Origin of the sequence: Martinezella rhizogenes (assembly GCF_027460065.1) — a bacterium.
Lineage (GTDB): Bacteria > Pseudomonadota > Alphaproteobacteria > Rhizobiales > Rhizobiaceae > Agrobacterium > Agrobacterium rhizogenes_C.
The window spans coordinates 172,404-283,333 of record NZ_JAPYZZ010000006.1; the positions used below are offsets into that span (position 1 = coordinate 172,404).

General features: G+C 54.2%; 90 protein-coding genes and 7 pseudogenes. 53 read left to right on the forward strand and 44 right to left on the reverse strand.

Translation table 11 applies throughout. The annotated features are described in order from the left end of the window. Nucleotides 1–465: 465 nt before the first annotated feature. The gene (locus O8B93_RS11820) at nt 466–1,065 is read right to left on the reverse strand and encodes a RolB family protein (protein ID WP_269710215.1); all 600 of its coding nucleotides are present in this window, start codon (nt 1,063–1,065) and stop codon (nt 466–468) included. A gap of 1,119 nt (nt 1,066–2,184) precedes the next feature. Between O8B93_RS11820 and O8B93_RS11825 the strand changes: the two genes are divergently transcribed. Next, nucleotides 2,185–2,973 (forward strand): RolB family protein, encoded by a 789-nt coding sequence (locus O8B93_RS11825; RefSeq protein ID WP_269710303.1) that lies wholly within the window; start codon nt 2,185–2,187, stop codon nt 2,971–2,973. Nucleotides 2,974–3,426: 453 nt separating this feature from the next. On the opposite strand, the gene O8B93_RS11830 is transcribed toward O8B93_RS11825, so the two are convergent. From O8B93_RS11830 to O8B93_RS11840, 3 genes are all read right to left on the reverse strand, one after another. Further along, complete coding sequence (locus O8B93_RS11830; protein WP_269710216.1) at nt 3,427–3,666, reverse strand: hypothetical protein; 240 nt, start codon at nt 3,664–3,666, stop codon at nt 3,427–3,429. 823 nt (nt 3,667–4,489) lie between these two features. Then, a complete protein-coding gene (locus tag O8B93_RS11835; RefSeq protein ID WP_269710304.1) occupies nt 4,490–6,763 on the reverse strand; it encodes an FAD-dependent oxidoreductase in 2,274 nt (757 codons plus the stop codon). A gap of 380 nt (nt 6,764–7,143) precedes the next feature. Continuing rightward, nucleotides 7,144–8,487 carry a hypothetical protein gene (locus O8B93_RS11840; RefSeq protein ID WP_269710217.1) on the reverse strand — a complete coding sequence of 448 codons (1,344 nt, stop codon included), beginning with the start codon at nt 8,485–8,487 and terminating at the stop codon, nt 7,144–7,146. Nucleotides 8,488–8,757: 270 nt separating this feature from the next. Here O8B93_RS11840 and O8B93_RS11845 point away from each other — a divergent pair, with 270 nt between their 5' ends. Then, nucleotides 8,758–9,579, forward strand: a complete 822-nt coding sequence (locus O8B93_RS11845) for a hypothetical protein (RefSeq protein WP_269710218.1) — start codon at nt 8,758–8,760, stop codon at nt 9,577–9,579. Between the two features lie 909 nt (nt 9,580–10,488). After that, a complete protein-coding gene (locus O8B93_RS11850; protein ID WP_269710219.1) occupies nt 10,489–11,565 on the forward strand; it encodes a hypothetical protein in 1,077 nt (358 codons plus the stop codon). A gap of 525 nt (nt 11,566–12,090) precedes the next feature. Here O8B93_RS11850 and O8B93_RS11855 read toward each other — a convergent pair. After that, entirely contained in the window at nt 12,091–12,765 is a 675-nt protein-coding gene (locus tag O8B93_RS11855) for a hypothetical protein (protein ID WP_269710220.1), read from the reverse strand. 698 nt (nt 12,766–13,463) lie between these two features. Here O8B93_RS11855 and O8B93_RS11860 point away from each other — a divergent pair. After that, on the forward strand, nt 13,464–14,552 hold the full coding sequence (locus tag O8B93_RS11860) for a porin (RefSeq protein WP_269710221.1): 1,089 nt from the start codon (nt 13,464–13,466) through the stop codon (nt 14,550–14,552). Between the two features lie 381 nt (nt 14,553–14,933). Here O8B93_RS11860 and O8B93_RS11865 read toward each other — a convergent pair whose 3' ends face one another. Next, the gene (locus O8B93_RS11865) at nt 14,934–15,512 is read right to left on the reverse strand and encodes an NUDIX hydrolase (protein WP_309568503.1); all 579 of its coding nucleotides are present in this window, start codon (nt 15,510–15,512) and stop codon (nt 14,934–14,936) included. A 669-nt stretch (nt 15,513–16,181) separates the two neighbouring features. Between O8B93_RS11865 and O8B93_RS11870 the strand changes: the two genes are divergently transcribed. The 5 genes from O8B93_RS11870 to O8B93_RS11890 are packed head-to-tail and all read left to right on the forward strand — an operon-like array spanning nt 16,182 to nt 21,670. After that, entirely contained in the window at nt 16,182–17,369 is a 1,188-nt protein-coding gene (locus tag O8B93_RS11870; RefSeq protein ID WP_269710306.1) for an ABC transporter substrate-binding protein, read from the forward strand. Nucleotides 17,370–17,397: 28 nt separating this feature from the next. After that, nucleotides 17,398–18,309, forward strand: a complete 912-nt coding sequence (locus O8B93_RS11875) for a carbohydrate ABC transporter permease (protein WP_269710222.1) — start codon at nt 17,398–17,400, stop codon at nt 18,307–18,309. Then, nucleotides 18,302–19,135, forward strand: a complete 834-nt coding sequence (locus O8B93_RS11880) for a carbohydrate ABC transporter permease (protein ID WP_269710223.1) — start codon at nt 18,302–18,304, stop codon at nt 19,133–19,135. The genes O8B93_RS11875 and O8B93_RS11880 overlap by 8 nt, the downstream gene beginning before the upstream one ends. Nucleotides 19,136–19,160: 25 nt before the next feature. After that, on the forward strand, nt 19,161–20,549 hold the full coding sequence (locus O8B93_RS11885) for a phosphodiester glycosidase family protein (RefSeq protein WP_269710224.1): 1,389 nt from the start codon (nt 19,161–19,163) through the stop codon (nt 20,547–20,549). Continuing rightward, nucleotides 20,546–21,670, forward strand: coding sequence for an ROK family transcriptional regulator (locus O8B93_RS11890; protein WP_269710225.1), 1,125 nt, complete (start codon nt 20,546–20,548; stop codon nt 21,668–21,670). Before O8B93_RS11885 ends, O8B93_RS11890 begins: the two co-directional genes overlap by 4 nt. Nucleotides 21,671–21,784: 114 nt before the next feature. Here O8B93_RS11890 and O8B93_RS11895 read toward each other — a convergent pair whose 3' ends face one another. Next, a complete protein-coding gene (locus tag O8B93_RS11895; protein WP_269710226.1) occupies nt 21,785–23,092 on the reverse strand; it encodes a polysaccharide biosynthesis protein in 1,308 nt (435 codons plus the stop codon). Between the two features lie 277 nt (nt 23,093–23,369). Between O8B93_RS11895 and O8B93_RS11900 the strand changes: the two genes are divergently transcribed. From O8B93_RS11900 to O8B93_RS11910, 3 genes and pseudogenes are all read left to right on the forward strand, one after another. Beyond that, the gene (locus O8B93_RS11900; protein WP_269710227.1) at nt 23,370–23,999 is read left to right on the forward strand and encodes a uracil-DNA glycosylase; all 630 of its coding nucleotides are present in this window, start codon (nt 23,370–23,372) and stop codon (nt 23,997–23,999) included. Between the two features lie 376 nt (nt 24,000–24,375). Further along, nucleotides 24,376–25,104 (forward strand): annotated as a pseudogene (locus O8B93_RS11905) (class I SAM-dependent methyltransferase); the annotation flags it as partial. A gap of 993 nt (nt 25,105–26,097) precedes the next feature. Further along, nucleotides 26,098–27,636: a hypothetical protein gene (locus O8B93_RS11910; protein WP_269710228.1), complete on the forward strand. Its 1,539-nt coding sequence runs from the start codon at nt 26,098–26,100 to the stop codon at nt 27,634–27,636. A gap of 372 nt (nt 27,637–28,008) precedes the next feature. Here O8B93_RS11910 and O8B93_RS11915 read toward each other — a convergent pair. From O8B93_RS11915 to O8B93_RS11925, 3 genes and pseudogenes are all read right to left on the reverse strand, one after another. Next, a pseudogene (locus O8B93_RS11915) lies at nt 28,009–28,155 on the reverse strand (ATP-binding protein); the annotation flags it as partial. Between the two features lie 263 nt (nt 28,156–28,418). After that, nucleotides 28,419–28,904 carry an ATP-binding protein gene (locus tag O8B93_RS11920; RefSeq protein ID WP_269710230.1) on the reverse strand — a complete coding sequence of 162 codons (486 nt, stop codon included), beginning with the start codon at nt 28,902–28,904 and terminating at the stop codon, nt 28,419–28,421. Then, nucleotides 28,891–29,070: a hypothetical protein gene (locus O8B93_RS11925; protein WP_269710231.1), complete on the reverse strand. Its 180-nt coding sequence runs from the start codon at nt 29,068–29,070 to the stop codon at nt 28,891–28,893. The genes O8B93_RS11920 and O8B93_RS11925 overlap by 14 nt, the downstream gene beginning before the upstream one ends. A 326-nt stretch (nt 29,071–29,396) precedes the next feature. Between O8B93_RS11925 and O8B93_RS11930 the strand changes: the two are divergent. Both O8B93_RS11930 and O8B93_RS11935 read left to right on the forward strand, forming a co-directional pair. Beyond that, nucleotides 29,397–29,609 (forward strand): annotated as a pseudogene (locus tag O8B93_RS11930) (transposase domain-containing protein); the annotation flags it as partial. Further along, nucleotides 29,609–29,905: a hypothetical protein gene (locus O8B93_RS11935; protein WP_269710307.1), complete on the forward strand. Its 297-nt coding sequence runs from the start codon at nt 29,609–29,611 to the stop codon at nt 29,903–29,905. The pseudogene O8B93_RS11930 and the gene O8B93_RS11935, both read left to right, overlap by 1 nt. 163 nt (nt 29,906–30,068) lie before the next feature. On the opposite strand, the gene O8B93_RS11940 is transcribed toward O8B93_RS11935, so the two are convergent. The 7 genes from O8B93_RS11940 to virD1 form a co-directional block, all read right to left on the reverse strand. After that, entirely contained in the window at nt 30,069–31,880 is a 1,812-nt protein-coding gene (locus O8B93_RS11940; protein ID WP_269710232.1) for a virA/G regulated protein, read from the reverse strand. A 207-nt stretch (nt 31,881–32,087) separates the two neighbouring features. Continuing rightward, nucleotides 32,088–33,038 (reverse strand): hypothetical protein, encoded by a 951-nt coding sequence (locus O8B93_RS11945; RefSeq protein ID WP_269710233.1) that lies wholly within the window; start codon nt 33,036–33,038, stop codon nt 32,088–32,090. Nucleotides 33,039–33,380: 342 nt separating this feature from the next. Next, the gene (locus O8B93_RS11950) at nt 33,381–35,897 is read right to left on the reverse strand and encodes a virA/G regulated protein (protein WP_269710234.1); all 2,517 of its coding nucleotides are present in this window, start codon (nt 35,895–35,897) and stop codon (nt 33,381–33,383) included. 105 nt (nt 35,898–36,002) lie between these two features. After that, nucleotides 36,003–38,015, reverse strand: coding sequence for a type IV secretion system ATPase VirD4 (gene virD4 / locus O8B93_RS11955; RefSeq protein ID WP_269710235.1), 2,013 nt, complete (start codon nt 38,013–38,015; stop codon nt 36,003–36,005). Nucleotides 38,016–38,088: 73 nt separating this feature from the next. Further along, nucleotides 38,089–40,131 carry a protein virD3 gene (locus O8B93_RS11960; protein ID WP_269710236.1) on the reverse strand — a complete coding sequence of 681 codons (2,043 nt, stop codon included), beginning with the start codon at nt 40,129–40,131 and terminating at the stop codon, nt 38,089–38,091. Between the two features lie 14 nt (nt 40,132–40,145). Then, nucleotides 40,146–41,480 (reverse strand): T-DNA border endonuclease VirD2, encoded by a 1,335-nt coding sequence (locus tag O8B93_RS11965; RefSeq protein ID WP_269710237.1) that lies wholly within the window; start codon nt 41,478–41,480, stop codon nt 40,146–40,148. 33 nt (nt 41,481–41,513) lie between these two features. Continuing rightward, a complete protein-coding gene (gene virD1 / locus O8B93_RS11970) occupies nt 41,514–41,957 on the reverse strand; it encodes a T-DNA border endonuclease subunit VirD1 (protein ID WP_269710238.1) in 444 nt (147 codons plus the stop codon). Between the two features lie 268 nt (nt 41,958–42,225). Between virD1 and O8B93_RS11975 the strand changes: the two genes are divergently transcribed. Both O8B93_RS11975 and O8B93_RS11980 read left to right on the forward strand, forming a co-directional pair. Continuing rightward, nucleotides 42,226–42,921: a conjugal transfer ATPase VirC1 gene (locus tag O8B93_RS11975; protein WP_269710239.1), complete on the forward strand. Its 696-nt coding sequence runs from the start codon at nt 42,226–42,228 to the stop codon at nt 42,919–42,921. A 2-nt stretch (nt 42,922–42,923) separates the two neighbouring features. Beyond that, nucleotides 42,924–43,532, forward strand: a complete 609-nt coding sequence (locus O8B93_RS11980; protein ID WP_269710240.1) for a conjugal transfer protein VirC2 — start codon at nt 42,924–42,926, stop codon at nt 43,530–43,532. Between the two features lie 139 nt (nt 43,533–43,671). Here the strand turns inward: O8B93_RS11980 and virG are convergent, their stop codons facing one another. The 12 genes from virG to O8B93_RS12040 all read right to left on the reverse strand — a co-directional run bounded on the left by virG (nt 43,672) and on the right by O8B93_RS12040 (nt 54,098). Beyond that, complete coding sequence (virG, locus tag O8B93_RS11985) at nt 43,672–44,433, reverse strand: two-component system response regulator VirG (protein ID WP_269710308.1); 762 nt, start codon at nt 44,431–44,433, stop codon at nt 43,672–43,674. Between the two features lie 215 nt (nt 44,434–44,648). Further along, nucleotides 44,649–45,683: a P-type DNA transfer ATPase VirB11 gene (virB11, locus tag O8B93_RS11990; RefSeq protein WP_269710241.1), complete on the reverse strand. Its 1,035-nt coding sequence runs from the start codon at nt 45,681–45,683 to the stop codon at nt 44,649–44,651. Nucleotides 45,684–45,723: 40 nt separating this feature from the next. Beyond that, the gene (virB10, locus tag O8B93_RS11995; RefSeq protein ID WP_269710242.1) at nt 45,724–46,857 is read right to left on the reverse strand and encodes a type IV secretion system protein VirB10; all 1,134 of its coding nucleotides are present in this window, start codon (nt 46,855–46,857) and stop codon (nt 45,724–45,726) included. After that, nucleotides 46,854–47,735 carry a P-type conjugative transfer protein VirB9 gene (gene virB9, locus O8B93_RS12000; protein WP_269710243.1) on the reverse strand — a complete coding sequence of 294 codons (882 nt, stop codon included), beginning with the start codon at nt 47,733–47,735 and terminating at the stop codon, nt 46,854–46,856. Before virB9 ends, virB10 begins: the two co-directional genes overlap by 4 nt. Continuing rightward, nucleotides 47,732–48,445, reverse strand: coding sequence for a type IV secretion system protein VirB8 (locus O8B93_RS12005; RefSeq protein ID WP_269710244.1), 714 nt, complete (start codon nt 48,443–48,445; stop codon nt 47,732–47,734). The genes virB9 and O8B93_RS12005 overlap by 4 nt, the downstream gene beginning before the upstream one ends. Beyond that, complete coding sequence (locus O8B93_RS27935) at nt 48,432–48,752, reverse strand: type IV secretion system lipoprotein VirB7 (protein WP_405049057.1); 321 nt, start codon at nt 48,750–48,752, stop codon at nt 48,432–48,434. The genes O8B93_RS12005 and O8B93_RS27935 overlap by 14 nt, the downstream gene beginning before the upstream one ends. After that, nucleotides 48,634–49,521 carry a type IV secretion system protein gene (locus O8B93_RS12015; protein ID WP_269710246.1) on the reverse strand — a complete coding sequence of 296 codons (888 nt, stop codon included), beginning with the start codon at nt 49,519–49,521 and terminating at the stop codon, nt 48,634–48,636. The genes O8B93_RS27935 and O8B93_RS12015 overlap by 119 nt, the downstream gene beginning before the upstream one ends. A gap of 100 nt (nt 49,522–49,621) precedes the next feature. Next, nucleotides 49,622–50,284, reverse strand: coding sequence for a pilin minor subunit VirB5 (virB5, locus tag O8B93_RS12020; RefSeq protein ID WP_269710247.1), 663 nt, complete (start codon nt 50,282–50,284; stop codon nt 49,622–49,624). A gap of 16 nt (nt 50,285–50,300) precedes the next feature. Then, complete coding sequence (gene virB4, locus O8B93_RS12025) at nt 50,301–52,670, reverse strand: type IV secretion/conjugal transfer ATPase VirB4 (protein ID WP_269710248.1); 2,370 nt, start codon at nt 52,668–52,670, stop codon at nt 50,301–50,303. Continuing rightward, nucleotides 52,670–52,996, reverse strand: coding sequence for a type IV secretion system protein VirB3 (locus O8B93_RS12030; RefSeq protein ID WP_269710249.1), 327 nt, complete (start codon nt 52,994–52,996; stop codon nt 52,670–52,672). The genes virB4 and O8B93_RS12030 overlap by 1 nt, the downstream gene beginning before the upstream one ends. After that, nucleotides 52,996–53,361, reverse strand: coding sequence for a pilin major subunit VirB2 (gene virB2 / locus O8B93_RS12035; protein WP_269710250.1), 366 nt, complete (start codon nt 53,359–53,361; stop codon nt 52,996–52,998). Before virB2 ends, O8B93_RS12030 begins: the two co-directional genes overlap by 1 nt. Beyond that, nucleotides 53,361–54,098, reverse strand: a complete 738-nt coding sequence (locus O8B93_RS12040; RefSeq protein ID WP_269710251.1) for a type IV secretion system lytic transglycosylase VirB1 — start codon at nt 54,096–54,098, stop codon at nt 53,361–53,363. Before O8B93_RS12040 ends, virB2 begins: the two co-directional genes overlap by 1 nt. 385 nt (nt 54,099–54,483) lie before the next feature. Here O8B93_RS12040 and O8B93_RS12045 point away from each other — a divergent pair, with 385 nt between their 5' ends. Next, complete coding sequence (locus tag O8B93_RS12045) at nt 54,484–55,089, forward strand: plasmid pRiA4b ORF-3 family protein (RefSeq protein ID WP_269710252.1); 606 nt, start codon at nt 54,484–54,486, stop codon at nt 55,087–55,089. A 433-nt stretch (nt 55,090–55,522) separates the two neighbouring features. Here O8B93_RS12045 and virA read toward each other — a convergent pair whose 3' ends face one another. Beyond that, nucleotides 55,523–58,012 carry a two-component system sensor kinase VirA gene (gene virA / locus O8B93_RS12050; RefSeq protein ID WP_269710253.1) on the reverse strand — a complete coding sequence of 830 codons (2,490 nt, stop codon included), beginning with the start codon at nt 58,010–58,012 and terminating at the stop codon, nt 55,523–55,525. A gap of 771 nt (nt 58,013–58,783) precedes the next feature. On the opposite strand from virA, the pseudogene tzs reads away from it, so the two are divergent. The 4 genes and pseudogenes from tzs to tnpC (O8B93_RS12070) form a co-directional block, all read left to right on the forward strand. Further along, nucleotides 58,784–59,269: pseudogene (gene tzs, locus O8B93_RS12055) on the forward strand ((dimethylallyl)adenosine tRNA methylthiotransferase); the annotation flags it as partial. A 193-nt stretch (nt 59,270–59,462) separates the two neighbouring features. Then, on the forward strand, nt 59,463–59,894 hold the full coding sequence (locus O8B93_RS12060; RefSeq protein WP_269710254.1) for a transposase: 432 nt from the start codon (nt 59,463–59,465) through the stop codon (nt 59,892–59,894). Continuing rightward, nucleotides 59,894–60,247, forward strand: a complete 354-nt coding sequence (gene tnpB, locus O8B93_RS12065) for an IS66 family insertion sequence element accessory protein TnpB (RefSeq protein WP_269710255.1) — start codon at nt 59,894–59,896, stop codon at nt 60,245–60,247. Before O8B93_RS12060 ends, tnpB (O8B93_RS12065) begins: the two co-directional genes overlap by 1 nt. Before the next feature lie 45 nt (nt 60,248–60,292). Next, entirely contained in the window at nt 60,293–61,987 is a 1,695-nt protein-coding gene (gene tnpC / locus O8B93_RS12070) for an IS66 family transposase (RefSeq protein WP_269710256.1), read from the forward strand. A 25-nt stretch (nt 61,988–62,012) separates the two neighbouring features. Here tnpC (O8B93_RS12070) and O8B93_RS12075 read toward each other — a convergent pair whose 3' ends face one another. Continuing rightward, on the reverse strand, nt 62,013–62,660 hold the full coding sequence (locus O8B93_RS12075; RefSeq protein WP_269710257.1) for a hypothetical protein: 648 nt from the start codon (nt 62,658–62,660) through the stop codon (nt 62,013–62,015). 327 nt (nt 62,661–62,987) lie between these two features. Here O8B93_RS12075 and O8B93_RS12080 point away from each other — a divergent pair, with 327 nt between their 5' ends. The 9 genes from O8B93_RS12080 to O8B93_RS12120 all read left to right on the forward strand — a co-directional run bounded on the left by O8B93_RS12080 (nt 62,988) and on the right by O8B93_RS12120 (nt 75,764). Beyond that, complete coding sequence (locus O8B93_RS12080; protein ID WP_269710258.1) at nt 62,988–64,136, forward strand: cysteine desulfurase family protein; 1,149 nt, start codon at nt 62,988–62,990, stop codon at nt 64,134–64,136. Beyond that, complete coding sequence (dndC, locus tag O8B93_RS12085) at nt 64,133–65,263, forward strand: DNA phosphorothioation system sulfurtransferase DndC (RefSeq protein ID WP_269710259.1); 1,131 nt, start codon at nt 64,133–64,135, stop codon at nt 65,261–65,263. Before O8B93_RS12080 ends, dndC begins: the two co-directional genes overlap by 4 nt. Nucleotides 65,264–65,292: 29 nt before the next feature. Continuing rightward, complete coding sequence (locus O8B93_RS12090) at nt 65,293–67,494, forward strand: AAA family ATPase (protein ID WP_269710260.1); 2,202 nt, start codon at nt 65,293–65,295, stop codon at nt 67,492–67,494. Continuing rightward, complete coding sequence (locus O8B93_RS12095; protein ID WP_269710261.1) at nt 67,491–67,916, forward strand: DndE family protein; 426 nt, start codon at nt 67,491–67,493, stop codon at nt 67,914–67,916. Before O8B93_RS12090 ends, O8B93_RS12095 begins: the two co-directional genes overlap by 4 nt. A 259-nt stretch (nt 67,917–68,175) precedes the next feature. After that, nucleotides 68,176–70,212 carry an AAA family ATPase gene (locus O8B93_RS12100; protein WP_269710262.1) on the forward strand — a complete coding sequence of 679 codons (2,037 nt, stop codon included), beginning with the start codon at nt 68,176–68,178 and terminating at the stop codon, nt 70,210–70,212. Then, nucleotides 70,212–71,699 carry an FtsK/SpoIIIE domain-containing protein gene (locus tag O8B93_RS12105; RefSeq protein ID WP_269710263.1) on the forward strand — a complete coding sequence of 496 codons (1,488 nt, stop codon included), beginning with the start codon at nt 70,212–70,214 and terminating at the stop codon, nt 71,697–71,699. The genes O8B93_RS12100 and O8B93_RS12105 overlap by 1 nt, the downstream gene beginning before the upstream one ends. Next, the gene (locus tag O8B93_RS12110) at nt 71,696–72,868 is read left to right on the forward strand and encodes an AAA family ATPase (protein ID WP_269710264.1); all 1,173 of its coding nucleotides are present in this window, start codon (nt 71,696–71,698) and stop codon (nt 72,866–72,868) included. The genes O8B93_RS12105 and O8B93_RS12110 overlap by 4 nt, the downstream gene beginning before the upstream one ends. Next, complete coding sequence (locus tag O8B93_RS12115) at nt 72,868–73,752, forward strand: hypothetical protein (RefSeq protein WP_269710265.1); 885 nt, start codon at nt 72,868–72,870, stop codon at nt 73,750–73,752. Before O8B93_RS12110 ends, O8B93_RS12115 begins: the two co-directional genes overlap by 1 nt. 107 nt (nt 73,753–73,859) lie before the next feature. Further along, nucleotides 73,860–75,764 (forward strand): DNA phosphorothioation-associated putative methyltransferase, encoded by a 1,905-nt coding sequence (locus O8B93_RS12120; RefSeq protein ID WP_269710266.1) that lies wholly within the window; start codon nt 73,860–73,862, stop codon nt 75,762–75,764. 18 nt (nt 75,765–75,782) lie between these two features. On the opposite strand, the pseudogene O8B93_RS12125 reads toward O8B93_RS12120, so the two are convergent. Next, nucleotides 75,783–76,319: pseudogene (locus O8B93_RS12125) on the reverse strand (RHE_PE00001 family protein); the annotation flags it as partial. 30 nt (nt 76,320–76,349) lie between these two features. Between O8B93_RS12125 and tnpB (O8B93_RS12130) the strand changes: the two are divergent. Together tnpB (O8B93_RS12130) and tnpC (O8B93_RS12135) are read left to right on the forward strand one after the other, a co-directional pair. Continuing rightward, nucleotides 76,350–76,700, forward strand: coding sequence for an IS66 family insertion sequence element accessory protein TnpB (gene tnpB, locus O8B93_RS12130; RefSeq protein WP_104822825.1), 351 nt, complete (start codon nt 76,350–76,352; stop codon nt 76,698–76,700). 47 nt (nt 76,701–76,747) lie between these two features. Continuing rightward, nucleotides 76,748–78,391, forward strand: coding sequence for an IS66 family transposase (gene tnpC, locus O8B93_RS12135; protein WP_269710309.1), 1,644 nt, complete (start codon nt 76,748–76,750; stop codon nt 78,389–78,391). Here the strand turns inward: tnpC (O8B93_RS12135) and O8B93_RS12140 are convergent. Then, nucleotides 78,360–78,605 (reverse strand): DUF6429 family protein, encoded by a 246-nt coding sequence (locus O8B93_RS12140; RefSeq protein WP_164015682.1) that lies wholly within the window; start codon nt 78,603–78,605, stop codon nt 78,360–78,362. The genes tnpC (O8B93_RS12135) and O8B93_RS12140 overlap by 32 nt on opposite strands. 59 nt (nt 78,606–78,664) lie before the next feature. Here O8B93_RS12140 and O8B93_RS12145 point away from each other — a divergent pair. From O8B93_RS12145 to O8B93_RS12165, 5 genes and pseudogenes are all read left to right on the forward strand, one after another. Then, nucleotides 78,665–78,916, forward strand: a pseudogene (locus tag O8B93_RS12145) (isopentenyl transferase family protein); the annotation flags it as partial. 445 nt (nt 78,917–79,361) lie between these two features. Next, nucleotides 79,362–79,613, forward strand: a complete 252-nt coding sequence (locus tag O8B93_RS12150) for a hypothetical protein (protein ID WP_269710267.1) — start codon at nt 79,362–79,364, stop codon at nt 79,611–79,613. Between the two features lie 263 nt (nt 79,614–79,876). Continuing rightward, nucleotides 79,877–80,587, forward strand: coding sequence for a hypothetical protein (locus O8B93_RS12155; RefSeq protein ID WP_269710268.1), 711 nt, complete (start codon nt 79,877–79,879; stop codon nt 80,585–80,587). A gap of 607 nt (nt 80,588–81,194) precedes the next feature. Continuing rightward, on the forward strand, nt 81,195–81,407 hold the full coding sequence (locus O8B93_RS12160) for a hypothetical protein (RefSeq protein WP_269710269.1): 213 nt from the start codon (nt 81,195–81,197) through the stop codon (nt 81,405–81,407). A 359-nt stretch (nt 81,408–81,766) separates the two neighbouring features. After that, nucleotides 81,767–82,327: pseudogene (locus tag O8B93_RS12165) on the forward strand (type II toxin-antitoxin system HipA family toxin); the annotation flags it as partial. A 97-nt stretch (nt 82,328–82,424) separates the two neighbouring features. On the opposite strand, the gene O8B93_RS12170 reads toward O8B93_RS12165, so the two are convergent. The 3 genes from O8B93_RS12170 to O8B93_RS12180 form a co-directional block, all read right to left on the reverse strand. Next, complete coding sequence (locus O8B93_RS12170) at nt 82,425–82,862, reverse strand: VirK family protein (RefSeq protein WP_269710270.1); 438 nt, start codon at nt 82,860–82,862, stop codon at nt 82,425–82,427. 438 nt (nt 82,863–83,300) lie between these two features. Next, nucleotides 83,301–84,476 carry a cytochrome P450 gene (locus O8B93_RS12175; protein ID WP_269710271.1) on the reverse strand — a complete coding sequence of 392 codons (1,176 nt, stop codon included), beginning with the start codon at nt 84,474–84,476 and terminating at the stop codon, nt 83,301–83,303. Nucleotides 84,477–84,554: 78 nt separating this feature from the next. After that, nucleotides 84,555–85,814 (reverse strand): cytochrome P450, encoded by a 1,260-nt coding sequence (locus O8B93_RS12180; RefSeq protein ID WP_269710272.1) that lies wholly within the window; start codon nt 85,812–85,814, stop codon nt 84,555–84,557. A 606-nt stretch (nt 85,815–86,420) separates the two neighbouring features. On the opposite strand from O8B93_RS12180, the gene O8B93_RS12185 reads away from it, so the two are divergent. Continuing rightward, entirely contained in the window at nt 86,421–86,669 is a 249-nt protein-coding gene (locus O8B93_RS12185) for a hypothetical protein (RefSeq protein ID WP_269710273.1), read from the forward strand. Between the two features lie 188 nt (nt 86,670–86,857). Here the strand turns inward: O8B93_RS12185 and O8B93_RS12190 are convergent, their stop codons facing one another. From O8B93_RS12190 to O8B93_RS12215, 6 genes are all read right to left on the reverse strand, one after another. Further along, entirely contained in the window at nt 86,858–87,064 is a 207-nt protein-coding gene (locus O8B93_RS12190) for a cold-shock protein (RefSeq protein WP_269710274.1), read from the reverse strand. Nucleotides 87,065–87,749: 685 nt separating this feature from the next. Beyond that, nucleotides 87,750–90,281, reverse strand: coding sequence for a S8 family peptidase (locus tag O8B93_RS12195; RefSeq protein WP_269710275.1), 2,532 nt, complete (start codon nt 90,279–90,281; stop codon nt 87,750–87,752). Then, nucleotides 90,169–91,197, reverse strand: a complete 1,029-nt coding sequence (locus O8B93_RS12200; protein WP_269710276.1) for an AAA family ATPase — start codon at nt 91,195–91,197, stop codon at nt 90,169–90,171. Before O8B93_RS12200 ends, O8B93_RS12195 begins: the two co-directional genes overlap by 113 nt. 437 nt (nt 91,198–91,634) lie before the next feature. Continuing rightward, on the reverse strand, nt 91,635–92,147 hold the full coding sequence (locus tag O8B93_RS12205; protein ID WP_269710277.1) for a hypothetical protein: 513 nt from the start codon (nt 92,145–92,147) through the stop codon (nt 91,635–91,637). A 574-nt stretch (nt 92,148–92,721) separates the two neighbouring features. Further along, nucleotides 92,722–93,501 carry a zeta toxin family protein gene (locus O8B93_RS12210; RefSeq protein ID WP_269710278.1) on the reverse strand — a complete coding sequence of 260 codons (780 nt, stop codon included), beginning with the start codon at nt 93,499–93,501 and terminating at the stop codon, nt 92,722–92,724. Next, nucleotides 93,491–93,835: a type 2 periplasmic-binding domain-containing protein gene (locus O8B93_RS12215; RefSeq protein WP_269710279.1), complete on the reverse strand. Its 345-nt coding sequence runs from the start codon at nt 93,833–93,835 to the stop codon at nt 93,491–93,493. Before O8B93_RS12215 ends, O8B93_RS12210 begins: the two co-directional genes overlap by 11 nt. Nucleotides 93,836–94,258: 423 nt before the next feature. Here O8B93_RS12215 and O8B93_RS12220 point away from each other — a divergent pair, with 423 nt between their 5' ends. The 3 genes from O8B93_RS12220 (at nt 94,259) to O8B93_RS12230 (ending at nt 96,253) form a co-directional block, all read left to right on the forward strand. Beyond that, the gene (locus O8B93_RS12220; protein ID WP_269710280.1) at nt 94,259–95,212 is read left to right on the forward strand and encodes a hypothetical protein; all 954 of its coding nucleotides are present in this window, start codon (nt 94,259–94,261) and stop codon (nt 95,210–95,212) included. A 367-nt stretch (nt 95,213–95,579) separates the two neighbouring features. Continuing rightward, nucleotides 95,580–95,903 carry an integration host factor subunit beta gene (locus tag O8B93_RS12225; RefSeq protein WP_269710281.1) on the forward strand — a complete coding sequence of 108 codons (324 nt, stop codon included), beginning with the start codon at nt 95,580–95,582 and terminating at the stop codon, nt 95,901–95,903. A 47-nt stretch (nt 95,904–95,950) separates the two neighbouring features. Then, nucleotides 95,951–96,253 (forward strand): cold shock domain-containing protein, encoded by a 303-nt coding sequence (locus O8B93_RS12230; RefSeq protein WP_269710282.1) that lies wholly within the window; start codon nt 95,951–95,953, stop codon nt 96,251–96,253. A 739-nt stretch (nt 96,254–96,992) separates the two neighbouring features. On the opposite strand, the gene O8B93_RS12235 is transcribed toward O8B93_RS12230, so the two are convergent. Beyond that, entirely contained in the window at nt 96,993–97,352 is a 360-nt protein-coding gene (locus O8B93_RS12235; protein WP_269710283.1) for a hypothetical protein, read from the reverse strand. 196 nt (nt 97,353–97,548) lie between these two features. On the opposite strand from O8B93_RS12235, the gene O8B93_RS12240 reads away from it, so the two are divergent. The 4 genes from O8B93_RS12240 to O8B93_RS12255 all read left to right on the forward strand — a co-directional run bounded on the left by O8B93_RS12240 (nt 97,549) and on the right by O8B93_RS12255 (nt 103,219). Next, the gene (locus O8B93_RS12240; RefSeq protein ID WP_269710284.1) at nt 97,549–97,800 is read left to right on the forward strand and encodes a helix-turn-helix domain-containing protein; all 252 of its coding nucleotides are present in this window, start codon (nt 97,549–97,551) and stop codon (nt 97,798–97,800) included. Nucleotides 97,801–98,560: 760 nt separating this feature from the next. Then, nucleotides 98,561–99,988 carry a hypothetical protein gene (locus O8B93_RS12245; protein WP_269710285.1) on the forward strand — a complete coding sequence of 476 codons (1,428 nt, stop codon included), beginning with the start codon at nt 98,561–98,563 and terminating at the stop codon, nt 99,986–99,988. A 25-nt stretch (nt 99,989–100,013) separates the two neighbouring features. Next, nucleotides 100,014–100,430 carry a hypothetical protein gene (locus O8B93_RS12250; protein ID WP_269710286.1) on the forward strand — a complete coding sequence of 139 codons (417 nt, stop codon included), beginning with the start codon at nt 100,014–100,016 and terminating at the stop codon, nt 100,428–100,430. Between the two features lie 269 nt (nt 100,431–100,699). Continuing rightward, nucleotides 100,700–103,219, forward strand: a complete 2,520-nt coding sequence (locus O8B93_RS12255; RefSeq protein WP_269710287.1) for a methyl-accepting chemotaxis protein — start codon at nt 100,700–100,702, stop codon at nt 103,217–103,219. Nucleotides 103,220–103,353: 134 nt separating this feature from the next. On the opposite strand, the gene O8B93_RS12260 is transcribed toward O8B93_RS12255, so the two are convergent. Continuing rightward, a complete protein-coding gene (locus tag O8B93_RS12260; RefSeq protein ID WP_269710288.1) occupies nt 103,354–104,250 on the reverse strand; it encodes a LysR family transcriptional regulator in 897 nt (298 codons plus the stop codon). A gap of 149 nt (nt 104,251–104,399) precedes the next feature. Between O8B93_RS12260 and O8B93_RS12265 the strand changes: the two genes are divergently transcribed. The 8 genes from O8B93_RS12265 to O8B93_RS12300 all read left to right on the forward strand — a co-directional run bounded on the left by O8B93_RS12265 (nt 104,400) and on the right by O8B93_RS12300 (nt 110,854). Then, the gene (locus O8B93_RS12265; RefSeq protein WP_269710289.1) at nt 104,400–105,113 is read left to right on the forward strand and encodes an ABC transporter permease; all 714 of its coding nucleotides are present in this window, start codon (nt 104,400–104,402) and stop codon (nt 105,111–105,113) included. After that, nucleotides 105,113–105,850 (forward strand): ABC transporter permease, encoded by a 738-nt coding sequence (locus tag O8B93_RS12270; RefSeq protein WP_269710290.1) that lies wholly within the window; start codon nt 105,113–105,115, stop codon nt 105,848–105,850. The genes O8B93_RS12265 and O8B93_RS12270 overlap by 1 nt, the downstream gene beginning before the upstream one ends. Beyond that, nucleotides 105,843–106,631, forward strand: a complete 789-nt coding sequence (locus O8B93_RS12275) for an ABC transporter ATP-binding protein (RefSeq protein ID WP_269710291.1) — start codon at nt 105,843–105,845, stop codon at nt 106,629–106,631. The genes O8B93_RS12270 and O8B93_RS12275 overlap by 8 nt, the downstream gene beginning before the upstream one ends. 55 nt (nt 106,632–106,686) lie before the next feature. Then, complete coding sequence (occT, locus tag O8B93_RS12280) at nt 106,687–107,517, forward strand: octopine ABC transporter substrate-binding protein OccT (RefSeq protein ID WP_269710292.1); 831 nt, start codon at nt 106,687–106,689, stop codon at nt 107,515–107,517. 71 nt (nt 107,518–107,588) lie between these two features. Then, nucleotides 107,589–108,704, forward strand: a complete 1,116-nt coding sequence (ooxB, locus tag O8B93_RS12285) for an opine oxidase subunit OoxB (protein WP_269710293.1) — start codon at nt 107,589–107,591, stop codon at nt 108,702–108,704. After that, nucleotides 108,685–109,008, forward strand: coding sequence for a (2Fe-2S)-binding protein (locus O8B93_RS12290; protein WP_269710294.1), 324 nt, complete (start codon nt 108,685–108,687; stop codon nt 109,006–109,008). Before ooxB ends, O8B93_RS12290 begins: the two co-directional genes overlap by 20 nt. Then, on the forward strand, nt 109,005–110,513 hold the full coding sequence (gene ooxA / locus O8B93_RS12295) for an opine oxidase subunit OoxA (RefSeq protein ID WP_269710295.1): 1,509 nt from the start codon (nt 109,005–109,007) through the stop codon (nt 110,511–110,513). Before O8B93_RS12290 ends, ooxA begins: the two co-directional genes overlap by 4 nt. After that, complete coding sequence (locus O8B93_RS12300; RefSeq protein WP_269710296.1) at nt 110,510–110,854, forward strand: RidA family protein; 345 nt, start codon at nt 110,510–110,512, stop codon at nt 110,852–110,854. The genes ooxA and O8B93_RS12300 overlap by 4 nt, the downstream gene beginning before the upstream one ends. Nucleotides 110,855–110,930: the final 76 nt, after the last annotated feature.

The following is a 110,930-nucleotide window of genomic DNA, read 5'->3' on the forward strand; positions in this document are numbered from 1 at the left end:
TTCTGACTTTCGGTTTCCTTATGTTGAATTCATGCTATAGCGGTTTTTTAAAGTAGGCTAATTTCTTTGTCGTTACTGATCAGTTTTCAAGGAGGACGACTTTGCATGGATTATGAAAAAATGTGGGGACTTCTTTTGAGACATTGATTGCTATTTTTGCCAAACTAATCGTCTATTACGGCGTGTGGGCCAGCTTCGGTCGTATATTGCGGCTATGTGAAGGATTTTCCTTAAGACGAAAGCAATTAAAAACATAAACCGAGAATGTCATAGCTAAATGTCAAAACAGGCAGGTTTCATTTCAAGCAAACAAATACATTCAGTGGAAAAACGAAAATCGCATCTAGGGCGACGGTTACACCAAACCAAGATACATGATGTTATTACATTTATTTTTTACTGGGAAACCACGTAAAGACCTTGAAACCCACCGGGCTTCGGCACCGTCACACCTGCCTGTTGCCATCAGTTCATTCCAAATTTGCACTCCCCATGCCTCACCAATGCACGAGGTTCCAGCCTAAGCTGGTCGGCAGCATAGAGGTCGAAGGTCAGAGGCTCTCCGTTTGTCGAAGTTAGCTCCATCTGCTCATCCAGCTTGGCGACATGCCCCGGCAAAGCAAGGGCGGCGAAGTAGGAGCTCCGGACAGGATCCTCGTATGCGAAGCCATCTGATGCCTCCCTAAGGCCTCGAGACACTTCGCTGAAGCTTACATCCTTCTGGTACGGCGGAAGATTGGTGAGGAACGCGCCGCCCTTCCAATTGTAGGGCAAGTGCCGTCCATGGAAGCACTGCATCATCGTCGTGCAGTCGACGTAGAGGTACAGTATCCCGGGGCTTTGGGGACCACCCTCTTGTTCAATATCCATCGGCTGGTTCTCACCCGGCTCGGTCAAGCGACTCCGTTCATATGAGGCGCTCTGAATGTGTTTCTTTAGCTCATCGCTCGACGTTACATCCTTGACCCTGAGATTGGAAAAGAGAGCAGAAAGGTCAACTTCAGCCATGTTAGCAAAGAAGGAAACAGTAGTGGCTGTCCCCAGAACTGAAAGCTCCCTTACCATTTATAGGTGTTATTTGCTGTATATGGGTTGGACATTGAGTTAGGTATAGATGCAAAATTAATATTAATAAATGATGGGACTGGCGATGTTCCACGTTTCACATCTTATTAAAAAAATATAAACCGTCACGTGTCGTGCTTTAACTGACTTTATCTGACAGGGTTTGGATGCTTGCAAAAGCGTGGGTGGGTATAGGTTCTATTTTTGTCCAATAATGTGGCGCATCGTAAATAGCATCTTTCTTTTTCCTTTAATAATGGCCGCACCCGCCTACCTTTATTTATGCTGCGGATCGCCTTTACTTTTTTCAAACCGGACCCACGTTAGGCCTGTCGGCACCGAAGCCACACAGGTGTCGCTTTTCCATGGGACCTTCATTTAAAGCACTTAACTAACCACCATCATTCTTCTGGCTAAGTGATACCGGCCTTATTTGATTTTTGGGCTCTAAATCGATTGATGGGCTTCATATCTAAAACTTTTATTAGGATGGCATCCATAGCAAACCCATAATGGACTAATTTAACCCCACGTAAGCAATATTAAATTGTATAGGTCTCAAATGTATTTCTTGTTAACTTTTATACCAAATTTGCATTTTAATGTTATATGTATTTGGAGTTATACAAATATTTACTGATCTTTATCTTCTTATATATTACCGGAACAAAGCACATCTAGAAAAACGGGTCAATTAATATTTGCAGCAATAATTGACATTTCCATCATAAAAAAAGGCATCGTGGCCGTGGCAATTAAATACGTTTGCCAATGCAGCTTTTCACGAAACCCAATAGCCGGCCAACTTTAAGCTCTTACCCCACCCCTCCCCATTATGGGCACCTTTCAGACATTCTTTCGCTAAAGCCAAGCAAAAAAGACAGAAAAAACAAGCGCACTACCACTATACCCATGAATGATCAAGCAGACACTGGTTTTCGCTTGATCCAGGTTTTAAGGCCCCATGTCTTAAGCACCAATTTTGATGCAATGGCGATTGTTACCATATTGCATCTGGCTTTCCCGACCAGAGACTGTGGCTGATTGGTGCCACTTGCCGGCGGCGTACTTTAAATGGCCCTAGAGCTTGCCGCACAACTTTCTCCAACTCACATCACAATGGCTCCTCGAGTGCTATTCCTTTCGCGCTTTCAACCACGAGATCTAACAAAAGCTTGGAGCCAGATTAACTTGTTCGAGGAAATCCAATATGCTTTTATCACCTATAGCCAAGTCTATAGCAAAACCCTCATGGATTTCCAGAATAGGTGGGCTCAAGGTGTGCTTGAGCTAGAGGAAAACCCTCCAGCGGTGGTTATACTTAAACAACTGGCCCAGCTTCTAAAGAACAAAGTATGTTATCATCCTCCTATGCTTGTGGATCACCCGGATCTGGCGAGAGAAAGGGACCAACATGTATTTGTCTACCTTTCTCGCGAGAAGATGCAGAAAGTGCTGAAGGAAAAATCCATTATATTTGGATCGGAGGCCGTGCTGGCGACAACGATTCAACCCTATCGTAGCGAGCTCGCCGTCCAGGAAATGGTCCGTGCTCACAACCTTGCTTGGCCGCACCGCCCCATGGAAGAACCTGATCTGGAATGCTTCATCGCCATTTTCGCAAGTACCTTGTTCATTCACTTGCTGGAGTTAAAAGTGACAAACCTTTATGGGAGGGATGTAGCCTGCACCTTCTTTGTGCGGCTAGGCACTGGATACCGCTCCTATGACGTTGTTGCTTGCGGCACCACACAGTTCAGCAAAAATGGCCGTCTGATACCACGTTCGCCGGCACCGTCACCGGAGCCAGACCTAACCCTGCGACTCTCAGGGCAGAACCAGAAAGGCGAAGAGGGCGTAATGAAGCCTGCTATAGTCACCCTGAAGAAAGAAGCCCAAGCGGCTTGAGCTTCGCTGCGGGCCACCTTTATCTATGAGTTTGTCAGTGTTTCCATGTATTCCTTGCGTGCCTGTGATCTCCTTGGGAGTTGTATCGTACGCCGTAATGTGTTTTACCTGTTTCTTGTAATAACTATTTTCACAATGTTAATTCTGTTGCTGCTTTTTTAGAAACATTACATATCAATAAGTGCCTCAATATACCGTCAATACATTCGAAAACGTAACTGCTAATACATTCATGACTTTACGATTATCACAAAGTTACATATTACAAACCATATTTTTCAGACATTACGAACCGCTCTAGAGAGACGTTAAAGTACTATATAGAAAAATAAAAAACAATCGCAGCGTGGCTCGCAACTTATTATAACAACGAGAAAATAATCGATATCATCTCCGGCACGGAGACTAATCGAATATAGTGAGCTCACGTGCGTATTAACCCCGTAGGTTTGTTTAGAACTGCGTATTAACCCCATAGGTCTGAATTTTCAGGCCACGAGCCCGGGAAGTCATCGCCAGGGGAGCGACGCTCAGCTCAACAAAGTCAGCAACGTGGTCAGGGGGGACATCTGGGGACACTTGCTTGACTTCCTTCTTCTTGGCCTTCCTCTTCTTGGCTATTGGCCGCCAAACTAGGTCAGAGACGACGAGCGAAGCCTCTCCAAAGGTCCGGGCCATGTCGCCAACATTCATTCCGGCTAACTCCATTCTGGAAAAGAAGGTGCTGTCAGAAAAAACACTACGCTTGCAAACGAAATAATGGAGGAAGGATACTTACAGTATTGAAGCATTACAGCATGATCTAAGGAATTTTTTGTTTTGATGAATGGATCTATATAGGCCTTTTTCTTGTGGTTGCCTGAAAGCTAAGGAAAAGTGACGGTAGGCCCAGCGCCGAAAGGTGTGGGCTCTGTGGAATCTACAAGCATTTTTTCGTTGAGCTGTTGACGGTGCCCCGTTGATTGCGGCTTTCCCTTCAAGCTGTTTAATTGACAACATCAACTCCCTGTAAAATTCAAAATTGAACAGGAGCCGATAGTGACACTTTATCTTCTCCATTAATATATGTAGGAGCGGCTAGTGGACCAAAGAATAAATAAAGTGGCAAAGGCAAGTGGGGCTGCTACCCGTGACGAGCGCAATGACCTCATTATGTTAGTGGGGAATATTTCGAGTTGCGTGGTCAATTAATGCTCTTATGAAGTGACCCACTTTTGCTGTCAAGAAAGCACGTGGCAGACAAGGAAATCACAAAAACATTTTTCGGAATATGTGAACCCTTTACTACCGTTCAATCACCTAGAAGATACGAATCAAGGATTATTTGGAATTCCAATTAATATCAGACTTAAAATGTAATTATATTATATTTTGATAAGCATGCATAGTGTAATACACAATGAACGGGACATAACTCATTTATTGATAGGAACACCGAATTAAGATGCTGCTGCAGCTTCATGCCTACGGGGTTAATACGCTACAATACATTCAATATAACTTAATCGGGAAGGTTTTATTTTTTATTCCAGTCCACCGGCTGGAGTGAAGTGAGCGTCCCGCCGGTGCTGCGGATGACGGCGCAAGCCGCTTTGATGCCCGCCTTCACTTCCTCCTCGATCGAGGCTCCGGTGACACAGTCGTCACCGTGAATCAGATAAACTCCTCCCCCCTCCCCTATGGGAAAATTACTCCCCGGCAGATCTTGGATGCACTGATCTTTGTCCAGCGAATTTTCCCTCCATAAAGCTCCCTTAAATCCATCCGTTAGGTGGCCATCGAAGACATATCGTTCATAGTCTTCGTTGACTGGAACCAGGTGACACGCCACTTCAGGAAAGGCACCAGCAAGCCCCCTGACTAATTCCAAGCACAGCCTCTTCTTGTCATCGCATCCGCTCCGGCGGGATAAATAGTCGTCCAATGCATAGTGAAGAACGACAAGGCCCTCTTCCGACGGCGATTTGATGTCAATACAACACAGCTCACGGACAAGCCCATCCGTCCAGATCACAGCTGGGATATTGGCCTCAACCCAGAATTTTTGCTTCGTGACCATGAACAGTGCTGCGTTGACAGCAGCAGACGGTTTTCCGGCGGCGCGTTCGGCATCGTTGCTGGCACACGCCCCATCGCCATCCGAACTGATATTGACTGCGGCGGCCCCAGCACGCCTGCCGATGATGACACGGTCAAAAACATGCGAATGATCTTCCATGCATACCTTCAATCTCCCACCCTCCTCGGCTATTCCACGCACGGAATCAAAATAGAGTCGTGCATTTTTCTGAAATAGTTCAATGCGCATCAGAGCCTGCAAAAGATGAACCCCTCCAATCGAAATTTGCCGGCCCTCCTCATACCCATTGGTTATCCAGTCCAGGATCTTTGAAAATGGTAGATTGTAACAGGAAGAAATTCGGACGCACCCCAATCTCATTATCCCGAAGGCCTCGAAATCAACAGGTCTTTGCCACGCCGCGCCACCGGGACCGGCAACACCACAGCTGAAGATCTCAATCAGAACGGCATGGAAAGTGAGACTTCCAAACTCTTGGAGCCAAGCCCGCCGTGCTTTCGAGGCTTCATCATAACGCCGACCTTTCAACATGAAAAAGATATCCATCGGAGCGATCAGCCTCCTGCCGTTCCGTTCACACCCTTGGTATAGTAGGTTCTCCCACCCTGCACATACCCTCTGCAATACCACCGGTGGAGCTTGTCCAGCCGGCCATTCATAGCGTTTTTGTCGGAAACAGAGTGCTGCGTAATCGCTGCCCGCACAAGGAAAACGAAGACTGGACGGAATTCTAAACTTATCCAGATAATATGACAGGCAAAGTTGGTTGGCGGAGAAGGGCATGACACCGAACGACGTCAAGGCCTGGTGAGCGTCGCCGTTTGGCATCGGCGATACCCCCAAACTCCGAACCTCATCAATCGTGTCGAAGAGGGTGATTTCTCTGACGCCAGCGTTAAGTAGTTCTGTGGCAGCAACAAGGCCGGACAGCCCACCCCCTACGATGGCAACACTAGGTGGTGGCGCGCCTTCCGGATAATGCCCCACACCATCATGGGCATCGCGCTCATGGAGGAAAACCTGATAGTCGTACCGCAGGTCGAAGCAGGAAAGGGGCTCATTGTAGTTCGCTGGCTGGTCCAATGCATTATGGAAGAGCACTGACCCTGTGGCGACTATGTCGTAACGGCTGAAGGACTCAGCAGGACGACGAAAGAAGCGGCAGGTTATTTTTAAGCCATTTCGCCCATGCACATCACATGTGCCCTCCTCAACAAATAGGCTGCTGAGTTGGATGGCGATGAAGCATTGTACGTCTGCGATGTTCGTGTAACTGCCTGGGCAAAAACTGTTGTGGGCTCGAGACATTTCCTGCAATGAGAGGTCACTCACGTAGGGCGGGGTCATGCAAGCCAGTACGGCATCTCCAGGCTGAGCGATGCATTGGTTCGCGACCAAGTGGCACAACCGGCGGTACGACGTATAAATGAAGACCTGGGTGCGACGAGGTCTCAGCACTTCTAGGGTGCCTGTTCGGGGACCATGAAAACAAGGTTCAATCTGGAACACCAGCGCCACGTCTTCAATGGCTTCTGCAAATCCTTGGTCGAACACCCAATCCGTCCAGTTTTGCTGATATTTTAACAGTTGATCGCAAAACTGATCATAACGGACAAAGGCCTGAGAAATTACTCGTTGCAATTTGGCTGCACTGAGTAGACTGGTAATGGCAAACAGAGGGAAACGGGGGCGGTTATATGGAAGATCCATCACGTGGGTGTGGAGGAGCACCAGAGAGAATAAGGGATTTATCTTGCGTTATAGTGGCGTGCCTTATCAATGTAAATCTGGATAGAATATATATATGAAATGAAAAAATATCTACCGCTATATCCTTTTTATGTTGATGTATACTTAAATTGCGACATGTCATTGAAACTCAATAAAGCTGCCCCCAAGACAAAGTCAACAATTAAAAAGATGAACCAAAATTCAAAAAGGTCATAAAATTAGGACCTGAATTCATCGCTTTTCACTATGCCAAACAGATTTTAAAAGAAATTTTGCATTACAAAGACAACACACATATCAAACAAATTTTAAGTTTGCAGTATACCGCTTCTTTTTCATATCCTGTTTATTATATTTTATCAGATAAAACCAAACACGTCTTTGATGCTCGCAATTTCATTATCATCGCTTCCACCGTCTTCTAGGAATTTGGCATAACGTTCGAGCATTTCAGCAGCAGCATCGAGGATCAAAACACCAATTTGGTTAAACGCTTCACAAGGATGCGGCTCACGGAAGCGGATATATTGGCTGCAGAAGCTAGCTCGAAACGGATCGCGAGGATCCACCATCGTGGGAGCATCTAAAAGATCTAGAACATATTGCTTCACGGCCCGAGGCTCGACAAGTTCAAATATATCAACATTGGGAGCAAAATCGGTGAGAGCAAGCCCCTTCTCTCTCGCGGAATAAGCGCACATAGCATGATCGCAGAAGAGAACAAAAACCTGGCTCAACGGCAGAGATGAGAGATTCGAGCAATTGAAAAATGTATGGAGTGCCGCTGCGCCAATATGGAGGCAGGAGCCTGGGCCGGTGTGTAGACCAAAACTCGTAACATGCCCGTTGCCATAGGCTTGCTCGCCAAGCCGGTGCAGAACCTCGAGCCGACGATGAGACTCTACTCCTACTTCCAATCGAAGAACCTTGTCACACGCGTAAACAATAGTCCCAGGCTTGTTTGCGGCGATACCAAATACAGTGCTTCCCAACAGTGCAATGTCGCGGTCAACGGGACCAAGATGGGTCAAATCGGTGACCGCCAGTTTGGTATTCGCCGGCACGGGAGCGAATAGACGCTCGAATTTTGATTCAGGCAAGCGCGGCCCGGGAATGCCAATTTGGTGCTTCTTCCAGTGATCTCTGAGCTCTTCCGACACGACCGAGTCGTCGCCCTTCATGAAGTTGAAGCTCTCAATCATACGGCAGCCAAGGGTGTCCGCGGCACCGTGATATTGTAGAGTAAAATGCATGGAGACCGGGTTGCCCCCGGAATTCATTCTAGGCTGAACAAAGAGATATACGACCGCACCGTCGTTGACCGCTCCTTTAACCTCTGCTTCAATCTTCTGGCGAAGAGCGTAACTCATCCCCTCAGTCGTCGCCATCATGGCGTTGGTGATATCTGGATGACAGACGGCTGATTGATACCCGATTCCAAGATCACGAAGTGGCTTCTCGGTAGCTGCCATGGCGAGGCGCCGATTGACGGCAGGCATACGCCTGATGACCTCACCGAGGCCCCTCACCCTTTCAGGCTCCATTGCAGCAACGACATTACAGATGCCGCAAAGGCTCCTTCCGATTGCGACCTCAATCACCTCGGGAGGGTCGTTGACCGCCTTGAGCGCAGCAAGTTCTTGCTTCCAGTTGCCCTTAGGGAAGGCGACCGCGGCAGCGCACGTTGCATCGCTGGCTGGCATGATTGCAAGACGCAGAAAGGCACGATTTTGGATAATGAGAGGTGAATAGTTTGTGCCTCAATATGAAGTCAACGGATATGCAGGTCAACTTTGCCTTAGTTGTGCCTTCACGCAAACATCTGTCAGCGTGGCCCATGCTGATAGTTGCCAGCCAGCTCATCTCAACCGACAGCCCATTTCACTGTCCAAAAAGTCAACTCATCCTTATTTCACACTACCTTGCATTTAAGGCTTCATTGGACAGCCTGCTACCCTCAAATGCCCTTGGACATGTCTCTTACTGATCTCATTCACGACATCGAGGAACGGGTTCAACGTCAACTTGCGGATCCCGCTCTCAGAGCTCTGCTCGCCTTCGACGGCGATGGCACCACATTCAAACAAGATCGGAGCCGTCAGTGCTGGGAAATTAATCCTGCCATCGATATCATTGAGACTTTGACCAAGATTGCCGACAAGGGGCACTACCTATTGCTCACATCCGCTCGTCACTGCGACGAAATTGCGGGCTCGCCCTTTAAAGCAATTCCGGGTATTGGCTTTCAAGGGAATGACGGGACGGTCACAATCTTCGAGGGTAAACGTCTTGAACCAGTTCTTCCACCCAATTGGGACGCTGTTCACACGGTTATGGAGAGCAAGCTCGGCAACACTCCAGGAATCCGCAGCATTCCAATGGAGCATTTCTACGGCTGTCAGATGTGGGACTCCCATCCGTGCTACCAATCAGCCGGAGATCTCCTTTCATCGCTTCTCCCGCGCATAGTAGACCCTTCCGGACGTGCTTTCCGTGCAATCGCAGTATCGGAGGGTCATTGTCTTATGCCCAACGAAACGCCCGGCAAGCGCGAAGGCTACTTCGCTTATGTCAAGCAACTCGCTCACAAGATCGGTTTTCATATTGCGTGCGGCAACGGTGAAAACGATAGGGATCTTTTGACCGCTGTTGGCAACAAGGAAAATGGCATCGCGTTCTGGGTGGGCACGCCCGACACCAAGCCCGCTGGGCCCAACGTCTTCGTTATTCCCAATGAGGATGCTCTCTCTAATATTCTCGGCGAACTCGGTGTGCTGTTTCCGGATCTGGGCTAGGAGTGACTGGGGGCACGCATCTGATTACCTGCATAATCATCTCGGAAGCCATCTGAGCCAACATTATTCTCATTTGCATAGTTTATTGCATCAAAGTTAGTTTCCTGCGTCATCCATTCCGACGAATAATTCACCAGTAATAAAATAATATTTTTGTCAACTTCAGCGTGCCAGTTATTGCATTTAATTTAGAAATGTAGAAACATTTATTGTATCTCTGCTCGTCTCCAAATCTACAATATTCGTAGAATATGTTGTATATCATGTTTTATATTATAATATATATAACGATATTCATAATACATATATTTCTATAGATAACGTTTTTAGATAATATCCGAATGTCTATTTATATTAATACCACGGCAGTTATATTCTAGTCACCTAACGGAAAATATATTAACTAAGAATTGATATATAGTCTTTACGCGCAGGAACGCGCGTGTGGGCAATATAATCCTGTATATTATATAAATTTATACCATGATCACTCAATTGAGGTGCCGAATCAAAAGCAGGCGATCAGTAGCTTTCACAAATAAATAAGCAGCATAAAGTCAGCATCATATACGCTGCACTAAAATACTATCTTCATATTTCTTGGAGATTTAACCCATGCGGCTACATCCACCTCGCTGATTTATCAAATCGACCGAAGCATTAGAATACTATGCTGCCAGCTATATCCTGCGTCACCCATGTGGTACTGCGATAAATCAGCCAAATTTAAAATGCAAATATTATGCCACCATGGGACAGCTGGCAATGGAACCTTTGGCATATTCATCTTCAATCGATACCTCTGTCTGATTGTCAACGCCGATCACAATGATGAGCGGATCTACAGCAAGGCAGCCCTCAAGAAACCTCGATCATCCCAGCCTGATCGCGGACGTCTTGGCCGACGGCATGATCCGCTATCGTTTCTTCCGCTCGGCCGGCTGGCATGAGGTTGATGCACAGGAAACTCTCGTCCATCAGGTGTTGGCGAAAATGAGAGATAAGGGCTGCTATAGCGTCATTAAGGTCGAACGTGCCCAAACAAAGGCTGTTGGGCCGGAGACAGGGGTTGCCTCGGCTCTTGAGATCGTTGACGGCGAACGAGGTCCATTCATTGCGGTTAACGGCGGGTTCTTTATTCACTACCCGAGACTATACCTAGATATCGAGCATGGAGGTCTACTGCCAGATAGCCGTCTATATCAGTCTGTCGGGGATACAACCCTCAGCCAGAACTACGTGTCAGTGCCTCCGGCATACAAACACGAGCTTCTCTTCCGCAAGATGAGCGATGGCAGCGGCTTCACGGCGGGTCCCTCACTGCGCGACCCCTTAGCTGTTGCAACTCCCACTTTTACGCAGATCAACACCATTCTGGGCAGATTCAGTCACTTTGCACACGATCGCTCGGGACGAAAAATTCCCAGTCCGCTGTGGGAAAGTTTCGTCAACTGGGACAAGCAGTACGACGACTTGCTCCGACGAAAAGGAACGACCGTGACCGTTGAAAACGAGAAGGAAAGCCTCGCTGAAGCCGGTAAGTTTGAATTCTATAAGGCCGACGGATCTGTTCGATACGCGGCAAGTGCGCCCGATAACAAATATATTAGATCTTATTGGGCTCGCGTCCCTGGTAACTTGGCCCACGTCATGGAGCCGAACGAGCGCTCCGGCGTCTCGCAGCATAATGATACATGGCTTTTCCACGCGTATACCTGCGATCGGGATGACGGCTTGACTATGAATGAATTCCGCACGTTGATTCAAGCTGGCGCCGTCTTCCTGGGGCTTACGCTCGATAAGATTTCGACCCAGCAGGCGTGGGCTAATGATGGAGGGCCGTCCATCTTCCAGCTTTTTGTCGCGGAAGATGGTACCATGACGTATCTCGCCCAGGGCGGTCAAAGTGAACAAAACACCAATGCTGTGATTAATTCGCCAAGGAAGCGGCAGGTTCCTAATGCGATCGTGGCGAGGTCTCTATAGATTCAATTATGCATGGGCTGAACTGTTACAGCAGACATGGGCGAACGATGGATGGATGTATTGCTTGTAGCGCTCATTGGCAAATTGACTTTTATTACAAATAAAATTCCTGTAATCGCAAACTTTTTGATATTAAATCATTGAGTTATACAGAATTCTAATGTTATTTTATAGAAAAATTGAAATTTAAAGCAATGCGCAATGCGTTTAGATTTTTATCGGCCATAATAAACATCAGAATCGCATACAACTTTCCATATCTCGTTTCGCTCCGGTAGGCTTCTGAGAAGAGCCAATAATGCGGTGAAAGATAAGATGCGGCGGACAACGTCTCCCTACGCGGACATACAATAACGCGCAAGAGATTCCAATATTTCCTGGTAGCGATAATCACATCTTGCAAATTCCTAGTCATCCAAGCAAGTTTACATCACGATATATCCTGCCAGCCAGCCAGCCAGCCAGCCAGCAAGCAAGCGCCGCGTGCATCCCAGTTGGATAGAAGACGATATTCGCATTTCGGCATCAATCAGCGTGCCGAGGTGATCCCTCATATGAGACCTCGCCATCGCGTCTCAGCGTTAGCCCCCATTCGGCGATCTCCAGAGCCGCATCGATCTGTCCCCTCTCCTTCAAAAGGCGCGCGAGCTGGAGGACTTCGTCAGCCGAGCGGAACCGTTTGCAGGCATATTTATGCGCATCCGCAATCCGTTCGAGCCGGACCAGCATCATCGCATGGTCGCCATGGCACCCCGCGGCACTGGCGAGATTGAGGAATTCTTCCGTACTTCCTCTTATCTCAAGAACCCGCAATCGTGCCTCCGTCAGCCGTTTCGTCGTCCAATCGCTGTTGCCGGAGAGTGGCCAAGAGCGGCCCTGTCCAGCAAGAACCTCCTTAAGACCGAACTCGTCCCAACCCTGGTCGAGGGCGTCGATTGCGACCTGCAGATATTGATCGAGACCATATTCATCGAGCATGCCTTGCCATACGTCGAGCCGAACCATCAGATCGTCGCGCTCTTCCGGGAGGAGGTCGCTCATCAAAACTGCCTCAGCAATCCTCTGGCCGAGCACGGGAAAGAACTCATGCAGCGTCTCGTCCCAATCGGCCTGTTCATGCCATACCGGCACGAGCGTCTCGGTCACCGGCTCGAGGACATTCAACGCATTGCGTCCGTCTCCGGCGTCGAGAAAGGGCATTGCCTTGTCGATCAGCGCTTCAAAAGCCTCTCTTCGTAAGGGCGACTGTCGTGATCCAGATCGCAGTTCACCATGAAGCCATCAAAATTGCGAAAAAATCTCCACCCCTCCTCGGTATCTGGATCACACGCGTGGGGAATTTGATCTGGACAGGTGAGCGCCAACCTATGTTGGTGCATTTGAACGATAGGCTCTACACATCAAGAGACGCTGTCCGCGTCCTGATCCGTTTTCCCGAGTGATGAGCCGGACGTCTGCGACTGCTCTCAGGCCGGTCATCTTTTCTCGAAAATTCATGTCCATGTTTTCCTCAATTGTTTATCGCGCTTGCCGCTAACAACAGCATCTGGCTCCGTTCGCTAGCAGTTCGATCCAGACTCCGACGCCCGTTCATCCTCCATTACTAAATCTGCGCGCGAGGTGCACATAGTAAGTATTACTTCTTATATTTCACAATATACTGTTGCATATTTGCATTATATAAATTTAATATGTTGCAACTCCGCACCGGATTTGCTCTGACGATGCAATACATGTAACTTCCGGCCGATTTGAACCAATATATACTTATGAAGTTGCACTTAATATTTGATGGGGCTACCGATTTTTGCGAAGTCTTCATTGCTTGAATTTGAGATCAAGTAATTGTTTTTGACGTGTCGGCAAACCATGCCAACGCTACCTTTAAGGGGGTATTCGTGAAAATCAGACATTTGCTCTTGTCGTCAGCTGCTTTGCTCGCGGCAGCTTCCGTCACACATGCCGCAGACGCAGTCGTTGCTGCCCAGCCGGAACCACTAGAATATGTTCGCATTTGCGATGCGTATGGTGCTGGCTATTTTTACATCCCCGGCACCGAAACCTGCCTTAAGATCGGCGGTTATGTCCGATCTGAAGGCTTCTGGTACAATGGCTATAATCCGACCGCCACTCTCGGCACCAAGTGGCACACCCGCGCGCACCTTCAGGTCGACACGGCTAGCGATACTGAATACGGTCCGCTGAAGACCGAAACCATTCTTCGTTGGGACTGGAACGACGGCGGCACAACCAGTACAAACCTGCTGTGGTCCTACATCAGCCTCGGTGGCTTCACCGTCGGCAAGAAGGACTCAGCCTACAACCTTTACACCGGCTATGCCGGCGACGTCATCAACGACGACGTGATCTATGACGGTCCGTACGAACTCAACCAAATCACCTACAACTACGACGCCGGCAACGGCTTCACGGCCGTCGTCTCGCTCGAAGACAGCAACTCCGGTTCGGATTCATCTTCCTTCGGCGGCGCTTGGGTTAAAGCAAAAGCTGACCACTACGCTCCGAACGTCGTTGCCGGTGCTGGCTATAAGGCTGGCGCATGGCAGTTCCGCGTTGTCGGCGGTTACGACTCTATTGTCGAAGAAGGCGCCGTCAAGGCTCGCATCGACGCTGACTTTGGTGTCTTTTCGGCCTTCTTAATGGGTGGTTACAACACCGATGGCAAGAAGCTGAACCAGTATGCCGGCTCGAACCTGGACGCATCTGCCTGCCCAACCGGTCGTGGCGATCTATGCGGCTGGGGCGATTGGGCTGTCTGGGGCGGCGTGGGCGTTCCGATCAACAACAAGCTGAAATTTAACCTCCAACTCGCCTACACCGACTCCAAGATCTTTGCCGCAACCACGAACGTCAAGTGGTATCCGGTTAAGGATCTACTCATCGAGCCAGCCGTCTCCTACACCAGCTGGGACTCGGTCAAGCAAGATCAGTGGGCTGGCATCCTCCGCTTCCAGCGTAGCTTCTAATCTTGAAATAATCCGGCCCCACCGGGTAAGAGAAGCCTGATATTCCAGTTCCTCAGGCTTCTTTCATTGATCGGCTGATCTCCGGTCAAAGGCGGAAAGGCTCGGTTTTCCACCGGGCCTTTCTTTATTGCCATGGAAATGCAACGTCGACAGATGAGCAATCAATCAGTGACGGACTGCACCAAACTTGCGTTGCGGTCCTCGGAGTTGCCTTGAATTGCAGGGCGGTCAAAAGAACCACAACAGTTTCGCCGGCATCTCAATGAAGGCGCGTCAACAGTCACTTGTGACAAGTGAGGAAATTCGCAACCATATGAGTTGACCGGTGGAAACATGCCACATCAGTGGAGCGCCGGCGCGCCTGGTTTGTTTCTGCCCTGACTACCATTCAAGTTTCGCGCTAACAAATTCGATCGCGAAGTCGCGGACATTGGCGATCAACAGCTTCAAATCTGGCTCTTCGACGGCGGCGGCGGCGGCGGCAGGGGAGAACCAGCGCAACTCCCGTTCATCCTTTTCCGGAAAAACGCGGTCAAGTTCGAGGACGCTCAGCAGATGGACCTGGACGATCAGCAATTTGCTGATTTCGTCGTCGAGCCTCTTCCTGTAGGTATAATAGCCATAAGGCTTTTTCCTCACAAACCCCCGCACGCCGGCCTCCTCCCAGGCCTCAAGCCTTGCCACCTCATGAGGCCGCTTCTTCGGCATGCTCCAGCCTTTTGGAATGATCCAGCGTCGGGTGTCGCGGCTTGTAATCAGGAGCACTTGAATCGGTTCGTCGTCACCCGCCACATGTCTGAAGCAAAGAGCCGCTATTTGTTTCTCCGGCAATGGCGATCGACGATCGGTCTTGTCACTCATGATCTTGCTAGCCATCACGACGCGCAACATAGCACTGTGGCTCGACAACGCTTCACTGAACGAGAAGACTTTCGATGTGGCGGCGATCGTATGGACCATTTCGTCATACCGCCGCGCACCTTCAGAGAGCGTAACTCGTTCACGATCGAAGTAGTCCCAGAGGACCAAGACGCAAACGGCTCATTCGATCCAGCTCTGTACTTTTGCGCAACCCCACGAGCAACTTTCCTGTCGGCGGCGATGCTTTTACCCAGCCTCGTGCGGGAGGAGAGCGCATTCTTTGGAGAGACCATTACATATCCGCGTCCGCGTCCGGGCGCACGAGGTATCGATTGCTTCACGGTGACCTTCTCCAGAGTTGACAATTAATTTCCTCAATGGAAATTAATTGTCAACTCTCACAGCTTCATTGCAATCGTGTGACGACCACTCGCTGATGCGCTGACGCCGATTGGTTCGCGCGATCTCGGGGAGCGACAATACTTGTAACTGGCAGTTCCTTCTCCTCCTATAGCGGTAGGTGGGGGTTTCGCACGCTTCTTGACCGGTATCGGCGCGGCCGGAGATCAAGATTCGGTTTCGAGAACATCGAGCGGCTCAACGTCACACGGGTGTAACGAACATATGAGATTGACTCCAATTAATTTCCATGGTGGAAATTAATAACGAGCGTGAGGCTGTTTCATGACAAGATCAATCTTTCTTGCCTTAGGGCTTACACTGGCGAGCGCCTACGCAGCTTCCGCTGCGGACATCAAATTGCGATATATGAACTGGGACCCTGTCCAGCTCGAACGGGAAAAGCCGGTGATTGCCGCCTTCGAAGCCGCGCATCCGGGTGTGAAGGTCGAGACTTTAGGAATGCCGCCGCAAGACTATTGGCCGCGGCTTTCCGCGCTCGCAGCGTCGGGCGACCTGCCTGACGTGATGATGATGTCCTCCGGATATATTCAGCAATGGGCTGACGCCGGCAATCTTGCCGATCTGACGTCGCTGTCAAAGGATATCGATTTCAGCGCCTACACCAAGAGTGCCGTCGATACCGCCCGCATCAACAATGGCCTTTACGCCATTCCGCTCAGCTGGTCCGGCCCGGTGCTGTTCTATAACAAGGATGCATTCGATGCGGCAGGACTTTCCTACCCTTCAAGCGATTGGACCTGGGACAAATTCCTTGCCGCAGCCAAGAAGCTCACGGTGAAAAAAAACGCTGACGGTGCTCCAAGTCAATGGGGTTATTCTGTCTTTGGTCGCTACGCTGAAGTCGACGGATGGGTCTATCGCAACGGTGGCCGCTATCTGAACTCCGATTCCACAGCGCTTGAACCGAACCCTGCGGCAATCCATGCTTTGAAGTATCTCACCGACCTCGTGGTGAAGGAAAAAGTTGCGCCGACACCAAAGGATATGCAGGGCGTACGCTACCAGGACATCTTTCCTCTGGGCATGTCTGCGATGTGGATTGACGGCTCTTGGAATATCAACGGTGTCCGCACTGTTGTTGGCAACAAGTTCAAATGGGGTATCGCAGAGGTTCCAAAGGGGCCAGACGCTACGCCCGAGACGGTGCGCGCCTATGCATGGCCGGATATGCTTTCCGTCAGCATGACATCGAAGCAGAAGGAGCTAGCACTCGCCTTTATCCGCCAGATGACCGAAGCCCGTAGCCCGAATGATTTCCTCGGCGGCACCGTCCCAGCCTACAAGCCAATCGCAGCCCGCCAGGAATGGCTCGAACGCGACAAGCAACCAGACAACAAGGACGTCATCCTGAAGATAGGTGAGCAGCAGCTCTATACAGGATTCTCGAAAAACTGGGATGCATGGCGTGGCTATGGCGCTTCTGGATCCGCTGGAATGAACGGCGAACTCGACGAAGTCTTCAACGGTCGCAAATCGCTCGACGAGGCAGTCAAAAGCTTCGTGGCTTATGCCAACGACATTTTAAACCGCTGATCAATTTGAAACGTCGGAAGGAGGAGGCATGGCCCTCTTCCTTTCGGCGGAAGGAACCCTCATGTCCTCGCGCGCGCGCTCGATACCTTGGCTTGCCCTCTTGTTCTTGTCGCCCACGTTGGTGGGGCTTGCGGTGTTTCGGATCGTACCCATCGTGTGGGCCTTTGCCCTGTCATTCACCCGCTGGCAGATCTTCGACAAGCCGCGCTGGGTGGGGTTCGACAATTACTTGCATATTCTAACTTCTCCTTCAGCTGCGAAGGTTTTCCTGAATACAGCATGGTTTGCCGCAATCTATGTCCCGGGTTCCATCGTGCTGGCACTCGTTCTTGCAGTGCTTCTCAACAATGGCTTGAGGATCTCGGCCTTTTTCCGAGGCGCATTCTTCCTCCCCTACATTACGGCCACCGTCGCGGTGGCTCTGGTCTGGAAATGGATCTTCTCGACCAAATTTGGCATTCTCAACAATCTGCTTGCCTGGTTCGGCGTGTCGGAGCCACCTGCCTGGCTCGCCGACCCGATGTGGTCGCTTCCCGCCGTTGCGATCGTGGCGATCTGGAAAGATAGCGGCTTTTTCATGCTGATGTTGCTTGCAGGCCTCCAAACGATTGATCCTATCATCTACGAGGCGGCACGCATCGACGGCGCGGGGCGGTTGCGCCAGTTTTTCGAGATTACGGTGCCTCTCCTTTCACGCAGCCTGTTTTTCGTACTGATCCTCGCCGTCATACGCTCGACCCAGACGTTCGAACTTACCTATTCCCTAACCGGCGGCGGCCCGAACGGCGCATCGACCACACTTGCATTCTTCATTTACGAGAATGCATTCGTCCATTTCCAGATGGGCTACGCCTCAGCGCTCGCCTATCTTCTTTGCTTTGCAGTCGGCTTAGTGACGCTCATCAATTTCTATGTCCGTAAGAGGTGGGTCCATGAATAGAAAGCTGACGCTCATCGCCCTTTATTGCGTCCTGTCGATCTACGCTCTGGTGACCCTCTCGCCCTTCATCTGGATGCTGATCACCTCGTTCAAGGAACCCGCCGATCTCTTCAGACTGCCCCCGAGCCTGGTGCCGACGCTACTCTTCACCAAGACACCGCTTGCAAATTATGCATCAGTCCTGACAGAGCTCGACTTCGCCAGATTTTTCATGAACTCGGTGATCGTTTCCGGCTCGGCCGCAATTGGTCAGGTAATCACCTGCGCGCTGGCAGGCTATGCTTTCGCCAAACTCCCCTTTGCCGGCCGCAACATTCTCTTCGCCGTTGTGCTCGGAACGGCATTTGTGCCTAACGAAGTGACGATCATCCCAGAATACTTGCTCATGCGGCAGCTTGGGTGGATCAATACCTTCTTGCCCCTGATCGTGCCATCCTTCCTCGTCGGCTCTTTCGGCACTTTCATGCTGCGAGAATATTTTTCGGCCCTTCCGAACGAGTATGCTGAAGCAGCTCGAATGGATGGGGCGTCGGACTTCCGCATCTTCAAAGACATCTACCTACCCTTATCTGTCCCCGCGCTGATTTCCGTCTTTGTGGTGGCGTTCATTAACAACTGGGACGAACTGCTTCGCCCGATTCTCTATCTCAATTCTCCAGAACTCTACACCGTGCCGCGAGGTCTCATGAGCCTTGTGAGCGAGTACGATGCGCAATGGACGTTGTTCATGGCCGGATCGGTTATTTCAATCGTTCCCCTCGTTCTCATCTACATCCTTGGCCAACGTTACGTGATCCAGGGCTTCGTCGGCGGTGGCCTGAAATAACTCCAGCATCGAAAGATCATACGAAATGCCAGCTATTCTCAAGGAGACGGTCACGCTCTCCTCCGGTATCGAGGCGAACATCGCCATAGTCCACGTCGAACACTTTCGCGTCCAGCCATTCAACGAGAGGCCTCCGTCCGATCTGGTCCTTCGAACCGAAGTCGCTCTTGCCACGGCCCGACTCGATGCCGAAATCTACCCGGTCGCCCATCCTGCGATGAGAAGCGACGTTACATCGTCGATCGATTTTGGTGAAACTCGGATCGAGCTTTGGGGCGATCGGGCGGTCGCCATTGCCGACCGTTACGCGCATGTCGGATTGACAGCCGAACAGCTCTGGCGGGATCGGCGCGGAGCCACCCCCTCGCCTTTCCCCGCTCCGCTTGCCCATACTGATCTCATGCGTCTTTGGAGTGCCTCGCTCGAAAAAGACGAGATCTTCACCAATGCCAATTACTTTCTATTCGAACCTAGCGAGTTCGATACGCCCTTCGAGGCATACGGTGATCCTATCGGTATGGTCGTCACCGGCGGCGTCATCCTCTATCCACCGCAGGTTCCCCGGACCTGCTTAGTCTCGGACGGGGAAAGATCCACTCTTAAGAACCTGTCCTTCAACGATATAGCAATAAGCCTTCCTGGCGCAATCGAGGTACCGAGTCACAGCATGGGCGAATTCCATGGGGCCGCGACGCGGCCCATCGCGCTGGCACGGTATTTCGGCTCGATGGATGGACTGACACCGGAAGGAAAAGACGTGGTTGAGATCGCCGTCGTCGGCCGGCACGCGGTCGCGCTCGGCAGAGGCGGACGGATGCCAATTCCGAGAACGGGTTGCGTCATCCGCTTTCCGCAGGAACCTGACGCGTCGATGGTCCATGCCCTAAAACAAGGCGAGCCTATCACCTATTCATTTCTCGACGGCGTGGTGCTCGAAGGAGTACAAGCCGGACCGCGCCTCGTTAGCGGCGGTGCATTCTCGCCCGATGATACGATCTTCCATTGTGAGGGCGTCTTCGTAGAAGGAGCTGCCGGCGATCTTTTCCAGTCCTCGCCCGATAACTGGAAGGCAGACTGGCATGAGACGCGTGCCGCCCGATTGGGCGCCGGCATTGATGCTCGGGGACAGCTCTTCCTGGTCGCTGTGGAAGGCCAATCTTCCTACTCCAAGGGCGGTGGACCATTGCGCGGCGCCACATTGTTCGATATCGCTGAGCTACTGCATCGCTACGGGGCGGTCGAAGGCATGCATCTCGATGGAGGCGGATCCACTCAGCTTTTTCGCCCGTTCGGTGGTTCAATCCTTCGACCCGGCAATTTCTGCAGGGGCTTCGAAGATGTTGAAGCAGACTATGATCGCCCCCTGCCGTTGGGATTGCGGCTGAAGCTTCGGAGGGTAGATCAGGACACGTGAGATTTCATGACGATTTGAACGAACTGCAACGCCAAACTCTTGAGACGATCATTGCTGGCGAGACACCGAGCCGCTTCGAGCTATCAAATCTCTTCGGCGTTTCCCCTCAGACGATGACAAGGGCGGTGAAGGGCCTCGTTGAGAACGGCATTCTCGACGAACAGCCGGAAACGACAGGAACGCGAGGGCAGCCCTCGCGGCGGCTGGTCTTCAGAACCGGCAGCCTGCTGGTCATCGGCTTGGTTCTCGCAAATCACCGGCTTATCGTTACCGTCGAGGACTTGGCGGGCAATCGGTTGCTGAAGGATGAATTGGCAGGAGACTTCAGCGATCCACAGTCGACGCTCGACAAGGCGGCGGATCTTATCACGAAAGCCGTTCAGACGTTCGACGGAATACAGAGAATCGTAGGGCTCGGTATCGCCGCCCAGGGATTTTTCATAGAGAAAGGGCGTCGGGTAGTCTCTTTCGCCAACCTCAAGGGGTGGTCGGAAATTGATTTGAAAGCCTATTTCGGCGACAAGTTCAATGTTCCCGTAACAATCCAGAACGATGCGAAGGCGATCGCAGTGGGCACGATTCGGGAGGGACTTGCCAGACGCCATAAATACTACTTCTGTTTTTACCTTGGAAGTGGCGTCGGAGGGGCGCTCGTCCACGACGGCCAGCTCTATGAAGGCGCGTTTTCCAACGCCGGGGAAATTGGCTATTTCGTTCCCCGAAACGAACACCGACCGACCGTTCCTAATTTTCTTCGAGTGGCCAATATCAAAGCCGTCGATGAATGGAAGGATGACATGAAGCAGGATCAAAGAATCCTGGACTGGTGTCGCACAGCGGGTGAGTCGCTATCGGCTGCGGCGCAGGTTGCAGTCAGAAGCTATGATGTTGAATCTATTTTCATATGCTCTTATATGCCGCGCTCTGCTCTCCAAGCAATCTGCGACGCTGTTCGCGTCGAGCCAATCGGTAGCGATCTTCTAAGCTCCGTCGATGCGGCTCAGCTTCCGCAGCGGCCATCGATTATTCCGCTCAACGACACATCGCTGAACAAGGGAGCCTGTGCACTGGCCGCTTATCATTTCCTGCGCTTTTCCTCACTAGGCGGAAGTGGAGGGTGAAGAGGCTCGTCCGGTGCCATTCGATCATGCTGTTTATCGATCAATTGATCGTACGTCAGTTAACAACGTGACCCGTTCGAAGATGAGGTGAGCACAAGCACGATCTATGCTTTCTTACCGTGCATCTTTAAGGGCGAAAGCCCTTGCAAGTGCAAGAGACGGTGACACGCCAACCCGAGCTATGCAAACCCAAAGCAAACCGACATTTGACACAACAATAGACGCTACGTACGCTGCCAAAATCGACGATGCTGTGTCCGAAAATAATATCGGAAAAAAAATTATTACGATCTGAACCGCAATAGAAGCTATCAACACAATGATTGCTTCGCTCTGCTTTTTGGTCATTATTGTTACGTAACCAACTGTGCCGCATAGGACACTGACAAATTGAGCGAGTATAGTGAAGTCGATGGCGGCGGAGACTTGTTCGTGCTGAAAGCCAGAAGAAGAAATGTAGTAAGGCTTTAAAAGCCAAAGCAGCATCGCGATTGAGACGAAGACAAGAATTGCAAACAAGTTCGCTTTGGAAAGCATTCTTTGAAGCGAAGAAAGATCTCCACTTTTGTAAAGCGCAGCAATTTTTGGAACTACGACAACATTCACTGCGAGTAAGCCAAGCGTTGAGAATGAAGCATAGGAAGAAGCGAATGCGAGCAGGCCCGCTTCCTCCTGGTGGCCTAGGTAGCCAGATACAATAATCGCTGCTTGAGTATTGAACTGAAATAACAGCGCGTAAATCATAAGCGGCGCGGAAGCCATAAACCACCTAGTTATCGATGGAGCAGCCATTTTATCATCAGCGGATCGAGGCAGTTTACGAAGTAGAAGTATTGTGAAAACTAGGAATACAACCGCTACAACTGCGCTCGATATCAAGTAAATATCACCGCAATTGAATTTATGGTCTTCTTGATAGAGAAACCCACGAACGAACAGCACAATGGTCGCAACGACTGGCAGAAGTATACTTTTAGGAATCTCTGAAACAATTGCGAATCCCATTATCTTCGTCAACGACTTCATTAAGTCCAGAAAGCAGTTTGAAACGGCAATGAGCGCAACCAAGGTGTAAGTCTGAATTATAGTTTGCCCAAAGGCAATGTACGCGAATGCTGCGCATGCGCAGGCAGCCAATAAGACTGCTTTTGTGCCAACGATGAGATAATTAAGTAGTAGCGACCGGCTTGGGTTCGGGGAGCTTTGGATAACTTCCCTGATAAATGCGTTGCCACCACCAAACAAAAAGATCATTGCAAGAATTTCAGATTGCGCCAGAATCCAAACCAGTTGCCCAAATTCGTTGGAACTGAGCCCCCTGGCTGCAAAAAAAATGAAAAATTGCTTCGCGAATAAGCCGCTGACGACCACCATGAGGCTAATCGAATATTGCACTGTTTCATTAGCATTTGATTTTTTCACAGGCTCATCCAAGCTGAATCAGTTTCGTGATGACAAGCATCCATAGCAAACCCAGCACCGTGCATGACGGAAGCATGCTCTTGGACAGATATTTATTTCCGCAATGGCAATTATTTGTCACAACCGTCTGCCGTCAATCCCATATTTTTTCTTCTTTCGGGACATCGCATCCGAGCGCACGAGTTTTGCATCCCTGCTTATTACTGCTGCCAAAAAGGCTGCATGTCGTCACAGGGAGCCTGGTGCGTCTACGTCCCAGTACGAGGAATGGAACGTCATGACTTATCGCGGGCCTGATACACTCTGGCATGAACATTTACGTGACGAGCGTCTGGCCGTCCGTGACCGTAAGCCGATTCAAGCTTTGAACGATTACCGCGAACATCTGCACCGAATGTGCGGTCGTGACATTCCGAACTTTGATCCCTTCGACGGCGGTGTCTGTGCTAGACTTCTAATCCTTCTTGAGACCCCAGGACCCAGCATTGTCGGATGTGAACGGCGATTCGTTTCAATCGACAATCCGACTGGAACAGCCAAGAATCTTCGGGATGCGTTGCTCACCGCCGGCATATCGCGACGGGACATCATTGCTTGGAATGCCGTCCCGTGGATCAGATCGACGAGGAAACTCATTGGCAAGGCGGAACGGGATGACGGAGTCAAAGCCCTGACAGCACTTCTGCCGATTCTCTGCGGAGTCAAAGTGGCCATACTCGCAGGCGCAGTCGCTCATGCGGCCAAACAGGTTATAGAGCAGGCTGGAATTCAGACGATTCTCGCTCCTCATCCCAGCCCAGTCCGCATCAACACCTCTCCCACAGTTCGTGAATCGTTCCATTCTGCTTTCGTTGCAGCGGGAAAGGTCCTCGAAAACGATAATAATTCGGAGCGGCGCATGCGATGATATTCGTTATTGAATTGATTCCCAAAGGAAAAAGCAAGCAACGTTACCCGCTATTTCAATGAAGTATCCTTGCCGCGCGATTGGACGATCCAGCCCTGCCGGCGCATCCGCCGATTTCAGAGGAGCGGTGGTCGATAGCACGTTGCGTCGCTCGCGGGCACCGGCCGCCAGGATCACTACACACGCTTCTGTGACCCTAGTGCGGGTTTCGGCAAAGATTCCTGACGGGATTTCCGATAATTTCTGGACACGACTAAGATATCAAATTCAACACGTATGTCGACAGGCACCACATGCAAGCGGGACAGCCGAGTGAAACAGCAACTCGCGTCCCCGTTCATCGCGCCGCCCATCAAATTACGAAAACGGGGAAGTCTTTGCCGACCCTTATGCCGAGGTCGTCTTGGGTCCGGATGCAGCGGCGTTGATTGCCGCGGCAGTTGCCGATCAATCGATGCGCCCAATGCGGCTGATGTTTGCGGCCGGCAGCCATTTAGCAGAAGATKGCATACGAGATGCGGTAGCGTGCGGCGTCCGCCAGATTGTCGTTCTCGGATCGGGTCTGCATACATTTTCGCTGCGCAATCCATATTGAAGCAATGGCGTTCACGTATTTGAGATCGATTATCCTTCCACCCAGCAATGGAAACAGGACCAGTTGTATCAAGCTGATTTGCAGCCACCAGCAGCTGCCCGCTGCGCACCACTCCAGTTTTAATGCGACGCCCTTCGTTCCGCATTGGCCACCGCGGGGTTTGATGCCCGACGCCCCGTTTTCTTTCAATGGCTCGGGATCGTCATGTACCTCAGGAAGGAACCTGTGTTCGAGGTCTCGCGTTTCATGGCGGGGCTGCCCGACGCCGAAGTCGTGTTCAACTACACGGAGCCTTTGGAAAACTACCCGCCGAATACACAGGTGTTGATGCGGAACGTTGCTACAAGAGCGGCCGAGGCAGGGGAAGAGTGGCCTGACGTTCTTCAATCCGGCGGAAATATCAAAGGAGCTTTCGGAATTGGGTTCCACGACCAGAAAGACCTCGGTCTAGCTGATATCCAAGCTTTGTATGCTTTTGAAAATGACCGCGCCCAATCGCGAGATGCGTGAGAGAGCAAATCTTGTTCTCGCCACTTTATCTGATCCATTGTTACAAATGTCATTTATTATTTGAGGTTCCTTGTTGCATCCCAATCTCTTAGCTCTATTTTATTGGGAAAGTGCTTTAGCCTCAGAAAAGCGTTTCTCTGATTGCGGAAGCGAGTGTGGTCGGAAGCAGTGAGATTGATGAATTTCAATCACGAAAGGAACTTCATTGACCAGAACAGGCGGCACGGCCGACCTGTTCGACGATGTTCGATCCCCAAAAAAATAAGGCTCATATCTACGCTAACCCAAATGCCTGCCAGATCGACAGTATGCGTTCTCGGCACGCGGTGGATGAGCGCTGGTGGATCAGACCAAAGCCATGGGCAACATACACAGTAAGCCGCGGTCGACCACAGTAAAACGCATCGCCAATCTTCAAGATTGTATATCGATATTTATACCGCCGCGCCATTGGCGGTAGCCGCTGCGGCTCAAATGCAAATAGGAACCACCGGAACATCGTCACACCATTCGGAGATGAGCATATTCTTTGATGCACCGCACAGCACCAATGAAGTGCGACACCAACGTCACCATGCGCACGCAATCTTTGCCACCAACCCCGGAATAGCATGATCTCGAGCGCGTCGAGCCGAGGCGTCATCGCGGATGGTTTGCGCACCAAGACAACTGTCCACAGATAAGCCTCAAGTCGAGCAAAAAGGAGCTTTCATGTCTCTCAGATATCCCTCCAAAACTATCCGCCTTACAATGGACGCGCAATTGGCGCGCGTAAGCGACCACTTGAACGCAGGCGCCGCTGATGCAACCAACCGCAGCACCATTCCCCCACAGGTGGAATACATACCGGCCAGATCCACAAGGAATTTCGAGGAAAAATTCAGCGCGATCAGCAGGTTAAATCCAGAATTGACGATTGAATGAGCAACGGCGTTCTCGATCTACAGAGATCTTCCCGCCAGCAGTCATCAAATCTATATGAAAGGAAATACAGTGGAGAACGGCGAAGACGTAAAAATGACCGAAGCCAACAAAGGTATCAAACGCGAGCGATCCCCGGAGCCTGTGGCAGAACAAAAGCCCGAAAATTCGATCAAGGGCGTAGAATCGCAAGAGTTGGATCAAATTACGAAAAAGCTTGCGGCCCTGAAGGGGCTGGCAACCGCCGAAACGTCAACCGCGACAATGCGCCTAGAGGTAGCTATCCCACGGAGCGGCAATAAAAAACAAGTCGAATACTATCCGTGGGACTATGCGAAGGAAAAATTCGGTGGGGATATCAATCTGAACCGATACACCAAAGTTCTGACTGACGAAACTGGCCGAACCCAGTCTCTTCCTCGAGCCTACGACAGTATCCCGGTTACTCCTGGCATTTCCTTTGAAAATCAGTTGAAAGAGCGGGAACAGACATGGGCAACGTGGAGGAGCAACATCGATGGACTACCATCGAAACCCTCAAACGGAAAAAGCAGTTGGCGAAAGCTCAAGCGGGACGACCCGGCAGCGTGGCGTGACACGCCGGCCGGACCGCGGCGATCCGCATATCAATGGAACAACCCTGAAAAAGCGGGCGAACAATTGCCCGAATACATTATAAAAGTCGAAAGCAGCAATGAAAGGGGATACCGCAGAATAGGTATATGGCGGGACGATCCCCTAGCCGCCGGTCAACAGACCTATGATCTAGCCGAAAAGTTTCATGCTGAGAATGTCCAGATCAAAAATGAGTACAACGACTTCGACACAATCGCGAATTTGAACAAGCGAGGTGAACACGAGGCCGAGCGGCTCTCTCAGCGTTTGGTAGGCAATGAGATTCGCTACAACCCAGACCTACCTTCCTTGGTTGTACAACACGGCGACCATCTCGTTTCCATCGATGACATTCGCCACGAAGAACTCCAACAGGCGATGCCTGTATTGAAAAAAATTGAAGAGCAGCTCTATGAGCACCCTGAAAAGCTCCGCATCGGGATATCGAACCGGGAAGGTGATTCCTTCCATAATCCCAAGCTACTAAAGGAACTGGACAAAGAACTTTTTTCGCAAATTTGCAAGGACTATGATCTGCCTGAAGAGAAGCTTGCCCGAAACAGCAAGTTTCTAGAGCATGGCTCCACCTGGATACAGGTTGAACAAGGTGTGTTCCGAGACGGCGCCGCGGTAAAAGAGGAACTTTCAGCACGAGGGCAAAAGATAGTAGAGACGTATGACAATACGCAAATTTTTACCCACCAAACAGTAGACGGCAAAATTAAGAGTAGCGCCAAAATGTTGTATGCCACTCTCAGAGACGAGGGCCCTGTTTCGCGCGAAGTCGCCGAAATCGTTGGCATCGAGGCGAGAGAGGGGAAACAACAGTCCCGCAGACAGGAAGCAAAGCTAAACGCTGGGAAAGCATTGGACAATCTCGATGGATATAATAGCTCCGACGATGAGGCACCAAAGATCAAAAGCGAGTTGAGCCCCCGGCAAGCTATGGTGCTAGACCGGCAGGAGCGACAGGAAACCAGTCACGGAATAGGCTAAGAGATGGGCCGGATCTTCCGGCCCATCTGGAATGCAAAGCGCATCTCTCATCGAAATTGCGTTGCCGGCCTTGTGCCATTTATTGATAGCGCTTCGGATCGGGCGGCTGATCGACGACCGCCTCCGCTGTTCTGTCGGCGGCACGATTACACGCCCTGCTTTGATCGTCCAGTCTGGCTGTAGGCCGGCAAAGTATTTCGATTGGGGGGTTCGGCAAAGTCCAGACAACATGATTTCCGGTATTCTCTGCGTATTCCAATGAAGCCAGCCATCGATTCCGATTTCATTCCGGCCGGCGTTCCGATTTAAAGCCGGCCATTTCTTGAGCTAATCCTGAGTCTGTTTGATGTTTGGATCGGGTTTTGTTTCAGGTCAAGCATACGGTGTTGCGGGCAGCGCCGGGGCGCGCTGTTTTCGCATGCTTTCGCCGGCGAAATCGATGCGATAGGCATTCTGAACGAGGCGGTCCAATATGGCATCGGCGAGCGTAGGGTTTGCAATAATTTCCCACCAGCAATCCAGTGTTAGCGGTCGCCTAAAACTGCGGCTATTCGCTGCCGAGAAATCGGAATAAGGCAGCGTGCTTTCGGAGGGCTGTCAGATCATTTGTTTGGCAGGCGCTGGTTTTGGAGCTCGGCTGGATCTGGACGCTGTATTGGTGCCAGACGCTGTCGCGGATTTCGGTCAGCAGTTCGAAGACGGCCAGGGCTGTTCCGGTGTCCAGGTTGTCGGGATCTCGACGGACAAGGAGATCGGCAACCCAGGTTTCGCGGGGGCTTTCGTCATGGCCTTTGCGCCCTTCTCTGTTCGGTGCGCAGTTCCGACCGTTCGGTGGCCTCTTTGAGCCGGTAGGATTGGCCCTCGATGGCAATGACTTCGGCATTGTGGACGAGACGATCGACCATCGACACGACGCAGGCGGCGTTGGGAAAGACCTCGTGCCAGTCGGCAAAATTGCGATTGGTGGTGACGATGGTGCTCTTTGCCTCGTAGCGTCGGCTGATGAGTTCGAAGAGCAGATCGGCATGACGGTTGGTGTAGGAGAGATATCCGACCTCATCGATGACGAGGAGGGCTGGAGCGGTGTAATGGGCCAGGCGCCGGCGGAGCGCGGAAGCGCTGTCGATGGCAGCCAGTTCGCCCAGCAGTTGGCCGGCGCTGGTAAACAGGGCGGTGTGGCCGTTGAGGACGGCATTGGCAGCGTCACGGATGAAGTCGAGACGCATGCGCGCGAGTGACGCTGCCGGCATTAAATCAGTGCCGGTCATCGTTGAGCTCCTCGACGACCAGACCGGCCGCCTGCATCGGCAGGCAAGCCAATGTTGATATCGCCTTCTTGCGATCCTTGTCGCTTAGTCCGTCTAGCGTCCGAGTTTTGAATATCAGGTCGAGCTGCCGATTCGACGCCGACACCAGCGTGTTGCTGGATCTCATCATCTTTCCTCCTGAGTGATTCTATGCTCACCTCGGAAGAGTGCCGCCTTCGCACCGCCTGAGACCAGTCTGTTCAGTTCGATCAGCGCCGCAAGATCGACGCGTGGCGTTCCCATGATCATGCCGCTGCACACCACAGGATCAATCATCCACCCCGAAATAGCGATCACGGCATCTGGCGGCCTCAGAACTTCATAAATCGACCTCTCGCTCGTTCCTCGACGCGGCAAATGGAAGCCCTCTGGCCGAAATGCGGATGCTAGCGATAATAGACCTCGACTTCATCGCCGACATGAGCAGAATAAACCGTGCATTGGAGTCGGTGACGCAATTGGCTCTTCGCAGGCGACGAAACAGGGGCGGAGACCTTTGCGCGCGCAATGACGGTCATCGAAACGGACAAAATGAACGATCATAATCCTCAGGCTTACTTGGCAAATGTGCTCGATCGCATCCACGATCGCAAGATCAATCGGCTAGACGAACTACTTCCATGGAACTGGTCGCCGATCGCCGCAATCTCCGCCGAGGCAGCCTGATGGCGACAGTCACCTACGTTCGTACGATCAAATTTGTTGCCGAAATCCTCGAAGAGGACCCGGAACTTCTCCAGGCAATCGTCTCCAACGATGATAATCTGAGCTACGGCAGCATCATCACCGTCTATACAGGGGACGACGAATCCGTGACCGCGCTCACCGACGACGGCATGGACGAACTGGAGCAGATGCTCAAACATGCCCGCCGCTCACCCATCGAATGGAGCGACTTCCTCGACAGCTTTGTCGACGACGAGCTGCTTGTTGCTCGCATCAAAGCAAAATCTCCGCGATAGCAATCAACCGGTTACTATGTAATCAGCGTCGTGACCGGATAGGGATCCTGTTCTCCGGCCAATTCGGCTTCGTGCCGGTTCCGGAGGCAGCTTGCCAGGGTAGTACCGCTGGAGCGAACTCTAAATTGTGTAAAATTGGGGGATAAGATCATCATCGATCAAGCTAGCGAGAGGCTGATCTCGAGCCGCTTCGGTCTCTATCATTCGGTCTAGGAGAGTAACTTCCATCGACAACGCTGGAATGTGCGATGGATGCGAGTGTAGGCTCGTTCTGTTCCCTGGCAGCCAATGAGATGGGGATTGGCCTGGAAACGATACCCGCGCGCCTGATTGGCTTGGTAGGCTGAGCACCTTCCTTTTGGATCGAGCGAAGCGGGACGAACTCTTCCGACGAAGTATCCAATCTTTTGTTTCCCGTAGTGCTTGTGCCCTCTACAGATGTGTGGGCCGGTGATTTAGACGGCACCTCAGACACAGCACTTTCCAAGGACCGCTGTTTTGGCATTGAGAGATGCTCGAGACCGCCCTCATGATCCCGCCCATTGCCTCCTTCATTTGCGGATCGCTCTGGTATCGTCTCCGAGACTAGCGCGCTCCCCAGAGAGCGAGACAGCTCTCGATCTGGACTTGATAATTGATTTTTCGACGATGGTGATATTAGCGGAAGTTGATCATCCGGTTTGCCGAACAACGATTCCAGGTCTGTCATTGGTTGGAACGCTGCACTGCGTAACGCTGATTCTGTTGGTTTTGGGGATTGACTGAGGACCGGAATCGTCAGTGAAGGCTGCTGTAGAGGTGAGGGAGACCGCGTGCTGTCACCGCCATTGGTCCGCGCGGAAGGTATATTCACATGTTCCCGCAGAGAAGACTCTGGGGTTACCAAGCGTTCCTGCCAAACCTGTTTGTGCATGGCGGATTCTTCCGCACGCAATCTTTGAGCATCGAGCTCGCGTTCGCTTAACAGCATCCGCTTCCTGAGAACCGTCACTCCAAGTATCTTCTTCGAGACCTTTTTGACAACCGCATGCTGATATGACGTTTCACTCTTATAGATTTTCCCAAACGTATGTTTAGTGCTTTTCAATTGTCCCGAAACATCATCGTAGACCGCCGATCGCTTGTTTAGGAGCCTTCGATGCGCCGAGATATCCCGACCCAACTCGTTGCCCTCCTTGTCCAAGAGCGATCTGTATGATTTGCTGAAAGCGCCACCCAGTCTTTGAATCTTGGTTTCAGAGGTCGCGAGGTTTGCCGCCTTCGTCGATTGCTTTGAAGAGACAAAGCCTGGACTTTTGCTATCGATAAGAGTCAGCTTGCCCTTGTCGTCTCGCTCAAACGTCTCTCGCCGCGAACCTTTCCGACGAATCAATTTGCGATAAGCCTTCCCGTCGGACCCCTTTTGATAGGGACCGGTCATTTCCTCTGAGACCGGCTGAAACAAGCCGCCGCCGAGCCTCCGGTGGTCGACATACCGGGTGCGTATGAGCGAACCAGCGTCATCCCTTTCCCATTTTTCCTCAAAACGCCCGTCTCGATGTTTGACGTGCTTGGCGAGGAGCGTCCCATTCTCGGCAAACTGGAGGCGGCTCACGCTTCTCCAGGTTTTCGCTTCGTGGAGACTTAGGTAGAATGAACTCTCTTTCCCTGTGCCGAGATTGAGGACTTTTTTTGTAGTCATTCCCAAGAAGCTGCTCTCGCGGGTTAGCTCTCTAGCACTGTCAACGCGCAGCCTCTTATTTCCGAGAAGTCGGTAGCTGATTTCACCTCGAAAGTCGGTGTCCAACTTATCGACGATCTGAACATCGGTCGCGTATTTTTTCCGTTTCTTCAAAGTGTTAGACTGAGTCCGCTTCGTCCTCGCCTCATCTTCAGCACGAATTCCTTCATGACGCTGATCAAATTCACGTTTGGCGGAGCGACGTATGTCGGACTTATTGGACCTCACGGCGTTTTTCTTTTTGGTGCTGGCCATTACGGAACCTTTCATCAGCGTATGTTGACGCGATAGGCTTCTTCAGTGAAGCGTGTCTGCTGTAGACGATGCTCGCAAGCTTTTCTTATTTATGCTCACCATGACATACGCTTTCCTGCGTATGCATTATTGATGTTTGTCGAGAATAGTTTCGGTCGCTAAATCAGACGTTTTTTCGGGGAACGATTCGAATATTTAGACGAGAATCTATCGGCCCAGGTGGGTATTTACCCGGTCTCTGGTCGAACCGATTAGATTGGCGCGGGCGTCGTCGTACGCCTTGTTGATCGAACGTGCGATTGGTTTCGCCCTTTCCATTTGCTCGGAGGGACTGGGCGTTCCGAGAGTTAGGCCCGTCCGGAGTTTTTGTTCTATCTCCGCCAAATCGCCAGCTAGATGATCGCCACCTCGTTCGCGCGGACTCTCTGAAGTCGATGCCAAGCTCGAAGAATGCTGCACATGCTCCCGTTCCTCGGCGTAGAGTCTCCCAAGTTCCGGTCTCTTCGCAATTGCATCGAAGATTTGTGCTTTTTGTTCAATTTCCAGCTGATTATGCACCTCTGCAAGTGTATGGGCTGCATTGTAACGAAAATCATAGTTGATCGGTCCATCTCCCTTGAAATACTCAATCGCTCTGTTGATAAGCCGCGTTTGGTCGGCCTTCCCAAGATCGTGCAACCAGGGCGCTATCGACACAAGCGCGTCGCCCTGCTGGCTCCCATCCGACGCGTTGAGAATATGATTGACGATCTCGGTCTTCCTGGTGGGCGACTGAAACTTCAATACTGGGCCAATTGCCCTGATCCGCTGGCTCGCCAGCGCAAACTCGCCGGTAGGATCTGGTTCTGGAAAGTCCGGATATTCGGCAAAGCCATCCCTCGGTACTGCCGAATCATACAATTCTTTGCTTGAAGTACCCAGTCGCTTCACCCTTTGCTGAAACGCTCCCACTTCGCTGGCATCGACCGATGATCGAACCGCGTGGCTCGCAAGTTTAAAGTTTGTGAGATTGCTTACGGTTTCAACTGGATCGTCGGTCGGTAGATGTTTGGCAACTTCGACCAACAGATCATTCGGTAGGGAAATGGCGCTTTCGGTCTTCTCACCACGAGGGACCAAAGGCTGGCGTTCCTGTGCTATCTGGCCGTCTTCGAGCATAATTCACACTCCAAATGCGGATCAAGAATATGCGAAGCCTAGCATCTGAGCGTAAGGCATTGAACGAATATCGAGTTTCAATTGCAATTCAGGGCAAGCGCTCGACCATTCCATGTTTTCTAAGGCGGATAGGAAGGGCCTTCGAAAGATCGATCACAACAAAACAACCGGAACATGCTATGAGCATGATCGCCCGCAGTTTGGCAATGTAGATGCTGTCGAGCGTTTCTCCCACGAATATTTCCAGGACGGGGCCAGCAGCCGATGGATCAAACATTGAATACCACTATCATCAAGAAATCGATGTGAAGTTCGCCAGAAATTATTGCCTCTGCGGCTTTGTCAGCGATTGAACGCGTCATCTCGGCCTCGGTCGCGCGGATCGTATACCCGTCTTTCCTCGGGCTGGCCAGCACTATCGGCAGCTTCTGCAGTCGACGATTGAGTTTTCAAAGGTGAGGCGCCTATCAAACCGGCGGTCCGGTCTAACGCAGAAACAAGGGCCTTTTTTTTCTGCCTTGGGCGAAGTGGTTTGGTGTCTAGATCCTTCTTGGCGTTGTACAGGGCCAAAAATTCTCGATAAACTTGACTCTCACGCTCGATGGTTGGCCATCTTCCGGTTAATGCGGTCTCGCGGGCAAGCACTGCTTCCGTTTGTCCACGAGGTCCAAGTTGCAGCAATTGGGGCTCTTGTTCTTTGCTCGGTGGTGAGAGGATCGGATCTCGACTCACTGTATAGTTGTAACTAGTCGTCGCAACATGAATTGGCGGGGTAACTCCATCAGGTGATTCACTTTGCAGACCAGCTTTGGCGAGTTGGTGCGCATAGCCTAGCTGGTTCAACTGGTACCCATTTGAAGCGGTCGCACCTTCCGCGGACGCAACGGGGTCTGTCAAAGTTGCCCTTTGATCCGAGCGATAGCTTGCATCATCTGGCCATCCGCGCCCGACCAGTCCAGTGCGTCCCCTTCCAGTACCAACATGTTGCCGATGGAGCTCCTTACACTCGAGGTAGGCGGGCATTGGCCTTTCGAGACGCCGGCCCTCTTTTGTCGCCCGCAAGGTATCGTGGACAACCTTGAATCCGAAAATATGCTCCGACTCGTACTTCCCGGTCTCTGTCGCGAGCCGCGCCCGCTCATTTCTCCGACTTCCATAGGTGCCGATATTGTCGTTTCTCGAGCGAACGGCTTTTTCTGACGGAGGGGGCGGCGGCGCCAATCCGCTTCCATCGGAAAACAATCCACCCGCACTGGAATTCACGTCATGGGTAGTCGCCTTGGCGTCTCGGCGACTTTTCGTGCCCAGCCGCTTAACTTTGCCCGCGCCATCGAAACGATCACTGTCGGCGATACTCTCGGTTTGGTCTGCATCTGGTCCATTGGCCCCGAAATATAGAACCCGCCTTGCTTCCAATTGTAAGCATGCCGGGGATAGCACGTGATTTGTTTCTTGTGCTACCTCACGTGCAAGGTCGGGCCGACCTGATTCCGATTGATTGGCCAAAGCGGGGTTGGACTTATTGATCGTCTGGGTCGCGGGCCCAAACGCCTCGCCCTCATCAAACGGATCATGTTCACCGGGAATCCAGACCGATGGGTCAAGCTCTGTCAGACGTGCGTTCACCACCAGGTTTTGCCATCGCGGTTGGGCTAGGCCCCTCCACCTTCCGTAAGCCTGACGTTCCGCATCTCCAAGCGGCTTTCCCTCGTATAAAAAGACTGATGAGGAAGTCTTTTCACTTGCCGAACTCGAAACCGAGGAGCTCGAGATGGTGGCTTGGCGCGCGGCTAGAATGAGATCTTCCCACGACGGTGGTTCGGGCTCGGTCCAGTTCTCGTACACAGCACGCTCGGTTGCCCCGAGCCTCATCCCCTCATAAATAAAGAATCCAGAAGAACTATTCGGCTGATCGGTCGAGCCCTCCAGGACGCCCTGCGCTGCGTTGGACCGAAACTCTATGACTTCTTCAAGGTGATTGTGCTCATCTGCGATCCAACCGGGATGGCCGAGTTCTGCCAAGCGGGCATTGACAACGAGCTCTTCCCACGTCGGCTGAGCTTCCTCTTGCCATTGTTCGTAAGCGCGCTTTTCCCCCTCACCCAGCGGCATCCCATCATATTCGAAGATCGTGGAAGGAGCCTGTCCCAAATCAAAGAGCCAGGCAGAATCATCGATTGCATCACGGCGCGCCTTGAGTACCAGGTCTTTCCACGACGGTGGCTCCAGCTCGCCCCAGCTATCATATGCGGCGCGCTCGGCTTCTCCGAGCTTCATCTCGTCATAGTAAAAGGATGCAGAAGAATTCTCGTTCTCGTCGATTGAGTAGCTACGCTTTCGTTTCAACGAACCGGAGCGAGAGTCCCCGCCTAGCGATTCATGCTGATCGGCAATCCAACGAGGATGGCCAAGCTCTGCCATGCGAGCATTGACAACGAGCTCTTCCCACGTCGGCTGAGCTTCCTCTTGCCATTGTTCGTAAGCACGCTTTTCCCCCTCGCCCAGCGGCATCCCGTCATATTCGAAGATCGTGGAAGCAGCCTGTCCCAAATCAAAGAGCCAGGCAGAATCGTCGATTGCATCGCAGCGCGCCTTGAGAATTAGGTCTTTCCAAGTGGGACGATCCGATCCATTCCAGTTCTTAAATGCTTCATGCTCTGCAGCTCCAAGTCTCACATCGTCATACTCAAATGACGGAGATAAATATTCGCTGTGTTCGGATAGGTCCTCAAAAGAGGCATCGCCCCGGCGACTCCGGGGTTCGATAGGGTAGAGGACAGGAGTAGCTCCGGCGGGAACCTCGGGGAGCGATGCAGTCGAACCGTTAAGGTTGACGTTTGGGTTTCCTGACAGTTTCATGGCGATATCTGCTCAATCAGCAACCTCAGAGTCTACTGCCACATCCTATTGAACCGCAACATTTGCGCCGCCAGCGAATGATTCCAATCTGAAAGCAGCTTCAGGTCATCTCACCGGCTGTGCGGGTTCATGCCTATACCGTTGCTGAAGTGCTATAATCTGTTCCAGAAGTTGCTGTTGCGAAATCAGAGCTAGAGCCAATTCGGGAGTCACACTGGTATCTGGTGGCATGCCACCTGGATCGACGTCTTTCTCCACTGCAGCGATTTCAATCGAGTGTTGGGGAGTGTCAATTCCAATTGCAACACCGTTTTGGTCGCCGTTCATATTGCTGCTTTGCGGTGCTACGGCTTCCTCATTGTTCACCATTGAAACCATGTCGTCTACGCTTTGCTCTGCCATGATAACGGCCTGTCGACTGAGGTCTCTGACTTCCTGGTGGATTTCTTCCGAGAGCATCAAGGATACTGGCTCAGGAAGGGAACCGATTTGGCGTTCGAAAAGGCGCCTCAGCATACGATCGGTATAATATTGCACCTTTCGCAGTTTGAGAGGCGGTTGCCCCTTAATAAGGACGATTTCACTCTTGTCGTCGAGCAGGCGCACTTGTTCGGGGCGCAAAAGAGGGGCGCCCTGATCAGAAATCTGGATGTTATGGTCGAACATGCGGGCTTGACTGTAAGAAGTGGAACGCGCTTGGAACGTATATTCGCCGATAGCCTTTGAGATGTAGGTCGGCGTTTCGTCATCAGCGGTGGCCATGAATACTTGCACGCCAGTATTACTGAGAAAGTTTTGTTTACCCGCCTCATCGTAGGTGCCCGTCAAGGCCGAGAGGCTCTGAATAATAAACATGAAACGGCCTTTGTAGCCAGCAATGGTTGTAATTGCGGTCTCGATCGCTTCGAGCTTGCCCAAGTGCTTAAATTCATCGAGCAGAAACAATACTTCATGCCGCTCATCTTTGCCCGGCAGTGACCGCTGCAGAATTGACACAACCTGCTGAAACAGGAGCCGCATCAATGGCGCCACAACCTCGAGGTCATTGGGACTGACACAAAGATAGACGCAGGTCCTCTTCCGACGCAGATCGTAAACAGAAAAATCTGATCGGCTTGTCGCTGCTTTGACAAGTGGATCAGCCCATAGATTCAGTCCGCCGTCGCCGAGCACCGACGTGTAGGACGTCAGAATTTTCGTGTCGTTGCCGGCCATATTATCGAAGATGCGCTGAGCCTCTTTGTTTTGGCTTTCTTCCGCAAGGTGCGCAAAAAGTTTGTACTTCTCTCCAGGCTGAGCAAATAGGTCGTAGACCGCGCCAATCGTTGGCGTGCCACGTTCAATACAAGTAAGGATACCCGCAACGAAAAGGTCGCGCGCGCCGTCAATGAAGCCTTCCGCTCCCTTGCCCTTGGCCGTGATAAGGTTCGCAGCTAGGCGGCGCGTCTCGGTGAACTGCCGCTCGGGCGGTAGAGCGGCAATATCCAGGACCGGATTATAACAATGAGTCCGTCTCTCTGGATCCAAGGGGGAGAACTTGAAAACGGCGTCGCCGCTCGCTTTGCGTGCTCTGGACGTCAGTTCAAAAAGCTCTCCTTTGACATCAAGGGCTATCACCGAGCCCTTAAAGGTTAAGAGCGTCGGGATGACAACGCCAACGCCTTTACCCGCACGCGTTGGCGCAACGACAAGACTATGAGGTTGTTCGCCATTAGTCAGATAGCTGCCGAACCAAAGGGGGCCACACGTCTTGCCAAAGATCGGCCCCTTGATGCGATTGTAGCGCTGCAGGTAACCAGCATGCCGCATTTCGCCAAATTCCGCCCATCGAGCTGTACCGTGATGCTCACGATTGCGTAGCGATATGAGTAGCTGACTCAATAGCACAGCCACTGACGTCAAGATGATAATTGATAAACCACGATAAAATACTGCGGTCGCATAACCCAAATAAAGTGGCGTCTCGTACCAAAACGCGAAAACGCTAAACGTCATCATCGCTTCGCCATTGAAGCCATTGCGGAATGTCACATAGCAACTTGCCGCACAAAAACCGGCTGCCAGCGAGCATACGATGCTGAGGGCCAGGCGCTGGGGCGTAGTCTTGCTCGAATTCATCACTTCACCGGAATTCTTAGATCGATAGCAAATCGTGCTTTGGGTCTGCGTGCTGCAGCAAACAATCCAGGACTTATCGTCCGTAACCTTCGCGTGAACGCAAATCCAACCCCCTCATATAAGGCTGCCGCGTCTCATGCCTGTCGCTGCGTTTCTGGATGTCATCCGCTTCGGAGTGTCCTGTCGCATGGGCAATCTGTTGTCGCTCCCGACTGGCGCTAGGTATCACCTCACGAACGGGCGTTGACATGATCGCTCTACCAAGATTGTCTTGCCTCTGAGCAGGAGCAACGTCGCCAAATTTTGTGATTGTGTTTTCGATGTCATTTCGCGTCCCAGAACCGTAGACGGTCGGCGTCAGGTAAGTGTTCTCTACTAATTTGTTACAAATCATTTCTGCCTCGCGAAACCACGAAGAGGTGGACGGATTGTCATCGTGGACCGTCGGGGCGAATGATCGGTGGCTAACCTGGGCAGCAGAAGAGTTGCCGAGACCAGGCCCCGGATCAGCTCTGGACGAGATTTGTTGCTTTCCCTTTTCAGCAGCAGATGCTGCGATCCGTGCTGACTGTTCAAGACGCGCCCATTCGACGTCACCTAGATTCGGAAAGCCCTCGGGACTTGGCTGTGATGACGTCTGTATAGTCGGCGAATGCACATTGCTCGATCTGATGGGTGTCGCACTATGGTCCGACATCCTCTCTGTGCCCTCGACAACGCCTACTTTCTGCGAGAGGCCGTTTAAGCCCGCCCCAAACAATTCCGGTGCGGCATTCTGCATCGATGAGGATCTATCGGAGTGAGATTTGATGATTGCATCGATTTCCGCCAGAGCGGCGTCGGTCCACTCAGGGGAGCCATGGAACTCCCCTCCAGAGAACTCCGGAGCTTGCGGCGAATGCCGATCACCCGGAACAATATGTGTCTCCCTGTTAGCGCGCATCCCATCTACGCTGCCACCAACATCGTCCTTCTGCAAAGCGCCGCCAGATCCGGGCTCACGCAAATCCAGTGCGACGCTCCCTCCCGCCAGGGACGTCTTGGAGAAAGATTCAAATACTGCATCGATTTCTGCCAGAGCGGCGTCGGTCCACTCAGGGGAATCATTGCGGGTTGTTTGTGACGACCTTTGCGCGCGCGGTGAAGGATCATCAGGGAATTCGAGGATTGTGCCGCCATCGGCATCGCTAACCAGTTCGCCCGAGCGAGCACTGCTGGTTTCGTCGAGAATTTGAGTGTGCTCGACGCCGGGAGAACTTGCCTCCACATCCGAAAGTGGTGTGGTTACATGAACTGAGAGACTCTGAGCTTCATTCCCAAGGTATCGGCTGTCCGCGGTAGCATCGAGCTCCTCGAGCCCTCTAGTCGGCGCCGAGATCGTGTCATCCGAATTTCTATCCGTGTCGTAGCCGGTATCTCTCCCGAACCATTCTGCGAGTGGCCCCGAATAGAGAGCGGAAACAGAAGTGGCACCCGGCAGCGTCGAACTTCCCTGCGACGTTTCCTGAGCTCTGTCCGTCGATGGCTGACCATTATACTCACGCGATTCCGGCGTGCCTTGCTTGTTCGACGAATGCGCGCCCCTTAAACCGCCGTCCACGGGCGAAGATGCCGAAATAGTGTCTATCTCTCTGCCCAAGCCGATTTGCCGTCGCATGGTCGATCCGGTTGCACTGCCAGGATGGTCAATTTCGCGCGATCGTTTTGTGCCCCTTGTTCCTAAATCTGGCAACGCAGCAGCTTCCCTGTCGCGCTTGCCAAAACTTTCCCGTTCAAGCTCGAGCATGTACTGCATAGCGGTGCGGAACTCGCCGTTATTCTTCCGCAAAATTGCGGGTAAGTTCGTTCTGGGTTCGGATAATCCTCGCGGGATCGCAGAGGTGCTAGGCTGCGCCGCAGCAGGCCGCAGGCCGCTCGCCGATGTTTCTGGGATGTTTGGCAGAATACCTGCATTTGGCGATCTTGATAAGCCGGTTGGGATAGACGTATCCCTTCTGTCATCCCGAGCATCGATCGATTGTGCAGAGATGGAGATCGATGCGGCCCCACGCCCTTCATCGTTCAAGGCCATAGGAGCGGGACGAGTACCGCGTCTCGTCAACTGTTCATTTGCCATGATTCGGCCCTTTCCTATCTCCTAAGTCCTCCGCGCCCATCCTGGCTGCGCTCATCTCTTGCCCGTTTGCGTTCACTCGATTCCCCAGTGTCATCTTCACGCGGACGCTTTGAAGCAGGCCCCCTCCGTTGCTGGAGATCGACTGCAGCGGACAACGGATCGATCGCATTGTTGCCATGGACAATGTCCGGCAAAGAAGATGGCCGGGACGGTTCGGTCTGCGATGTGAGGAGGTCATTGCGACCCGCCCGCCCGCCGGCATCTGCCTCGGGTCCAACTTCCTCGGCGTTCAATCTGGCGCGTTTTGCTTCACTTGGCCCTGCTTCGTCCTCGCGACGTCGTTTTGAGCGCCGCTGTCGCTCGCCGGCCGTGTTGATAACAGCTTCGGTTACTGAGCGAGGAGTACCGGAATCTCCGTTTACGTGGCGCGCGCAATCCTCGGCAGCACGCGGAGAGCCGTCCCCTATGTTGCCCGCGAGAATGGTTTCGGAAACGGTTGGTTCGGCAAGACGCTCAGTCTCCAATGGCATGCGCACGCGACGGTCACCTTCATTATTGAATTCAGCCGGCCCCTGGAAACGAAGGTGTGCCTCATCTTGCGGATTGTTGGATCGAGGCACACCATTGGATCCGCTCGCGAATGCTTCAAACGGCGGTGGATCGGAGGGTTGATCGGCTTCTGGATGATCTCCTTGCGATTGGTCCAAATCTGTGTCTTCGAACCGAATATGGCGGGCCTGCCGCTCAAGGCGCCAAAATTCGCCATAAGTGAGCGGCCGCTCAAAGATACCACGTTCTGCTCGCGAGCTCGCATCGAGAAAAATGCCATGGCGAAGCGAAATCTCGGCCATCTTTATGCGCAAGGCGTCGTAATTCAGCTGTGGATGGCGCTTAGATATCTTCAGCCAGCCATGTCCCAAGAGTTCGCGACGATTGACCACGACATGCAGGTGCGGGTGATCTCGGTCGATGTGAAAGGCAGTAAGATAGCTGTAACGGCCACCCCCATTGCCTGATCCAAACATCTCGGCCGCCCACTCCCGGCTCGCTTCATAAGCTGCCGCCTGGCTGGTACCCGCTGGGAAGCTTACAATTATATGGGTGGTTAACTCTTGTTCCCTTTCCTCGTCTGGCCGACTTTCATCATAAATTCCAGTCTCCTGAACCCAGCTTCGGGCAAGCTCGGGGATTTGATCCGGCGGTAGGGGAATGCCGAGATGCCGGGCTGAACGCTGCAGCTCCAACTTGCCTTTGCGGGACAGATACTCCAACTGATTGATGATCTGTTGAAGGGTCTTGGTCCCACCACCAGGCACAATGCGAATGATAACTTGAGCTCGATCGGGCATCCAACATGCTCCCCGGCAGGTGTAACGTCAGTGCTACAAGGCGTCTTTCAGCATCGAGCAACCATCAATCCGTCGCCGGGATACGGACAAAATAGAACGGAGCAAGCCATCGAGCTCAGCGAATGATTCGCCGAAAGCGATACGCTCGGCTCGCAGTGCCTCCACGTCCAATTGCGGATTTTCCGTATAGGCAGATAGCAGCGCGGCAACATTGGTTGAGAGCGTTCCGATAGACAGAAGTATGGCTTCCATCTTCCGACGAGTCTCTTGATCGATTTCGAGAAAGCCGCCAATGCGCCGCACCGCAACTCGCATGGCCATGCTGTCGGAGAGTCCCAACAGGCGTGCTTGTTGAGAAAAGCTCTCATATTCCGCCGATCGCAATCGGGTGCTCACAACCTTGAAGCCTTCAACCTTCACGCGCTCAAGCTGGCTGATGGCAATGTCGTTTGAAGTGGACTTACTGCCTTGCGACATAGCATCCTCCATAGAAAAACGGAACAATCTGCACTTGTCCGTCGTGAACTTTCCGCGTCGGCACGAATGGAAACCTAGCCTCACAGACAATGAAATCAACAATACATGAGTAATATTTCTATTTATATTGTTACATTTGCAATTGTTCTATCATGATAATGAAATATAAAATCGGATATATGCTTTTATTCATTAGCAACCGAAACTTCATACACACAAACAAAAATACAGACGCACTTCCGTTTCACAACGTCCACAGGGTAAAGACATGAAACTTCTGACATTTTGCTCTTTTAAAGGAGGCGCCGGCAAAACGACGGCACTCATGGGCCTTTGTGCCGCCTTTGCAAGTGACGGCAAACGAGTGGCTCTCTTCGATGCCGACGAAAATCGGCCGCTAACACGATGGAAAGAAAACGCCCTGCGCAGCAGTACTTGGGATTCTTCGTGCGAGGTTTACGCCGCTGAAGAAATGTCGCTTCTTGAGGCGGCCTATGAGGATGCCGAGCTTCAGGGTTTTGATTATGCGCTTGCCGATACACATGGCGGTTCGAGCGAACTCAACAACACGATCATTGCTAGCTCAAACCTGCTTCTGATCCCCACCATGTTAACTCCGCTCGACATCGATGAAGCACTATCGACCTACCGCTATGTCATCGAGCTGCTGCTGAGCGAGAACCTCGTAGTTCCGACAGCTGTATTGCGCCAACGTGTCCCGGTTGGTCGACTTACCACGTCGCAGCGCGCGATGTCAGACATGCTGGCGAGTCTTCCTGTTGTGCAATCTCCTATGCACGAGAGAGACGCATTTGCCGCGATGAAGGAACGTGGCATGTTGCATCTCACATTGCTGAACATGAGAAACGATCCCACGATGCGCCTCCTCGAGCGGAATCTCAGGATTGCGATGGAGGAACTCGTGACGATTTCGAACTTGATTGGCGAAGCCTTGGAGGCTTGAAAATGGGGATTCGCAAACCCGCTTTGTCTGTCGGCGAAGCCAGGCGGCTTGCCGCCGCTCGACCCGAGATCGTCCATCCAAACTTGCCTCTTTCCTCCCAAAACTTGGCCCTTCCGCAGTTACCTGAAAAGGCCAACCAGGAAGATCGACGACCTCCTCCTGCCATCACCAAGCGTCGTCACAACCCCGATCGGCAATCAATACTGACTGTGGATGCGCTTAGTTCCATTGCGCCGCAGGAAAAAATCCAGGTCTTTCTTTCGGCGCGGCCGCCCGCGCCTGAGGTATCGAAAATATACGATAACTTGGTTCTGCAATACAGCGCTTCCAAGTCACTGCAGATGATCTTGCGACGCGCGCTCGGCGATTTCGAGAACATGCTGGCGGACGGATCGTTTCGCGCGGCTCCGAAAAGTTATCCGATCCCCCAGGCAATTTCCGAAAAATCTATCATCGTTCAGACCTCCCGCATGTTCCCGGTATCGCTACTGGAAATAGCTCGCAATCATTTTGATCCATTGGGATTGGAGACTGCGCGGGCTTTTGGCCACAAACTGGCTACGGCCGCGCTTGCATCTTTCTTTGCAGGAGAGAGGAAAACTAAAGGCTGACCTTTGAAAAAGGGGGTCTATCCGATCACTTCGCGGTACTGATGTGCTCGGATAGAGCGGAGTGGAGACAGTCTGGTCAGGCTGCGGAACAATCAGTTCACTTTGGGAGCAAGCTGCCACGGCAATATGCACCACTGCGTCACGCCGCCATCATGCCTCCATAGGAAACATTCACGTCAGCGTCAAAGAAATAGCCGGCGCCTCTTGCAGTCTTGATCAACTGAGGGTTTGCTGCGTCTTCTTCGAGTTTTCGGCGGAGCCTCAATATGAGGACGTCAATACTTCTGTCATATACCTCCTCCTCGCGCACTCGACTGGCGATCAGAAGCTGCTCGCGTGATAGGACGTCGCGCGGTTTCTCTAGGAAAGCAACCAAAAGATTAAATTCACCGGCAGTGAGTTTCACCTCAGCGCCCTCCTCCGAAATCAAACGGCGTTGCCTAAGGTTAAGGGTCCAGTCAGCGAAATAAAATGAGCGTCGATCTTTCGTTCGCGCGACGTTGGGCCGCACACGCAACGCAACACGGATGCGCGCCAGGAACTCGCGGGTCCCAAACGGCTTGGAAATAAAATCGGTTGCTCCCAGCTCGAGCGCGACAACTTTGTCCGCCTCCTCAAGGCGATCACCGCTAATGATTATGATCGGGACGTCGGACTTGGTCGCCAGCGTGCGAACGATCTCAAGCCCATCTTCGCGACCCAAATTAAGATCGACAACCGCGACATCGACGGTCTCGGAAGAGAGCACACGATTGAACTGCTTGCTGTCGGCTACCGCGGTCACCTTAAAAGCATGTATCGTAAGATACTCAACTATAAGATGCCGCATAGCGACATCGTCATCGATGACAAGAACGTGTTTCAACGGTTCACCTTTCAATCTAGGATCCTGGCCAGCAATTTGCAGCTCACAGAATCTATGCATGCAAAGGATGTATGCGTTAGACTCCACTCGTCAATTTTTTCTCACTATACGGGCACTCCGGCAAAATTTCGGCCAGCCCGTGCATGACAAAAATGCTAACGAGATGTTTCAATTCGATGACAAAGATTGCTAGGCTTTGCTACAAATGTAATTTTGTAACAAATCCCACGAGATTTTGAGGAAAGCAACAACTACTGTTGATTGAGAAGGTCGCCTATTGTCTCGCCTCGGCGGCGAGCCTCTGCCGCAAGCCAGATTTCGCCCACCTCGTAAACGTCATCGTAGGCGTGGAAGGGTATGATGACATCGATCGCCGTTGCGAGCATGTCAATCAGTGTACGATCTTCCAAGCTAGCGCCTTGCGTGCTACTTTTCACGAGTGAAAACAGCTTTTTGAAACCTTGAATGGGATTGGCGCCGTGTATTGTGGAAATCGATCCCGGATGCCCTGAGACGACTTCGCTCAGATAAGCCCATGCGGCGTCGTCGCGCATCTCGCCGAGCAATATTCGGTCCGGTCGCATGCGCAGACTAGCCTGGAGCAGGTGCTCGGCGGTCACGGCACCCAGCCCAGCCCCGTTCTTAGAATAGAGTAACCTTACGTGGTTCTCGTGTGGGATGACGAGTTCGAGCGTATCTTCGATGGTGATCAGCCTTTCCTGTGGCGGGATAGCGCTGATCAAGGTCTTGCTCATCGTTGTCTTGCCGCTCCCAGTGGGACCGCAGAGCAGCATCGTCAGCCGACCAACGACGCATGCATGTAGAAACGCTTCCAGATTCCCGTTGTCATAGTGCTGAAGGATAGCTTCATCATGCTGATCTTGGCGCATTTTTCGTGTCTGCCACTGATTCCACCTCGAAGCATCGTAACGAGACGAGACTTCTTTAAGACCAGAAACACGGGAGCTTGGCCGTCGAATCGTCAAGCTGACGGTGCCCGACGGGACGGTCGGCGGCAGACAGATTTGTAGCCGCTCGCCACCTGGAAGTTCAGTGGCGCAGAGGGGGTTGCGTGGTCCGACGTCCTGTTTTCTCAACGCGCCCGCTAAAATAGCGATATCTTCGAGATCATCATAAGACAGAGGCAGAGGCAACTTGGTGAAGATGCCGGCTTGGCGCACAAATGCCTCTCCAGGTCGATTTATCGCAACTTCTTCGGTCTTCGGGTCATCGAGCCACTCCAAAATCGGTTTGAGAAGGAAGCGTAATTGCGGATCCACCTCCATTTCTATTCTATCCCCATTTATAAGCGAAAAGTTGAATTCGTTAGCGGCGGCGATCCCGCCCCCGCGCCGGACCGCCAGTCATGCGAAGCTGGTAAACGCCTGAGAAATCGAGGTCCCGTGCCACGAAAATAGAGACCGTATCACCCTGATTTTTCTTCAGGGTTGGCGGTATGTTGATGGTGGCCTTGAGGGCTGTGTCAGCTGTTTGTTCACCGTTGTTTTGAAAGCTGTTGAAGCTCATCCCGCCACCCGAGCTGCCAGCGTAGGTGCTAGCTGCCTGGAAGGCGCCTTGCACAACACTCAAGAGCATGGCCCCGTTAAAGCGCTGCCAGAAGTGGTTATCGACCGTGCCCGGCAATCCCGAGCGACCGAGTTCGTCTGCGCTTGGCGATGCAAGCGAGATCATGGCATGGTCGGGTGTCTCCGCGCGATCCCACAGCACAAAAACGCGGGCGTCCCCCTGTTGTAGACCGCGCTGGATTTCGCCGACGACGGTGGTGCCACGATCAAGAAGCACGACATTGTTTGTTGTTCCACGAACATCTTGGGGCAACACACATTTTACATAGCCTGCCAAATTTGTGTCGATCGCCGTTTGCAAGATGCATGGAATAATCGTCCCTTGCGTCACCATGAAATCCGGATGTGGCAGGAGCGTGGCCCTGCTGGGCTGCAGCTCCGTGGGTTTCATACGTATCGACAGATCATTCTCAGCGGACATTTCGCCGTTCGGCAAGGAGCTGTCTCCCCCCTTGCCTTCGTGTCTTCGGTCCATGTCGCCCTGACTAGCGCGCTTGCTGATCCCTTGATCACCACTGGTATACGCAAAAATCGGTGTTTCTTCCGGCCGCGGCTCATGTCGCTCCGGCTCGCTTCGTGTTGGTGGAGGAGCAGCCGGCTGAACGGCTTCCTGGACCGCCGGAGGATCCGGCGTAACACCAATAGGAGCCGGATGAAACGGCTTGGTGTTCGTGGCGATCATGGTTGACGGCGATGCGTTCCCACTCTCCTTTTTTTGACGCCCACCGAGCCAAATGAGGCTTAATGATAGCGCGAGAACGACACCTCCTACGATTAACTTTTGAGACCCCGAAAGGCGCCGGCGATGTGCGTCGGAGACCAGGGATCCAGATGCATCGACCCCATGTGTCGATTGCTGATTGTCGTTGTTCATCCCTTCGCCTCCTTTAGGACGCGCTTCACATCAGGCCTCACAGTGCCCGTCTGCGGCCTTCGGCCAACGGGATCGTAAGCGGTATTCCAGATGCATAGTACGGTGTGGCCGTCCCTCAGACGCCAACCACGGGAAACCGAAGGAATTTCGACATAGCTCCCTTTCACTGAATAGTTCGCGACAGCTTCCTTGCCATCCGGATTGATGATGTAGATGGAGGGTATGCGTACATTGCCTGGAAAGTGGAATACCGTCGTAAATCCATTATCGAAGACTTCGAGTGGCAACAGCGAACGATCGCCTTGGGCGACGTAGTGCCAATTATTGTCCGTCGCACCAACGGTCGTGGTAGGCTGATCCAATAAATCCACGGCTCTCCGTTGATATTGTGCTTCCGCGTGCAGTCTGTCCACAACAGCCTTCTCTTGTGCCTCCTTTCGGCGAGCCGCCGCGTCGTCGGCGGGGTAAGCGAATTGGACGCTGTAGTAGAGATCGGGCTGCTCTTTATCGAGGTGTGACAGCGTCTTGGAACTTATACTGAAAACGTAACGGCGCATCCCAGAGTCGCTTGCGGTTAGCACGACCACTGGCTGAGGCGGGAGAACCTGGCTAGCCTTGAAGAATAGATAATTTCCGCGCGGTAGGGCGGCGAGATCTTTGCTATTGGAAACGGCAACTGCTGTTACCGTTTCGTTAGCCGCGAATGTAACAACCAAAGTGGCTCCAACCGCCGTCGATAGGCGCACCACTTGATCGGGATTATAAGCCAAATAACGCATGCGCGGATCAAGCTTGCCCGCCGTTGGCGCGTCTTCGGCCTTCGCGCCCGTCGCAGCGGAAAGTAAACATGCCAGAATGAGAAATGCTTTTTTCGTCATGGTTCGCTATGACCTACGTTCGAAACGGTATCTTCCGATGTCTGGTAGGAGGTGACAACCAAACCTCCCGGGTTGGTCAGTCTCAACCTGCCGGGCAAGCTGCCTACCTTTTCGTAGCGAACTGTCGCAGTCCACGTACTCACTACCGGCATTTTGCCGTCGACGACGAGGGTCCGTTTGTAGCGAATTTGCTGCACACCCGGAGTAACATCATTTGAAGCGATGTGCTCGACCTCTAGCCTGCCGCGTTTGCCAAGAATGACTTGAGGCGAATTGGGATTGGGATAGTTGAAGAATTGCTGATAATCTTGACGCACTGTTGGGGCGCTGAAATTCGATACCAGGTCATAGGCGTACTGAGCGGTATCGGCATTATAGCTCTCGCGCAGCCGAACATATTCCCACAACGAGGCGTTAACGACGGCCTCTTCCTGAGTTGCAGGCAATCGCGAGACGGACACCTCGCTGTCAACGGTGCCGTCCGGCCGTATCCATAGATATACGGGCACAAGCCTGATCAGCGGCACCATGGTGGCGATAGTGAAGGCTTGAGCAACATTCCCCAAAACCGCGACGGCTGCGACAGCTGCAATGACCTTGGAGAGACGTCGCGCCGATTTCGCACGCGCGGTTTGAAAAGCTTCCACTTCCTTGTAGTGCTCGGCCAGGCTTTCGCGCGCCACTAGCAAGGCATATTCAGGCCCCTTCATGGCGTCCACCCGCATTGCTGAGCTGAAGATCTGACGGAGTAGGCTGCCATCGCCCCACATTCAGCGGGAATATTGGGCCTTTGCAGCTCGCCAGTTTGTCGTTTGTCTGGCAGCCGCCTAAAGCGAGAGCCAGGCACAGCAGGCAATATTTCATAGAGTTCTCCATTAACGCGAATTTTTCGCGCGACCTAACGTCGCTCGACCTGAGCGAAGCGGCGGTACAAACTGTTGGCAGATTGGGTCGCGCCGCTCCAATAACTGCCTCCGATGTTGCCGGCGATTGCCGGCAAAGCGACAATGAGCGCATCACCGGTCAGAAAGAACATGTCGAGCTCGTACAGACCAATGATCTTGGCCGCGGTCGTACCCGCAAGGGTGATTACACCAAGCATAAGCGCGAGCGCAGTCGCTTCGGTTAGGATGACTATTGTCGCCACAAGGTTTAGCAGGAGAAGCAGGAGACCATAGGTGATAAGTTGCCCAATCCACTTGGCCGCGATGTCGCGAGTGCGATCAAAGATATATCCTATTAGGATCAGAGGGCCGATCGCGAGAAGCACCTTCGTGAGAATTCCGACGGCGTCGTAGATTCCGAAGGCAGACCAGAGCGTGCCGTAAAAGACCCACTGAGCCCCCTGGAAAGCAAGGATGTCCTGGTCGTTCATCGGGCCGATTTCGGAAGCAATTTTCTGAAATGCGGCTTGGGTTAGGGCGAACATTGTATCCAGCTGAGCGGGAATGGTCTGCAAAGGCAGACCGCTGCCACTAAACTGCTGAATAAAGTTCGGGATCGTCTCTTCAAAGACTGAAACCACATAGTCGTGGTAGTTGGCCTGCCCGACGACGAGGGCGACGACGACGGTCACCGTGATCACCCGAGTGATACCGCCGCGCGTGTCGATTTCGCCACGCATGACTAGAACACCCTGAACGATAATCCAAAGAGTGACACAGGCGATCAATGGCGCGCTCACCGCCTCCTGGATCGTCCCAAGCATTGTGTCCAGGCTTGCCGTAAAGGCTAGATCGAAGATCGTATGAATGGCCGTAAATGGCGCCGGAATCGTGAAATTCATCGTTTGGACCTGACCTTGACCGGCTTGTCGCAGAATGTCGGATACAATGAACTCGCATCCTGAAGTGTGCGGATGGGCGGCACGAATAAGTCGCCCAGTCTCAGGGGACTGCCCCAAAGATGACAGCGGTCTTTTGATGCTCCTTGCGTTGAGCGGCCGCCTCTTCCGCCTCGTGAAGGCCAGCCTGCGCGGTGGTCATCGTTAACAAGCTGGTCGCCTGTACATTTTGAATCATTGCGTCATGGATCTGCTTGAGAAGCAAACCGTTGGTGACGGTTGCCTGCATGATATTGCGAGAGCGAGAAAGCTGTGCAGACGTCTCAGCATTCGCCGTCAAGCGTTTGTCCATCGCCTCTAGGTTGTCAGCCGCAATGCCGGCGCTATTTGCGGAACCGGTGATCTGTGATCGCAACAGATCCGCTTCAGCGTCGCCACCAACTACGGCGCGATCTGAATCGGTGGTGATCGCACGTGCCGTGGTCGACATTGGCATTCGCGGCGAAAACATTTCCGTGTCCAAGTCCCTGGTAGAGGGATACTGATTTTTTTGGTTGAGCGAAGTTAGCAGTCCAGTGACGCCGTAGGCCGACGTCAGCATTGTAACCATCTCTATAGTCTGAGTGAGATTTTCCGCAGTTGCGAGCGCCGTTGCCAGCGTCTCGGCTTCCGTCCCGGGGTCGCTAACAACGAACTGCGCCCGCGCGGATCCAACACAAAGAAGGCTTACGGTCAAAGCCGCTGCAATAAGTCGCGTCGTCTTCATAGTTTCCTACCTTTGATCAATCTTTTGCTTCGTGGTAACGGGCCATGAATTCACTGAGCCAGGCGGATGGGTTATCTCCTTGCGCCTCGCGCAACTGATCCGCGAAGCGTACCGTGTTGGCGCGCCCCGAAAGTACGGCGACATATTCGCGCATTTCCCGCAGATCAAATTCGCAGATGACGCTTCCGCTCTCTCGTTTAAGCAGGAACTTCCGCTTACCCACTGCCATGTCTTCACGGATCGCTTGGAATTCTTTTTCGGTGCATTTCAGTCCATCAACATAAGCCGATCGATCTGCGGTAGGTGATGGATAGAAAATCTTCGTCATGCATTGCGCAACCAGGCTAGCGCCTAGCTGCGATTCCAGAACATGCTCCGGTTGCTGCGTTGCCAGTATTAGCATCCCGTTGTTTTTGCGAACGGTAAGCAGGAATTTATCGACGACCGCCGAAAATTTAGGGTTTAATAAATAGGCGCGAAACTCATCGCAACTCATCACAAACCGGCGGCCGTCGACCATGGCTCCAATTCGATGGAGGAGATATGCAGCGGCGGGAGCGCATACCTCCTCATATTCGAGAAGATGCGTCATATCGAAACCAGTAATCGAAGGATCCAACTTTACTTCGTCAAGCTCGCCGTCAAATGCCCAACCCAGCGCATTGCCTCGGCACCAGCGTTGGAGTCGCGCTCCCGCGCCTTCGGCGGGCCCATGCAACAGAAATTCACGTAACCCCGCGATTGAACGCATATGTGGATCGAACGAGAGTTGTCGATGGATACCCCGCATCAAACGGCGATTCTCTTCGGGGGATATTCCACCGCGGCCATCACTCTCAATGAGAGCTACGATCCATTCGCGCAGAAAATCATGTGAGGCTGCTGTATTTTCCAGGCCACGCAACGGCGCCAATCCGCTCGGCGCGCCTCTGCGAAGTGCCAAATATGTTCCTCCAGTGGCACGAACCAGCAATTCACCGCCCCGGTCCTTGTCGAAGAAGACGATTGCACCTGCGCGGTCAACCATGCTTTGCTCGAGCATGGCGAGGATGAAAGTCATGAGCGTCGTCTTGCCCCTTCCGATTGGGCCGAATATCGCCGTCATGCCAACGTCGTGCTCATGCGGGATGTAATCGAAAGGCGTTCCGCCATTGGTGCGAAAGCGCGCAATCGCGTTGCCCCAGTGGCCTGAGTCGGCGCCCTCGGGAAAATTCTCGAAAGAGACCAAACCGGCGAAGTTTCGCGAGGTGATTGCGCCTGGACGTGTGCGCCACTTATAGTTTCCCGGCAATTGCGACCAGTAAGCCGCTTCCATGCCAATACCCTCTTGGACAACCACGGCCCCTGCATCCGCCAATCGCGTCCGGGCCCGAGCACCTCTGTCGGCGAGACTATTGAGATCGTTTGCATATATGCAAAGGCTCAAATGGTGTGACCCCATAACGAATTCGTTGCTCGCCAGTGCGTCCTCCGCCTCCGATAATTTGCTGATTTGGGTAACGGCTTTGTCACCGGAACTCACCATCTGGCTCGACTTAAGGCTAAGCTTCGCGTGCGCTTGCGCGCGTGTCAGGAATGAAAAGCCCTGCGTCAGAACGAGTGGAAAATCGAGAGACAATAAAGTGTTAAGCATGCCCGGTCGCGTCCTTGCCGGGTATTCGCGAAACGAGTAGATAGATCCAACGTAACTGTCTTTTGGTGTTCGGATCTCTAGTCCTCGCTTGCCGCAAATGACTCGGTCGGTATAAATTGAAGCACCGAGTGAGCCACTGACGACCGGAACCGGCGTGAACCGACCAGTCATTATTAGCCGCAGCGCTTCACCAATCTCCGTGAAAAGCACATCCTGCTTCTCACGAATACCAAGACGACGCAGGCCGTAAGCTTCGAGAGCGCCAGCGACAACATGCCAAAGATCTTCCAAGTTCCTGATTTGACTTGAGAGATCGTTTTCCTTTTTCTTGTAAAGTTTGTTGAACCTCCTCCTTACTTTGCCAAGCGCAGTCTGAGGAAACACGATCAGCGTTAGGAAGTGGTCATTGCGAAGGAGCTGGCCGGAGAGCACGCGCTGCTCAAAAGCTTCGCTCAGGCTGGCCGAGAACGCGCTGCGGAAATGTCGCGGCGCCGATGGTGGCACATCGTCATGACGTACGAGGTGAGCATATATAGACACATGATCATCCGCGATATTGCGCAAAAGCGTATTGAATGCACGACAACGTGCATTGCGCATTTCAGCATCCTCGAGCTCGAAGGCGACGCCACTAACATGCGCCATCGTCATGATCGATCCATCTTCGAGAAGGACGATGTGGTCGCTGAGGTGCCCAACGTAGGGTAGATAGATCTCACCGGATCTTTCGGTCGTGCCACTTGCGCCGAACATTACGCCATTCCTCTCCCTCGTGCGGAGACCTTGATCGGATTTGGGCTAACGCTTGCGCCGCCCCAGATAAGACCATCAACGCTCCTTCCTGCCGTCTGCAAAAACAGCAGAACGACGCTGGCCGCGTTGTAGTCTCGCTCCACGACGAGCCGCGCTGCGAACCACAAGGGGACGAGAATGACTTCGTAAAGCGGGTTCTGAACGATCACGATGACAAAGCCGGCAAACATCATGAATAGCCCCGCCAATGTCAGTGGCACCCCAAGAAACAATGCGGGCCGTGTCGCCGCGAGGTAGAGGGTCGCTTCTTCCAGGCGATCATTCATCAAGCACCGCCGGTCAGCGTTTTGCCGAGGAAGCTAGCTCCAAACATGATGACGATGCCGCCGACGACGCCGGCAACGAGACCAAGCGAAGCCCGCCCGAACATCCAGGAGATTCCAATGGCCACAATGCCGAGAACAGCCAGTGACTGGCCGAACGGACCAAGGATAAACGTGCATATATTGTTAACCATTGTGGCTGGGTCAGCGCCGCCACCCGCAGATTGGGCTGCGGCCGGGCCTGAGGAGAATATACTCCAACCCATTGCGCCGCCCACGCTCGGCGCATAGCCAGATACCACGCGCATCATCGCGTTCGACAGGGAGAGGCGATTCAGATGTACTCGGTATCTCTCAAAGCATCGCATTATTGCGGATCTCCTTTGTTTAAATCGAACAAGAGTTGATTGTCGTCTTCGGATTTGCGGTGGTCCTGGTCTGGAGGCGGCGGTGGACCGGATGAACCGCCAGCGCCACCCTCCTGAGAACGGCGCTTGTATGAACCCCAAACATCCCATGTTTCCTCGGATCTTGGTTTCTCGCGATCGTCTTTTGAACGCTCGGTTAACGAGGGAACGAGCTGTTGAGCGGCCGTCTCAACTTTTCGCACGTAGCCATTCGCGAAGCCGTGCGTGAAATCACCGGTGTTATAGGCGGAGATTGCCCGACGAAGCGCCAATTGCTCTTCGTCCGCCGTGTGGCCGCCAGCATAGCGGCTCTCAAGCAAGCTAGCGGCGGCGGATAGTGAGGTACACGGTTGAAGAGCGCCGTCGGGCGTCAGACCGAGCACGCGAAAATTCCGGGAATTGATCTGCATGAGCCCGACATCCAGCGAATGCCGTGCATCAAGACGGTCCATCACGACTTGCGTTGCCTGTGCGTGATTCTGCCAGTGAAGCGTTTCGCCAGTGGTATTGTCATGCACCGCAAGCGGATCAAAGCGGCTCTCGACGTCAGCGATCGCTGCAAGCGTGGATGGAGCAACGGATGGGGCGCATTCGCGTGCGAAATAATTGAACTCAGCAAATGACAGGGGCGCTGAGTGGCTCGACGGGCAAGTGGAAGCCCACAAGACGATCGACAGTGGCCCCGCTGCCTTCAACATTTCTTATCTCCCCGCGCTCATAACCAACACAGCCCCTTCGGTCGAAAGAGATGCCGTCATCTGATGTTTACGATTATCGTGAGGGTCGGTTACGCTAGGATTTTCGATTTCTTCTTTTCGATTTCATTTGAAGCGAAATCCATTTTTCAATCACCCTAAGCACTCGCCGGTGAGAGACGACGCTCTGAAGCAACTGCAAGGATATAGAATGCCACGGACGTAGGGTTGCGTACCTCGCGGTGATGGACGTCTTTTGATGCAATGCCAAACGTGGAAATCGCGGCTCCAGTATGGATCGGAATGCGAATGGAAATGCGGAAGCGGGTATGGTTCGATCTCCTCACGATCAACACAACCGTCAACGCTCAACCATGGTTTTGGCCTCATGACCCCTTGCGATCGCATTGCGCGGCTATATGTCCAACTTAACGAGATGGAGCCAGTGATCTGGCGCAGAGTCGAGGTATCGCTTAGCTTGAGCCTCAAGGCCCTTCACGACGTCATCCAGGCCATGATGTTGTTTGAAAATTATCACCTTTTCGAGTTTGAGGCCGGTGGTAGGCAATATGATGCGCCAGGTCCCGAAGGCGCCTACGGCCGCAAGACCTATGCGGCTCGCAATGTCCGCATTGCAGCACTCGTCGATCGCGGTGTATCGACCTTCACCTACACATATGACTTTGGTGATTACTGGCAGCATACCATCAAGATCGAAGCTGCAAATCCCGCCCTTGAATATCCGTGCTTCCTCGATGGCGAGCACAGGGCACCACCGGAGGACGTTGGCGGAAAAAGCGGCTTCACGGAGTTCCTGAAAGCAATGGCTAGGCCGCGGCATCCTCAGCATCGCCAATTCACGCGTTGGTATGGCGGGCCCTTCGATCCCGCCGATATCAGCGTCGACGTCGTCCAGGATCGTATTGCTAAACTCGCTCACCGCCGAACGCTCGGAAAAGTGGGCTTTGCAAAAAGTCGGAACCAACAACATTGATCAAACCCGCGAAAAGCTAGGCAATGATTTGGGTTGTCGGTACTTCGTCCTCATGCACTCAGGTAGACAGCCACAAGATTCGATGGGGCTAAGGTTTTTGCGCAATTATGCCATCGAGATGTTAGTTCAGGATGGCTACTTCTCAGCATATGACGATGCTCCCGTGTGCGAGCTAGACGAACATCTCACCTTGCTCACGGAAGATCGCATAGAAAATCTTCAGCAAATGGTCGCCAACCTCCGGGTCCGGAGAAACACCGCCAAAATTGTCGACAGAAAATGACTCCGAGAAACCAAAGCCGCCTCGGCCTAAGCACTGGCATACACGCCGTTCTTTATATCGTAAACTACAGGGTCATATCCGCGCGAACAACGGTTGTGATTACCGCGCTATAGCCCTGGTTCCGCTTTCCTGAGAAATTGTTTTGCCGCTCTACGTTTTGATCTTCGTCCGAATCGCATAAGCCATGGTCCTTGAGGATATAGGCTTGGGCAGGAAAAGCGCGGTCGTCATGTCGTCTCTCGAAAGTGACATTTTTAAATCATTGCCGCCAATAATGATGGACGACGTGTTAAACGCTGCATGCAAGGCAGGAGCACTGTGATTGTTGGGAAGAGACGATTGGTCAACGAGAACCAGATCGGCTTGTTTGCCTTTTGAAATCCAATCGCAAAGTTCTTTAAACGTCTTAAAACCCACCGGCTCGTAGCCGAGGGCGGCGATCTTGTCTTCGCACTGTTCTCGCGAGACGGGATCGGGCTCAACTAGCGCCACAATCTCTCCGCTGCCACGCGGTGTTTTAGAGCAGCCAAAAAAAGTGTCCGGGCTGATGGGTTGCTTCGAGCAGGGGGGCAGATAAATGTCAAAGCACGTCCCTCTCCCAATGGTTGAAGTTACGTCGATGTACCCTGCAAGCCCGCTGACGTGGCCGTGCACGGCGGCGAGACCCAGCCCAGTGCCGCCGCTACGAGCCCGTGTTGTAAAGAAAGGCTCAAAAATGTGAGGAAGCGCAGCCTCGGCAATGCCTTCACCGTTGTCGCTGACAGAAAGGAGAACATAGTCGCCGGCTGGCATAACACCATGCGCCAGAATTTTTTGTCGAGACACAAAAATTCGGCCAACGGTGATCTCGATTCGGCCGTCAGCGGTAAACGCCTGGGAAGCGTTCTTACAAAGGTTCATAAGTATTTGCTGGATCTCTAGCGGGCTTCCTTCAATCACGCTCTTCTTGTCGTCAAACTTGAAATTCAGCTCGATGTTGCGTTGTAACGCCACCCGCAATAGGGGAGCAATTTCCATCACGAGTTCGGAGACACTGAATGGCTCTGTCACGCGCTCCAGTTTTCGGCTTAACGCCAAGATCTGATCGATAATCAGCCTAGCTCTGTCGCCCGACGAAATAATATAGTCAATGTATCTTCGGGTGATAGATGATCGAGGCACCGTGTTTTGCGCCATTTCAGCGTGCCCGAGGATTGCCCCTAAAATATTATTGAATTCATGCGCTATTCCACCGGCGAGTGTGCCAACTGCCTGAAGGCGTTCCGCATGCTCCAGTCGCCTCTCCAGAATATCGCATTCGGTCTGCTTGCGGCGGACATCGATATAATGGCAGAGGCAGGCGGTCGCGAGCTCAAGAAGCTGGATTTCACCCGGGCAAGGTCGCAGACGATAGCTTTGGTAACTTAGCGAACAAATCGCTATCAAGTGATCCGTGGATTTGTGTGCCAACAGTATCGAAAGGCCTGGAATCTCTGGAGAAACGCAGCCGACCTTTCGAGTTGACATGATGCGGAACACTGACGCACGTTCGTCCGCTTTGGCAAAAGAGACCATTTCGCGTAACGCCACGTCCTCCCAGACGGGCTCAGGCACCTTGGCAGCGAAACTCTCGACAGCCCATCTGTCCCCATGGTTCACCAAGGCTAACGCACACGAATCGGCATTAAAGAAGCGCTGAATAATTCCAAGCGCAGCTTGCGCGGACGAAGCAGTCGCCCCACCGCCTTCAAAACAAGCGCCAATCTCTTTGATCAGCTCTTCGTAATCCAAACGCCGCGCCAACCAATCCGTTTTCCGGCGCAGCCTATAGACTAGTGAGATGATGTAGATGCAAAGGCCCACTGAAACAGAACCCAAGAAGATTCGTGCCCGCTGCTCTCTCACACTTTGTAAGCTATAGGCCTCCAAACACTTGCGCTGCAACCTTTCGGCAATTTCAGCGGTGTCAGACGTCTGAATCATTTTTACTGCATCGTTTACCCGGGGCAAAAGCGATAAAATGATGCGACCCTCACGTATCAGTATACGCGCAGGAGCTTCGTCCCCGCCGCGAGTTTTTTGGAGCTCGTCGAATTCGTGACTGATTTCCAATGAAAGAGCCGGGCTTGGCTGACGCATGAACTGCAGCATCAGACTACCTAATTCGATCGGATTTTCAGCCGTCTGATCCGTCGACCGCATTCTGGCAAGAATATTCAACGCACGAGTGAAGCTGGCAAGCGAATCTTGCAGGAGCACGTTCTGCGCTCCGAAGGCTGCGACGGCCGCGTCGGTCGTATCCACCGACACCTTTAACTGATCTAGCAGTTGAGAGAAATCGTTGCCGCTCACAAGATGGGATTGTTTGAATAGTCGCTTCAAATTTTCCAGGTTCTTCCGCAAAGCTCCCAACCTGGTGAGAATGGGCCGGTAGTTCCCCACCATACCAGCGTGAGCGCGGAGCACATCCCGCTGCAGTGAGGCACTGTCGATGTTAATTGCTCGCAATTGGGTCAGTATTGCCCGATTGGTTTCATTGTCCTGCCAGGACCCAATCGCCACCAAGGCAAAGATCATTGCGGCAACTATTAGGGCAAGGATAGACCAAGGCTTGGCGCCTGGCCTGAAATCCTGCCGGGTCGGCGAATACCTTCCATCCATCCGCACTTTTCCTCGCGCCAACGCTCTGTCCCACTCCGGTGGCGCTTAGGCCGCACGGTAGGCTTTGTAAATGGGCTTGAAATCACAAACGTCGACTCAGTTTGTTTCAATTGAAATACAACGTTAGCCATGGCGTCTCCCGGTTGCCGAGTTTTTTGCCGCGGTTTGCATCGAGAAGAATGAAATCGTCGACATATCCGAAGTGGCTGATCATCCGTCGACAGGGCGAGTTGCTGTGCTAGAAACGGCGAGTGCTGCCGTCACGGGCGCCGCGGAGATTAAGTGTGTGTTCGTACCGCCTCAAAGGCTGTCGTCTATGAAAAGAACCTAGTCATCAGCGATATTTGAGACGTAACGGGCTAATTCATATGCATATCCATGAAATATCCTTCAGCGGCATTTTTCGTTTTAGGTCACCGCGCAAAACTGCAGCACGAACGTCGGGTGCTGACTGCACATCGCGCGACTGATGTGCCGTCCCTGGTCAAATCGCCTATCTGCTTTTCGACGTTGCGCTAACGGGATCCGCTGCAATCGCCAAAAGCTGGTGTCCCGCCGCAACTCCGCGATTTTCCACTAAGACAAGGGATCGAAGCTCCCATATCCACATAAGTCGACAACGTCAGAAATGCGCAATTACAAATGTAGCGAAATATGGCTTCAGCCGATCACGTCCAGCTGGTAGACCCTTCGAAGTAAAGCGTCGAAATCCGGATTATAAAATCTGATTTTGACTAAATATATATTCCAGTAAATCTACATGGGGCGTACATGTTACTCTATCTCATCTATGGACCGACCTGCAGCGGCAAAACGGACATGGCGATCCAAATCGCGCAAGAAACCGGGTGGCCGGTGGTTGCACTTGATCGTGTGCAGTGCTGTCCTCAAATTGCTACTGGTAGCGGAAGGCCTCTGGCATCGGAATTGCAATCCACGCAGCGGATATATCTGGATTCACGCCCTCTTACCGAAGGCATCATTGACGCTGAAAGCGCCCATCGCCGGCTCATATTGGAAGTGGATTGGCAGAAGTCAGAAGAGGGTCTCATTTTAGAGGGCGGCTCGATTTCGCTTCTCAATTGTATGGCCAAAAGCCCGTATTGGAAGTCTGATTTTCAATGGCACGTTAAGCGGTTGCGCCTCGGGGATCCGGAGACCTTTCTGGCGAGAGCCAAGCTTCGTGTTTCGGAAATGTTTGCCATCAGGGAAGATCGGCCATCGTTGTTGGAGGAATTGGCGGAACTCTGGAATTACCGTAAGCATCCGAGCTGAACCGTCTTGCGCATTTGGGATGAGTTTTAGGAATTTGTCTGCTTGTCGAAGCGAGGACAAGGAGTAGATCGCGATGGAAATTTCGATTGTTGGCGGATGGGGACCGGCCGGGGCGATAAGTGTGTGCTGCAGAAGCGCACTGTCTATATTGACGTCTCTATAGACGGTGTGCGCCATGGAGTTTTTCAAGGATAGCGAACCCTCGGTCAGCCGCATGGAGATCGTGGATACGGGTAGCCGTCGTCGGTTTAGCGATGCGGCCAAGATTGCGATTGTAGCGGAGAGTTATCGGGGCAGGAACGGCGTGACGGGGACTGCCCGCCGTCACTGCATTACACGTTATCAGTTATACGGCTGGCGCAAAGCCTTTGAAGAGGGGCGGCTCAGGGGCACGGAAGAGGTGAGCGGGTTTGTGCCGGCGCTTGTCGCGCCGGAAGCCATGCCGGTTGCTGCCGCAATGGTGCGACAGGACGCGCCGTCGCCGCCGTCAGGATCAAGCATTAGCCGGATGGAGGTCGTGAGCACGAACGGCCGGCGGGTGATCGTGGATTGGAATGGTGAGGTAGATAGGCTGCTTCAGATCGTGCGCGGGCTGGAGGCGCTTTGATGAATCCGTTTCCGATGGGCACGGGCATACGGGTTTGGCTTGCGACGGGCTATACCGACATGCGGTGCGGCTTTCCGTCCTTGGCCTTGCGGGTGCAGGAGGTCTTGAAGCACGATCCGTTCGGAGGCCATCTTTTTTGCTTCCGAGGGAAACGGGGCGATATGATCAAGGTCGTTTGGCACGACGGCTTGGGCGCCTGCCTGTTCACGCGACGGCTGGAAAAAGGCCGGTTCATCTGGCCGGCTGTGGAAGGAGGAGCGGTGTCAATCACGCCAGCGCAGATGTCTTATTTGCTGTCCGGTATCGACTGGAGAAACCCGCAGGAAACGTGGCGTCCGACGCGGATTGGATGACGCTTCACCATTGAAAATACTGAGGAAAAATGCTTTGATCTCGTCATGGGATCAAAGCCGTTCGCTCTTCCGTCTGACCTTGCAAGTGCCCAGGCTGCGCTGCTGGCTGAACGCGAAGCATTGCGCTGTGAACGCGAGGCCCGGCAGCGGGCTGAGGCCGAGCGTGACATGGCTGTAGCGGACTCCGCCCATGCGAAAGCCAGGCTGTCCGACATCGAAGCGCAGATCGCGCATTTGCAGTTGCTGATCGAGAAACTGAAACGCGAGAAGCACGGGGCGAAGCGAGAGCGCACGGCGCGGCTAATCGAGCAGATGGAATTGCAGCTCGAAGAGCTGATGATCAAAGCGGCCGAAGATGAGGTGGCGGCAGAGGACGCAGCGGCCAAAACCCAGACCGTGCATTCGTTCACACGCAAACGGCCGGTCCGCAAGCCATGGCCGGAGGATATCGAGCGCGAGCGTGTCGTCATCGACGCGCCGAGCACTTGCGGCCATTGCGGCGGCGAGCGGCTGTCAAAGCTGGGGGAGGATATCACCGAGACGCTGGAGGAAATTCCGCGCCGGTTCAAGGTGATCGAGACGGTGCGGGAGAAATTTACTTGCCGGGACTGCGAGGCGATCACCCAGCCGCCGGCACCCTTCCATGCCACGCCGCGCGGCTTTATCGGCGCAAACCTGCTGGCGACGATCGTCTTCGACAAGTTCGGCATGCACATTCCGCTGAACCGCCAGAGCACGCGGTTCAAATGCGAAGGCATCGAACTGTCGACCTCGACGCTGGCCGATCAGACAGGCTATGTCACATCGGCCCTCCAGCCGATCTTCGAGATGATCCGCAACCATGTGTTTGCGGCCGAGCGTCTTCATGCCGACGACACCCGCATTCCTATCCTGGCGAAGGGGAAATGCGTGAACGGGCACATATGGAGCTACGTTCGGGACGACCGGCCATTTGGCGGCAGCGCCCCACCAGCGGCGCTTTACTACGCCTCCAGCGACTGGTCTGGCAAACATCCGCAGGAACACATGGCCCGATACCAGGGCATCCTTCAGGTGGATTGTTACAACGGCTACAATGAGCTCTTCGAGCCGAAGAAAACGGCAAAGCCGATACCGGCGATCCCTGCATATTGTTGGAGCCATAGCAGAAGGAAGTTCTTCGAATTGGCCGACGTGGCAAAGAACGCCCGTAGCAAAACGCCGCGGCCGGTTTACCCGCTCGCTCTCGAGGCCGTTCAGAAGATCGACAGGCTGTTTGAGATCGAGCGCGAGATCAACGGACTGTCGGCAGAGGCCCGCCTCGCAGTACGGCAGGACAAAAGCAGGCCGCTGCTCGATGAATTACGCACCTGGCTCGATGAGCAGCGAAGGGTGTTGTCGCGCTATTCCCCGCTGATCGGGCCGATCGACTATCTGCTGGGCCGCTGGGAAGGTTTTGCCCGCTTCATTGATGACGGCAGAATCTGCATCTCGAACAACGCCGCCGAGCGAAGCCTGCGCGGGATCGCATCTGGAAGAAAATCATGGTTATTCGCCGGCTCTGACCTTGGAGCCGAAAGAGTGGCCGTCATGACCACCCTGATCATGACCGCTCGTCTCAACGACGTCGATCCCAAGGCATGGCTGGCCGATGTCATTGCCCGCATCGCCGACCTGCCAATCAAACGCCTGTCCGAACTCCTCCCCTGGGAGTGGAAAAGACTGCGCGACGAAAACGCCGCGGCCCAGCAGGCGGCCTGACGCTCGAAATCCTCTCTATCTCATCCTACACCCGCGTTCTCCCGCGTACGACAGAAGATCCCGCGTCTCCCCTCGGATGTTTACGCTGCTCATCTTGATATCGATGAACCAGACCAACAACGTCGGCCCCTCCTCGCTCAGACTTGAACCAAGCGTCAGACGCTTTGATTTCTTTTAGTTGCCTGTTTCCCAGCCGATGACGCTTGTCGCCATGCACAAATTCATTCCGCCAGGCGCCAAGCAAGTCCACGATGAGCAAGATTCGTCCGTCGACGGCGTTCGGAAGATAGGATGCTAAAACCCTCAAGCGTTCAGCGACGGTGCGACGCCGTTCGATTTTTGGATCTCTTCGTCCGTTCAAGTCATCATGCAATGCTTCCGGGACCAGCCCAGGCACCCGGCTCGTGACGCGCAGATATTGATCAAGCCCGTCCATCACCGTTACGATTGCGCTCTTGACAGCAAAAGTGCGCATCTCCTCGAAGTCACCAAGACTGTTGGATTTGTGCCAAGACATTTGTAGGTCGGGTGGTTTCACCGGTTCGACGTGTTTGAGCGTCTCGAGTGCGACGATGATCCCGTTCAGGCACCTGGTGGCGTCGCCAACGGATTTTCGTGCGCTGGCGAGACTAGGAGTGACTTCGAACGTAATGATGCGATTGGAACTGCTCACATATGTTATGCCAATTAGAAACTCAAAATTGCATATCGAACAAAACCCAAAATTGCGTGAACATGTGCAGTAAGCTGGTGACAGGGTCGGCCGATAGGTGAGCCCGAAGCTACATTGAACTCAGTTATTTGTGTCTGGTCCAAACCTCGATTTGGCGGGTATAAATGCGTTCGGCCTGGACTGCGGGTCAGTCTGATGCGCCGTGCTGCTCGTCTGTTTTTTTGGGGATCGTTATAAGCTTTGTGAATGATTTGCTGCGAATCCGTGTATCATTGTTGTCAACGCGAGCTGACTTCGTCTCAGCGGACTCAAAAAATCGATGGGCTTATGCCGGTTTATCTTGACTATCATTCCCACGCTCCGATGCATCCGGCCGCTCGCGCGGCAACCTTCGAAGCTTATGAACGCTTCGATTCAAACCCGCACTCTACCCACATCCACGGCACGCTAGCCCACGATGCGGTGGAAAACTCCCGTGGACAAGTTGCTCACCTAATCGGAGCTCGTCCTTCAGAGATCGTATTCACCTCTGGTGCCACCGAAGCCAACAACCTCGTCTTTTCAGGCGTACGGGATCTACTGGCTGCTCAAAACAAGAAAAAGGTCGTTATTGGCGCGGTTGAACATCCTTCGGTATTGAAGGCGGCACAAGCGCTTCGCCGTGATGGCTTTGAGGTTGTTTTCCTTCCCGTCCACACGGATGGGCTGATCGATCTCGACGCTGCGGCAGAAATGATTACCACCGACACAGGTATCGTGTCGGTTGCCGCGGCGAACCACGAAGTCGGAGTGCTGCAACCGCTAGCAGCACTGTCTCAGCTAGTTAGGACTCGGGGTGGCTTACTACACTCTGATCTAGCCCAAGCCGCTGGCAAGATCGAAATCGATCTACGTGTTCTCGATCTGGCGAGCATCTCGAGCCATAAGCTGGGTGGTCCAGGGGGTATCGGGGCTCTTTACGTGAGACGGCTTGTTAAGCCGAAGTTGAAACCCAACCTCGCTGGTGGCGGACAGGAGGCGGGACTGCGATCCGGCACTCTCCCCACCCCCTTGTGTGTCGGATTCGGCGTCGCCTGTGAGCTTTCCGCGGATGAGATGGCGGAAACCAGCGCTCGCGTGCGTCGTATGCGTGACTCTCTTTTGACCGAACTGCTTGCGATATCCGGATCAAGGTTGAATGGATCGGCGACGGCCCGTCTTCCGGGTAATATCAACATTTCATTCGAGGATGTGGATGGTGAGGCGCTGGCGTATCACCTTCAGCAGTCAGTGTCGGTTTCGACGGGATCGACATGCAGCTCGAAATCGCTAGAGCCCTCGCCTGTATTGCTTGCGATGGGGCTGCCGAGACAGGTGGCGGAGTCGGCCATTCGCATTGGACTTGGACCTCTTACAACGGAAGAAGATATCGAGATTGCAACACGGGCTATCACGGCCAGCGTCAGTGAGTTGCGATCCATTCGGAGACGAGCATGAACATCGTAGTCAACCCTGCGAATACCCAGGCTGCAGCGGAGCCTGGTCTGGCAGTTAAACTAAAATCGGTGCTCGCTGATCTCCGCGATGAATACGTGCAGCCGCATTCCACCCCATGGATTATCGGCTTCTCCGGTGGTAAGGACAGCACACTGCTGGCCCAGCTTGTTTTCGAGATGCTGTTGGCCCTGCCGCCCCGGCTTCGCACGAGGCGTGTTCATGTGGTGGCAAACGACACGCTTGTCGAATCTCCGGTTATTGCGAGCCACCTCCAGTCTGTGTTGGATCGGATCGCAAGCTCGATCGACGCGTTGCGGCTCCCAGTCACTGTCGCGAAGACGGTGCCGGATATCGACCATACTTTTTGGGTGAATCTCATCGGGCGCGGTTATCCTTCGCCAAGCAGGATGTTTCGCTGGTGCACCGATCGGATGAAGATAATTCCGACCACCGAGTACATCCAGAATCAGGTCGACAAGTCAGGACAGGCCATCCTGCTGCTCGGGGTGAGACGAGCCGAATCGTCCCAGAGAGCACGCAGCGTCGAACGCTATGAAAACGGAGAGCGCCTGAACGCTCATAACAGCCTGAAAAACTGCTATGTATATAAGCCGATCGTTGAGCTAACCACTGAAGAGGTATGGCAGACCTTGTTGCAGTCGAGCCCGCCCTGGGGCGGTACTCATCGCGAACTGGTGACCATGTATCGAAACGCGGGTGCAGGCGAGTGCCCACTCGTCACCGACAAGAGCGAAGCGCCGTCTTGCGGGACGAGTTCCTCCCGGTTTGGCTGCTGGACATGTACAGTAGTCGAAAAAGACAAAAGCGCGGAATCGTTCATTGAATCCGGTTATGGAGATCTTGAGCCCCTTCTCGAATTCCGGGACTGGCTTAAAGAAATCCGCGAAGACGGCTCGATGAGAATGGCTACCCGCCGCAATGGAAAGCTGAATTTTGTCGCAGATGGTCGTCTGATCCCGGGTCCCTTTACGCTGGACGCAAGGCGACAAATCCTTGATAAGCTAGTCGCCATGCAGGAGGAGGTTTCCCTGGCACTGATAAGTGACGAGGAAATCGCCGCCATCAAAAGAATATGGGCAGAAGATCTCTCCAATCTTTCTGCCTAGAACGGCGCGAGATCGCATGGCTAGAGTATATGAGTAACAGTCTGGAACAATTACTGGAAGCCAAATCCATGCTTGGCTCCCATAAGAACCGTCGACGGCTTTTTCTTCGCTTTGACAGCATTTTCGCTTCGGCCACAATCGAGCCAGAGGAGCTCAGGAACCAGATAGCGGCGGTACACGATGGCCTGCGGCGTAGATGCCAGTTCAAGCGCATCAAGATGTCCAACTGGAAGGCCTTCGATGCCGCAGACCTCGAGTTCCCGACAACGGCTTCCGACCGTCCGATCGTCCTGATAGGTGGCAACAACGGGAACGGCAAGACGAGCATTCTCGATGCTCTCATCGCCGGGTTGTACGGCGCGGGGAGCTTCGTCGACGGTGGTCGCGGGTCCGCCCAGGCGTCTGAAGTCGTCCGGCGGGCGGAATACCGCAATTTTATTGAGCGGGCGTTCCATAAGCCAGCTTACGATCGCGGCGAGAGGATATCGTCCGTGGTCGTGGAACTCTCGACACCCAATGGTCAGATGGAGGTCGAACGACGCTGGTACTTCGATGATGATGGCCAGTTATTCGAGGATGACGAAGAGGTGGTAATCCGCCTTGGCGAAGACCGCGATATCGTGGCGGTTCCCCAGGATGAAGACCCGATATCTTTCTACGATAGCCTCATCGCCTCGATCGTCGCTCCCGCCAGCATGATCCCGTTTTTTCTGTTCGATGGCGAGCGCGTCGTAGAGCTTGGCCGAAAGGACGTCAGAGAACAGGTCAGGATTGGGATCGAGAGCGCTTTGGGGATTTCGTCGCTCAAGCGTTTGGCTGCCGACCTTTCCGACTATGTGAAAGATCGCTCTCGCGATCTCGTCGACGAGGACGTCGACGCGGAGCTACGCCTGGATGTTACCAGACTTGAAGAAAGGCAGGCTGAGTGCATACGCGACCGAGATGCCATAGAAGCGAAGGCTGCGGCCCTCAAACAGCGACGTGACACGATCGTTCACGACATGGGCGCACTTACGAACCACAGCTTCAAGGACAGGCACGAAACGCTCGAAGCTAAACATAATGCGAATCAGCAGCTGGCCGTGCTGCGGAGCGAGATGGCCGCAACCGCCTCGCGGCTTCTTCCGTACCTGCTTCTCGGTCGGCCGTTGATGAAGAAAACGGTCAGTGCACTGGAGAAGGCCGCCAGCAGCCGCGTTATCGACGCCAATCCGTCGGAGCTTGCACTCGAAAACCTTTTGAAAGCCCTCGATCAGATCGAGCCCAAGGTCGATCTCGCTACGGGCAGCATGATAAGGGAGAGAGTGCGATCAGCTTGGTCACTTTCGCGCCCCGCGAATGTCGCTGATCAATCCCGCCACAAATATCTCGATCGATACGATGTCGAACGCGTTATCCAGGGTCTCGGGCAAGGCGTTCAAGACGCAAAGGCACAACTACCGGAATTTATCCGGCGGGCAAAAGAGCTTGGTCAGATTGTAAAAGATTGCGACGAATCACTCCAGTTCGAAGAAGGCATCGAATCCGCCAGAAGCCGCTACTCAGCAGTACTCCGTGAGATAAACGGCGAACTCGAGGCGGTAGAAAGAAAGCAACGCGAGAATGCGCAGCAGCTGTGGCATCTCGAGAATGAGCTCGCGGCGAAGCGGACAAACCTGGAACGGAGGTTGATTCAGCGCCGTGGGACAGCTGCTGGGTTGCCCGTTGTGGACGCAGCGACCAGCTTGCGCATCGCAATCCTGAAAGCGATCGACCAGATCGTGCCTGAATATTATGCTGCCTTGGCCGAAAAGGTTTCTTCGAACTACCGCCAACTCGCACACAAATCCATTATCCAGCGAATAGAAATCAACGAAGACGGCTCGGTCAGGATTTTTGATGCGGCAGGGGCCGATATCAGCCAAGCAGAGGCTTCTGCGGGCGAGAACCAGATATTCGCGACATCGCTGATTTCCGCCGTCGGAGGACTGGTTGGATCACAGCTTCCGCTGGTCATCGATACGCCGCTCGGCCGTCTCGACACCGGACATCGGGAGCGTGTGCTCGACTTTTTCAAAAATGGTGGAAGCCAGGTCATCATCCTCTCTCAGCCCGAGGAAGTCGGCGGACGATACTACGACCAGATAGCGGATAGCATATCCGCCGAATACACACTTTCATACAGGTCAAACGACGGCCTACTCGGCAGCACCGTACTTGAAGACGGCTATTTCAGGCAGAGGGCGGCATGAGCATGGTGCGTTATCCATTACAGCTTGGCGACATAGCGCGAGCCGATTTCCGTACATCTCTCCCAGCAGATCACGAGAACAGCCGCTTTCAGCGGGAGTGGGGCTTCGCGTTTCGCTATCAGCCAGCTCGGCTGGCGATAGCGGCCTCGCTTTCTGATCCGACGCCCCCCTCTACGCATATCGAGGCCTATGGCAAGCCCATCAAGGGTGACACGTTGTTCGGCCAGGACGAAAGTGACCTCGCCGCATGGATCGCTTTGATCGTCGAACATTCTGGAGAGGACGAACTTTCGCGCCGCGAGTTTCAAGACTTGGTGGCCCAACACTGGGCGAGGGGGCTGGACATGCTCGAGCGAAAGCTGAATAAAGTCGAAGGTGGGATCGTGGGAGTGGTAGAAAATCTGCTCGCAACACATCCGTAACCCAATAAAGTTATACACTTTTTGAAAGACGTCGATTATAAGTTGCATCACGGTGGACGATGCGAAATCAAGAACTCAGGTCATCAATTGTAAGAGAAGTTTGCGATCGTTCGGGTCTAGATGCGGAACTGATATTCCGCTTGCTGGGCCTCGAGACGAGGCACCGCGACCTTCTCGCTTGGGGTGCGCGCCCGAATCTTCGCCGCGACATAATGGCGATTTTCGAAGAAGAGTTCGAAAAGCGGCGGGCCGAGAATAAATGAAATTCACCCGCGTAAGGCTACAGAATATTTTCGCCTACCATGGCACAATAAATTTCGATTTCTCCGTCACCAGCCAATCGCGCAATGTCGTGCTTATCTGGGGCCGCAATGGCATGGGGAAGACGAGCTTCCTGAATGCCGTGAAACTCCTGTTCACGGGAATTGCGGAAAAACCGTTTCGGACAGTGGGGTTCCCACCTGTCGCTCTTAACGAGAAACAGTATCTGCTTGGAGATGGTGCTCGTTGGTCTGGCCTGATCAACCGCAGCGCAAGGCGAAAGGCCGCCGTTCTGAAAGAGACGGTAGAAACCTTCGTCGAGATTACTTGGACTGACCAGGATGAGAGGGTATTCACCGCGCAGCGTTGGTGGCAGACTGAGGGGGACAACACGACATCCGGCGTCTACGTCGATTTCGACGGCAATAGAATGGCAGGCGACCCGGCGGAGGATTTTCTCGAAGAGACGCTGCCCCGCGATCTCGTCAAGTTTTTCTTTTTTGACGGGGAAGATATTAAGAGCATCGCGGAATCTTCTGGTACCCTACAAAAGGACATCAACCTCCTTCTGCAGCTAACCTTCGTTGAAGAACTCGCGGAGGAAGTCCGAAAGGTCGCGGACGAACGGCGTCTTCGAGGAATGCAGACAGAGCTCCGACGCAAAGTCGATGACGCCCTAGCCTCTCAGCGGAGCATCGAGACGTCGATCTTCGAGCTCGAAGAACAGCTTGTCGCCATCGACGACACCCTGACATCGGATGGCCTTGATCTGCGCAGGCTGGAAATTCGTCGGGCAAATCTTAGCTCAGGCGCGTCAGAACTCCAGCGCGAAGCGCTTGAAGCACAGCTGAAGAAGTTGAACAAACAGCTTGAGAGCTGCGTCGGGGAGATTTCGACAGAGCTGCCGCTCGATATTCCGCTGGTGGCGAACTTGCGAATACTCAAACGTGTACGCGATGAGGTCGAGGCCCGCATCGCGGCTGGCGGATCTGCCGAAGCCAACTTTGTGAGGCAGGTAGACGCGCAGCTCCCAAGCTGGGTCGCAGAAGCCGCGCCAGATATGGCCCCGGAGGATGTTGCCGGCGTTGCTCGATATCTTTCCGGAAAGCTCAACGGTGCCCTCAGCATCTCGAACGCTGGCCCCGGGGCATTCCCGGCGGCGGATGTGTTCCGGATAGAGAAAATGCGACGAGTGGTGGAATATTGGAGTGCCGCCGGTAGCGAGCGGCAGGACAAATATGTCCGCCTGCTTCAGCTTGCTGCCCAGACGAAGACGGAACTGACCGAGGTTACAGAGGCGCTTCTAAAACTAGAAGTTGGCGCTCAAGGTAATCTTGAGGAATATCGCGAAGTCATAAATAAAATCGAGGAGCTCCGAGGCAAGGAAGCGCGCCTGAACCAGCAGAAAGGGGTCTCAACGACCAAGCTGGCGGAATTGAAGCAGCAGCGTATCGACATTGCAGAGACGATCATTCGCCTACAGGCGAGCCAAAACCAAGCTACAACGGAAATGGAAGAGAGTAGGTTTGCGTCGAGTATTTCCAAGGCACTGAACGAAATTGCCCTGAAGCTGAAAGACGCTACGCGCGTTGAGCTAGAGGAATTGCTTAATGACAGGTTCCGCAGGATTATATCCCATCCCCTGATCAAACGGATCGGCATCGACGACACCTATGTGCTCACTTTCTACGAGGAGAGCGGAAGAGCGATTGGCCGCACGAGCCTTTCAAGTGGTATGAAGCAGTTGGCTGCGACGGCATTGCTTTGGGCAATGAAGGACAGCGCCGATCGGGACATACCCGTGATAATCGACACCCCTCTCGGCCGCATCGACCGCGAAAATCAAGATCATCTACTCAAGGCGTACTATCCTGCGCTGGCTAGGCAGGTCATCATCCTTCCCACCAACGCCGAAATCGACGGCCGGAAGCGAGCCCTTCTGGAGCCGCGAGTGGCCGAACATTATTTGATCGAAAATAGCACCGGCGACGCGGCAGAGGTGCAAAGGGGCCAGGCCCTCGTGGAGCTCGTCTAATGGTTTCGCGTATTCACCTTACAAAGGACGAACGGACGATAATTGAGCGCGTTTCCCAGGGATGGAGACAGAAGCTCGATCAGTGGACGATTGCGCGCCTGGCATTGGCCCGTTCGCTACAAATGATCGAAGCGCCCTCGCCGGAGCTTTACCCACCTCTCTCGGGACAGCGCGGCGGTGTCGAGTTGCACCCAATGCAGCTCATCGGCGAAGGTAGGGCTAATGAACTCGAGGATTTCACGGATATCTACTGCGCGATGCTGTCGATCTATGAAGGCATCGACTTATTCCAGGATGAGGATCTCTACCATGCCGCACTTCAGCGGCACGTCAGACGCGGGCTGGCTGTTCTCAATGAGGAGTGGCGCGATCAGTCGGATTTAAACCGCTATATCCTCGACGAAATTCTTGTCGATAGGGTCAAGGAAGCAGACAGCGGAGAGACGAGTGACAGTCTCGGCGAGCGTGTGACACGCGCGCTTGGGCAGATCGGGGTGGATGCCAAATTGCAGTCCACGTCCGTCGGCCCGCGCCTAACGCGCTTCAGCTACGAGCTGCCTCTCCTTGACGATTTGGATCGACTGCGTCGTGGGCAGGATAAGATTGGCTTCGCCCTTGGGCTCGGGAATAGGAAGATTGACCTCGCGGTCGGCACCAGCGAGCGGACGGTCGTGCTCGACGTACCCCGCCCATCGACCACTTGGAAAACTGTCAACTGGCCGGACATCGTATCCGCTCTGGACAACCCCTCAGCCTTGAAGATGTCGCTGCCGATTTGCCTTGGAACCAGCGTGCTTGGCGAGCCCCTGATAATCGATCTTGCTGAAGCGCCGCATCTTTTCATCGGCGGCACGACCGGCAGCGGGAAGAGCATGTGCCTTCATTCCATTCTGCTGTCGTTGAACCACAATAAGGTGTCTGCTCCTGAGCTGCTGCTTGTCGACCCGAAGGCTGTAGAATTCGCAGGCTACCGGGGTTTACCCAACTTGATCGGCAAAGAACCCGTGGTAACGCCCGACGACGCCTTCAGGGCGCTTAATGAGCTGGTCGACGAGATGGAGCGACGGCAGACGGTATTCAAAGAACTTGGAGCCCGCGACATCTCGGAGGCTCTCGATAAAGGTGCGCGCCTCAAGAGGATTGTCGCGGTCGTCGACGAACTCGGCGACCTGTTTTTGAACCGCCGCGAGATTGAAATCCCCCTTATCAAGCTGGCTCAGAAGTCTCGCTCGTCAGGAATCCATCTCGTCCTAGCTACTCAGAGGCCCGAGGCCGCCACGTTTCCCGGCCTGCTTCGATCGAACATTCCAAGCCGGATCGCTCTCACCGTACAGAAAAACGCTGAATCGAGGATCATCATCGATGAAGGCGGGGCTGAACAGCTTCTCGGCAAGGGAGACATGCTTGTCAAATTCACAGGACAACAAGTGGTGAGAGGCCATGGAAGCCGGGTTCTTCCATCCGACATCAGCGAAACATTGAGATGAACATGCAAAACCTAACAATATCGGACTGGAAGCTGATCCGCCTTACAGTCGACGAACTCGGGCCATTCCGCAACGGAAAGCGCGAGTTCGACTTTTTTGGGATCGAACCGGGATCATCTGACCCGTATTCGGCAGGTCCCGCAAACATCTTTATGGTCCTGGCAAAGAACGCTTACGGTAAGACGACGGTTCTCGAGTCGATATTCGGCCTCTTCGGCCTGCTAAACGAAAAGCCATGCGGCAGATTCTCCCAATTAGCAGCCGCCGGTCAGGCCCAGGTTGATATCCGGGCCACCTGGACAATCGACGGGGTTTCGCAGGACGTTTTGCTGTCGCTGTGGACGGGCTCTCACGGACCCGTGCGAAGCTGGACGCAGGAAGAACTCGACTCTGTGGCTCAGACCCGTAATTGGGCTGGTCTCGGTGTATCCATGACATCCCAGGGCTTGAGTGTAAGCTCGCAGACGAACGAGCTAGGTGCTCTTTTTTATGATGTGATGCATCGCTCTCTTGGGCAACCGCCGAGTGAACTTTTTGGTCTTTCTCAAAACCTTCCATCTATCCTTTATTTCCCTGCAGACCGACGCGTAGTTGCACCTGTTGAACACTTTTCCGTGACGAGGCCGGATATCTGGGGCTACCAGCCGGCCCAGATTTTCAGCTCCGATGGCCCGGAGTGGGGTACCTCCATCGACAACGTCCTGGTATGGCTTGAATGGCTCGCCGACAGGCGCTCCGACGGCGCGGGTGACCGTCGCGTTGACGATCTCTTGTCGTTCCTGAACGCACTCATCTTTAAAGATGACCCGTCAAAGTCGATAACTCAGCCTCAGCGCGAGGAGTTGAGGACCTACGTGAAAACCCGGTATGGGGCGCATTCGCTAGCAGCTCTCAGCCACGGCGAGCGATCGATGCTCCAGATCCTCGGCCGGACACTGACGCACATGACCTCCAACACGATCATCCTCATCGATGAGATAGAGATACATCTTCATACAAGATGGATGAACCGGATGTTCGAGGCGATGAAAGAGCTTCTACGGAAATACACCGCCCTCACCCTGATATTCACGACGCACAACCGCGAACTGATCCACGTTTTCCAGCACAACGTGAAGGAAGAGGGCCTGGTCAAAGGCGGACATCTGATAGAGAGCGACATCCAGTAATGGCAAACCTGTCTCAGATTTCGGATCCAGCCCAGCTGGATAATATATACATCGGCAAGGTGGTGGTCTACGTCGAAGCCGAGAGTGACGCCAATCTTTTCGGCGTGCTCGTCGGACCGGGGCACGCCGAGCGGATCGAATTTAAGATACCCCCCGAAGGCGGAACGGGCTGCGGCCCCGCAATTGCGCGGGTGAAAAACGAGCGCGTCACCAACAAAAAGGTCTTCGGCTTGATCGATGGCGAAGCGGCCGCCTCCTCGCATCTGGGCTTTGAGAAGATGCTCGAGTGCGTTGAACCGACATTCGTGGTCGATGATCCGGAACTCGATGGTGTTCTGTTCCTGGCAGAACACGAGGCGGAAAATATTCTGTTGAGACATACGGACATCTGTCACTACGTCGTCAAAGACAGGACCCTCGCTGGCATGCATACGAGGTCGGCGGACGATGTTCGCCAGTTGATCAACGGGGTCGTTGACCGCTACTTCTCGAGTGCCGTATGCAAGTATACGAGTGCGCGTCTTCATTCAGCGCAGGCGATTTCCGGCATTCTCGACAGCGGAATGTTTTTCAACGATCTTTCTCGGACCGGGTTTCTCAAGCTGCTCAAGGCTAAGGTTGCCGCCGCCGGCTGCTCTTGGGAGGTTTTTCGAACGGAGTTCAAATCATTGCTTCGGCTGATCAAAGCCCGTTTCGACACTATGGAGGAAGCGCTTAAGTCGGCGGAGCGGAAGCGGCTATCCGACGGAAAGAGCGCGCTTGCTAAGATTCAGAACGTATATGGCGTCAATAAATATTGGGAAGGCCATCTCGCTGATGAATTAGCAAAACTTCCGTACGCGACTGAGTTCAGAGAGAATGTCTTCTCGAGAACCGGACTATAGGTGCTACGATTGACTGAAAATCCAGAAGCAGCAGCGGGTGGTTTTGAAAAGGGTATTTTCGGGCCGTTATTTCTACGGCGCGCCTGCTGAGAGAGAATGCTTGGACGATGGCTGCTGGGAAGAAGGTCGGCCGATCACTGTATTTGCATCGGGATGCGATCGACGCTCTGCACGATGATGCTCTGCGAATTGTCGCTTCGGCCATGTCTTCGGGGCCCACCTTCAAGTGGAACGTCGTCAAGGTCGAAACAAGCAAGCTGTCGCTGTTGCAATACCAGGATTTCGATGGACACGCCTTCCCGGCTCTATTGCGGGCGAGGACTTTCAAGCTGCCTGAACTCGCTTTCACGGACACGGACTACTCGGGTCGCGAGAACCCTCCGATCCTGCACCGGAAGGAATTGCTTCTTGCTGAGGATGACGCCCGGCGACCCGCATTCAGCTCGATCACTGCTCTTGCAGAACGTCACGGTCTCTTCGCTGACCCGAAACGGATCGGTACCCGCGAGGCTTGGTTCAGACTCGTGTCGGACGCGGGACTGGTCGTAGACGGCCCTCGTCTTCGTCACGCTTCGTTTGCCTCCGTCGAACGTCATAAGACTGCAATTACCCGATACGACCTGTCCGCTCCTGTGGCCATTATGTTGAAGCATGGCATGCTTCGGCCTGAATATAGTATGTTCGACTACGGCTGCGGTCTCGGCAGCGACGTCGCGATCCTAAGGAAGAGCGGCTATGAAGCGTTCGGCTGGGATCCCGCGCACAATCCCAATGGGATAAAAAGGGAGGCCGACATCGTGAACCTCGGTTTCGTAGTCAACGTCATCGAAGATCCACGCGAGAGGGCTGACACCCTCAGATCTGCCTGGTCATATTGTAGGAGAGGGCTCTGCGTGTCGGCAATGCTCCGGAACCAGGCAAACGTCGAGGGACATACAAGCCACGGCGACGGATATCTGACATCCATAGCGACGTTCCAGAAATACTACACCCAGGCCGACCTTATTTCTTGGGTATCGGAGGTCATCGGCGAGCAGGCACTCACTTTGGGAAATGGATCAGTTGCGTGCTTCAAAGACAAGGAACTTGAACAGGAGATCAGGTTCGCCAGGTATTCACGAATTTCTTCAGCCTCGCTGAGCTCAATGCATCTTGCTCGCCCTGTTCGCACTCCTAAAGCTACGCGGGAGGTACCCCCGGCCGTCACCTCCGCCCTATGGGACCTCGCGCTTAGCCTTGGACGAGTTCCTACTCCCCTTGAAGTCGATCCCGATACTTCTTCTCTCATCGCTCTCGCATCGCTTTCCCCCGCGGCGGCTATTCGTTTCTGTGTTGTGGGTTTTGATAGCGCTGAACTGGAAGATGCAGCCCGGAAAAGGCGCGAGGACTTGGTTGTTATGGCTGCTCTGTCGCTTTTTCCAGGGTCGCCAAAATACACGTCATTGCCAGCCTCGATCCGTCGGAGTGTTAGGTATTTCTTCGGCAGCCATGAGCACCTTCTCGAAGAAGCACGCGAGCAACTGCAAGCACTTCAAGCGTTCGACGCTATGACCGAAATCTTTCGCTCAGCCGTCGCAAGCGGTGTAGCGACGACCGATCAAAATACCCTGTCCTTTGGGATGGCCAGCGAGCAGCGCCTTCCGATAGGGATCAGGTTGATACTTGGCTGCGCGGAGCTTGTGTCCCCTGGTTTCAGCACCTGTGACATCGTGGAAATCGGTCCCTCTCGTGGAAAGCTGAAGGGCTATGTTTGCAGCAACATGGAGTCTCCTTTACCGAAGATTTCCTCTCGGGTTATGATCGATTTGGCTCGGTTCTCGAGTCAAAGTAAGGATTTTTCGGACCGTGTGCTGTTTACCAAGTCTCGATTTATGGAACGCGATGCGCCCAGTCTTGAACGGCAACTTTCTATAGAGGCTAGGCTCGTCGCTCACGGGGTCGTCGACAGACACGGAAACGGCCCGGAAGGGCGCACGCTCAGTGCGATGTTAAGAGGCGTATTGAAAAGATAATCAAACATCACTGCTCTGCTATAGGACTCCCCAAGCCCGAAACCTCCCCCTCCCGGTCATCTCGCGCAGGCCGAGCTCCAAAACAATCCGCCGCGCCGCCTGCGGCGTGACGTCCAGCGTTTTCGCCACCATGCCAGCCGACACCAGCGGCCTCGCCATCACCAGCTCGACCAGCTCCGGCAGCTTTGAAGACGTCCGGCGCCCCTCCAGCTTCCGCTCCATCAGTGTTCGGGCGAGTGCCAGACGATCGTGCTCCTTCAGCCCAATCTCGGCGGCCGCCAAAAATCCGTGGGCGATGGCCAGCAGCCGGGTTTCCCGATCGCGATGCCGGCGCCGGTCGACCGGAATGGTTTTCAGGCCAGTATTGAGGGCGGCGAGATGGGCGCCTGACGTGACGCCGGCCTGACGCAGGATCGAGGCGCAAAGCAGCCGGCCAAGCCAGGGGGCGTGCTGAAGGACGGATAGCTCGTTCCAGGCATCGAGGGCGATGATCGCCTGCAGCATCGCCGGCAGGTTTTCGGCCTGGCGCAGCACGGTGCGCCATTCATCCAGTCTGCGGCTCATTTGTGGTCTGGAGACGTTGCGATGAACCCGTTTCCGATGGGAACGGGGGTCAAGGTGTGGCTGGCGACGGGACATACAGACATGCGGTGCGGCTTTCCTTCGCTGGCCCTTCGGGTGCAGGAGGTGTTGAAGCATGACCCTCTGGGCGGTCATCTGTTCTGCTTCAGGGGTCGACGAGGTGATCTGGTAAAATTAATTTGGCATGACGGCCAAGGCGCCTGCCTGTTCACGAAAAAATTGGAGCGCGGGCGGTTTATCTGGCCCAATGTTGAAGGCGGCGCCGTCGCGATCTCGGCCGCACAGCTTTCTTATTTGCTGTCGGGAATTGACTGGCGGGCGCCGCAGGAAACCTGGCGTCCGACACGGGTTTGAGCGCCTTCGTCATTGAATTTGTTCAGGAAATATGCTCTAAAATTTGTATGTCATTGCCACCGCTTTCCCTTCCGGACGATCTTGCCAGCGCCCACGCGGCGCTGCTGGCGGAACGCGAGGCGCGGTTGCAGGCGGAGGCCGAAGCGACCAAAGCCAAGGCAGAGCTTTCCAGCATCGAGGCGCTCAACGCCCATCTGCAATTGCTGATCGCCAAGTTGGAATGCGACAAACACGGTCCGAGCCGGGAGCGCACCCAGCGGCTGATCGACCAGATGGAATTGCAGCTCGAAGAGCTGGTCGCCGACGCGACCGAGGACGAGCTTGCGTCCGAAGCGGCCTCTGCCAAAAGCCAGACCGTTCGGGCCTTCACTCGCAAGCGGCCGGTGCGCAAACCCTGGCCGGACAATATCCAGCGGGAACGTGTCGTCATCGAAGCTCCTGGCGCCTGCACCCATTGCGGTAGCGAACGGCTGTCGAAGCTGGGCGAGGATACTACCGAGACGCTGGAAGAGATCCCGCGCCGCTTCAAGATCGTCGAGACCGTCCGGGATAAGTTTACTTGCCGGGAGTGCGGCTGCATCAGCCAGGCGCCGGCGCCGTTCCATGCCACACCGCGCGGCTTTCTCGGCCCCAACCTTCTCGCCACTATAGTCTTCGACAAATTCTCCGAGCATCAGCCGCTCAACCGCCAGAGCCGGCGTTTCCGCAGCGAGGGAATTGATCTGTCCACCCAGACGCTTGCCGACCAGGTTGGCTACGTCAGCGCCGCCGTCAAGCCGCTCTTCGATCTCATCGAGACGCACGTGTTTGCGGCCGAGCGATTGCATGGCGACGACACCACTATCCCGATTCTCGCCAAAGGGCAGTGCATCACCGGCCGGATCTGGACCTACGTCTGCGACGACCGGCCCTTTGGGGGACACTCGCCGCCGGCCGCCGTCTTCTACGCCTCCAGCGACCGGCGTGGCGAACATCCACAAAAGCATCTGGCCGAGTTCACCGGTATCCTGCAGGCCGACTGCTATAATGGCTTCAATCCGCTGTTCGATCGGACAAAGAAGCAAATACCGGTGACGCCGGCCTTCTGCTTTGCCCATGCGCGCCGGAAGTTCTTCGAGCTGGCCGACGTCTCTCGCAGTGCTCGCCGAGGTAAAGGCGCACGGCCTGTCTCGGCGACGGCGTTGGAGGCGGTGAAACGCATTGATGCGTTGTTTGCCATCGAGCGCGATATCAACGGCAGAAGCGCCGAGGAACGGTTTGCCGTGCGCCAGGAAAAGAGCAAGCCGCTGCTCATCGAGTTGGAGGCCTGGTTGCGCCAGGAACAGGAGGGCCTCTCACGCTCCTCACCGGTCATCGAACCGATCAACTACATGCTGTCGCGCTGGGCCGACTTTGCCAGATACGCCGATGACGGCAGGATTTGCATGACGAATAACGCGGCGGAAAGAGCCCTGCGCGGCGTGGCTTGCGGCAGAAAAAATTGGAGCTTCGCCGGTTCCGATCGCGGCGCAGACCGGGCCGCCATCATGCTGACCCTGATTACGACGGCTCGCCTCAACGACATCGATCCAAAGGCCTGGCTTGCCGACGTGCTGGCCCGCATCGCCGAGCTTCCCGTCTCCCGCCTGCATGAGCTCTTGCCTTGGGAGTGGAAGGCGATCAAGGCGATGGAAATCCCGGCTGCCGCGTAAACAGTTTCCGAAACAGCTCTTCCGACCGGCGCAGACCCTCGTCCGTCAGCACCAGTGACTTCGACTTGTTCACCGGATCGCCGATCAGGCCTTTCTGATACAAGCGATCAGTCGTCGCCCAGTCAAACCCCTTCCAGGCGCAACGCTCGTTGTGAAGCGTCAGCCATAGCAACGCCAGCACCGCGTCGTCGATTTTGTCCTCGTCGATCTCCATTCCGCAAGCTTACCACGCGCGACCGCAAAGATCCCTGCGGCCTACCTCGGATGGATACGAATTACCATCCTGCCCGACCGATTTTGGAAGAAATTGACGGATATCGCTGTGCGATTCGTTTTGCAAGAAAACACGATCTCGCAATCAACCAGTTGCCACATATTGATGCAGAGCGGCGGCAAGATCTCATAGCGGCCATTGCTAATGAATATCTCCAACATGCATTCATGCAGGAACGCGATTTTCCTCAATGGCCGGAAGGTGGGGCGAGACAACCTGTTTGCCTAGCCACATCGAGGCGGATACAGTGAGCTGCCACATTATATTTTGGTTACATGCTGGGTTGGCCACAGCCGCGCAGCATCGGGCGGAGGCGCGCCGAACATGACACGCGGTGCGCGAAAGCTATTCACACGTCTCATTTGAGTAAGCAACCTTTCGAAAGGCTTCGGTCGGCGTTCGGAATTCGAGGCATTTTCCAGTGTGAACTCCGGCGGTTGCGGATTTCGGTTAGGCCTGCTTCGGATCAGAGAATCCAAAGTCGACCAGTATCGAGAGCCACTTTTAGCTGCGCACCAGCATTCTACGTCCATGACGCCAATGATTGCGTGCAGCGTCTGGTGCGCTTACCAATTGCCATGACATACAGCAGGCTTATTCAGTTACGATTGAAACCAATCTTCGCTTCCCTGTAATCATTATACCGCAGATGAGCGGCACATATCATCGATAGGCTTACACAAGGAGTACGATGACATGGGCCAGAAAAAGAAATCGGACAAGCGCGGTAGCTACTCGCATCTGAGGTTAGCAACCATCGACGGCGTATCGCTGCCCGGTCTGGAATCATCGCCCGACCGACAGCGTCAGCCCACGTCGAAGAAGCCGTTTTTCCAACAATTGCTCCTGGATTTTGCTTTCGGTTGCGAGCTCTTTTACCCGATCCAGCTCTATGAACATCTCGCGATTAGCGACGTGGAAGAAAATGAACGCGAACCCGTTAGGTGAGAGTTGCGGTGTGGATAGAACAAGGAGAGTTTTGACCGGCCGCCATGCCCCCCACTATAATCCACATCTACAACAGGGTTACACCATATTCCATGAAGACGGTTATCGTGTGCTAGGCTGACCGATACGGCGCGTGGAAGGCGAAGTTCAGATTTTTCCTCCAGTACCATTATATCCGCCTATGACGTTGCTTTCGTCTCATAGAGTTAAGGAAATTTGACCCGCAAGATTCGAAATTCTCTGCACAAAGGATTTAATTCCCCGTGTCCATTTGCTCTTCGAAATGCATTCGCGCCGTTGCACTTACGGCTATCTCCATTGCGCTGGGCACCCAGATCGCAATAGCGCAAGATTCGCCCTCTGAGTCCGGGTGGCCGGACACACCAGCATCCCGAGTGGAAGCTCTTGCGATCCTCCAGACCTTGAACGCCAATCTCCTTAGTAACGCCAGCGCGACGCTGACCCTTGACCGCTGGTGCGCCGCACACAAACTCGCACCGAAAGGCACCAAGATCGTAGCTCAGCGCGTGCACGGACAAGACAAGCCGGCCGATGATCAAATCCGCAAACTCCTGACCGTCGGACCTAACGAGCCGATCGCTTATCGTCGCGTCCGCCTAGCCTGCGGCGACCGCATCTTGTCCGAGGCCGACAATTGGTATGTGCCTGCAAAACTAACCGCTGAAATGAATCAGGTCTTGAATTCCAGTGACATCGCATTTGGCAGAGCTGTTCTGGCTCTCAATTTCACTCGCACAAATCTATCTGCCACGTTACTCTGGTCCCCTCTGTCCGACGGCTGGGATATGGGCGGTTTGATTGCGCCCGGAGAGGGTTCTCTTACCCTGCCGCCATTTCTACTCGAACATCGCGCTGTGCTGAAACTTCCAGATGGTACGCCGTTTAGCACCTTGGTGGAAAGTTACACGAGCAAAGTGCTAGACTTTCCAGCTCCGCGCCTCCTTCCCCAATAGTTGTTTGTGCGACGATCAGCAAATCAACTGCTCGAAAAAGAACCGATCGACTATAGCCATCCCGGCCTCCTTTCAAGCTCCGCAGCGCGCTATAAAGGCGTGCTGGACAGGATCGGCCGGCTGCCAGAACGGTAGCTGAAAACATTTGAGCAGGGCTGGCCATCCTATTGCGCTCGTTCCCCATATCATTCGTGAACGGACTGGCTTGGCCGGTTCGCACTCTTGTTTCCACGACACGTCAATGGTTCGGCAAAACGATTACTGATACTGTTCGTACCGAGATCGGACAGCAGCTCGATCTCCGTATAAGAGACGCGGGCACACTGTTCAGTGGCGAGGAACTCTATTTTGACACTGGCAGATTGGTGCAGCCGGTAAGGTATTGATTTAAAGCAGACCGAGTCTGTTGCGCGTCGCGGCTCATGCCTTTGTTGAAAACAGCAGGGCAGAAAATCAGGCTGCGTGATTCTGCAGCGGTCCCATATTTCTTGGAGCGGTAGGGTTACTCGGCGTACGTCGGACGATTGCCGCCCCTTAACTGCTTGTTTTTCTTCTCATCCTAGAAGTGCGGAAGCAACACGGATAGCTGTGGTTATCGGGAAGAACGATGTCAGGTTCAAAAAACTTTACGGAATGGGCGATTGATCGCGCCGAAGATATTGTGTCGGCTCAGGGGCTGGATTTGCTGCGCTCGACATCAGAAGGTCATAGATGGAGCACTGATTATTGTATCGTGCGCCTGACTATTGCGATTATTGAAGCGCTGATTGAAGCTCGCAATTTTGCGCAAATGCCGTCCGAACGCGTTCTGAAGAACTGAACGCCCGCCGCCGAGCGCGGTTGTGCGCAATTTGCCAATCTTAGTGTGCCTCAGTGGGATCAGTTAAATTTTAGCCCTGTCACCAAAGCTAGGTTGGCGACAGGGCGTATCGTTGACACACGGGGTGGCGATAGTGCCAACGACCGGGGCAAAATGCCAATACCCTAAAAGAAGTCCGATGAACATCGGCTATGATCGCTAGCTTCGCGCAAAAATTTCGACCGGTTTGTCAAGCGGCACGGCTTGAGATGCTAAAAGCCGTTTTGGCGTGTGAACGGTCGTCTAAAACTGCGGCTATTCGCTGCCGAGCCGCCGACAGAGGTTTTTCGGCAGTGACTTCGGAGTAGACGTTCGATGGGGTTGGCAGCAAGATGGTCATGCTGTCGCATCGCTTCGACCGCCGCGGTGTGATCCGCATGCCATTCCTATCAGCTATGGCGATGATGGGCGCCAAGGATGGTGAGCGCAGTAGCTATCCGGAGATCGTCGATGCCCTCGCTAAACATGGCGCGCAGGGCAAGACGGACGCCCATGCCCTCTATCCGCGTGTTGCCTTCAATGTGCTGATCTCCAACGTGGACGATCACCTCCGCAATCACGGCTTTCTGTGGCTGGGAAAAGCGGGCTGGTCTCTTTCGCCAGCTTACGATCTCAATCCCGTTCCGACGGATATCAAAGCGCGTGTACTGACCACGAACATCGACCTCGACGAGGGTACCTGTTCGCTTGATCTACTCAAGTCCGCGTCGGAATTCTTCGCGCTCACGCTGGCACAGGCGCGTGCGATTATCAAAGAAGTCGCGACCGTGACCGCAACCTGGCGCGACATCGCCAAGGCGGTTGGCGCTCGCTCGGCCGAGATCAACCGGATGGCTAGCGCCTTCGAACACAACGATCTTAGACGGGCGCAGGCCCTATGACGGGGTCCCTTTTTGTAGCTTCGATCCGCCGTCTGCAAATTGCCTTACCGGGGCGGACAAATGCCAAATCGGATTTGTGTTACCCAGTAATCGGAGATCACTGTGGAGTGAAGAAACTCAACCCGTGGCTGATCGCACACTTGTAGGCCAAGCTGGCACCTTTTCGCTCATAGCTTGGCATTTTGAAAACGACCATGGTGAGTTCGCCATCACCGTCCAACCGGATCTGATAGCGAAGAAATTGAAGAATGGGCTCACCGTCGCGATCAATCGTGAAGTGCTGATCGGCAAACGCGAGGTTACCGTCAGCCGTGATTCTGTAGCCCTCTATACGAATGCCGCCACGCGTCTTCGTTGGCGGTGTGTCACCGTTCGCGGGAGCGCATAAACTTAAGTCAACCGCAACACTCACCGGCTTGCCAGCAGTCAGGGCGAGCTCAATCTCGGGAAAGGTCGCTAGCACATGAGTATCGTTGGCAGCATTGACCCCTGTAGCCAAGAGTACCGCGAACAAGGTTGGGACGATATATTTCATAGTTGGTCCAATTCAGAGCGAGTAAAAGAATTGAGAGCATTTCGATACGAAGGAATGGAGATTGCGCTTTCGCCGCATTGCTTCAAATCGGAGAGTGGGGCCGGATAGGTAAGGCGTTGCAACCCAAGCATTTTTAGGCCGCAGCGTGAAACCGGAAAAACCGCTGCGTTCACCATCTCTATCACGTCCGGTTAACACGGCCCCTGCAGGCAAATGTATGGTCGGTCGGTTTCAAGAGAATTGCAGAAGCGCCATTAACGCCTTCATTTGAAACCAGAAGGCAACGCAGTTTCCATGCCAGCGATACCTTTGGGATTTGTGGCGGAGACGCAAATTGGATAGCGGTCGCACCATTTGCGCGGTTCGATCAAAAGATTTCCCTAAACTGGATTGGTGACGACGCCGAACCCATAGGCGTGATGCGACAGCCGCTGCTGATCACAACAGCTTAACCGGAAGATTGACCGGTCCGCGAAAACCAAAGCCGCGCCATTGCACCGCGTCAGGGTTGGGCAATGTCATATTCGGAAAGCGCTCAAACAGCATGGGCAACATGATTGCCCCGATGGTTTGACGCGAGATCTGCGCACCGGCACAGTGATGTGGTCCTGAGCCGAAGGACTGGTGCGCATCCCTCTGGCGGAAAGCATTGAAGCACTCTCCGTCCTCAAAGACATCTTCATCTCGATTGGCGGAGGCTTGGATGGTCATCACAGTATCGCCCTTCGGAATGCGAAACCCACGAATTTCCGTGTCCTCCAGCACGAGGCGCGAACTGGCCTGGATCGGCGCAACCCAGCGCACGCCTTCCTCGAAGACCTGCCCCCAACATTGCTGCCTCTTGACCTCTTCGAACTGTTCAGGATTGGTCAGCAATCCATAGACAATCGTGCCGAGAGCATCGCGAGGTTCATTGATACCTCCGCCGATGGCTATCTTAATATTGGCATATATCTGGCTCATGGGTATGGGATCGGGCGCGTTCACCATGATCGCGAAAGCCGAGGGGTTCGGCTGCGCCCGGTGTTTTTCGACAAGGATGTCGAATAGCCTGTTCATCTCCGCATTGGCTTCGTCCGAGCGCTCGAAGGGCTCGGGCCGCCATCCGAAATTGCCGGCCCCGTCAATGAGCCGCTGCGACCAACGTATCATCTCCGCGTCGGATGCTTCGCCTATCCCAAGGATATGAGCCAGGATGCGGGCAGCCACAGGGCCGCAAATCTCCGCAAAGAGATCCACAGTGTCGCCGCGCGGAAGACGATCAAGATAGTCGTTCACGATGTCCCGATAGATCGGTGCCCAGTGCTCCGTGATCGTCTTGGGGGCAAAAGCTTTGGCCATGGCCATTCTTTCGCGGACGTGTTCCGCTCCATCCTTACGCATCAGAGTATGGGCCTGAAAGGCCGGCTTCATCGGTGTGCTGGGGTCATTAGAACTGAAGCGCCCGGGGTCATCCTTCACCATCTTGGTATCGGAGGCCCTGGTCAAAAACGTCCGCTTCACCGAGGCGACATGCACCACCGGGGTCTGCGCGCGCATTCGGCGATAAATCGGATAGGGATCAAGCGTAAGGTCGTCGATCGTCGTTACACCATCCACTGGCGCCAATTGCATGAGAATCCTCCCGGTCCATTTAACCCAGAGCGCGATGCGCCATATCCTCTCCACCAAGCGAGCAGAGACGGATTGAACTCACCGATCAACACTTAACTTCACCGTCATTCCCGTGGCACGCCGTACACCGCCATGACCCATCATCCGTGGCATGTCACCCGTTACAGCAAGGTTCGGCGCGCGGCGTAAGATTGTTCTAAGTCCTTCTTGCAATTCAACCCGCGCCAGAGCCTCGCCGAGGCACCGGTGTACCCCCGCACCGAATCCGAGGTGCCAACGCATTTGTTTACGCGCAACGTCAAAAAGCTGGGGACGCTCGTAGTGTCTCTCATCCCTGAGACCGGACATAATACTTAAGGCTAGGAGACTTCCCTTTGGCAACACATACCCATCCAGCTCAATATCTTCGAGCGCTAACCGCGGGAAAGACCCAACTGGTGGCTCGAAACGGAGGCCTTCCTCGACCGCGGCTGCCACGCCGGACTGATCGCAACATAACGAGGACCAGATAGCAGGATTTTGCAGCAAAAGAGCCGTCAGCATCACCATCGCGGTGCGCGTTGTATCGCTTCCGGCGAGTATGAGAAGAACCAATTGCATGATCTCTTCGATAGGTGACAGCGCTCCTTGTTCCCGCGCCGCTTTCAAGTAGCACGAGAGGAAGTCGTCGCTTGTACGACGGCTGCTGTCCGCTACCACTGCCCGAACATAGTCTTGGAGCTCGATGGCAGAAGCTTCGATCTCCGCAAAGTCCTCTTCTCGCCATGAAGGGCTCAAGCAGCGCGAAACTTTATAAACAAGTTGCGTGAAGAAAGGTGCATCTTCGAATGGCAAGCCAAGCACACTTGCGATCGTTAGAGCAGGCAATTTCGATGCATACATTTCGGCAAAGTCAAATTCCTCGACCTTCTGCAAATCGTCCCACAAATGCTCCGTTATTTTCACGATCTCCGGGCGCAGTACCTCAATCATCCGGAATGCCAAGCTCTTCACAAAAGGTAAGCGCCGTTTCGCGTGTGTGTGGCCATTTGAAAAGAGCATACTATAGCGGATGAAATCGAAGACAGCGCCGCCTTCGACGCCTCGATTTAACATGAGTTCGGTTTCTATTTGCCTTGTACGTGGATCTGAGCCCAGCAGAAGGATATGATCAGCGCGAAGAATCAGAAAGACGCCGTCTTCTCTTCGAAGGAACGGGCGCCGAGGTCGCCACTCTGCAAAAAGTTCATGACCTTCAGAATCGAGCCTGCTTACAGGAACAGCGTCAGGATCAAGCTGCATAATGTCTCGAAGCTGCCGCCCGATCTCGGAACTGCTGGAAGAGCTGTTTGCGATCATTCTAACACACTTTCGGCAATGACGATGCTAAGGAAGGCATAGAAGATACAGAAATTCAAAGCCTTAGCTTTACGAGGTTACCTTCAGCTCAAGGTACCAACAAAAGATCAGCCTACATATTTGAATATGGTTTCATCTGTAATTTGACCAAGTTTATCCTTTCGGTTGCAGTACCCCATATAGAGGCCGCCGATGGCAAATATCCGGCCCGAAGTTTGGTGTATGGGTAAAATGCCGTCATTGAAGGCAAACGCCAGCGCACGCTCGCCTTATCCGCGACAATCATAAGCTCGACTCAACTTCTCGCGCAGCGGCAATCAGAAGCCGATCCCGCCCCTACCGCCTCATGCTGATTGTCGCGCCATGCGTCTTTTCATCTTCAGACGACCGCAAAAAGCCTCGACATGAATTCACCACGATGGCAGTTTCCAAGTGCCGAATCGCATCACAAGAACGAAATTGAAGCGATCCAATTGGAAAGCTCGACCGCTACCTGCCGCAATCAAGCATTGTAGCGAATAAGTGCGTTGCACCGCCCGATAGCCTCCCGGCTCGCGGGCCTATCTATAGGATAGCCGCCACAACGGCTCCATGATGAGGATTACAATGAATGACGTACTGTTCCTATTGATGGCTGTAGCCACAATCTTCGTCGTCTTGCGGACATTCAAAGCGGATTGGCGCCGCAAATACAGCAGTCGGACGACAATGTTACTATTCTCAATGACAACGTTGTGTGCTGCAGCTCTCTGGATGATGGTCTACGGACCGGACTTCTGGATTCTTGTTCAAGCCGCCGTCATCATAGCGTTGTGCACCGCTGCTGGGCTTCTTTCAGAGGACAAGCCCACGTAGTCTGTCATTCTTCGCAGAAGGTCGTTATGCCGGTCCAGAGCTGTGATATGCACAATGCGATGGTTCAGATTATGTTTACAAAACGATAGATTCCGGTACCGATCGATATCGGGACCTCGCGCCGATTCGCAGCTTGGTAAAGCCGGCATAAAGCCGCCTTTACCAAAGTGTGTTCCTGAAACGAACCGTCAAGCTTCGAGATTGTCGGCTGACATCTTGCCGGATCTACGGTCCTTCACTAGTTCGTAGGTGATTTTCTGGCCCTCATTCAAGCTACGGATGCCCGCACGTTCTACCGCGGAGATATGAACGAACACATCTGCGCTGCCATCATCTGGCTGAATGAAGCCGAAACCCTTCGTCGCATTGAACCATTTTACAGTGCCAGCCGCCATCGTCGGCTTTCTCCAGTTTCATTTTCCGCCAGCTTCGCTGACGATATGGTGACTTAATATAGGAAGCGGAGCCAAACAACCATCGTCGAGCCAGCCACCACAAGATTTCAACCACAGATCGAAAGGTAATTGTTGGAGACAAATAATCGAATATCCGAAATAATTATATGGATATACCGCTCTATCCTTGCTTCGCCGCCCAAAAAATGGGGCGAACAGTCGACCCGTGAGCAAACCTTAGCTTCCATAGCGCTCCGTTCACCCCGAGCGCTATGGATAATATGAGAGCCATAGATATTACGGTGTCAAGGCGTTACGACAACCATGCAATGGATGCCAGGGTCAGGAAATCCACGCGGCGTGATCGTCCATCAGTATCCAAACCGAGCAGCGGTCGGGCAGAAGTAAAAGCGGAGGATCCGCCTCACTCTCGGAGTAGAGAATAAGCAAAAGCCTTGGTATCCTCAACCAATGGGCCACCGGATGGTAGGCAGGCACCATTGCCCAATCCATAAAGTATCGCGCAATCAAACGTTCAGAATGGGGACACCTCGCTTATCAAGCCATCTTTGCCATTGTGCTATTACCACGAGTGGAGGACGCCAGCATTATAAACGAGGTTTGTCCCGACCACGAAGTCGCGAAAGAAATTGGAAGGAAGCTCTACCATCTCCAATATCGTCGGTTATGGTGCGGCTCGTTGCGCCGAACGCGGCTGAGCACGATTCCTCACCTGATCATAGATTCTGAGTTCGCCGGGCATTTCGATTGTGATCGCCAGACCAAAAGGCACCAGATCGTCAACGGGCGTAGCCGGATCAGGCTCCCTTTGAATTTTCAACCGCAAGGTCATGCCATCGGCCACGACCGCGGCCTGCGCCCCGCTCCAAACCCGTGTGTAGACGGTTCCGCGATTGGTCTGGTTCCCGTCCGGTTGCCAAGCATCCGCTGAAACGCCAAGACCTGCGATTTCGGCTGGATCGAGGATCTTCATCCTGACAGCGCGATAGGATTTCCGACCGGGTACGACCGGTGTGAACCAAGCCAATGTGGCAGATACGGAATGGGCGCGTGCCTGACCGCCGATCGCGGCCGGAATTGGCACCAACACATCGACGCTCCGCTCACGGCCGAGTGAACCAACGCACCAGAAGGTGGCGCGCTCCGCCGCACAGGCGACCGCATCGTCGCTGTCAAACGCCCCGTAACCGAGGAAGCGGCGGATATTATCCTTTTGACGCGGAGCCTGACCTTGCCCAAATGGCCCAAGGAGCTGCTTGACGAGGTCGGCCGCCGCATTCGGCCAGCGAGCCGGATGCACAAGCAGAGCTTTGATAAGGACAGCTCGCTGCACATTCGTCAGCTGCAGGAACTCCTGACCGTAGGCCGCCCCCAGCGCGTCATGAATGCGATGTGCAGTGCGAGAGGCTAGCGCGGTTGCCGCACTTGTCCCGTTTGTGAACCCCTCAGCATTCTCAAGGCCAGGGCGCGGAGGTGCCGCAACTTTGAGTCCTGCTCCTCGGCTTGGACCCGCCGGCGCGACCGAGATGCTCTCCGCGCTTGCCACGACGCGAAGATGCTCGCGTGCCCCTGGCATCAGAATATCCGGCTTTACGGAGCCTGCGAAGCCAGGCCCCAGCGCACTGGACGGGCTTGCGGTGTCGAGCTCGGAATATGGATTGACATTTGCACGCGCCAAAGCTCGATCAGCGACCGGTACCCAATCGAGGTTACGGGCGCCGATCGTCAGTCCATTGACCGTCTCCGACGGAGACAAAAGCCGGCGGTCGGCAACAATAGCTGCGACGGCGTTGATAACACCGCGTGCACGCTGATCGGCGTTGGCATCCTCAAATGCGACCCTGTTTGCAAAGGCCGCGACAGGGAATTGCGCCGTGATATTGCCGGCGCTGACGAGGAAGAGGATGCCGAACCGGTACGCCAGTCTATCGAGGAGTCGCGCCCAGGGCGAGAGCTGCCCGTAAAATGGTCGCCTGACATTGCCGAGCGAAATATTGACGATGATGACATGTGGAGCCGACGGTTGGTCGCCTGCTCGCATGCGGATCACCGCCTGATAGATCAAATCGATGATCAACCTGTCCGAAGGAAAGCGGTCATTCTCCCCGAGCACAGGAATGCAGTGCACCTGACGGGGCAGCGGTGGCTCTGGCCTATTGCGATCACCGTGAACGATCAGGGAGGCCATGGCCGAACCATGGAATCGTTGGGAGAGAAGCGCGCTGGGCTCGAGCCCAAAATGATCGTCCACGCTCAAATGAGGCTGCAGCAACGGGTGGCCGGCGACCGGAACCCCATCGAGAAGCGCAAGGATCGGCGCGGCCGTCGCAGGTCCCACAGCGAGCGCAGGGGCGGCCGGCAGAAGATCATTGGCGTCGATTCCGGTGACGACGCTTTGCGGGCGGATGTGCATGATCGGCTCCACGCCGGCCAAGCCGCCGGAAGTGCGCTCGACGACCGTCCTCACGGCCGCGACAGGCAGTTCCGCAAGGAGAGCATGGTAGGCAATGTCGTCAAGCCTGGCGCGACTAAGGAGGCGACCGCCGCTCTGCCAGATTGCGGCCGTTACCGTCGCTTCGCTGATCGCACCTGCCTCGGCGGAAGCACGGAACACAAGTTCGATTTCGAGAGGAACGAGCTCGTCATCCGCCCGACCTTCGATCTCCTCAACGAGGACATTCGCATCCAGTGCCTGGACGCGATCCGCTGGACCCCAAACACGGAGGTCGCGAAGACAGGCGAAGACATCCCGCCACGGCGTAAAGCCCTGTGGCAAAACTCGGCCTGCCACCCATGTGCGCCATAGGGACTCGATCTGCTGCAGCGCCCGCAGGTCTGGCACGAGCAGATAAGCAATGGGTGCCTTGTCTTCATCGTCCGGCAGCTCTTCCTCGTCGATAAGTTCGAGACCTGGGACGTTGTTGATCGCTCGAGCGAAGGCCGCAATGCTTCCCTTCACTTCAAATACGAGGAGTCGCTCAGGCGCCAGCGCGGCTGGATTGGCGCGAAGCGATAAACCCGCCGGGTCGCGCTGCAGCACATCTGTTAGGCGCTGAAATTGCGGGCCAAAGCGCTGGTTCTGGTCAGCGGTCGAGTTTGGTTGAGGGCCGCGCATGACGGTTTGTCGGCCGAGTGCTCTTGGCTGCGGGGCGCTCGGATGCAGTCTCAATATCGGCTTCGTCGGATCGCTCGCCATTCAAAACCTCGGGGCTAACTCTTGTTGCCCAGAGGTCCAGTTCTGAACGAAGTGCTTCGTCGATGGAAAGCTCCCCCAAGCCCAATATCTGTCGTCTTCGCACGTTTTGGCAGAAATCTAAAGCCTCTGCAAAACTTACGGTACCCAGTTTCGCGGCGATCGATTTCGTTGCAGCCTTTGGCGCATCGGGCCATTGCGAGATAATGCGGGTGAGGAAAACCCCGATCCTCTGCCGGTCGGGGGCCGGAAAGGCCAGCCGCATCTGGAAGCGCCGCCAGACTGCCCGGTCCAGCAACTCGGCATGGTTGGTGGCAGCGATCACGACGACGTAGCTCGGCAGTTGGTCGAGCTGCATCAGCAGGAACGAGACGACGCGCTTGATTTCGCCAGTCTCGTGGGTATCGCCGCGTTCCTTGCCAATTGAGTCGAACTCGTCAAAAAACAGCACGCTCGGCCGCGTGCGGACATAGTCAAAGAGCTTGCGCAAGCGCGCATTTGTCTCGCCGAGATAGCTTCCGATCAGGGCATCGTAGCGGACAACAAAAAATGGCAGCCCAAGCGCCTCTGCCACCGCCTCTGCAAAGGAGGTCTTGCCGTTGCCTGGTGGTCCGGAGAGCAGAACCCGATGACGCGGCTCATAGCCATGAGCGCGCAAGACATCGGCGCGGGTATGTTCTTCAATGAGCTGACGGCCGCCCTGTTCCACTGGAAGGGGAAGCATCAGCTGATTGAGCTGAAGCCGCGGCTCGAGTTCGAGTATCGTGTCCTTGCCGGAGCCGGCAGAGCTCGAGGCAGCCGTCAGCGCCGGCGGCGTCACGGAAACCGTGGAGAGAGCCCGCTCGAGGCGATCGGCGACGATGTGGTGGTTCTGCGCCCGCTCTTCGGCGACGAGCGCTTCCGTGGCGGATTTCAACATCGCCCGATCGCCGGAGGCCCCAGCGCGTACAAGGGAAATGAGAAGGTCGCTTCGGGCCATGTCGATCGCGTTTCTAAAGGTTCTGGACGTAAACTCGCGGTAACGCGAATCGTAACTCAAATAATTGAAAAAGTCTTCTCACGCCTGTCAACCAAAAGATCGAGTTGAACGTCTATACAAGAAATCACGCCGTCGTCACAACGTACAAGAAGCGATAATTAAAGGGTACAAACCCAATTACTCAAGGTGCTCATTCTGTTCATCGGCCCCTAGCGAATTCCCGTGCTATCGTCAGATATCTCAGCTCGCCCGGAAGCGGGTGCGGAGCGCGCATGTAAAGACTTGCGGCGCAAACTCCGAAAATTTCTCGTACCTGCTATCCCAAAATCAGGATTCGCTCAACACCATGATTCTTCGTTTCTTCCGCTCCTTTTTGATCAAGCTCTTCCATACGAACTGTCGCGAGACCGTTGGTCCAATTGCAAAGGTGCTGCGCTGGCGGAAGCTCTGTCCACAGCTCTCTTAGGCTGCAATCCCAGTTGCTTTATCGCTTCCAGCGGAAGCGATAGTTCCGTGTTCTCAGCGAGACGCTGACTAAGCTCGCTGAAATTCCCGCTTTCATTCCTGACCAAAATTCTGTCTACCGAAATAGTTGTTGGTATTCGGCGTCCATTTTCCAACGGAGGGAGCTTTTCGCCCGCGAAAAATGTTGTGCCATTTCCCGCGTCAAACAAAACCATCGGCAATTCACCAGTTGTTTTTGAAGCGAGATCATGGGACAATCCAGCTTCGTTCATCGTTTTAATAAAGAAATCGTTATTTTCCGGTCCCAGTCGCGCTTTGAGTGAAGCGAGTGTTTCGTAACCACTATCGTTTTCCAACCGAATAAGAACCTTCAATTCTCGATGGCTAGGAGCCAACTGCGAAGAGCCGGCTTCATCACGGGTCATCCGATTGTATTCCTCGATAGGTCTGTAAATGTGGTTTGAGACCTCAACAAGAAATTTAGGACGTTGGTGCTTGACAGGTTGCGCCCCGTGCTCGGGGATTTTGACGGCGCCGGCATTTGGCGCAATACTTTGTTGGTCAGGGCCGATTTTCAGCCGTTTGGTGGTAGAGTTCTCGCCTAAAGCAGGCCTGCTAGAGGCCGAACCATCGCGGAGCGTGCATCTTTACCTTCACTAGATTTTGCAATGACTGGTCCAAACTTCGTAGTAATCGCTTCCTGAAGAGAACCATGGACAGACGCTAACTCTTCGAAAAAAAGCTCTTCAAAAATCTCTTCTTGGAACTCACCTCGCTTACATTTGTGACGACCTACAAGGGCAACGTCGCGCTCCAAATTCTGTGAAAACTTTTTCGAGAACTCTCGCAGAAAGTCGGGGCGTGTTTTGAATGCGCTCAGGTCGCTTTGCTCTCTCAGCCTCAATGCGACACCACTCTGATAAGAAGCGACTGGCAGGCCCACGGAATCTGGATGTTGTGAGAATGCGACGCTTCGACGGAGTCGATCCCAAACGTTCTTCACCCAGTGCTGTGTTTCCCGTCTAACGGACGATTTCGAAGGTTCATCAACGCCCGTAGCGCGTCGGGCTTTTGCTTCCAAGTCGGTTCTCCGTTATTTCCTGCGACTTGTTCATTCTCGAAAATCGTTTTGCCGTCCCGGTTCACGATCGCAATTCTGTCAAAAGTTCTATTGTTTTCCACGTCAAAAGCGACACGTGGCCATATTGAATAGTAGTGATCGTGCGTATCAGCATCTGGCAACACAGTTGAGGCTAAGAATTTGTTCGCCAGTGCTTTTTCAAAACGATCATGAATGGCAGTAAAACTCGTTATTCTGTCCGTCGCAATAATATTTAGTTCTGTCCTGTAGCCATTTGAGCGCGCTTTATTCAAAAGCGAAATATATTGATTTGGCGAATAGCACGACTCCAATATTATGTTAAATTTACTGTCTATACTACGATCAAATAGCTGATAATACCAATCGGTAACCGCAGACGAATTCTTTCGCTCTAGCGTATGCGAGCCCTTCATAAGGGCAGCATTGTTGCCAGGAATATAAGCGTTAAGATCGTCGGCTATTATTCGTTGGGTGCTTTCATCACCAAATGTGCTCTTGATTTGGCGAACCATGGTGCTCTTTCCAGCGCCCGGCTGGCCGCTGACTATAGCAAATATTGGCTTTTCAACAGGCGGCCCATGCGCACCAATTGCCGGAATGATTTCAGTTTCAAATATCAACTGCCGCTGCGTCGTCGACAGGGCTGGCGCTCTTTCAACTCCATGATCATTCTTCATTTTCGCGTGGCTCCTCAAATTCGGTGAGCCACGGATCAACAAACATTTCGATGAAGCGATTCAACTCATCGGTCAGGTTTGCCGCCTCTACAGCGTTACCATCGAGAAATTCCAGTCGCCGTGCAAACTCGATGCGTTTAGTGTCGGCTAAAGCGTATCGGGATGCGAACTCCTCGAAGCGTTCGTGCCCACCATATTTGAAGGTGACTAGCCTTGAGGTGAATGCCCCCAACCTATCGTGAGCATCGTTTATGATCTCAAATGCCGGCTTATCCGAATAGCGCTTCGAAAGCCCGAGCTCGCCGCCTAGTCGGTGATCCAAATTTGGAATCATGAGTATTCTCCTGGCCAAAGTTGAATTTGCAAAATACAACGCCCGCCAATATTTTCTGATTGCGAACAAAACTTTTGTTGTTACATTTGCAATCCGGGATCAGAACAAGCGCAAGTCCGAAGGGACTAAAGACACTCACTCCGCAAACAGGCGGAGTTTGGTGTTTTTCACTTGGAGACCGCGACTACGCCCGGCCCTACAGTTCTACCGTGTTTCATGCCGATAACAAGAAACCCTTCGATTTCCGAATAAGTGCTATCGTTCGCGGAATGCTCGTGATCGCAAATGCAATTGATCGATAGAACATTCTAAAGAGTTCCATGTCGTTGATTGCTCAAATTACATCTGCAACCCAATTAAACAATACATGGCGGGAAGCACTTGGTATGATGATTGTACTGCGTTGAAATTAGGTAACGTGCCATGAATAGGACGAATGCGACCCGTCAAGCCACAAGTAGTTTGAACGCTTTCGATCGGTTGGATTCCGACACCGCGGGCAAGATTCTTGGTTTCTTGGTCAGCAACGATGCTCCAGAAACGATGAGATCTCTAAATGCGTTACGACGCACCAGTAAGAGATTACGCAACACCGTGGAAAACGATGAAAATACTGGGGCTTTGTACCACAATTTGAGCCGATTGAGCAAAGCAATCGACATCATCTATCGCACCGCGATTCCGGAGACTGGCTTCGATTATCCCGACGATGATCAAGGTCACAGGGCGCACGCGCATGTTCGCATTGAAGCCGTTGAGGCAACTTTACATCTTCAACCGACATTTAGGAAACGTGAACTCGTGGTGCATGTTATGAACATGGAGCACGGCTTGGATCAAGCTTGGGCGATTGGACGACTGGCCGGGAATCTTAAGATTTTTGATCAGATCGAGAGCAACGCTATCCTTCAAAAATCATTCGAATATTTCTCGGATGACCTTGAAGGCATGAGTGACCTGCACATGGTGGCGGGCGGGATAGCGCTTGTCGAAGCCGACGTTAAAATGACTCCGCTCCAAAGACGGATGGTACAAACCATCGTGGAATCCAACGGACAGCATCATGTTCTAGATGCAGCAATTAGCATCTGTCAGAAACGAGCAGAACGTAGAAGTGAGATCCGTACAAAATGGGAAGACAAAATAAGTGCCTCAAGTACCGGTTGCAGCGTATCAAGTTTAGACCCTATAATAACCGGAATCGAAAAGTCCATCCAAGAGTTGGTGACTGGATACCGGGGAAGTGATTTCGATCGCATGACGAAAGCAACCGAAATCCAGGTACATGTAGCGGACTTAGTGAAACGCACCATAGATATCCATCAAAGTAGGGGTTCAGATCGAGAATACAGAGAGCGATCAGATTTTGGACGATAGACAGTGAGGCTATCTAAAATCGATGCCGCAAAAGTTCGCTGTTCGCGAGTGCGGCCGCCTTCTTGGCCATGAACGGGGACTAGATAAAGACCGGAAAATCGCCAAGCCGAATCCCCGACACATCAAAGTTCTCAATCGCCCTCAGCTGATGTCTGCCCACACTCTGTTCGAGAGCCATAGCAGGGAATCCGCTTATCAGGCTCGCGGCAAATAAGCTTATCCGTCCATCGCGGTGCTTCGTCTCTTGCAAAATTCTCACGTAAGAGGGAATTTCGACAAGGTGCCGTGCCGCTTCGCAATTCCGCCCAGTGCCGCTTTGGCTGCCTGCTTTAACGAACGTCAAGCTTTCCGAACCATAGACTGGGACATGATCAAATCCGAACTTATCGAAATCCTCGCTCATCGCAGACCCTTTCTGCATTTAAAGGATGCGGAAAGAATCGTTGATGCGATCCTCGAGGAAATGGCCGAAGCACTGATGCGCGGTGACAGGATTGAACTGAGAGGGTTCGGCGCGTTCAGTGTCCGCCATCGCCGAGCGAAATCAGGCAGAAACCCCAAGACGAACACGTCGATTTTCATCGAAGAAAAGTGGGTTCCGTTTTTCAAGGCGGGAAGAGAAATGCAGCATCGCCTGAACGCGCCCAGCAACCTCGATGCTCGTGAAACTGGTCCTGCTTCAAAAGTCTAGCTACGATATAGCTCGCAATCCGACCAAAAAACAGTAAGGGGAACTTTATGACGAGAGGGAAAGTCAAGTGGTTTGACGCGAGCAAAAAGTACGGCTTTATAAAGCCCGACGACGGTAGCCCGGATGTGTTCGTCCATCTCAGTGAAGTTATGAAGGCGAAACTGCCTCATCTGACACCAGGCGTGCCCATTGCCTATGCTCTTGAGATTGAAGATGGCAAAAGGTCGGCAAAAGACCTCTCGCCAGTGACCAGCGATGCTGATCCAAAATCTCCCGTCCAAACGACGAATGAGCCGCTCAACGATTTTGCGGACGAATTCGAAAAGGAATGGGGATTGCGGCAAGCCTGAAGCCGGCTCGGTTGTTCTCCGGCATTTAAAATTCGGTTGCAGCCTTACCTTTTCGCCAGCCTGCAACGAGAGACCAATAAGTCGATTTTTCTTGGCCAGTTCGCTTGCAACCATTATCTGTAGCCTAGACCTTTTTGTTTCGCGTATGGGGTTTTACGTCGCATATGATTGGAACGGCGCCAGGACACGGCGCATCAAGCTCTTGAAGTTCAGCGTTTCGCTTCTGATCGGCCTGGCTCTCCTGGCCGGCCCAGCGATGTTGCTCGTCCGAGCTCATCCCTAGAGTCGGAAAATGCCGGCGACCTGGTATATGCTGGGATCGCGCGACGGATATCCACGACGGTCAATCGTCTCGCCATTTCCCATGGAAAAGCAAAAGTCCGCTCGACCCTGCCCTGTGGATCAATTGGGCATTTCCCTGTGGCGATCCAGCGCCTCAAGCAACGGGATAATTCCTTCAGCGACTTGCGCAGACTGATGTTCAAGTATGATACCGGGTCGCACGATCCGTCTCGAAGGAAGAGCGTCGACGACAGCGTAGGTATGATCCTCATCTTCAATGAGCACATATCTTTGCATGGCATGGATCTCCACAAACCTGTGCCTGACGACCAAGATGCTAGACATCGCACAGAATGATGCGCTGACGGTCACATTTTCCGAGCGACATGGTTCGAGTGTCGCTGTCAAAGAAGGCAAATTGGCTTGTCGACGAGCATTATCGTCGCGTCGCGACAGCTCAATGCAGCGACGCCTGTTCAGACAAGAGCAGTTCATGCACTGCTGTATCGACGATCTCTCCGAGCCTGCGCCAACCGTAGAGATCACGCTCGCCCACGCGCTCCTGGATCGCAGCCAGCATCCAACCAGCCGCGGCTGCATTGTCGGCGTTCTTATACAGGTTGAAATGCGCCAGGCATGCCTCGATACGCGGGCGCGCTGAACCGTGATCACGATCTATCGTCGCTATGAGCGAACGCCCATCGTGGTAGGCATTCGCTATACGCTGCTTGCCTTGCGCTCCGCTCTCAACAATCTTCCTGACGGTAAAGAGCAGGGCCATCAGCAAGTCAGCCGTTTCGTCGGGTACCACCTTCATGCACCTCCTGCGTCTTCGATCGCCCTCGGCCCAGCCGTAACCGGAACGGCTGCATCATATTATCATCCGCATACGATCATCTCCGGGCAGATTTGCACCCAGGTCCCTCCCTCCTTACGGAGGGGTCGTCTCACCAAATATCTGAATTTAAGATAACTGAAAAACAGATATACTGGAAGCCCCATCTTATCTAAGGATGGGTGATGACGTGACGAAAACGCTCGGCACGAAACGACATCAGGCGCTGATCGCGCTTCTGATTGAAAAACGTGAGGCGAAAGGCCTGACGCAAACGGATCTCGCCGCCAAGCTCGGCGAGTATCAGTCTTTCGTCGCCCGTCTCGAAAGCGGACAGCGACGGGTCGATGTGATCGAGTTTCTTGAACTCTCTGAAATCTTGGGTTTCGACGCAGCTCAAGCTCTCTCGGCGATCGCAAAGGAAAAATAGCCCCGATCTTGTGATGATGTGAAGCGGGCCATTGTCTCCATTCAGGCCAGGGAATTATACGGTCGGCGCTGAAGAGCTCGAAGAGCTGCACGGATCGATCGCAAAGAATAGCAGTTCAGCCGCACGGCTGCATGCGCCTTAGGCCATGATTGAACAATCTCAGACGTAGCCGAGCGGAGGTTCGTCGAAGATCAGCGTATCACTGAAGCTGCCGACACTGAGAAAGCCGTTGACCGCATCGCACCAACAACGGACATGCCGATTTCCCAATCCGATTTGGCCAGAAAGATTGGTTTAAGTTTTAGCAAATGCACAAATACGAGCCCGACTTAAATCGCGTGAGTACGTCACGTCTGTTTGAGATCGCGACCGCTCTCAACGCGCCGATCAGCTACTTTCTCGATAAGCCAGGAAGGTCTTAGGAAGCACGATTCCGATACGATCGTGCTCAATATAGAAAGACATTTCGCGCATCTCGATAGCGATGAAGAACAGGATCTGATCGGGCGCATGTTACTACTTCCGGAGCGCGTCAGACGACGGATCGTCTCACTCGTCAGCACATTAACGGACGGATAAAGCCATCACGACCGGAGACGTTTTTCTTCAGGCGGGAATGCGTCCACAATTGCAATGGCGTCGATACGAGCAACGGCACCCCGATCAGGTGCATTTCGCTGAGGGCGTCCTGCCAAGGAACAGCAACCAAGCGCTATTCAAAGCAAGGAAATTCATTGGACCTTCGCGCCGAAATTGTACCATGGTGCATATTGATTTCATCATTTTGAGAGCAACCATGGACAATCAGGCGCAACAGCCAAACCGGGAACATCACTTTTACGTCTCGACCGCCAAGTCTGTGTTCCACCATCCCGAATATGGCATTGTGGTTGCGCATGATCCCATCAGACTCGCGGACGCTGAGCGATATGGACTGAGCCCGATTTTGCTTTATGGCCTCACCGTCGCCGGCCTTCCAATCCGCTGGCTGACATTCTCGACCGTTACACATCGCAGACCGTTTCGCGAAGTGTTGCTGACGGCGTGGGGAAACGCGGAAGGATTGCGTGGCGTGCCGGATATTCTCCGTGTGAACCGCTATATTGCGCAGGCCGATCCATCGCTGGCGGCGGATCTCACCAAAATCGGAGTCCGGCTGGAGGTTGCCGACGCCAAGGATAAAACAGTACCCGCATCGTTGCGATCGGCCCAGGATGCATCTGGTTGGTTATTGAAGAAGCAGGATCCGGTTGAACTGTCGCTGGCCGCGTCCGTCGAGGCCTTGTGCCGTGATGCACATAGGGATCACGACTGGAGGGCGGACCAAGGCCCTCCCAGGCTCAGCAACCGAAAACTGGAGGAGAAGATCGAGCGGTGGCTGGAGTTGCCAATGCGCAACCCGGCATCAATTCCCCTCCAAGAGGTCGATTGGGAAGCCGGTCCATGGCTGTCATCCTGGGAGACATCCCTTCCACCCGATCAACCACGTTATTTTGATCACGACGGGCTTGGCGGCAGAACCTGGCTACGTTTGGGGAAGGCTCCATCAGAGGATATCGACGATGATGACAATGACGAAATCCCGGTCTACGAAGAGTACGACAATACGGCGGAAATCGCCAAAAATCTGGTAGCATCCTGGCCCAATCCGCCGAAAGAGATCGCAGCTGCGATCGGGATTACACTGCGACAACTCCAATGGTTTGTCTCGGGACGCTCCCCCTTGGACAAGTCGACCTGCGACGACCTGAGGCAGTTAATGGGCATCCTCTATGACGAGCGGATGGGCGGCTACACTTCTTGGGGACCTTATGTTCTGATCGCGAGAAAAGCCATGGCCCTCGAAGCGATCTATCAGGAGATCTCGGGCGGCGGTGATGCTTGCCCTTGTGAACTCGTTCCCGCCCAGGGAGAGGCAGACCCGAGCTGGCGGTACGTCTTGATCAATGCGCATAGCACTCCGCCGACCCTTGTCATGGCCCCTCGCGGAGAAACAACCACGCAACGCCTCCCCGAGTTGATCATGAACTACGAGGGCATCCGGCCGGTTTCGCCGGCCTTTTACCGAGACGTGGTCACCACCTGCGCCCGCGCCTGCCAGACGCCACAGGCCAACGTCCGGGAGATGACGGAATTCGCAAAACGGTATGAACGGCACTGGATTGATTGTGCATGGCTACCGGACTGAACTTTCTGGTGCCACACGAGCTCTGATGTTTGATCGCGTTCGAACATATCGGCCCGGATTCTTTGCACGGCTCCTTCCACAGGGAAAATGGAAGGTGTCGCTGAACTCACCGTTTCCCGCAGCCGTGCAGCTCGATGTCAGCGGGGGCATCAGTCTTCCTTGCCTGGACGTTATCGCTATTTCCGTCAGCAAGGCGCTGCTGTGGCATACGGTCGAGGTCCGGTCTCTCACTCGAATCTACGGCCTGGCCTGCCTTGGAGAAGAGGCAGCGACCCAGCTGGCGGCTGATCTCTACAGCTTCATCAACCATCACCTCTTCGAATTGATCGACTCAGACTCCGGTCATTTGAGCGAGGTGGACACGAGGCTACAGTCCATGATCGAGGATGGCCGGCAATATCTAGCCCAAACCGACCTTTCCCGTGTGTATACGGTTGCCTAAAACTGCGGTCATCCGGCGCCGAGACGGGCACAGCGATTTTTCGGCGGTGAGTTCCCTGTGTGCGACAGATGAAGATAGCGAAAGCGCTCGCTTTAGCCGAAAATTAATCGGTCATCCCTTAGCGTTGAATCATTGGGTCATCCGATTCCCTCCGCGATGAATGGCAATGAACGCCACCCGAACCCGGGCTCCCAGATCATCAAATGTAGCGTCGCGCACTCGCTGCTGCCGAACCTCGGCTGCGCGTGAGAGCCGTTGAGGGGCCAAGCATGTTCATCGATAAGTTTTTGTCTCGCTTCAAGATCAAGGCGAAGGTCCTGATCGTCGTCGTGCCATTCATCATCACGATATCTGCGGTTGGATTGACCGGGCTTTACGCGTCCGGACTGCTTCAAGGCAGAATGGAGATATCTAACAGCGTTCTGCAATCTCTCGGCGGGTTCAAAGATCTTTACGGCTCGATGGACGCCTTTCTCCGGGATACGGATCAGGCAAGAAGAGATGGCCTGTATAACGAGATAACGGCGCAGCGAGACATACTTGATGCAACGTTGAAACAAATCGGAGACAACGACGGGCGAGACGCTCTCGTGCAGGCATCGTCTGAAACGATCGTCCTGCGCCAGACAATCGACAGCCTTTGGGCGCTCCACGAACGGGAGGTGGCTCTCCGCCTCTCTATTGATAGTGCGCAGAAGTCGCTAGTCGACTCACGCACGAAATTGGCAGAGGCGACTCAACAGCTCGACCAGGATCTTCGCGCTGGACAGAGCAGCGGGACCGCTACGCTGCGAGCAGCAGACCGCGTCTTGAAAGGCAGCGATACGTTGACTGAAATGCTTGATGATTTTTCAAAAGCGCAGGGGCCTGCAGACAAGCTGGACACTTTGTCAGGCGCAATACCGCAAATTACAAAAGCGGCGCGGATGATTGAACTGTCTATTCCCCGGGACCAGAGTGAACTGGTCAAGACATTGCAGCAAGTCATAGCTGATCTTAAGGACCACCTTGCCGCCGGCCGGGATGCATCCGGAGACGAGGTCGAAGATGTCGCGCGACTGCGTCGTGCAGCGAGTGACGTTCAGGGCGCTGCCTTACGAATGATGCGTCAGGCAAACTCAGTCTTCGTTCATCTGGATGACCGCACGGCAAAGACCGCATCGATATTGGAGAAGTCCAGGCGTCTTGATGCAGCGGTACAATCTCTGCAGTTGGCCATCGCTGACATGACGGTCAAGGTCGACACGGACAACTACGATAAGCTTCACCAACAGATCGCATGGGTCAACTCCAACCTCGAGACACTGGTCGATAGCGCCCAGGGTCTGAACTTCGCTGATCAGATCTCCGCCGCCATAACCCCTGCAATTCAATCGCTCGATGCGGACGGAAAAATGCTTGTTACGGTCAACAGCAACCGAGAGGCCGATTACCACGCCGCTCGTGATCAATTGGACAACATTTGGCGTCAACTGACGAGCTTCGCGGAGTTACAAAAGCAATCCGCGGGAACCGAGCGCGGCCAGGCAAACAGTATTTCCGTGGCAACAACGGCGCTTGGGATCCTGGTCTCGATCATCGGCGGCATCGCGCTTGTTCTGACCCTGCAGCGTCCGATCGGCCAGATCACCGCCGCCATGCGCCGCATTGCCGACGGCGCGCTCGACACCAGTATCTTGGGCGAGAAGCGGCATGACGAAATCGGCGACATGGCCCGTGCGCTGGGCATCTTCAAGGAGAATGCCATCTCGAAGATCCGCATCGAGGAGCAGAGCGACGAGGAGCGTCAGGCTGCCGAGCATGAGCGTCAGCGCAACGATGCCGAAAAGCGCGAGATGGACCGCCAGATCGAGTTTGCGGTCAACGAGCTTGCCGCCGGTCTCGAACGCATGTCACAGGGCGACATCTCCACGACCATCGACACGCCGTTCATCGGCCGCCTCGAACAGCTGCGTGAAGACTTCAACGGGTCGATGCTCCGCCTGCAGGCGACCATGAGCCAGATCCGCGACAATGTCGAAATGATCCAGGGCAATGGCAACCAGATGGCCCAGTCGGCCGAGGATCTCGCCAAGCGCACGGAGCAGCAGGCGGCTTCGCTCGAAGAAACCGCTGCCGCCGTTGATGAGATCACCGTCACCGTCCGTTCGTCTGCCGAACGCGCCAAGGATGCCGACCAGATCGTCCGCCAGGCCAAGCGCAGCGCCGATGACTCGGCGACCGTCGTCGGCAAGGCGATCGACGCCATGGGCCGCATCGAAGATGCATCGCGCCAGATCGAGCAGATCATCGGCGTCATCGACGAGATCGCCTTCCAGACCAATCTGCTGGCGCTCAACGCCGGCATCGAGGCGGCGCGCGCCGGCGAAGCCGGCAAGGGCTTTGCGGTTGTGGCGATGGAAGTCCGCGAGCTGGCGCAACGCTCCGCCGCCGCGGCCCAGGAGATCAAGGGCCTGATCAACAAGTCGACGACCGAAGTCAGCTCCGGTTCGCAGTCCGTTCAGGAAACCGGCACGGCGCTCGCGAAGATCAGCACCCAGATCGTCACCCTTAGCCAGCATGTCGAAATGATCGCCCGCGCCAGCCACGATCAGTCTGGTGCCCTGCAGGAAGTCAATTCCACGGTAAACCAGATGGACCAGATGACACAGCAGAACGCGGCCATGGTGGAAGAAACCAGTGCAGCAAGCCGCGAGCTAGCGTCGCAAGCAGACAGTCTTCTCGCCCTGGTTCAGCAGTTCAAGATTGTCGCAGGGCCGCCGGAGGCGCAGTATCAAACCGCCGCCTGAGATAAACCTCCCGCCGAGCTTCTGACCTCGAGGCTTGGCGAGGATCCCGCTTTCTCGGTTACTGTTCAACAAGCTCGAGTTCTTGCTCGAAGTGATCACGTTGCCAAGTCGTTCCCCTCGCTCGGCATTCGCCCTCAGTCCATCAAACCGCTTTGTGCCATCAAGTTATCGTGGAAGCTCCAGAATTCACTCGCAAAACGGTCCACGATGGTGGAGGGAACGCCGTTCGCGGCGCGGACTTCGAGGAACCCTGCATCAATGAAAATCGAAAAGGGTCGCAGGACGATCCTGTCCTTGAACTCAATTGCGGCGGCGGGGTCGATAATAGCGATCCCGGCCCCTTCGCGGACGAGACTGAGGGCTGTATGCGACAGGCTCACTTCCAGAGAGGGTAGTCGCGGGATTCCGCCAATGGCGACCTCCACGCGCATGGCGAAAAGGGTGCCCGTTTCTTGTTTTATGATCCGCTCGCCGGCCAGGTCCTGGGGCGTTATTCGGTGAAGTCCGGCAAGCCGATGCCCCATCGGTACGGCGACGATTGCAGCCAGTGAACGCGTTTCAAGGAGGAATCCCGGGCGCTCTGATGGCCCGTCAGCATAGCCAATATCTGCCCGACCTGAAGCAACAGCCTCCATGACCATACTGGAAGGCAGGCCTGTCAACGACGCTTGCAGGTTTGGTTTGTCGCGCAGGAACTGAGCAAGGAACCGGGGGAGCAGGCCATTTGCCAAAGCGGGCATTGCTGCAATGCGAAGCGTACCGGCTGCCTGCCTGCCGATATCGGCGGCCAAGTTGCTGATGTGATTGAGCCCGACGAAAGCGCGGTCGACCTCCTTCCAGAGCGTCCTCGCCTCCTGTGTTGGAATGATGTGGTTCCCACGCCTCTCGAATAACTGAAGCTTGGTCGCTTGCTCAAAATCCTTGATCAGACGGCTGATGGCAGGCTGGGTGACCAGCATCAATTCCGCTGCCGCGGTCATTTGGCCGGTTAACATGACCGCCCGAAATGCTTCCACCTGCCTAAGGTTCACGCTTCACCATAACATCTGTTTATTCTCACACCGTCATTATGAATTTGACCTAATGCGGGCCAAATGTAAACCTTTCCTCACAAACGAAAATTCTTCCGGAACAACCGGGATCAGACGAGCGGCACCAGCTGTCGCGCGCAGGGAACGCTATGGATTATTTTCAACTCATGGGCTTCGGCCCGGACGGGTGGGGCAATGATATGCTCAGGGCGACCGCGATGACGGTGGCCGTGGCATTCAGCGGCTTCGCAATCGGCCTCGTTTTCGGCTGTCTTGGCGCCGCTGCCAGCTTTTCCAGCTCTCGAGCGCTGCAGGCAGCGGCATCAGGATATACGACAGCCCTTCGTGGCATACCCGACCTGCTCGTCATCTATCTGTTTTACTTCGGATCGAGCTCGGTGATCTCCGGTGTCGCTTCGCTCTTCGGAAGTAGCGGCTTCGTCGGCGCTCCGGCGTTTCTGACAGGCGCGCTTGCCATCGGCGTGGTTTCAGGCGCCTACCAAACGCAGGTCCTGCGTGGGGCGGTTCTAGCTCTCAACAAGGGCGAGGTCGAGGCTGGTCGGGCTTACGGCATGGGGTCCTTGCTGTTGTTCAGGCGGATCGTTCTACCTCAGGCGGCGCGCTATGCCCTGCCCGGTGTCGGCAATGTCTGGCAACTGGTCCTGAAGGAATCCGCCCTTATCTCGGTGATCGGCCTCGTCGAACTGATGCGCCAGGCGCAGGTTGGCTCGGGCTCGACCCGCCAGCCGTTCAGTTTCTACCTCACCGCCGCGGCACTCTACCTGCTTATAACCTTCGTCTCAGGGCAGGCCTTCCGTCTGGCTGAGATGCGCTCCAGGCGCGGACTGCGGAGGGGCGTGTGATGCCGTTCGATCCCGCTTTTCTCTGGCAGACCCTCGTCGCGTTGCTTGGAGGCATCCCGCTCGCACTTGAACTCGCGGTGTTCTCGGTTGCGGCAGGAACGATCCTGGCCTTCGGACTAGCCCTGATGCGCGTCTCGCGGCTTTGGTGGCTCGACCTGCCGGCGCGCTTCTACATTTTCGTGTTTCGCGGCACGCCGCTCCTCGTCCAGATCTACATTATCTACTATGGCCTCAGCCAGTTTCCTGGCCTTCGGCATAGTTTCATCTGGCCATTTCTGCGCGACGCCTACTGGTGCGCGATGGCGGCACTCGCACTGAATACGGCTGCCTACACCGCCGAGATCATGCGGGGAGGTCTGCTTTCTGTGCCCGCTGGCCAGATCGAGGCCGCGAAAGCTTGCGGAATGGGCAGGGTGAAGCTGTTCCGCCGGATCGTGATCCCCCAGGCGATACGGCAGATGCTGCCTGGTTACAGCAATGAAGTGGTCCTGATGGTCAAGTCGACGTCGCTTGCTTCCACCATTACCATCATGGAGATCACTGGGATCGCAGCCAAACTGATCTCGGAAAGCTATCGCACCATCGAAGTCTTCGTGTGTGCCGGGGCTATCTACCTCATCCTCAACTTCATCGTCGCGCGGCTTTTTATGTTGCTTGAATGGGTTTTGTGGCCCGAACGGCGCAAGGGCAGACGCACGACCGGCTCCGTCGATCAGAAGGGCGAACTCCATGCCTAATCCCACTCGTCCGGCTGTTCAGCTCACCGAAATCAGGAAGAACTTCGGTCCCCTTGAAGTGCTCCACGGCGTATCGTTGAGCGCCAGCGAGGGAGAGGTGATCTCGATCCTTGGCTCGTCCGGCTCCGGAAAGTCGACGCTTCTGCGATGCGTCAACATGCTCGAAATCCCGAATGCCGGGAGCGTTTCGATCATGGGGGAGGAGATCAAGCTCGAGCATCGGCCTGGCAGACCGGCTCGTCCCAGGGATTTGGGGCAGGTCAATCGGCTTCGCGAACGAGCCGCAATGGTTTTCCAGGGCTTCAACCTTTGGTCCCACCAGACGATCCTGCAGAATGTCATGGAGGCGCCGGTCCACGTTCAGGGCCGCGATCGGAAATCGTGTCGCGACGAGGCTGAAGCGCTGCTCGAGCGCGTCGGTATTGCCTCCAAACGCAACGCCTATCCATCCGAGCTGTCGGGCGGCCAGCAGCAACGCGCCGCAATCGCCCGTGCCCTGGCGATGCGGCCGGATGTCATGCTCTTTGACGAACCCACATCGGCCCTCGATCCGGAATTGGTCGGTGAGGTTCTCAAGGTGATGCGCGATCTGGCGGCTGAGGGTCGCACCATGCTGATCGTCACCCACGAGATGGATTTTGCCCGCGATGTTTCATCGCGCACGGTCTTCTTGCATCAGGGCGTCATCGCCGAAGAAGGCCCCTCCTCCGAAATGTTCGCCCATCCCCGCACGGAGCGCTTTCGACAGTTCCTGCGGCGCGATGGCGCTGCATCCCACTGACGACGAACTCGTCAAGGCTCGCGTGTCCAGGAAACCAATGAACAGAGGTGAACTTATGAAACTCAAATCTATTCTGTGCGCAGCGCTTCTCCTCGTCGCCGGCCAGGCGGCAGCTCAGGAAAAGTCAATCACCATCGCCACTGAGGGCGGCTACGCGCCCTGGAACTTTTCCGGGCCGGGCGGCAAACTCGACGGCTTCGAGATCGATCTGGCCAATGCACTGTGCGAAAAGATGAAGGCGAAATGCCAGATCGTCGCGCAGAACTGGGATGGTATCATCCCGTCCCTGACGGGGAAAAAATATGATGCGATCATGGCCGCCATGAGCATCACGCCGAAGCGGCAGGAAGTGATCGGCTTTTCGATCCCCTATGCTGCTGGGATCAATGGCTTCGCCGTGATGGGCGACAGCAAGCTGGCGGACATGCCGGGCACCGGTGAGACCTATTCCCTCGACAGTCAGGCGGATGCTGCCAAGAAGCGCATTGCCGATATCTCGAGCTTCCTCAACGGCACGACGGTCGGCGTGCAGGGATCGACGACGGCGTCGACGTTCCTGGACAAGTATTTCAAGGGGTCCGTCGACATCAAGGAATACAAGTCCGTCGAGGAACACAATCTCGATCTGACCAGCGGCCGCCTCGACTCCGTGCTGGCAAACGCGACCGTTCTGGCTGCGGCAATCGAGAAGCCGGAGATGAAAGGGGCGAAGCTCGTTGGTCCGCTCTTCTCGGGCGGTGAATTTGGCCTGGTTGCGGTTGGCCTGCGCAAGGAAGACACAGCCCTCAAGGCCGACTTCGATGCAGCCATCAAGGCAGCAAGTGAGGACGGCACGATCAAGACGCTTTCGATGAAGTGGTTCAAGGTGGACGTCACCCCCCATTGATCGGCTGCTTTGCGGGATACGGCGCTTGCGCCGTATCCCAACCGTTAAAACAACGAAGACTCCGAGAAGCGATGCACGACGTTGATATGACTATTGTTGGGGGCGGCCTGGTTGGCGCGTCCATTGCCTGGGGTCTTGCACGCTCAGGCATGAAGTCGCTGGTCCTCGACGGTGAGGATCTCGATTTGCGTGCATCACGGGCCAACTTCGCTCTGGTCTGGGTACAAGGCAAAGGCCTGCATGCCCCTCATTACGCTCTCTGGTCAGACGCGTCCGCCAAGAGATGGCCGACGATGGCAAAGGCCCTGCTCGATGACAGTGGCATCGATGTGGGTCTGCAGCAGGACGGGGCATTTACGTTCGCACTCTCGCAAGACGAGTTCGAAGCAGCGCGCGAGGACATGGAGAGCATTGCGCTCGAGACCAACGGGCGGGCACCGCATTATGAAGTTCTCGATCGTCAGCAAACACTCGAACGGGTTCCCGGTATTGGCCCTGAGGTTGTCGGTTCGATCTATTGTGCCGCAGACGGACATGTGAACGCGCTTCGCCTGTTTCACGCGCTCCACACCGCAATGGAAAAGACGGGGGCAACGTATCGCCCGCAGCACCGGGTTCAAATCATCGAACCTACCTCGGATGGCTTTGTTCTGAAGGGTGAGGGGGTTTCTATCGTTTCACGCCAGATCGTCCTTGCTGCCGGCCTCGACAATGAAAGGCTGGCGCCCATGGTCGGCCTGTCATGCCCGCTCAAGCGCAGCAAGGGTCAGATCCTCGTCACCGAGAAGAGCCAGACCGCCCTCCCCTGCCTCTCTGCCGGGATGCGGCAGGCCGATGAGGGCGGGATCATGATCGGCGACAGCGAAGAAACCGACACCACCAGAATCTCATCATCATCGGACATCAGCGCTGTTCTCGCGAGCCGCGCCTTGAGGATATTCCCTGCTCTTTCGGACCTGAATGTCGTGCGTAGCTGGACGGGCTTCAGGGTCAAGACGGCCGACGGAGTTCCTATCTACGATCATTCCGAGCGCTATCCGGGCGCCTTTCTTGTCGCCTGCCATTCGGGCGTCACCCTGGCCGCCAATCACGCTTTGATCGTGGCTCAGCAGATCGCCGCTGGGCGTCTCGAAGACGATCTTTCCGCTTTTTCCGCCCGGAGGTTCCATGCTCGACAGGCTGCATAGGATAGAACAACCTGTTCAATTCAGCTTCGATGGCGTGGTCATCGAAGCTGAACGTGGAGACATGCTCGCGACCGCGTTGCTAGCCGCTGGGGTCGATCGCGTCCGCCAGTCCGTCGTTGGCGGAAGCCCTCGCGCACCCTACTGCCTGATGGGCGTTTGCTTCGAGTGTCTGGTCACCGTGGATGGCGTTCAGAACCGTCAAGCCTGTCTGGTCGAGGTCGAGAACGGGATGACAGTTCTAAGCCAGAAGGGCGCACCTACGATCCCCGGACTCGCGAAAAACGAAGAAGGGAGCGCGCCATGAGTTTTCGAGAAGTTTCAACGGCGTCGGATCTTCTGGATTTTTACGACCTTCTCGTCATCGGCGCCGGTCCTGCCGGAATGGCGGCGGCTGTCGAAGCGAGCGCGGCCGGAGCCCGGGTTGCGGTTCTGGACGAGAACCCTCGTCCGGGCGGGCAGATCTACCGCGAAATCACGCGAAATCGACCCGAACGAAGAGCATTTCTCGGGAAAGACTACTGGAAAGGAAAGCCTCTCGCGGAGGCGTTCGCCAACAGCAACGTCGATTACGCTCCACGCGCAACGGTCTGGAGTCTTGAGAGTCGGGACGACGCCGCGCCCAAGACGCGCCATGTCCTAGGTGTCACCATCGCAGGCACAGCGCGGATGCTTGAAGCTGCCGCTATCGTTCTTGCGACCGGTGCGCAGGAGCGGCCCATGCCCGTGCCCGGTTGGACCTTGCCAGGGGTCATGACGGCAGGTGCCGCGCAGATCGCGCTCAAGGCAGCCGGCGCGATGCCGACGGGACCTGTTGTCCTGGCCGGCTGCGGGCCTCTTCTCTATCTCCTCGCAAGCCAGCTTGTCGACGCAGGTCTATCCGATCTCACCGTCCTCGATACTGCTCGGTCTCCGTTCCGGGCTGGCGTGCTCCGGCATATGCCGGAATTCCTGCTTTCGCCCTACGTGCTGAAAGGCGTGGGCCTGCTGTGGAAGGTCAAGCGTCGTGTGCGAGTGGTCTCCGGCGTCAGATCGATCGCGATCATAGGGACCCAGCACGCTGAAAGCGTACGCTACACCACCGGCCGAAGCGAGCGCACCATCCCTGCCAATTCGGTGCTTCTGCATCAGGGCGTGATCCCTTCGACAAGTTTGCCCAACGCGGCCGGATGCGAGTTGCAATGGAATGGCCCGCAACGGGCATTCCAGCCCGTCACAGACCATGACGGTCGGAGCAGCAGAAATGGCATCTATGTTGCCGGCGACGGATGCGGGATCGCCGGCGCGCAAGCCGCAGAGGTAAGTGGACGCGTTGCCGTTCTCGCGGCTCTTCGTGATCTGGGGCTCGCCAACACCGAAGCAGCAGCGCCGTTGATGCTGTCTCTGCATCGCCGATCCCGTCACTATTCGCGTGGAAGGGCGTTTCTGGATGCACTCTATGTGCCCCGGCAAAGCTTTCTCGCACCATCGGACCCCGAAACGATCGTCTGCCGTTGTGAGGAAGTTACGGTGCGTAAGCTTCGCGAGGCTATTGCGCTCGGACCGCCCGGTCCGAACCAGTTAAAGACCTTCGTTCGCTGCGGGATGGGGCAGTGCCAGGGGCGCCTATGTGCCGCGACCGTCACTGAAATCATGGCCGAGGAAAGAAAAGTCAGTCCCGCGAATGTGGGAACCTATCGCCTCCGTTCGCCGGTCAAACCGGTACGGCTTGCCGAACTTGCACACCTTCCACAAACGCCCCGCGCTTTGAAAGCGGTGACCGGAAGGGATCCCGTCGATCACGACGCCCAGGAAAAAGGACACATCTCATGACAGAACGACTCATCCGGACCCCAACATTGCATCGCGTGGTGAAGCACAAGGGTATCGCCTATATCGGCGGGATCGTTGCTGACGATGAGAGCCTCGACATGGAGGGCCAGACCCGCCAGGTGCTGACGAAGCTCGACGCGTACCTCAAAGAGGCTGGCTCGGCGCGAGCCAACCTTCTGTCCGCCACGATCTTTATCACCGACATGAACGTGAAGCCGCAAATGGATGCTGTCTGGAAGGAATGGTTTGCTCCGGAGGAGTTGCCTGCCCGCGCGACCATCGGCGTTGCCGACCTTGGTGACACAACGCTGATCGAACTCATAGCCACTGCTCATTACTGAAGCCCGAAAGCCTGTTGAAGAGACCGCTGTATCGCGGTCGTTGTTGGAGACCTCTATGGAATGCACGTTGATCGGA

Bases quoted from the DNA above. Each gene is read 5' to 3' on its own strand.
- O8B93_RS11820 (WP_269710215.1), bottom strand. From the start codon at position 1,065: ATGGTAAGGGAGCTTTCAGTTCTGGGGACAGCCACTACTGTTTCCTTC.
- O8B93_RS11825 (WP_269710303.1), top strand. From the start codon at position 2,185: ATGGCTCCTCGAGTGCTATTCCTTTCGCGCTTTCAACCACGAGATCTA.
- O8B93_RS11830 (WP_269710216.1), bottom strand. From the start codon at position 3,666: ATGAATGTTGGCGACATGGCCCGGACCTTTGGAGAGGCTTCGCTCGTC.
- O8B93_RS11835 (WP_269710304.1), bottom strand. From the start codon at position 6,763: ATGGATCTTCCATATAACCGCCCCCGTTTCCCTCTGTTTGCCATTACC.
- O8B93_RS11840 (WP_269710217.1), bottom strand. From the start codon at position 8,487: ATGCCAGCCAGCGATGCAACGTGCGCTGCCGCGGTCGCCTTCCCTAAG.
- O8B93_RS11845 (WP_269710218.1), top strand. From the start codon at position 8,758: ATGTCTCTTACTGATCTCATTCACGACATCGAGGAACGGGTTCAACGT.
- O8B93_RS11850 (WP_269710219.1), top strand. From the start codon at position 10,489: ATGATCCGCTATCGTTTCTTCCGCTCGGCCGGCTGGCATGAGGTTGAT.
- O8B93_RS11855 (WP_269710220.1), bottom strand. From the start codon at position 12,765: ATGCCCTTTCTCGACGCCGGAGACGGACGCAATGCGTTGAATGTCCTC.
- O8B93_RS11865 (WP_309568503.1), bottom strand. From the start codon at position 15,512: ATGGTCCATACGATCGCCGCCACATCGAAAGTCTTCTCGTTCAGTGAA.
- O8B93_RS11870 (WP_269710306.1), top strand. From the start codon at position 16,182: ATGAACTGGGACCCTGTCCAGCTCGAACGGGAAAAGCCGGTGATTGCC.
- O8B93_RS11875 (WP_269710222.1), top strand. From the start codon at position 17,398: ATGGCCCTCTTCCTTTCGGCGGAAGGAACCCTCATGTCCTCGCGCGCG.
- O8B93_RS11880 (WP_269710223.1), top strand. From the start codon at position 18,302: ATGAATAGAAAGCTGACGCTCATCGCCCTTTATTGCGTCCTGTCGATC.
- O8B93_RS11885 (WP_269710224.1), top strand. From the start codon at position 19,161: ATGCCAGCTATTCTCAAGGAGACGGTCACGCTCTCCTCCGGTATCGAG.
- O8B93_RS11900 (WP_269710227.1), top strand. From the start codon at position 23,370: ATGACTTATCGCGGGCCTGATACACTCTGGCATGAACATTTACGTGAC.
- O8B93_RS11920 (WP_269710230.1), bottom strand. From the start codon at position 28,904: ATGACCGGCACTGATTTAATGCCGGCAGCGTCACTCGCGCGCATGCGT.
- O8B93_RS11925 (WP_269710231.1), bottom strand. From the start codon at position 29,070: ATGAGATCCAGCAACACGCTGGTGTCGGCGTCGAATCGGCAGCTCGAC.
- O8B93_RS11935 (WP_269710307.1), top strand. From the start codon at position 29,609: ATGGCGACAGTCACCTACGTTCGTACGATCAAATTTGTTGCCGAAATC.
- O8B93_RS11940 (WP_269710232.1), bottom strand. From the start codon at position 31,880: ATGGCCAGCACCAAAAAGAAAAACGCCGTGAGGTCCAATAAGTCCGAC.
- O8B93_RS11945 (WP_269710233.1), bottom strand. From the start codon at position 33,038: ATGCTCGAAGACGGCCAGATAGCACAGGAACGCCAGCCTTTGGTCCCT.
- O8B93_RS11950 (WP_269710234.1), bottom strand. From the start codon at position 35,897: ATGAAACTGTCAGGAAACCCAAACGTCAACCTTAACGGTTCGACTGCA.
- virD4 (WP_269710235.1), bottom strand. From the start codon at position 38,015: ATGAATTCGAGCAAGACTACGCCCCAGCGCCTGGCCCTCAGCATCGTA.
- O8B93_RS11960 (WP_269710236.1), bottom strand. From the start codon at position 40,131: ATGGCAAATGAACAGTTGACGAGACGCGGTACTCGTCCCGCTCCTATG.
- O8B93_RS11965 (WP_269710237.1), bottom strand. From the start codon at position 41,480: ATGCCCGATCGAGCTCAAGTTATCATTCGCATTGTGCCTGGTGGTGGG.
- virD1 (WP_269710238.1), bottom strand. From the start codon at position 41,957: ATGTCGCAAGGCAGTAAGTCCACTTCAAACGACATTGCCATCAGCCAG.
- O8B93_RS11975 (WP_269710239.1), top strand. From the start codon at position 42,226: ATGAAACTTCTGACATTTTGCTCTTTTAAAGGAGGCGCCGGCAAAACG.
- O8B93_RS11980 (WP_269710240.1), top strand. From the start codon at position 42,924: ATGGGGATTCGCAAACCCGCTTTGTCTGTCGGCGAAGCCAGGCGGCTT.
- virB11 (WP_269710241.1), bottom strand. From the start codon at position 45,683: ATGGAGGTGGATCCGCAATTACGCTTCCTTCTCAAACCGATTTTGGAG.
- virB10 (WP_269710242.1), bottom strand. From the start codon at position 46,857: ATGAACAACGACAATCAGCAATCGACACATGGGGTCGATGCATCTGGA.
- virB9 (WP_269710243.1), bottom strand. From the start codon at position 47,735: ATGACGAAAAAAGCATTTCTCATTCTGGCATGTTTACTTTCCGCTGCG.
- O8B93_RS12005 (WP_269710244.1), bottom strand. From the start codon at position 48,445: ATGAAGGGGCCTGAATATGCCTTGCTAGTGGCGCGCGAAAGCCTGGCC.
- O8B93_RS27935 (WP_405049057.1), bottom strand. From the start codon at position 48,752: ATGCGCTCATTGTCGCTTTGCCGGCAATCGCCGGCAACATCGGAGGCA.
- O8B93_RS12015 (WP_269710246.1), bottom strand. From the start codon at position 49,521: ATGAATTTCACGATTCCGGCGCCATTTACGGCCATTCATACGATCTTC.
- virB5 (WP_269710247.1), bottom strand. From the start codon at position 50,284: ATGAAGACGACGCGACTTATTGCAGCGGCTTTGACCGTAAGCCTTCTT.
- virB4 (WP_269710248.1), bottom strand. From the start codon at position 52,670: ATGTTCGGCGCAAGTGGCACGACCGAAAGATCCGGTGAGATCTATCTA.
- O8B93_RS12030 (WP_269710249.1), bottom strand. From the start codon at position 52,996: ATGAATGATCGCCTGGAAGAAGCGACCCTCTACCTCGCGGCGACACGG.
- virB2 (WP_269710250.1), bottom strand. From the start codon at position 53,361: ATGCGATGCTTTGAGAGATACCGAGTACATCTGAATCGCCTCTCCCTG.
- O8B93_RS12040 (WP_269710251.1), bottom strand. From the start codon at position 54,098: ATGTTGAAGGCAGCGGGGCCACTGTCGATCGTCTTGTGGGCTTCCACT.
- O8B93_RS12045 (WP_269710252.1), top strand. From the start codon at position 54,484: ATGACCCCTTGCGATCGCATTGCGCGGCTATATGTCCAACTTAACGAG.
- virA (WP_269710253.1), bottom strand. From the start codon at position 58,012: ATGGATGGAAGGTATTCGCCGACCCGGCAGGATTTCAGGCCAGGCGCC.
- O8B93_RS12060 (WP_269710254.1), top strand. From the start codon at position 59,463: ATGGAGTTTTTCAAGGATAGCGAACCCTCGGTCAGCCGCATGGAGATC.
- tnpB (WP_269710255.1), top strand. From the start codon at position 59,894: ATGAATCCGTTTCCGATGGGCACGGGCATACGGGTTTGGCTTGCGACG.
- tnpC (WP_269710256.1), top strand. From the start codon at position 60,293: ATGGGATCAAAGCCGTTCGCTCTTCCGTCTGACCTTGCAAGTGCCCAG.
- O8B93_RS12080 (WP_269710258.1), top strand. From the start codon at position 62,988: ATGCCGGTTTATCTTGACTATCATTCCCACGCTCCGATGCATCCGGCC.
- dndC (WP_269710259.1), top strand. From the start codon at position 64,133: ATGAACATCGTAGTCAACCCTGCGAATACCCAGGCTGCAGCGGAGCCT.
- O8B93_RS12090 (WP_269710260.1), top strand. From the start codon at position 65,293: ATGAGTAACAGTCTGGAACAATTACTGGAAGCCAAATCCATGCTTGGC.
- O8B93_RS12095 (WP_269710261.1), top strand. From the start codon at position 67,491: ATGAGCATGGTGCGTTATCCATTACAGCTTGGCGACATAGCGCGAGCC.
- O8B93_RS12100 (WP_269710262.1), top strand. From the start codon at position 68,176: ATGAAATTCACCCGCGTAAGGCTACAGAATATTTTCGCCTACCATGGC.
- O8B93_RS12105 (WP_269710263.1), top strand. From the start codon at position 70,212: ATGGTTTCGCGTATTCACCTTACAAAGGACGAACGGACGATAATTGAG.
- O8B93_RS12110 (WP_269710264.1), top strand. From the start codon at position 71,696: ATGAACATGCAAAACCTAACAATATCGGACTGGAAGCTGATCCGCCTT.
- O8B93_RS12115 (WP_269710265.1), top strand. From the start codon at position 72,868: ATGGCAAACCTGTCTCAGATTTCGGATCCAGCCCAGCTGGATAATATA.
- O8B93_RS12120 (WP_269710266.1), top strand. From the start codon at position 73,860: ATGGCTGCTGGGAAGAAGGTCGGCCGATCACTGTATTTGCATCGGGAT.
- tnpB (WP_104822825.1), top strand. From the start codon at position 76,350: ATGAACCCGTTTCCGATGGGAACGGGGGTCAAGGTGTGGCTGGCGACG.
- tnpC (WP_269710309.1), top strand. From the start codon at position 76,748: ATGTCATTGCCACCGCTTTCCCTTCCGGACGATCTTGCCAGCGCCCAC.
- O8B93_RS12140 (WP_164015682.1), bottom strand. From the start codon at position 78,605: ATGGAGATCGACGAGGACAAAATCGACGACGCGGTGCTGGCGTTGCTA.
- O8B93_RS12150 (WP_269710267.1), top strand. From the start codon at position 79,362: ATGGGCCAGAAAAAGAAATCGGACAAGCGCGGTAGCTACTCGCATCTG.
- O8B93_RS12160 (WP_269710269.1), top strand. From the start codon at position 81,195: ATGTCAGGTTCAAAAAACTTTACGGAATGGGCGATTGATCGCGCCGAA.
- O8B93_RS12170 (WP_269710270.1), bottom strand. From the start codon at position 82,862: ATGAAATATATCGTCCCAACCTTGTTCGCGGTACTCTTGGCTACAGGG.
- O8B93_RS12175 (WP_269710271.1), bottom strand. From the start codon at position 84,476: ATGCAATTGGCGCCAGTGGATGGTGTAACGACGATCGACGACCTTACG.
- O8B93_RS12180 (WP_269710272.1), bottom strand. From the start codon at position 85,814: ATGATCGCAAACAGCTCTTCCAGCAGTTCCGAGATCGGGCGGCAGCTT.
- O8B93_RS12185 (WP_269710273.1), top strand. From the start codon at position 86,421: ATGAATGACGTACTGTTCCTATTGATGGCTGTAGCCACAATCTTCGTC.
- O8B93_RS12190 (WP_269710274.1), bottom strand. From the start codon at position 87,064: ATGGCGGCTGGCACTGTAAAATGGTTCAATGCGACGAAGGGTTTCGGC.
- O8B93_RS12195 (WP_269710275.1), bottom strand. From the start codon at position 90,281: ATGGCGAGCGATCCGACGAAGCCGATATTGAGACTGCATCCGAGCGCC.
- O8B93_RS12200 (WP_269710276.1), bottom strand. From the start codon at position 91,197: ATGTTGAAATCCGCCACGGAAGCGCTCGTCGCCGAAGAGCGGGCGCAG.
- O8B93_RS12205 (WP_269710277.1), bottom strand. From the start codon at position 92,147: ATGACCCGTGATGAAGCCGGCTCTTCGCAGTTGGCTCCTAGCCATCGA.
- O8B93_RS12210 (WP_269710278.1), bottom strand. From the start codon at position 93,501: ATGAAGAATGATCATGGAGTTGAAAGAGCGCCAGCCCTGTCGACGACG.
- O8B93_RS12215 (WP_269710279.1), bottom strand. From the start codon at position 93,835: ATGATTCCAAATTTGGATCACCGACTAGGCGGCGAGCTCGGGCTTTCG.
- O8B93_RS12220 (WP_269710280.1), top strand. From the start codon at position 94,259: ATGAATAGGACGAATGCGACCCGTCAAGCCACAAGTAGTTTGAACGCT.
- O8B93_RS12225 (WP_269710281.1), top strand. From the start codon at position 95,580: ATGATCAAATCCGAACTTATCGAAATCCTCGCTCATCGCAGACCCTTT.
- O8B93_RS12230 (WP_269710282.1), top strand. From the start codon at position 95,951: ATGACGAGAGGGAAAGTCAAGTGGTTTGACGCGAGCAAAAAGTACGGC.
- O8B93_RS12235 (WP_269710283.1), bottom strand. From the start codon at position 97,352: ATGAAGGTGGTACCCGACGAAACGGCTGACTTGCTGATGGCCCTGCTC.
- O8B93_RS12240 (WP_269710284.1), top strand. From the start codon at position 97,549: ATGGGTGATGACGTGACGAAAACGCTCGGCACGAAACGACATCAGGCG.
- O8B93_RS12245 (WP_269710285.1), top strand. From the start codon at position 98,561: ATGGTGCATATTGATTTCATCATTTTGAGAGCAACCATGGACAATCAG.
- O8B93_RS12250 (WP_269710286.1), top strand. From the start codon at position 100,014: ATGTTTGATCGCGTTCGAACATATCGGCCCGGATTCTTTGCACGGCTC.
- O8B93_RS12255 (WP_269710287.1), top strand. From the start codon at position 100,700: ATGTTCATCGATAAGTTTTTGTCTCGCTTCAAGATCAAGGCGAAGGTC.
- O8B93_RS12265 (WP_269710289.1), top strand. From the start codon at position 104,400: ATGGATTATTTTCAACTCATGGGCTTCGGCCCGGACGGGTGGGGCAAT.
- O8B93_RS12270 (WP_269710290.1), top strand. From the start codon at position 105,113: ATGCCGTTCGATCCCGCTTTTCTCTGGCAGACCCTCGTCGCGTTGCTT.
- O8B93_RS12275 (WP_269710291.1), top strand. From the start codon at position 105,843: ATGCCTAATCCCACTCGTCCGGCTGTTCAGCTCACCGAAATCAGGAAG.
- occT (WP_269710292.1), top strand. From the start codon at position 106,687: ATGAAACTCAAATCTATTCTGTGCGCAGCGCTTCTCCTCGTCGCCGGC.
- ooxB (WP_269710293.1), top strand. From the start codon at position 107,589: ATGCACGACGTTGATATGACTATTGTTGGGGGCGGCCTGGTTGGCGCG.
- O8B93_RS12290 (WP_269710294.1), top strand. From the start codon at position 108,685: ATGCTCGACAGGCTGCATAGGATAGAACAACCTGTTCAATTCAGCTTC.
- ooxA (WP_269710295.1), top strand. From the start codon at position 109,005: ATGAGTTTTCGAGAAGTTTCAACGGCGTCGGATCTTCTGGATTTTTAC.
- O8B93_RS12300 (WP_269710296.1), top strand. From the start codon at position 110,510: ATGACAGAACGACTCATCCGGACCCCAACATTGCATCGCGTGGTGAAG.